The sequence below is a fragment of the Curtobacterium sp. JUb34 genome (genome assembly GCF_003755065.1).
Lineage (GTDB): Bacteria > Actinomycetota > Actinomycetes > Actinomycetales > Microbacteriaceae > Curtobacterium.
This window is the reverse complement of record NZ_RJVH01000003.1, coordinates 113,253-228,595: the sequence shown is the minus strand read 5'-3', so window position 1 is coordinate 228,595 and position 115,343 is coordinate 113,253. Positions and strand designations below refer to the sequence as shown.

Sequence of the window (115,343 nt, the reverse complement as noted above, 5' to 3'; positions counted from 1 at the left end):
GCCGGCCAGCACGACGGCCGCAGCCGCAGCGGTGGCCAGCACGGCGATGCCCTTGATCCTCTTTCGCATGGCGAGGATTCCCTTTCGTTGTGGTTCGCGCTCTTCGCGCTGGAACGCGACGACCCCCGCCGCCACGCCTGTTGGTTGAGAACCCTAGTCACATCCGAAGGCACCACAAGGGTTGATGTGGGGAATCGAAACATGCTCGTAACGAATGTTGCATAGCGTCACTTCCGATGTCCCACCCGCCCGCCGCGAACGGCTAACCTGTCGCCACCGACAACGCCGTCCGGACGGATGGCCGCACCCCACGAGGTCCCAGTACATGCTTGCCTTCATCGCAAAGCGGATCGTCAACTACATCGTCCTGACGATCGTGGCGACGACCCTCGGTTACATCCTCGCCAGCACCACGCTGAACCCGGCTGCCCGGTTCCTGGGCCGCAACCCGGCCGTACCGCAGGGCACGATCGACGCGTCCCTGCGGAAGCTCGGCGCAGATCCGGACACCCCGCTGATCGTCCGGACGTGGACCTGGTGGTCGAACCTCGTCACGCACGGGTCGCTCGGCATGAGCACGCGCGGCACCGAGGTCACGGCCGACATCGTCGCCCGCTCCGGGACGAGCCTGCGTTTGCTGGTCATCGGCACCCTGCTCGGCGCGATCCTCGGGGTGCTGCTCGGCGTGTGGAACGCCGTCCGCCAGTACCGCACGTCGGACCAGGTCTCGACGTACCTGTCGTTCGCGGTGCTCGCCACCCCGACCTTCGTCATCGCCGTCGTCCTGATGATCCTGGCGACCGCGATGAACCAGGGCCTCGGCACCCAGGTGATCCGGTTCACGGGTGAGTACACGCCGGGCGTGAACGGGTTCTTCCCGGTGCTCGGCGACCGGCTGATCCACCTGCTGTTACCCACGATCTCGCTGACCATCGGCGCCGTCGCCACGTACTCGCGGTACCAGCGCTCCGCGATGCTCGACGTGCTGTCGAACGACTTCATCCGCACCGCGCGCTCGAAGGGCCGGACGCGCGGATCGGCCATCATGCGCCACGGCGTCCGCGTCGCCCTCATCCCGATGTCGACGTTCTTCGCGTACTCGTTCGGGCTGATCCTGACCGGCGCGAGCATCACCGAGCTGGTCTTCAGCTGGCACGGCATGGGCGAGTACTTCGTCCAGGGCATCACCAACAACGACATCAACGCGGCATCGGGCACGATCCTCTTCACGGCGATCCTCGTGCTCATCGCAGGAACCCTCGCGGACCTGCTCTACGCCGCGCTCGACCCGCGAGTGAGGGTGTGACCCGTGTCTGTTCTCGACCCGACAACCACGACCACCGCCGGTGACCCCGGTGACGGCAACGCCGGTGTCCCGGCGCACGTCATCGAGGTCAAGGGCGGCCGCACGCCGCTCTGGCGCAAGGTGTTCGGCACCTGGCGCGCCCGCATCGGTGGTGGCGCGCTGCTGCTCATCCTGCTGTGGGCCTTCGTCGGCCCGCACCTGTACCACTGGAACGCCGTCGACTCCGACGGTCTGGCGTTCGGCATGCCGCCGAGCGCGGCGCACTGGTTCGGCACGAACGACATCGGCCAGGACATCTACGCGCAGACGCTCGTCGGCCTGCAGAAGTCGCTGCTCATCGGCCTCATCGCCGGTCCGGCCGCGACGCTGATCGCCGGCATCGTGGGTGCGATCGCCGGCTACTTCGGTGGCACGGTCGACCGCGTGCTCGTGTGGGTCATCGACCTGCTGCTCGTGATCCCGTCGTTCTACGCGCTCGTCCTCCTCAGCCCGGTGTTCAAGAACCTGACGTGGGTGGCGCTCATCGTGGGCCTCGCGGTGTTCAGCTGGATGGTCATGGCCCGGGTCATCCGCGGCCAGACGATGTCCCTGCGCGAACGCGACTACGTCAAGGCCGCCCGGTTCATGGGGGTGCCGGCGTTCACGATCATCCGACGGCACATCCTGCCGAACGTGGCGTCCCTGCTCATCATCGACGCGACGCTCGGCGTCGGGGCCGCGATCCTGGCGGAGAGCTCGCTGAGCTTCTTCGGCTTCGGCATCCAGATCCCCGACGTCTCGCTCGGCACCCTGCTCGCCGCGGGCAGCCAGTCCGCCGTCACCCGCCCGTGGCTGTTCGTCCTGCCCGCCGCGACCCTCGTCGCGACCGTGCTCTCGACCAGCCTGCTCGGCGACGCCCTGCGCGACGCCATCGACCCCACCTCCGGAGCCAACCGTGACTGAGCCGCTGCTGACCGTGTCCGACCTGTCGGTCACGTTCAACCCGAAGACCAAGCCCGTCTACGCCGTCCGCGGGGTCGACTACACGGTGGCCCCCGGCGAGTTCCTCGGGATCGTCGGCGAGTCGGGCTCGGGCAAGTCGGTGTCCTCGATGGCCGTGATGGGCCTGCTCCCGTCGTCGGCCCAGGTCGAGGGCAGCATCCGCTTCGACGGTCAGGAGCTCCTCGGCAAGAACGACCGTGAGATGTCCCGCCTGCGCGGCGGCGACATCGCGATGGTGTTCCAGGACCCGCTGTCCGCCCTGACGCCCGTGTACACGATCGGCCAGCAGATCGTCGAGGGGCTGCGACTGCACGACCGCTCCCTCACCCAGCACGCCGCCCGCACCCGCGCTGAGGAACTCCTGCGCGTCGTCGGCATCCCGAACCCCGCACGACGCCTCGACGCGTTCCCGCACGAGTTCTCCGGCGGCATGCGCCAGCGCGCGATGATCGCCATCGCCATCGCGAACGACCCGAAGCTGATCATCGCCGACGAGCCGACCACCGCGCTCGACGTCACGATCCAGGCGCAGATCCTCGACGTGCTGCAGACGGCGAAGGACATGACCGGCGCAGCCGTCGTGCTCATCACGCACGACCTCGGGGTCGTCGCCGGCAACGCCGACCGCGTCGCCGTGATGTACGCGGGCCGCATCGTCGAGACGGCACCGGTCGAGCCGCTCTTCCGCGAGCCGGTCATGCCATACACGATCGGGCTCCTCCGGTCGATGCCGAACATGACGGCGGCCCGCACCGAACGGCTCGTCCCGCTCGAGGGCCGCCCGCCCCTGCTCACGCAGAAGCCGACCGGCTGCCCGTTCGCCGACCGCTGCCCCGCCGTGATCGACGCCTGCCGCGACGGCGAACCGGCGCTCATCGCCCCGACCATCACGCAGGCCGGTACCGGCGCCATCACGAACGCCGGCGGTGACACGGTCGCCGACATCGCCACCGGCGCCGCGGTCTCCGCGCCCGCCGTGCTCGTCGACCACACCGCCGCGTGCATCCGTCGCGACGAGATCGCCGCCGGCACCCTCGAACGGTCGGAGATCTTCCCCCGGCCCGACGACGTCCCCGAGGCGACGATCGACCACGGCGACGACGTCGTGCTCGAGCTCACCGACGTCGTCAAGACGTTCCCGCTCACCAAGGGCGCGCTCTTCCGCCGGCAGATCGGCGAGGTGCACGCGGTCGACGGCATCTCGTTGACGCTCAAGCGCGGGCAGGTGCTCGGGCTGGTCGGCGAGTCCGGCTGCGGCAAGACCACCACGATCATGGAGATCCTCGAGCTCGCCGGCGCCCAGCAGGGCACCATCCGGGTGAACGGCGTCGACACCGCGTCGCTGTCGAAGAAGGACCGCCTGGCGATCCGTCGCGACATCCAGGTCGTGTTCCAGGACCCGATGGCGTCGATCGACCCCCGGCTCGACATCGGTTCGGTGATCGGTGAGCCGCTGACGGTGCACGGCGTCGCGAAGGACGAGATCCGGCGACGGGTCCGCGAGGTCCTCGAACTCGTCGGGCTCGAGCCGAGCTACATCGACCGGTACCCGCACGAGTTCTCCGGTGGCCAGCGGCAGCGCATCGGCATCGCCCGCGCGCTCATCGTCGAGCCGAAGATCCTGGTGCTCGACGAGCCGGTGTCCGCGCTCGACGTCTCGGTGCAGGCGGGTGTCATCAACCTGCTCGAGGACCTGAAGCACCGCCTCGGCCTGTCGTACCTGTTCGTCGCCCACGACCTGTCCGTCGTCCGGCACATCGCCGACGACGTCGCGGTCATGTACCTCGGGCGCATCGTCGAGTACGGCGACGGCGACAAGGTGTTCTCCGACCCGCAGCACCCCTACACGCGGGCCCTGCTGTCGGCCGTGCCGGTGCCGGACCCGTCCGCCGAGGCCGCCCGCGGTCGGATCCTGCTCGACGGCGACCTGCCCTCCCCCACCGAGCGCATCGACGGCTGCCGGTTCCGCACCCGCTGCCCGCTCTACCAGCTGCTCGACGAGGGCCGGCAGGAGCAGTGCCGCACGGTGGACCCGCGCCTGCAGGACGTGCACGGCCGCGGCGTCGCCTGCATCCAGACCGACCAGGAGCACCTGCTCACCGAGCGCGTCGGCGCGGTCGTCTGAGGACGCTGGTCACGTGGTGGACGTGACCAGCAGACGGACGGGAGGCCCGGTACCAGCTGGTACCGGGCCTCCCGTCCGTCGTGTCGTCGCGATCGCGAGCCGCGTCAGGCTCCCAGCCACAGGCTGAGCAGCGAGACCACGAGGAGCGCCAGGGCGACCGACCCGACGACCACGGCGGGGCGGTCCCAGCCACGCACGACGTCGCTGTCCGCGGCGACCTCACGCCGCTCCGCCCAGCGGTCGAGCAGCACGACCATCTCGTCCGGCTGGCGCAGCACCGCACGCTCACCGCGCCGGGCCGGTTTCGGCCGGGGCAGTGACGGGCCGCCCCAGCACTGCAGGCGACGGCCGGCGACCGTCTCGATGACGATCTGCCAGCGGAGCGTGACGTCCGCGACCGCGTGCCACGGCACCACCGTGCGGCGGAGCGGGTTGACGACGGTGACGGCCGTGTCGTCAATGCGGATGCACGGTCGGTAGGTGAGCACCCACAGGACCCAGACCAGCACGGCGATCGGACCGACGGCGTCGAGCACGACGATCCAGCTGCCGCGTACCGCCGCGTCGACCAGCAGGAAGAGGCCCAGGACGGCGACGAGGCCGGCCGCCACGGCGCCTCCGCGACCAGCGCGGAGGACGACGGGACGACCGGCCTCGTTCGTGGTATCCAGCAGGATCAGCGTCCGAACTCGAACCCGGCGCCGGGGATGGCGGCCAGGAGGTCCTTCGTGTACTGCTCCTTCGGGGCGGCGAAGACCTCGTCGGTCGTCGCCTTCTCGACGATCTTGCCCTGGCGCATGACGCACACGTTGTCCGCGACCAGGCGGACGACCGCGAGGTCGTGCGTGATGAACAGGTACGTCAGGCCGAGTTCGGTCTGCAGTTCCGTCAGCAGGTCGAGGATCTGCCCCTGCACGAGCACGTCGAGCGCGGACACCGCCTCGTCGAGGACGATGACCTCCGGCTTGAGCGCGAGCGCGCGGGCGACGGCGATGCGCTGCCGCTGCCCACCGGAGAGCTCGTTCGGGTAGCGGTTGACCATCGACTTCGGCAGCGCGACCTGGTCGAGCAGCTCGAGCACGCGGGCCCGACGCGATGCCTTGTCGCCCACCTTGTGCGTGGAGAGCGGCTCGGCGATCGTGTTCCCGACGTTGTACATCGGGTCCAGGGAGCCGTACGGGTCCTGGAACACCGGCTGCACGCGGCGGCGGAAGTCGAAGAGGTCCTTGCCCTTCAGCGCGCCGATGTCGATGCCGTCGAACTGCACGGTGCCGCTCGTGATGCTCTCGAGCTGCAGCACCAGCTTGGCGACGGTCGACTTGCCCGAACCGGACTCGCCGACGAGCGCCGTGGTGGTGCCCTTCGGGATCGCGAAGGACACGTCGTCGACGGCCTTGAGCTCGCGGGTGGCGAGGCTCTTGCCGCGCAGCTTGTAGACCTTCTCGAGGTTCTTCACCACGATGAGGTCCTCGGCGGGACGGTGCTCGCGCTCCTGCGCCCGGGCGATGAGCTCGGCGTCGTCGCTGCCGGCGTCGGCGATCTCGACCCGCTCGTGCTGCACCTTCGACTGGATGCGGCGGCTCGCGAGCGAGGGCGCCGCGGCGACGAGGCGCTGCGTGTACGGGTGCTGCGGGTTGGCCAGGATCTCCTTCGAGGGACCGGCCTCGACGACCTGGCCCTTGTACATCACGACGAGCTTCTCGGCCCGCTCGGCGGCGAGGCCGAGGTCGTGCGTGATGAACAGCACCGAGGTGCCGAAGTCGCGGGTCAGGCTCTCGAGGTGGTCGAGGATGACCCGCTGGACGGTGACGTCGAGCGCACTCGTCGGCTCGTCGGCGATGAGCAGCTGCGGGCGGCTCGACAGACCGATGCCGATGAGCACGCGCTGCCGCATGCCGCCGGAGAACTCGTGCGGGTACTGCTTGAGACGGTTCGAGGCGTCGCCGAGGCCCGCCTCCTTCAGGACCTCGATCGCACGGTCGCGGACGGCCTTCTTGCCGGTGGCCATGCCGTTCGCACGGATCGCCTCCTCGACCTGGAAGCCGATCGACCACAGCGGGTTGAGGTTCGACATGGGGTCCTGCGGGACGTAGCCGATCTCCTTCCCGCGGATCTCGGACATCTCCTTGTCGCTCAGCCCGACGAGCTCACGCCCGTTGAACTTGATCGACCCGCCCGTGACCTGGCCGGTGCCGGGCAGCAGCTTGATGATCGCCTGGGCGCTCGTCGACTTGCCGGAGCCCGACTCGCCGACGATCGCGAGGCGCTCGCCCTGCTCGAGGGTGAGGTCCACGCTCCGCACGGCCTGCACGAGACCGGACTGCGTCTTGAACCCGACCTGCAGGTCGCGGATCTCGAGCAGCGGGGCTCCGCCGGCGTTGGTGCGTCGGCCGGTGGGGTTGGTCAGCGTCTCGCTCATCGGCGGGCCCTCGCCTTCGGGTCGAGCGCGTCGCGCACCACGTCACCGAGGAGCAGGAACGCGAGCACGGTGATGGACAGCGCGGCCGACGGCCAGAAGATCGTCGACGGGTTGGTGCGGATCGACGTCTGCGCCGTTCCGATGTCGAGACCCCAGCTGAGGGCCGACGGCGGCAGTCCGATGCCGAGGAACGACAGGGTCGCCTCCGCCACGATGAACGTGCCGAGCGACACGGTCGCGACCACGATGACCGGGGCCAGCGAGTTCGGGATGACGTGGCGCACGAGCGTCTTGAACCGGCTGACGCCGAGGGCCGCCGACGCCATGACGTAGTCGGCCTGCTTGGCGCTCAGCACGGCGCCACGCATGATGCGGGCGATCTGCGGCCATGCGAACGCCGCGAGCACGAGCGCGACGGTGATCGCGTTCCGCGCGGGAATGACCGACATGATCACGATCGCACCGAGCACGGTGGGGATCGAGAAGAAGATGTCACCGATGCGGGACACGATCGTGTCGAGCCAGCCGCCGTAGAAGCCGGCCAGCGCGCCGATCACGATGCCGACGAGCGACACCAGGACCGTCGCGACGATGCCGACGATGAGCGAGTTCTGGGCGCCCCAGATCACGCGGGCGTAGACGTCGGAGCCCTGACGCGTGAAGCCGAGGATGTGCCCGGCCTCGGGTCCGCCGTCGCTGTTGTCGAGGTTCGACGCACGCGGGTCGACGTGGGCGAAGAGGCCCGGGAAGACCGCGACGACGATGATCAGCAGGATCAGGATCGAGGAGATCCAGAACGTCGGGCGGGTCCGCATGGACTCCCAGGCGTCGGTCCAGAGGGAACGGGTCTTCTCGTCCTCGTTGACCTGGTCGATCGCCTGCAGGGGCGTTTCCTCGAGCGGGGCGACGAAGTGCGTCGCCGAGCGGGGTGCGGCGTTACTTGGCATAGCGGATCCTCGGGTCCAGGACGGCGTAGAGCAGGTCCACCAGGAGGTTGGCGAGCATGAAGATGATGACCATCACGGCGACGAAGGAGACCACCGTCGGGCCCTCGCCGAGCTTGACGGCGCGGAACACCGTGCCGCCGACACCGTTGATGTTGAAGATGCCCTCGGTCACGATCGCGCCGACCATCAGGTTGCCGATGTCGACACCCAGGTAGGTCACCACGGGGATGAGCGAGTTCCGGAAGATGTGCACGCCGACGACGCGACGACGGGGCAGGCCCTTCGCGGTCGCGGTGCGCACGAAGTCCGCCGTGGTGTTCTCGGCCACGCTCGCGCGGGTGAGCCGCACGATGTAGGCGAAGGACACCGACGCGAGCACGATCGCCGGCAGGACGAGCTCGTCCCACGGCGCTTGTCCGGACACCGTGACCCGGAACAACCCGAGCTTGATGCCGAACACGTACTGCAGCACGAACCCGACGACGAAGGTCGGCACCGAGATGAGCAGGAGCGACACGACGAGCGCGGTGGCGTCGAACAGCTTGCCCTTGCGCAGACCGGCGATGACGCCGACGACGATGCCGGCGACGGCCTCGAACACGAGCGCGAGGATCGCCAGGCGCGCGGTGATCGGGAACGCCGAGGCGAGCTGCTGGCTGACCGGCAGGCCCGAGTAGGTCACGCCGAGGTCGCCGCGGAACACGCCGCCGATCCAGAGCAGGTACTGGACGATGAACGGCTTGTCCAGGTTGTACTGCTGGCGCAGGGTCTCGATGACCTGCGGCGACGGCTGGCGGTCGCCGAACAGCGCTGCGATGGGGTCGCCGGGCAGCGAGAACACCATGAAGTAGATGAGGAACGTGGCCCCGAAGAACACGGGGATGAGTTGCAGGAGGCGCTTGCCGAGGTACCAGAGCATCAGATCCCTGCCCGGTCCGGAGCGATGTCGATCAGGTTCATTGTGGTGAGGGGTGGACGTTCCGAGGGTCGGCACGGATGTCCGGCACGGGCGGCGGCGCCCGATGTGGTGGGGGAAGGTGTTGCCGCCGAGGTACGGGGGTTCGGGGACCTGTGCGGTCCCCGAACCCCCGTCCGGTGGTCGCGAGGCAGGATACCTGCTCGCGCTTTGGTCTCTGGGAGACCTAGATCAGTTCTTGACCTCGATGTCGTAGTACAGCGGCACCGAGTTCCAACCGAACTTCACGTTGGACACGTTGTCCGCGTTCCAGACACCGGTGACGTTCGAGTACCAGAGCGGGATCTCCGGGAGGTCCTTGAACAGGAGCTCCTGGGCCTGGTCGAAGGCCTTGTTGCCCTCTTCGACCGTGGCGGCCGAACGGCCCTCGGCGAGCAGCTCGTTGTATTCCTTGGAGTCGTACCGCGAGTAGTTGTTCGACGAGCCCTCACCCATGGTCGGGCCGAGGAAGTTGTACAGCGACGGGTAGTCGGCCTGCCAACCGGTGCGGCTGCCGCCCGTGAGCTTGTCGTTCGTCTGGAGGTCCAGGGCTTCCTGGAACGTCGGGATCGCGTTGCCCTCGGCCTTGATGCCGAGCGTGTTCGAGATCGAGTTCGTGACCGCGGTCACCCACGCCTCGTGCCCACCGTCGGCGTTGTACGTGATGGTGAGGGTGTCGTCGTACTTCGAGATCTTGTCGGCCTCGGCCCAGAGCTTCTTGGCCTCGGACTCGTTGTAGTCCAGGACGTCGGAGCCGTCGAGGTCGTCGTTCCAGCCCGCGATGACCGGCGACGTGAAGTCCTTCGCCGGGGTGCGCGTGCCGTCGAAGATCTTGTCGGTGATCTGCTTGCGGTTGATGGCCATCGAGACGGCCTCACGACGCAGCGTGCCTTCCTCGCCCTTCCAGTGGTCGAGGTAGTACGGCAGGTAGATCGCCTGGAAGATGGCGGCCGGCTGGTTGACGTTCGAGTCCGGGAAGTCGGACTTGTAGGTCTTGAAGGCGCTGTCCGGCACGGCGTCGAGGACGTCGAGGTTGCCGCCCTGCGCGTCGGAGTACGCGGTGTCCTGCGAGGCGTAGAACGTGATCGTCAGACCACCGTTCTTCGGCTTGCGCTTGCCCTCGTAGTCCTTGTTGGTGACGAGCTTGATGGACTGGTTGTGCGTCCAGGCCTTCTTGCCGTCGAGCTTGTACGGACCGTTGCCGATCGGGTTCTCACCGAACGCCTTGGTGTCGTCGTAGAACGAGGACGGCAGCGGCACGAAGGCCGAGTAGCCGAGCGACAGCGGGAAGTCCGACTGGGCCGACTTCAGCGTGACGGTGAACTCGTCGTCGTCGACGACCTTGAGGCCCGTGAGCTCCGAGTCCTTGTCGGCGTTGTAGCCCTCGATGTTCTCGAAGAAGTAGCTGGCGCCCTGGGCGTTCGACTTCTGGGCTGCCCAGTTCCACGCCTTGGTGAACGACTCGGCCGTGACCTTCTCGCCGTTCGTGAAGGTGTAGTTGGTGTTCAGCGTGATGTCGAACGTCTTCGAGTCATCGGTGTCGATGCTCTTGGCGACCTCGTTGACCGGCTTGCCGTCGGCGTCGTACGAGACGAGGCCTTCGAAGAGCGAGTCGATGATCTTGCCGCCACCGGTCTCGGTGGTGTTCGACGGGATCAGCGGGTTCTGGGGTTCGCTGCCGTTGGTGGTGACGATCCCGGACGCGTTCGCCGAGCCCGAGCCACCCCCGTCGGAGCTGTTGCTGGAGCAGGCGGTCAGGGCGAGTGCTGTGGCCCCGAGCACGGCGAGGGCGGAAAGCCCGGCGCGCTTCTTGATCAAGGTTCCTCCTGGTGCATGGGACGCGCAGGGCACAGCGGTGTCGCCCGGGCGCGTTTGACATCTGCACTGTAGGCAAGGTGGACAGCAGCCTCCAAACCCTGGAGCGAACGGTTACAAGCCGGTAACCAACTTGCACGATCCTTGCGAGAAAATGCAAGATTCGCGCGCTCGCTGAACGCCCTCGCGCTTTTGTTGCATCTGCATGAAATTCGTTGCACTGCGACACAGTTCTGTGCAAGGAGCACCTGTCACGAGTCCCCCTCAGGACCCGGGCATCCACCCTCCACCAGCCGTACCGTGAACACGTGCTCGCGAACGACATCCCCCATCTCCACGTCCCCTCCTCCCCCACCGTGAGCGGTGATCCCGGGAACACCGGAGCGGCCTTCGTCGCGGTCTCCCGTCCGGACCTCGAGCAGGATGCCTCCCGCAGCACCATCGAGCGCGTGACCGCTGCGGGCGCGGTCCGCTGGACCTCCGGCGACCGCGACTCGTCACCGGTCCTGTCCCCGGACGGGCGCGCGCTCGCGTTCCTCCGGTCGGTCGAGGACGACCGCGGGGTCGCGCACCCGCAGCTCGCCGTGGCACCGGTGCACGGCGGCGAGGCCCACATCGTCACCGCCCTGCCGCTCGGCGCCGGCGACCCGGTCTGGTCGCCCGACTCGACGCGGGTCGCGGTCACCGCACGCTTCCCCGAACCGGGCCGCTACGGCTCGACGGTCCCCGGTGCCGACCGTCGTCCGGCACCGAACGCCGAGGCACCCCGGCTCGTCTCCCGGCTCGACTTCCACGTCGACGGCACCGGGTACCTGCTCGACAAGCTGCAGCAGATCGTGGTCGTCGACGTCACCGACCCCGCCGCGGCGCCGGTGGACGCCCCGCTGACGAGTGCGCCGTGCTCGGTCTCCGCTCCGGCCTGGTACCCCGACGGCGGCGCGCTCCTCGTCGTGGCCCCGCGTGACCTCGGTGCACGAGAGACCCACGACGACGACCTGTACCGCGTCGACGCGTCCGACGGCACGATGACGCTCGCGATCCGGACCGAGGGCTCCGTCAGCGCGATCGCGACGGCCCCGGACGGCACCGTGTACTACATCGGGGCGTCGCACCTCGACGGCCGCCTGGTCGCCGAACCCGAGGGCCTCTGGGTCGCGGCGCACGGCTCCGATCCGATCCGACTGACCGCACGGGCAACGGTCGACGTCACCGGAACGCCGGTGCTCCACCGCGGAGACGTCCTCGTCGCGGTGCTCGACCGCGGGACCGTCACCGTGCGTCGTGTCCCCGCCGGAACGACGGCGCCGCTCCAGCTCGACGAGCTCGGGGTCGTCCTCGGGGGCCGTCTGGTCGTCTCGGGCTTCGACGTCGACGGGGACGTCCTGGTCGCCACGGCGGCCACGACGGACTCGCCCGGCGAGGTGCACGTGGTCGACCTCGCGGCATCCGACGATGCGTTGCCGACGGTCATCACCGACTACGCGGCTCCGCTCCGGTCGGAGGCGTCCGCCCCCGGTGTCCGCCGCATCGAGGAGCTCACCGGCGCCGCTGCCGACGGCACCCCGGTGCACGGCTGGGTCGTCCTGCCCGAGGGCGACGGCCCGCACCCCGTCCTCCGGGTGGTGCACGGCGGACCGTTCGGCCAGGACACCTGGGCGTTCTTCGACGAGGCGCAGGTGTACGCCAGTGCCGGGTACGCCGTCGTCATCGGCAACCCGCGCGGGTCTGCCGGCTACGGCCTCGACCACGGCCGCGCGGTCATCGGTGCGATGGGCACCGTCGACGTCGACGACGTACTCGCCCTGCTCGACGCGGCGCTCGAGCGCCCCGACCTCGACGCGGCCCGCGTCGGCATCATGGGCGGCTCGTACGGCGGGTTCATGACGAGCTGGGTCGCCGCCCACCACGGTGACCGGTTCGTCGCCGCGTGGAGCGAACGCGCCGTGAACGCGTGGGACTCGTTCGCGGGCAGCTCCGACATCGGCTGGTACTTCGCCGACGCCTACGTCGGCGCCGACCCCGAGGAGCAGCGTCGCCGGAGCCCGCTGACGTACGCCGCGCAGGTCACGATCCCGTTCATGGTCGCGCACTCGGAAGCGGACTGGCGCTGCCCGATCGAGCAGGGGCAGCGCCAGTTCGTCGCGCTCCGGCGCGCCGGGGTCGACGCGTCGTTCCTCGTGTTCCCGGGCGAGGGCCACGAACTCTCCCGCTCCGGCTCGCCGTGGCACCGCGTGCAGCGGTTCGAGCACGTCCTCGCGTGGTGGGCGGAGCACCTGCCCGTCACGCCGGTCGCGTGACCTGACCGAGGGATGACGGGAGGCCCGTGGCGGATCCGCCACGGGCCTCCCGTCGTCTCGGTGGTGCGTCGAGGACGCGGGTCGCTACGCGAACGCCTCCACCGGCGGGCACGCGCACACCAGGTTGCGGTCGCCGTACGCCTGGTCGATCCGGCGCACCGGCGGCCAGTACTTGCGGCCGCTGATGCCGGGCAGCGGGTAGACGGCCTGCTCGCGGGTGTAGGCGTGCGCCCACTCCCCCGAGATCACCGACGACGCCGTGTGCGGGGCGTGCACGAGCGGGTTGTCGTCCGCCGGCCACTCCCCGCGCTCGACCGCCGCGGCCTCGGCCCGGATCGCGAGCATGGCGTCGACGAAGCGGTCGAGCTCGGCCAGGTCCTCGCTCTCCGTCGGCTCCACCATCAGGGTGCCGGCGACCGGGAACGACATGGTCGGGGCGTGGAAGCCGTAGTCGACCAGACGCTTCGCGACGTCGTCCACGGTGATGCCGGTGGTGTCGCGCAGGGGCCGCAGGTCGAGGATGCACTCGTGCGCCACGAGCCCGTCGTCGCCCGTGTAGAGCACCGGGAACGCGTCGCGCAGTCGTGCCGCGATGTAGTTCGCTCCGAGCACGGCGGCTTCGGTCGCACGGGTGAGGCCCTCGAGCCCCATCATCCGGACGTAGGTCCAGGTGATGGGCAGGATGCTCGGGCTGCCGTACGGGGCCGCGCTGACCGGGCCACCGGCGTGCGCCAGTCGGCCGTCGGCGTCGGCCGCGGTCGAGCCGGGCCGGCGGTCGGCCTGCTGCGCGAACGGGTGCCCCGGCAGGTAGGGCGCGAGGTGCGCCTTCGCCGCCACCGGACCGACACCCGGTCCGCCGCCGCCGTGCGGGATGCAGAAGGTCTTGTGCAGGTTGAGGTGCGAGACGTCGCCGCCGAAGTCGCCGAAGCGGGCGTGGCCGAGCAGCGCGTTGAGGTTCGCGCCGTCGACGTAGACCTGGCCGCCGGCGTCGTGCACGGCGTCGCAGATCTCGCGGATGTCGTGCTCGTACACGCCGTGGGTCGACGGGTACGTGATCATCAGCGCCGCGAGGATGTCGGCGTGCTGTTCCGTCTTCGCGCGGAGGTCGGCGAGGTCGACGTTGCCGTTCTCGTCGCACGCGACCACGACGACCTTCATGCCGGCGAGGACCGCCGACGCGGCGTTCGTGCCGTGCGCGCTCGACGGGATCAGGCAGACGGTGCGCTCGGCGTCGCCGTTGGCCTGGTGGTACCCGCGGATCGCGAGGAGCCCGGCGAGCTCGCCCTGGCTGCCGGCGTTCGGCTGCAGGGACACGGTGTCGTACCCGGTGACCTCGGCCAGCCAGGACTCCAGGTCACCGATCATGTCGAGGTAGCCCTCGACGTCGCCGCGCGGCGCGAACGGGTGGATGTTCGCGAACTCCGGCCACGTCACGGCCGCCATCTCGGTCGCGGCGTTGAGCTTCATCGTGCAGCTGCCGAGCGGGATCATGCCACGGTCGAGCGCGTAGTCCTTGTCCGCCAGGTGCTTCAGGTACCGCATCATGCGGGTCTCGCTGCGGTGTGCGCTGAACACGGGGTGCGTCAGGTACTCGCTCTCGCGCTGCAGCCCGGCCGGGAGGCCCGTGGCCGCGTCACGCACGGCAGCCTCGGTCGCGGGGACGGTCACGTCCACGGCCCCGAACACGCCCGCCAGTCGTGCGACGTCGTCGGGCGTGGTCGTCTCGTCGACGGAGAGCTGGAACACGTCCTCGTCCACCCGGTGCAGCAGGAAGTCCGCGTCCTGCGCTGCGGCGACGACCGCCCCGGCGCGACCGGTGGCCCGCAGGGTGAGCGTGTCGAAGTACGCGTCGTGCACCACCTGGAGGCCGGCGTCACGGGCGACCGCGGCGAGCGCCGACGTCGTCCGGGCGACCCGGTTCGCGATGAACCGCAGCCCCTCGGGTCCGTGGTACACGGCGTACATCGAGGCCATGACGGCGAGCAGGACCTGCGCGGTGCAGATGTTGCTCGTCGCCTTCTCGCGGCGGATGTGCTGCTCGCGGGTCTGCAGGCTGAGGCGGTAGGCCATCGCACCGTCGGCGTCGAAGGACACCCCGACCAGGCGTCCGGGCAGTTGGCGCTCGAGTCCGGCGCGGACGGCGAGGTACCCGGCGTGCGGGCCGCCGAAGCCGAGCGGGACGCCGAAGCGCTGGCTCGTGCCCACGGCGACGTCGGCGCCGAGGTCGCCGGGGCTGGCGAGCAGGGTCATGGCGAGCAGGTCGGCCGCGACGACGGCGATGCCGCCCCCGGCGTGCACGCGCTCGATGATCGACGACGGGTCGACGATCCGGCCGGAGGCACCGGGGTACTGCACGATCACGCCGAAGGCGCCGTCGAGCTGCTCGTCGGTCGGTCCGGCGACGGGGTCGAACGCACGCAGCGTGATGCCGACGGCGTCCGCGCGGTGGTCGAGCAGCGCGCGGGTCTGCGGCAGCAGGTCGTCGTCGACGAGGAACGCGTCGCCCTTCACCTTGGACGCGCGCCGGGCGAGGAGCATGCCCTCGACCACGGCGGTGCCTTCGTCGAGCATGGAGGCACCGGCGGTGGCCATGCCCGTCAGGTCGGAGACCATCGTCTGGAAGTTGATGAGCGCTTCGAGCCGGCCCTGGGAGATCTCCGGCTGGTACGGCGTGTAGGCCGTGTACCAGCTCGGGTTCTCGAGCACGTTCCGCTGGATCACCGCGGGCGTGTGGGTGCCGTGGTAGCCGAGGCCGATCATGGCGCGGCGGACGGTGTTGCGTCCGGCCTTCGCCCGCAGTTCGGCGAGTGCCTCGGTCTCACCGACGGCGGCGGGGATCACCGAGTCGGTGACGGGTGCCGCGTGGATCGACTCGGGGATCGCGGCGCGGACCAGGGCGTCGAGCGACGTCTGGCCGATCGTGTCGAGCATGGTCTGCTGGTCGGCCGGGGTGGTGCCGATGTGGCGGTCGGCGAAGGAGGTCTGCAGGTTCTGGAACACCTGCTGGTCGTCGGGGCCGGTCATGCGATGGACGCCCGGTACGCGTCGTGGTCCATCAGGTCCTCGGGGAACGAGGTGCCCTCGACCTTGATCTTCACGAGCCAACCCGTGCCGAACGGGTCCTGGTTGACGGTGTCGGGGGCATCGACCACGGCGTCGTTGACCGCGATGACCTCGCCCTCGATCGGCGCGAAGAGCTCGCCGACGCTCTTGGTGGACTCGATCTCGCCGATCTGCGCGCCGGCGGTGGTGGCGGTGCCGACGGCGGGGAGTTCGACGTAGACGACGTCACCGAGCTGCTCGGCGGCGTGGTCGGTGATGCCGACGGTGACGGTGTCGCCCTCGACGAGGAGCCACTCGTGGTCGGCCGTGTACTGGAGTGCGGTCTGGTCGGTCATGACATCAGCCTTTCGAGGCGCGGCGGTAGAAGGGGAACGCGGTGACGGTGCTGGGGATGGCCGTCCCGCGGACGTCGATGTGCAGGAGTTGTCCCTCGGCGGCGAGCGCCGGGTCCACGAAGGCCATCGCGACCGGGTGGCCGAGCGTCGGCGAGAGGGCACCCGAGGTGACGGTGCCGACGACCGTGCCGTCGTGCACGACGTCGTAGCCGGCACGTGGGGCGCGGCGCCCCTCGGTGACGAGCCCGACGAGCACGCGGGCGTCGTCCGTCGGCGCGACACCGGCCGCGCCGACGAAGTCGCCGGTCTTCGCGACCACGCGGCCGAGTCCGGCCTGGGCGGGGCGCACGTCGGTGCTGAGCTCGTGCCCGTACAGCGGCATGCCGGCCTCGAGCCGAAGGGTGTCGCGTGCAGCGAGTCCGGCGGGGACGACACCGCGGTCGGCGCCGGCCTCGAGCAGCGCGTCCCAGATCGCCGGGGCGACCTCGGGGGCGCAGTACAGCTCGAAGCCGTCCTCGCCGGTGTAGCCGGTGCGGGCGACGAGCACCTCGGAGCCGTCGAACACGGCGTGCAGGGCGCGGTAGTAGCCGAGGTCGTCGAGGGGGCTCTCCGGCTGCAGGCGGTCGGCGACGACGAGGGCGTCGAGCGTGCCGGCGGCCGCTGGGCCCTGGATCGCGACGAGTGCGGTGCTGTCCGAGTCGTCCGACACCGCGACGTCGAAGCCGTCGGTGCGCTCGGACAGCGCGGCGACGGCGACCTCGCGGTTCGAGGCGTTCGCGACGACGAGGAACACGTCGTCGTCGGTGCGGTACACGACGAGGTCGTCGAGGATCCCGCCGTCCTCGGCGAGCAGCAGGGAGTACTTCGCGCGGCCGAGCGGCATCGCGCCGAAGGAGCCGGCGAGCGCGTGGTCGAGGAAGGCGACCGCGTCCGGACCGGTCACCCCGATCTCGGCCATGTGCGACAGGTCGAAGACCCCGGCCGACTGTCGGACGGCGTGGTGCTCGGCGAGGTCGGACGAGTAGCGCACGGGCATGCGGTACCCGGCGAAGTCGGTGAAGGTCGCACCGGCGGCTTCGTGCGCGGGTTCGAGCGGGGACGAACGCAGTGGCGTCGGACTCATGGCGGAGTTCTCCTGGCATCAGCAGGACCCGGCGACGATCGCCGGGTGGAACTCCCCCTCTGTCATGGGCCTGAGAGTTTCACCGCGGCCCGTGAGGTCCGGCGGCTTTCACCGTGGGCGAGACGACTGAGCGTCTGCTTTTCAGAGTGGCCTGTCCGCTGCGGTGTGGGACCTGAGAGATTGACGGGGGGATTGCTCCTTCGGTGCCGTGCGTGCGCCCGAGGGCACGATGTGCCCATGGGCACGATGTACCCGTTGGCACTGCACGGCGTCTCCCGCGACGGATGAGCGGCCGGTGTGTTCAGTTGTCCGCGCCGAGCATACCGAGACCGCGTTACGAACGTGTGTCGCGTGCCGGCCTTCGACATCTCGTAGAATGCGGGGATGGCCGGACAGCGATCACGCCCCAGGGGGCAGCTCGAGCAAGCGGTGCTCGACGCGCTCCGCTCCGTGACCGACGGCCTGACCGCCCGCCAGGTGCTCGACGCCTTCCCGGAGCCCCGTCCGGCACTGACCACGGTGCTCACCGTCCTCGACCGGCTCGGCCGCAAGGGGCAGGTGGAGCGGCAGGAGCACGACGACGCCCCGCTGAGCTTCCGCGCCGTGCACAGTCGCGACGAGCAGACCGCGTCCCTCATGTCGAGTGCGCTCGCCGCCTCGGCCGACCGTGAAGCAGCCTTGCTGCAGTTCACCGGCTCGCTCGCCTCCGACGACCTCGAGGCCCTGCGCCGCGCCCTCGACGCCCGCGCACGTTCCTGACCGGGGTCGCTCCGTGGTCGTCGCCGGCATCGCGCTCATCGTCCTCGCCCTGTTGGTGGTCGTGTTCGCCCCGAGGGTGCTGACCCGGTCCGCCTGGACCATCGACCGCCCGCGCACCGCCCTGGTGTGCTGGTCGCTCGCGGTGCTGCTCGGCGTCGTCGGGTTCGTCGCCGGCATCGCCCTCGTCGTGCTCGCCGACCGCCCGCTCACCGACCTCCTGGGCGGCGACGGCTCCCCCACCCACGGCTTCAACGTCGGCGTCGCACTGCTCGCGGTCATCGCGTTCGTGGTCGCCGTCCGCGTCCGCCCCGGGCCCGAGCACGAGGCCGTCCGCCAGGCCATGCGCTCCGGCGTCGCGCCGCACCGCGAGATCGACGGCACCCCGGTGGCCGTCGTCGACGCGGACCACGCCCTGGCCTGCGCGGTGCCCGGACGGAGCGGCGGTGTGCTGGTCAGCACCGGCTTGGCAGACCGGTTGCGGACGGACGAACTGGAGGCCGTGGTCGCCCACGAGCGCGCCCACCTGACCCAGCACCACGCGGCGGCCGTCGCGGTCGCCGAATCGATCGAGCGTGCGGTCCCGTGGGTGCCCGGTGCGCGCGCCATGGCGCGTTCGACGCGCGTCCTCGTGGAGTTCGCCGCCGACGACGCCGCGGCCCGACGCGTCGGACGCGACGCCCTGCGCCGGGCCGTCCTGGTGGCGGACGAGAGCAGCGCGCTCGGGGCGATCCGGGCCTCCCGTCTCTCCTGAGCGAGCACGTGTCGGAGGCGAGGCATATGGTGATCGGACCGTGAAGCCACTGACCGAAGCCGACATCCGATCCTCGTTCGTCAACGCCACCCCCGACGAGCTCGAGCAGCTGCCGATCCCCGGCCTGCACGAGATGCTCTGGGACGAGCGCGAGTTCCTGGGCTGGCGCGACCCGCAGGCCGCCCGCCGTGGGTACATCGTGTCCTGGATCGACGACCGCCCCGTGGGCATCATCGTCCGGTCCGCGGGCGGCTCCCTCCGCGCCGGCATCGCCGCGATGTGCTCGTTCTGCCACTCCCCGCAGCCGGCGACGCAGGTGCGGCTGTTCTCGGCGCCCCGTGCGGGCGAGGCCGGGCGCAACGGCAACACCATCGGCACCTACATCTGCGAGGACCTCGGGTGCTCGATGCTCATCCGCACCGCGCCCCCGCACCTCAACCCGCCGGCGACCATCGCGATGCGCGGCGCCTCGCTGCTGCAGCGCGTGCAGAACTTCACCGCGGACATCATGAAGTCGGCGTGAGCCGCTTCGGCACCGCCCGCTGGGCCGTCGTCGAGGAGCTCGGCGACGGACGCTGGCGGTTGACCCTTCGCGACGAGGCCGACGACGAGCTCGGTGCGTTCGGCCTCGGGGTCGAGGGGCCGTGGGACCCGGACGTCGAACCCCACGTCGGGTTCGTGCTCGTGCAGCTCGGGCTGACCCTGCGGGGTGCACGGCCGTGGCACGTCGACGAGCTCGGCGACCACCGGGCACCCGTGCTCGCACTCGGCTGAGCGGAGCGCTTCCCGCCGGGCGTCGCTCAGTCGGCGTCGCTCAGTCGGCTTCGACGAAGTTCCGCAGGATCTCGCGGTCGTCGTCGGCGCGCATCGCCCACGACAACTCGCTGCGGTGATCGCTGTCGGTCAGCGGCAACAGCACGACGGTGTCCGGTGCGGCGAGCGCTGCGCTCTCCGGAGCGACGGTCACGCCGAGTCCCGCGCCCACCAGGTGCAGGACGGTGGCCCAGGTCGTGGCCTCCTGCACGACCACGGGTCGTCGACCGCCGGCGGTGACCGGTGCGAGGTTGCGCTCGGTCGCGAGCGAACCGGCCACGGCGGGGAAGAACACGAACGGCTCGTCCACGAGCTCGGTGCCGCGGATGGCTCGACGATCGGCGAGCCGGTGTCCGCGTGGGACCGCAGCGACGAACGCCTCGGTCCGGAACGGCAGCAGCCGCACGGCGGGGTCCGGATCCGGGTCGCGCACGACGGCCAGGTCGAGCTCGCCCCGCACGATCCGGGCGAGGAGCGTCGACGAGTAGCCCTCGGTCAGGTCCACCCGGACCAGGGGGTACCGGTCACGGAACGCCTGCACCCGCTCGATCGGACCGAGGGGCAGCGCCGAGACGACGAACCCGACGTCGAGCCGGCCGGCCTCGCCCCGACCGACCCGGACCGTCTCGTCCAGGTCGCGGCGTACCTGCCCGAGCAACGACCGCGCACGCCCCAGCAGCGCCTGGCCGGCGGCGGTGAGGGCGACGCTACGGCTCGTGCGGACGAACAGGTCGACGCCGAGTTCGCGTTCGGTGCGGCGGATCTGCTGGGACAGTGCGGGCTGCGCGATGCGAAGGCGCTCGGCAGCTCGGCCGAAGTGCAGTTCGTCGGCCACTGCGAGGAACGCACGGAGCTGGCGGAGGTCGACGTCCGGATCCCGATCCATGCATGCAGCGTATCGATCGACACGAACGAGTATTGGACGTGACCCCATCCGAGTTCGAGGATGGAGCTATGCCCGAAGCGACCTCCACCGTCATCATCGCCGACCTCGCCACCCCCGCCGACGCCGAGGCGTTCCGCGTCCTGAACGAGGCCTGGATCACGCAGTTCTTCGCGCTCGAGGACGAGGACCGCAAGTTCCTCGGCGACCCCGTCGGTCACGTCGTCGAACCCGGCGGGGCCGTCTTCGTCGCGCGGCTCGACGACCAGGTGATCGGGTGCATCGGCATCGTGCCGACGACCCCGGGGGTGTTCGAGCTCGTGAAGATGGCCGTCGCGCCCGGTCATCAGGGGCACGGCACCGGTCGGAAGCTCATCGCCGCTGCACTCGACCGCGCCCGGGAGCTCGGCGCGCAGCGGATCGACCTCGAGAGCAACGCGCAGTTGGCCAGCGCCGTGCACCTGTACGAGGCGTTCGGCTTCCGCCACCTGCGCGCCGACGAGCTCGTGCCGAGCCCCTACGTCCGCGCCGACGTGCACATGACGCTCGAGCTGCGCTGACGTTCGAGCTGCACTGACGGCAGACCGGCCCGCTTCGGTACGCTCGCGGCATGGCGACGTACGAGGTGCAGGCGGTCCGTGAGCGCGGCGCGTGGCAGGTGTTCATCGACGGCTTCATGGTGACCGAGGTCGACCGCTGGCCGGCTGTCGGCTTCGTGGCCCGCGAGATCCTGGCGATGGACCGCACCGACGACCTGCAGATCCGTGTGGTCGGGCGCAACCAGTACATCGACTGACCCGGTCAGCGAGCGGCGGCGACCAACTGCTGTGCTCGCTGGTGCGACACGTGGAGCAGTGGCCCGATCTCACGCACCGTGAGTCCGGACTCGTGCAGGACCAGCGCCGCAGCGGCCGTCTCCTTCGCCGCTTCGATGCGCGCTCGCTCGGATTCCTCGCGGAGCGCCACCGCACGGTCCAGGTGTGCCTGCGCCGCTTGGGGCATCGCCACCTCGACGACGAGCTCGAACGACTCCGGATCGCGGTCGTCGTTCATCAGCGAGAGCCAGTCGCGGGCCATGAGCTCGATCTCACGCTCGCGCTTTGCCTGCGTCCGGACGACTCCGTCGATCCAGATCACCCAGTACTTCTTGCCGCGCTCTGCGCGCACCGTGTGTCGGCTCATCGTCGCCCATCTCCTTGTCGGTCGCAGTCACAGAGAATGCCGCGCACCGTCATCTCCTCCACCTCTCGGTGCCTCGGAACGACGATCGTGTTCCGACCGAAGCGGAACAGGTCGTGCTTCCCGCCATGCCGGTGGAACACGAATTCGACACCGTTCTCGTCAGCCTTCCGAGCGAGCCTGCGGAGCAACTCCGTGCGCTTCACCGTAGTTGGCCAACCATTACTAGGCAAACTTGCCTATCGCGGTTGGACAGAAACGGCTCGTAGCGCTGCATGTCCCGACTGTGGCGACCCGCGGGCTGCGGTTCAGGAGTAGCGACGTGATCTGTGGACAGGCTCCAGCCGGGGCGAATTGTGGAGGAACGGCCGGTCGCACTCGCGCCGGGGAGACGCCACCATGGACCGCATGAGCACCACCACGTTCGACGACCTGATCGCGATCGGCGAAGCCGCCGACGTCACCGGCTGGGACTTCTCGTGGCTCGACGGCCGCGCCACCGAGGAACGCCCGCCGTGGGGCTACGCGAAGATGCTCGGCGAGCGACTCGGTCGCCTCGCCGGGGTCCCCGGCACCGCCAGCCTCGACGTGCAGACCGGCGGTGGCGAGGTCCTCGCCGAAGCGCCCGCGTTCCCGGCCACCGCGGTCGCGACGGAGTCCTGGGCGCCGAACGTCGCCACTGCCACGCGACTCCTGCACCCGCGCGGCGTGGTCGTCGTCGCCGACCCGGACGAGCCGCCGCTGCCCTTCGCGGACGGCGCCTTCGACCTCGTGACGAGCCGGCACCCGGCTGCGATCCACTGGGACGAGCTCGCCCGGGTCCTCGCACCCGGGGGCACGTACTTCGCCCAGCACGTCGGCCCGGCGAGCGTGTTCGAGCTGATCGAGTTCTTCCTCGGCCCGAAGCCCGTCGAGCGACGCGGGCGGCACCACGACGACGAGGCCGACGCAGCACGTGCCGCCGGCCTGGAGATCGTCGAGCTGCGGACGGCGCGGACCCGGATCGAGATCCACGACGTCGCCGCGGTCGTCTACCTGCTCCGCAAGGTGATCTGGTGGGTGCCCGACTTCACCGTCGAGCGGTACCGCGACCGCCTGCTCGACCTGCACGAGCTGATCCAGCGGGACGGACCGTTCGTGGCGCACTCGACGCGCCATCTCATCGAGGCGCGCCGACCCGTCTGAGTCGACCCGGGCCTCCTGGATGCACCACCGTCACGCACTCACGCGACGTGCCAGACCAGCCCCTCCTGCGCACTCGACGGGTACGCCGAGGCGATGCGGAACACGGCCTCGCGCAGCGTCTCCGGTGAGCACGCCAGGTTGAGGCGCACGAACCCACGCCCCTCGCTCCCGAACCCGAGTCCGGAGTTCAGGGCGACGTAGGCGTTCTCACGCAGTGGTACGGCCGGGTCGTCACCGAGCCCGATCCCGCGGAAGTCGAGCCACGCCAGGTACCCGGCGCGCGGCCGTGTGTAGACGACACCGGGCAGGTGCTCGGCGAGGAGCTTCGCGAGCAGCCGGTCGTTGGCCACGATCCGGGACACCACCTCGTCGAGCCAGGTGGTCCCGACGGTGAACGCCGCCAGGTTCGCGTGCAGCCCGAGGATGCTCGTGCGGCAGGCGACCTCCTCCCACAGGGTGTCGAGGAGCGCGCCGGTGCGGTCGTCTCCGGCGACGATGATCGAGCACTTCACGCCCGCGAGGTTCCACCCCTTGCTCGCCGAGGTCACACAGACGCTGCGGGCTCCGACGGGCTCGGCGACGGCCGCGAACGGGGTGAACTGCACGCCCGGGTGGGTCAGCGGGGCGTGGATCTCGTCGCTGATGACGAGCACGTCGTACTTCGCCGCCAGTTCGGCGATCGCGAGCAGGTCGGCGCGGTCGTGCACGAGGCCGACGGGGTTGTGCGGGTTGCAGAGCAGGAAGACACCGACCCCGCTCGCGAAGGCCCGCTCGAGTCCCTCGAGGTCGAGCCGGTACTGCCCCCACTGCTCGAGCAGCGGGACCTCTTCGACCTGACATCGGGCCTCGTCGACGAGCTCGAAGAACGGCGGGTACACCGGCGGCGTGATCGCGACGCGACCGCCGTCGGGCAGCGCGAGCCGGAGCGACTCGACGATCCCGACGCTGACGTCGGTGGCCAGGTGGATCCGGGACGGGTCGATCTCCCAGCCCCAGCGGTCGAGGGCGAACTGTGCGAACGCCGGTGCGAGCGGCCCGGGTCCGTCCAAGTAGCCGAGGTCCGACTGCGACACGCGTTCGATCAGGGCCTGCCGGATCTCGGGCGCGACGTCGTGGTCCATCTCGGCGACGAACAGCGGCAGCACGTCGGGTGCGTACCGCGTCCACTTGATGCTCGTCCGGACCCCGCGGAGCGTGCCGACCGGGTCCTGCTCGTCGCTCGCCATGCGTCCCAGCATGCCCCTGCCGGGAGGCCCGGCGCGACTCCCGACGTCATCCCACGTCGTCTTCGGGTGGGCTCGCGGCCGGGAGCCGCCCCGCCTCGGGCCCCAGCGCCTAATGCGAGCCGGCTGGGTTCAGGGGCGAGACGGCCAAGCGCCTACTGACTGCAAGTACTCCGTGGCATCGGCATCCTCCCGGAATTCCAAGAGCGCCCCGACCTTCTGCAAGAGGACCTCGCGCACCTCTGCTGGAGTAGCGAAGAAGAACTCCTTGCGGGAATTGGCCTGATTCAGTGCCCGGGCCGCGAAGTGCCGGTGGAGCTGTGTCTCCAGGGTGACGGCGTCCTCGGAGAAGTAGATCGTGTGCACGTCGAATCGGAACGGCACTGAGGCTCCGCTCAGTTCGCTCACACGATCCAGAGGCTCGAGTCGTCGAGTCAAACCGATCTTGACGACGTCCGGACCGAATGCGCCCCTGTTCGAGATCACGTAGACGTAACCCGCCCGGATGTTGGCAGCACGGAAGTCGTTCTGAGCGATGGCGTCATCGATGGCGAGCAGGCGATGTTCGAGGTCCGCGTCACTCTGCCCACTGCGGTGTAGCTGCGCGAGAGTCTGTTGAATGAGCGCGCGTTCTTTGTCGAGTCGCTCACGCTCGGCGTCGAGCTCCTGCTGAACGCGCCGCTCCTCACGGAGCTGCGCTCGCTCGTCGCGCTCCCGTTCACGCTCTTCCTGCTTCTTCATCAGCCAGTCAGCCGTGAGTTCGATTTCTTCTTCGCGAAGTAAGTGGAACGCGGGAGCGATCCGCATCTCCATCATCGAACCGAGCTTCGCAATGGCATCGCGTGACTTCTCGAGTCGGCGCTTCGCTGTCTCCGCATTTCCCGCACGAAGTGATCGGATTGAGTTGTCAGCTTCGGCGTTGTACGCGCGGAGCATCAGCTTTGACAGATCATCGGTCATCTTCCGTCCCTTCGCGAGGGAGTTGTCGAAGGTGAACATGTTCGAGCGTTCGATCGCCCGACCGGAGCGGACGAGACCGGCGATCCGTGTCTCGATGTCCTTCAACCGTTCTTTGTAGGCGGCCGCATCTTCGAGGGGATGATGGTAACGGTAGATACCGACCTCTTGGAGGACCCGCTCATCATCAAGCGGCACAACTTGTTCGTCGGGGCCCGAGTTGAGGGCAGCACGGAGGTCCCGAATCGTGGCTTCGAGCGAATGGATCTTCTCGTCGCGGGACTCCCCGTCGGCTTTCAGGCGTGCCGAGCGGCGCTCGCGGACAACAGCCGTGCTCGCAGGTTCTGCAGGACTCGGAAGCGAGGGTTGACCGGACGGTGCATGAGCATCTGGCGACGGAGCCGGATCACCTTCTCCGAGCCACAATTCCCACCCCTCAGGAGGGGTGGGCCAGTCGGCGGGAGGGGTCCAAGACGGGGGCGGCGTCCATCCCACCGGCACCGCAGGCCAGCCCGGAGGCGGGTTGAACCGACGTCCAACGTTCACGAGCGGCGCACCCCGCCGGGGTCAACGACGACGAGTCCAGCAGGATTCTTCGAGGTAGCTGCTCCGAGGAGTTCCAGTGTCGCCGAGGGCACAACCCCCGTGAGGTCGAACGCCGTGAACTGGTCCCGTGAGGCGCTCACGGCGACGAGCGGAAAGAAGCGATCCAGGCCGGTCGCGGGGTCTTTCGTCGCCGGTCCGACCTGCAGTGCCACCGTCTGGATGATGCCGCGGCGATCTGCTTCGAACACCTCGTGCAGCGTCCGCAGTGCGACCTGCGCCAACGCGTCGCCGTACCGCTCGTTGATGTCTTTCTTCGTTGCGGGGCTGCCGACGATCTCGTCGTTGGCCTTCACCCAGCGATAACTCTTGACGGCCGGGACCGCGTCCGGCGCCGGAGTCACCGCCCGGATGAGCGCCTCGGACGTACTTCCATCGAACTCAGCCTGGTGCGTCACCTCGAAGGCGTCCGGGTACACGGAGTTTGCCAGCACGATGTCGACGTACTCTTCGACAGCCTCGGTAACGCCGTAGCCGAGTCCGGCGATCAGCGCGTCGATCTCACCGTTGTGCTCCGCAACCTCAGCCTCGCGAAGTCGGCATTCAGCGTTGTAGCGCTCTCGCTCAGCGCCGAGGAGTTCCACCCGACGCTGTTCGATCTCGTTGTGCTGCCGGTCCGCTTGAGCCTGCCGTTCAGGCAAGGAGGCACGGAGTGCCTCCCACTCAGCAGACGCGGCCTGGAAACCGGCCCACCACTCTTGCTTCAGCTGATCGTGCTTCTTCTTCTTTCCGAACATCCCCTTCGGGGCCGGCGGTTCCTGCCACACCGGCTGCGGCGGCAGAACAAGGGGAAGCGGACGGGGGCGCGGAATCTCGAGATCTGGGTGCGGGAACGGCGGGTGGTTTGCCGTGCGCTTGAGCTCTTCGAGATCGACGTGGTCGTCAACGTCGAGCGTTGCAGCGAGGAGGCTCGCAATGGCTTCGTTGATCGCTTGGACCTCTGCGTTCAGCTCATCGGCCTCTGCCTTGCGCGCCTCACCGTAGGCAGCCTGCGCCTCGCGTTCGAGGCGCTTTCTTTCCGCGTCAGTGGCGCGAGCGGCAGCAGCATTCGCACGCTCCGCCTGCGCACGAGCGCGCTCCACCGCAGCGACGGCCGCCGCTTGCTGGCGCACTACCGCCGCTTGCTGTCGCTGCGCTCGAGCAGCGTTTGCTTCCGCGACCCGCTGTTGGTGTTGGATCTCCGCGAAGAATCCGCGCTTCCGTGCCACTGGTGGACCTCCCAAGGTGCTGACAACGGAAGCCTATCCATGACTGAAACTTCATCTACGGCATGACGCGAGCTCCTCTCGGTCTCCGCGTTGTCCGGTTGATCGGTCCAGCTTCGCTGACCGCTCGGCGCTGCCCGCCCCGTCGGCCTACTGTCGGTCCCATGAGCACGAGCACCGCCGACAAGGCCACCACCCTCAAGCAGCTGCACGAAGCCCCGGAGATCCTCCGCGTCGTGAACGTGTGGGACGCGATCACCGCGAAGGTCGTCAGCGACCTGCCCGGTACGAAGGCGATCGCGACCGCCGGACACTCGATCGCCGCGTCGTACGGGTACGAGGACGGCGGGATGCCCCTCGACCTCGCACTGTCGGGCGCCGCGATCGTGGCCGCCGCGACCGACCTGCCGGTCACCGCGGACCTCGACGACGGGTACGAGGACCCCGCTGAGACCATCCGGAGCGCGATCGGCTCCGGCATCGTCGGCGCCAACGTCGAGGACCGCCTGCGCCCCTTCGACGAGGCCGTCGCCCGGGTCGCCGCGATCACCGCCGCTGCCCAGGCCGAGGGCGTCGACTTCCAGCTGAACGCCCGCACCGACGCGATCGCCCGCGGCGGCGACCGTCCGATCGACGAGAGCATCGCGGACGCCATCGCGCGCGGCAAGGCGTTCCTCGACAACGGCGCGGCACTCGTCTTCGTGCCCGGCGCGATCGACCGTGGCGTCGTGGAGCAGCTCGTCGACGGCCTCGGCCGCGGCAAGCTGTCGGTCATCGGTCTGCCGGGTGCCCTGCCCGCCGCCGAGTACGAAGCACTCGGCGTCGCCCGCATCTCCTACGGTCCGCTCACGCAGCGCGTCGCGCTGCGCGCGCTCCGCGACCTCGCGACCGACCTGTACGCCGACGGCGTCGTGCCGGAGGACACTCCGACCCTGAACTGACGGAGCAGACGGACGGGAGGCCCGTGGCGGTGTCGCCACGGGCCTCCCGTCCATCCTGTGGTCGCGTCACGCGACCCGCTCAGCTCAGCCGAGCGCCGGGTACAGCGCGGGGGTGGTGCGCGCCGTCGTCTCCTGCTCGAAGGCGTAGCCGAGGCCGATCAGCGTGCTCTCGTCGAACGAGCGACCGAGGAACTCGAGGTTCACGCCGGCGCCGGTGATCGTGCCGTCGGCCGCGGTCGCCTGCCCCATCGGGACGGTGATCGCCGGCATGCCGGTGTTCGGGCTCAGACGCATGTTCGTCGACTGCGTGCCGTACGGCGTGCCCGACGGGTAGATCAGCGAGTCGAGGTCCTGGTCGTCGAGCATCTGCGTGACGAGCTGCTTGCCGGTGGCGAGCTGGGTCGTGTGCGAACCCGTGGGCCCGGCCCACGCCTGGTACTGCGCGTCGGTGATCAGGTCGCGGGACTCGTAGGTCGACTTGCGGCTCGGCACGTACTCGCCCGAGGCCAGGATGCCCTGCAGCGACCGGGCGGTCACGTCGGGGTCGAGGTGCTTCGCGACGTACTCGTCCAGGTCGTGCTTGAACTCGTTCGTGCTGCCGCTGCCCTCGGACAGGACCCGGTTGAACGCCGTCGTCGCGGTGATCGGGACGACGGTCGCGCCGGCCGCCTCGAGCTTCGCGACGGACGCGTCGAACAGCCGCTTGGCCGTGGCGTTCGTGCCGACCATGCTCGTGACGTAGCCGATGCGGGCGCCCTCGAGCGAGTCGGCGTCGAGCGAGGACGTGTACGAGGTGGGCACCTTGCCGGACTGCGCGCTCGTGACGGGGTCCGCGGCGTCCACACCGGTGACGGCGTCGAGCGCGACGGCCGCGTCGGTCACCGACCGGGCGATGGGCCCGCCGGTGTCCTGCGACAGCGCGAGCGGGATGATGCCGTCGCGGCTGGCCAGGCCGACCGTCGGGCGGATACCGACGAGCTGGTTGTACGTCGACGGGATGCGGATCGAGCCGCCCGTGTCGGTGCCGAACCCGATGCCGGCGAGGTTCGCCGCGATCGCCGCACCGGTACCACCGCTGGAGCCACCGGCGGTCTGCGCCGTGTTGTACGGGCTGGCGACCAGCAACGACGAACCGGCGGGCTGGTTCGACGAGAACTCCGAGACGAAGCCGTAGGCGAACTCATCGAGGCTGGCCTTGGCGAGGATCACCGCACCGGCACCGCGCAGTCCGGCGACCATGGTGGCGTCGGTGTCGGTCTGGTTGTCGTCCCAGCAGCCGCAGCCACCCGTGGTCGGCATGTCCTTCGTGTCGTAGTTGTCCTTCACCGCGATCGGCACACCGAGCAGCATGCTCGTCATGCCGTGCTCGGCACGCTCGGCGTCCGCCGTCTTCGCGGCAGCGAGGGCCTCGGCGTTCGTCGTGACGATCGAGTTGAGCGCGCGGCCGGTCGACGCGGTGTCGACCTTGGTGCGGTCGTACGCGGCGATGCGGTCGAGGTAGTCCTGCGTGATGGCGACCGAGGTGGTGACCCCGGCGTTCATGGCGGCCTGCATGTCGATGGTGGACGCCTCGACGAGCGTGAACGGGCCGTCGTCGTAGATCATCCGCTGGGACAGCGCCGCGAGGTCCGCGACGGTGATCGTGCCGTCGGCGTTGGTGTCCGCGGCGCTGACCGTCGCCCAGTCGGTACTCGCGGTCGTCGCACCGAGGTGGTCGGTGAGCACCGCGAGGTCGGACTTCGTGACCTGGTCGTCGCCGGTCAGGTCGAGGTCCGTGTAGTACGGCGCGAGCATCGCGGCGGGGCTGGCGTCCACGGGTGCCGGAGCGGCTGCTGCCGTGATCGCCGGGGTCGCGGCGAGGACGGTGCCGACGAGGGCGATGAGCGAGGCGCCGGCGACGGCGGTGCGCTTCCGGCTGGTCGTGGGCGTTGCCGCGACCTGCTTGCTTGCGGCCGGCTTCTTGGCGGTCATTCGGCTGCTCCGGTGCGCTCGCGGCGGGCGCGGCGCGCACGCATGGTGATCAGGGTCCCGCCGGCGGCGAGGAGGGCCAGCGATGCGGCGATCCACGGGGCGACGTCGGCGCCGGTCCAGGCGAGTTCACCGCCGGTCGGACGGTCGCCACCCGCTGCGGCCACGGCGGTGGCGCCGTTGGTCGGGTCGGAGGGGTCGCTCGGGCCGGCCGTGGCCGTCGGGTCGGGGTCGCCCGCGCCGGAGCCCGGGTCGGCCGTGGCGGTGGCGCCCGGGGTGGGCGTGGCCGTCGGGGTGGGCGTCGGCGTGGCCGTCGCCGCTGCAGCGATCGAGATCGAGGTGCTCGCCGGGTCGGTCAGGGTCGTCGAGGTGCCGTCGGAGCCGACGAGCGTGATGCTCGTGATCGCCAGGTCGACGCTGCCCACTGCGGTCGGCGTCAGGCTGATCGACGCGCCGAGGTCGCCACTGAGCGCCGGGGAGGTCCCGAGGCGGGTGTGCACGACCGTCAGGGCGTCGCCGTCCTGCTCGACACTGTCGAAGCCGCCGTCGGGACCGGTGACGCTGTCGTCGACGTACGCCACGGAGTCCGCGTCGGCGTCGAGCGTGATCTCGTACGCGTAGACGTCGGTCGTCGCCGGGATCGTCAGGTCGACGTCGAACGCGGTGCCGACGGTCGCGGTGGTGGGGGCGTCGATGGTCGCGGTCGTCGCGGTCGGCGCTGCCTGTGCCGGTGCGGCGGTCAGGGCGGCGAGGCCGATCGCCCCGGCGGCGACGAGTGTCGAGGACACGATCGTCGCGCGGGGGCGCAGCCGGAGGCGGTGCTGCATGGGTGCAGGTCCTTCGGGAGGAGGTCGGGTGCTGAGCGGGTACTCAGTGATCCGAAAGCTAACGGTGCGCTGTTTCCGGCTCGGGCCCGGCACGTTTCCGCGTCGTTACGGCTCCGCCGCACCGCTACTGTCGTGCCATGTCGCTCGACGTCGAAGCCCTGCTCACCCCGCCCTCCCCCGTCGCCGCACGGGCGTTGGACGTCGTCCGCACCTGGTCCTCCCCCGCGCTGGTGAACCACTGCCTGCGCTCGTGGGCGTGGGCGGTCCTGCTCGCCCCGACCGTCGACCTCGAGCCCGACCGCGAGCTGCTCTTCGTCGCCACGATGCTGCACGACCTCGGCGTGACACCGTCGTTCGACGCCCACGCCGTGCCGTTCGAAGACGCCGGCGGCGCCGTGGGCTCCGTCTTCGCCCTCGGCGCCGGATGGGACGCAGCCCGCGCGCGACGCGTCGGTGAGGTCATCGAGCGGCACATGTGGACCTCCGTCGACCCCGCGATGGACGTGGAGGGGCACCTGCTCGAGGTCGCCACCTCGCTCGACGTCTCCGGTGCCGGGTTCTCCCGGTGGTCCACCGACGACCTGCACGCCGTCGCCACCGCACTGCCCCGCCTCGGGTTCTCCGGCTCGTTCGACGAGCTCATCCACGCGCAGGCTTCGCGCAAGCCGGCCTCCGCCGCTGCACGACTCGACGGCTCCGGGAACGTGGCTGCCGGTGGCGCCCGTTGGGACGCGTTCCTGGTGTCCTGAACCGTCTTCACGGCCGTCGCTGGACTTCTTCGCTTCGAGTGCGTATAGTTCTTGGTTGGTGCACTGCCGCGAACCCATCTGACTCGCGCACACCATCGTCTCGACACCGACTCACCCGAGTCGCATTCCAAGCGAGACCACCGCTCGATCCGAACGGATCAGCAGCACGTTGAAACTCGACGTGCGCGCCCCGCACTCGATGCGTCGTGCCGGACTGAGACGTCCGCCGACACCGAGTCGCCCTGGCGCCGAATGACCAGGAAGTACAGCACCATGACCAGCAACGAACGAATCACCGTGTTCGGGACCGCACTCGCGGCCCCGACGATCACCCCCGACCGCATCGCCGAGTTCCCCGTGCGCGACGACCGCTCGCAGCGCGAGTACCTCGTGCGCATCGCGGCCGACGACCTGCAGACCTTCGTCACCCGCGGCACCCGTCTGGACGCCGTCGGCGAGGCCGGCTGGACCGTCCCGGGCCGCTCCTGGGCGGGCGAGGCCAGCCGCACCCTGCTGCAGGCTCAGTCCGTGCAGGCGGGCGAGATGGCTCTCGCGGCCTAGGTCCCACCAGTACGAACGCGAAGCGCCGCCGGGCTGCCCGGCGGCGCTTCGTCGTGCGTGGGGCCGTCCGTGCGACGGTCACGCACCTCGACGGGCCGCAGCCACGACCTGTGACGCCGCCCCGAGTACCCCCGGCACGATCGCAGCGAACGCCCCGACCGTGTGACCGGCGAGATGAGAATCGCTCCCGCGATGAGCGCTCCGACGGTGAGTACCTGCGCACCGATGACACCCGTCAGGACGGCGACTGCCTCCGCTCTGCTCAGACGCTCGACGGCGTCAGCAGCGACCGCTTCGGAGCGGAGGTGGCAGTCGATCATCCGCTCGGCCGCTCCCGGAACGAGCCGCTCGTACTCGGCCAGGACGCGCGGAGACGCTACCGGTCCACTGAACATCTCCGTTGCAGCGATGTTGAGGACGTTGGCGTCCGCCTCTCCTCGGCTGCCGTTCGCCGTGCCGCTGACGCCCGCTTCTCGTTCAACAGCTCCCGCATCGCCCGCGCTCGGGAGCTGTCCCCCGTGAACCCGACGTACAGGCCGTGCATCACCGCAGTCTTCACCAGAGTCGCCGTCATAGCCCATGCCCTGCCCTTCATCACCGGTTCGTGGTGACCAGGGTCGATCAGCGTTGCCTGCCGTACCAAACATTTTGCATACACGGGGGCTTCGCGACGTCAGTACTCGCCCTTCACCACGAAGAACGAGCCGCGGATCGTGCCGGCGAGCTTCGACTTCTGCCGCGCGAACTTGAACTTGTCGGCGAGTTCCTCGGGCACGTCCATGCCGTCGGACAGCTTGAAGCCGACGGCGCGCTTGCCGCCCGGCTCGAGCGTGTACAGGACGTTGATCGCCAGGCCGGACTCGTAGAACACGTACGTCCAGCGCACGCCGTCGACGAGCGCCTCCGTGGCCTCGAGCGGTGGTGACGCGATGACCAGCCCGCGCTCCTCCTCGAGCACCCGTCGCACGTAGGCGACCAGATCCGGAACATCAGCCGCGGCGTGCGTGGTGAACACGTGGTCGTACTTGTTCGCGAAGTACCGCGCCTCGTTGGCCCGGAGCCCGGCGAGTGCGTCGGCGACCGGCGAGGACTCCAGACCCACCGTGGACACGTTCACGAAGTCGACGACGTACGACATGGGGGCCTCCTCGGGCGCTCGGACGGTCTGAATCTAGCCCCCACCACGCGCTGGCCGGTCCTGGATGCTCAGTTGATCCGCTCGAACACCATGGTCGCCTGCAGCCTGTCTCCGCCACCGAAGCCAGTACTGCCCGACGAAGCCGTCGTGATCGTGTGGAGCCGGTAGCCGAGCGCAGCCTGCGCGTTGATCGCCTTCTCCAGCTCCGTGAGGTTGCCGGACCCCGTCCCGAAGAACTTCTCCCGCAGGACCACCTGGAGGACGACGTAGCTCATGCCGTTCTGCGCCGGCCGAGGCTGTCCGCCCGCCGCGGCTTCCGCTTGGATACGGCCGATCACCCCACCGATACCAGGCGCGCCCGGGGCCTCCGGCTGTACCTGCTCGGTCCACGCGGAACCGTCCCACCACCGCATGGTGCCGGAACCGTCGTCGTACCAACCTGCCTGTGGGTTCGTCATGGGCTCATCCTGGCGCATGCACGGCGAGGTCAGTTGTTGAACCGGAACTCCACCACGTCGCCGTCCTGCATGACGTAGTCCTTGCCCTCGATCCGGGCCTTGCCGGCAGCGCGGGCCTCGGCGATGGAGCCGGTCTCGACCAGGTCGTCGAACGAGATGACCTCGGCCTTGATGAAGCCCTTCTCGAAGTCGGTGTGGATGACGCCGGCAGCCTGGGGTGCCTTCCACCCCTTGCCGATCGTCCATGCGCGGGCTTCCTTCGGACCGGCCGTCAGGTAGGTCTGCAGCCCTAGGGTGTCGAAGCCGATGCGGGCGAGCTGGTCGAGTCCCGACTCGGTCTGGCCGGTCGACTCGAGCAGTTCGGCGGCGTCGGCGGGGTCGAGGTCGATGAGCTCCGACTCGACCTGGGCGTCGAGGAACACGGCCTGGGCCGGGGCGACGAGCGCGGCCAGTTCGGCCTTGCGGGCGTCGTCGGTCAGGATCGCCTCGTCGACGTTGAACACGAAGATGAAGGGCTTGGCCGACAGGAGTCCGAGCTCGGCGATCGGCGCGAGGTCGATCTTCGTCGCGGACAGCAGGGTGCCCTGCTCGAGCGCGGCACGGGCCTCGCGAGCGGTCTCGAGCACGATCGGCTCGGCCTGCTTGAGCTTCACGGTCTTCTCGTACCGCGGGAGCGCCTTGTCGATCGTCTCCATGTCGGCGAGGATCAGCTCGGTGTTGATGACCTCGAGGTCGTCCTTCGGGGACACCTTGTTCGCCACGTGCACGACGTCGTCGTCGGTGAAGCCGCGGACGACCTGCGCGATGGCGTCGGCCTCGCGGATGTTGGCGAGGAACTTGTTGCCCAGGCCTTCGCCTTCGCTCGCACCCTTGACGATGCCGGCGATGTCGACGAACGACACCGGCGCGGGCACGGTCTTCTCCGAGTGGAAGAGCTCAGCGAGCTGGTCGAGCCGCGAGTCGGGCAGGTTCACCACCCCGACGTTCGGCTCGATCGTCGCGAACGGGTAGTTCGCGGCGAGGACCTGGTTCTTGGTCAGGGCGTTGAACAGGGTCGACTTGCCGACGTTCGGGAGACCGACGATTCCGATGGTGAGAGCCACGGAAGAAGAGCCTACCGGCGGCGGCCTGTCGGAGCCGACCCGGGCCTCCAGTCCGTCCGTCAGTCCAGCGGTGGCGACCCGCCCAGCGTGATCAGCCACAGGATCGCGGCGAGGATGCCGCGGGCCGATCCGGTGGCCACGATCGCGGCGGCGGCGCCGGCAGCGACGAGCGCAGTGGCCAACCCGACGGCACGCCGCGTGGTGTGCGGTGCTGCGTCGACGCGCTCCGCCTGCGCCAGCAGCTCGTCCATGTCCCGCGGTTCCCCCATGTCCTGAACCTAGTCCGGCTGCTGCTGGGAGGCCAGGGCGACCACGTGACGCTCGACGACGTCGAAGACGTCGGCCTGCAGCCGTTGCGAGCGCCGCCAGTCGCCGGCCACCTGCAGCGAGTGGTCGGCACGGTCGACGGTCTGGAGGCGCGCAGCAGTCCCCGAGACCCGCTCGGGCCGCCACATGGTGTCGTCTCCACCCCCGATCGCGTCGTGCGCGTCGGTGGCGGCGGCGAGCGCCGTGGCCACGTCGTCGTTCGTGAGGACCGGCGTGAGCCAGACCCCGGGGACGTCGTTCCGGATCGCCCACGGCAGGGCGAAGCACCCGAACGACTTCGCGATGACCAGGTCGGGTAGGCGATCGTCCAGCGCGGCCTCGATCGCGGCCTCGACGAACGCCACCGGGTCGGCCCCGGCGTCGTCGTCGATGGTCCAGGCCGGTGCGACGACCTCGCATCCGGCCGCCGAGGCGATGGCCTGTGACCACCACAGCAACGGTGCCTGTTGCCCGTAGCCGGCCCCGGCGAGTACCAGCACGAGCGGCCGACCGTCTCCGTCGTTCCCCATGCGCGCACGCTACCGCGCGGAACGCGCCACGACGGCTTCTGGCAGCGTGGTCACCGTCGTCCGGACCGGGCGACGGAACAGGAGGACGTCGATGTGGTTCGAACGCGACGAGCGCGGTGTGCACTCGGTGGGCATGGGAGCGCCGGGGCTGCGGCAGCGCTTCGCACCGGAGGCCCTCGCCGCCCTCGAGCAGGCCTCTCGCGCTGAGCTCGAGCAGCTGCACGACGCGATGGCCGAGCTCGAGGCCGACGTCCTGGTCGTCTACGACCCCGAGGACGACACGATCGACTACGCCGAGGAGGACCGGTTCCGCGGGATCCCGCTCCCCCGCGACTCTGGGTTCCCGGTCGTCACCGGCGACCTGACCGCCGGACTCACCGAACACGTCCAGAGCCTGCCGCTGCGGTGCGACTGGACGGCGTCGCGGTGGCGTTCGAGATGGTGGGCACGGTGCTCGCGCCGTACTGGAAGCGCGAGCGTGCGCGTCGGACGGCGACCTGGCGCGCGACGGCACGACGTCGGCGCAGCGGTTCCCGGTCGGCACGCCGCCGCTGAGCGTCCGGCCGCAACGCCGAGGCGGCTTCCGGCGATGTCGGCGCCCCGTGCGACGATCGGAACCGTGCCGTTGAACTTCACCGCGATCGACTTCGAGACCGCGAACAGCTCGCCCGCCAGTGCGTGCTCCGTCGGACTCGTCAAGGTCCGCGCGGGCCGGGTCGTCGACCGGGCGTCGTGGTTCATCCGCCCGCCCCTCGGACACGACGCGTTCCTCGAGTGGAACACCCGGATCCACGGGATCGTCGCCGAGGACGTCGTCCGGGCGAAGACGTGGGAGCAGCAGTACCCCGACCTCGTCGCCTTCGCCGAGGGTGACGTCCTGGTGGCGCACAACGCCCGGTTCGACATGGGCGTCATCGCCGGTGGGTGTTCCGCGACCGGCATCGACCTCGCCGAACACCACTCGATGTGCTCGCTCGCGGTCGCCCGCAAGACCTACACACTCGACTCCTACCGGCTGCCGGTCGCAGCGATGGCCGCCGGGTTCGAGGGCTTCCAGCACCACGACGCCGCCGCCGATGCCGAGGCATGTGCTGCGATCGTCATCCACGCTGCCGGCCACCACGGCACCGACACGGTCGAGGCCCTGGGTGCGGCGACCCGGGTGACGATCGCCCCGGTCCGGGCCCGCGCCGAGAAGCCGAAGTCGTCGACGCCGCAGCCGCGGCTGTCGAACCGCCCGATGGTCTTCGCCGACTGAGCCCAACGCGAGCGTGGGACGGTCTCGAGCCGACACCCGTTGTCCGGTGCTCGGGGCGCCGATACCCCGGTGGTATTGTCACGACATTGCCGTCGGCACCGACGCCGGCACCCAGCACGTGTGAAGGACCGCGATGACCAACGAAGGCCAGCTGCCGTCCGACCTGTTCATGGACCTGGACCGGTCGGGTCCCATGCCCCTCTACTTCCAGGTGGCCTCGCGCATCGAGGAGTCGATCCGCTCCGGCGTGATGCCACCCGGCGCCCGTCTCGAGAACGAGATCGCGCTCGGTGAGCGACTCGGACTGTCCCGCCCGACGATCCGTCGGGCGATCCAGGACCTCGTCGACAAGGGGCTGCTCGTCCGCCGCCGCGGCATCGGCACGCAGGTCGTGCACGGCCCGGTGACCCGCAAGGTCGAGCTCACGAGCCTGTACGACGACCTGGCGCAGGGGTCACAGGCCCCGGCGACGAAGCTCCTCGAGCGCAACGACGTGCCGGCTCCGGACGACGTCGCAGCCGCGCTGAGCGTCGAGCCCGGCACGACCGTGGCGCACATCCGCCGCGTGCGGTTCGCCGAGGACGTCCCGATGGCGATCCTCGAGAACTACCTGCCGCCGGAGTTCCTCGAGATCACCGACCAGGATCTGCAGGACCACGGGCTGTACCAGCTGCTCCGCGGTCGGGGTGTGACGATGCGGGTGGCGAAGCAGCGGATCGGTGCCCGCGCGGTCACCGACGAAGAGGCCGGTCTGCTCGAGATCGAGGACGGTGACCCGGTCCTGACGATGAGCCGCACCGCGTACGACGCCTCGGGCCGCGCGGTCGAGTACGGCGTGCACTGCTACCGCCCCGACCGCTACTCGTTCGAGGTCACCCTCGTCGACAAGTAGGCGGTTCGCGCTGACCGCGTGACGTCGAGGTTCCACGAACCGCCGCACGCGCGACGCCGAGGTTCCACGGATGGCCGCTGAACGCCTCGAGATGCCGAGATTTCGGAACCTCGGGGCGGACGGACGGGACGAGCGGGCTCGCCCAGGCGCTCAGGCGAGCGAGGGCACGCCGAGCTCGCCCGTCACGTACTGCGCACGTCCGAAGCCGAACGACCAGTCCTGCGGGCCGTTCTCGACGTAGCCGATGAAGACATCCTCGGACGCGACACCGATCGCCGCCAGGGCGTCGTGGATGGCCGCGTACAGCGTCGTCTTCGCCTCGTCGGTGCGCCCGCGCTGCGTGAAGACCTGGATGACGATGACACCCTCGGTGCGCTCGAACCCCAGGCCGGCGTCCTCGGCGATGATCTGCTGCGCCGGGTGCTCGGTGATCACCTGGAACCGGTCACGCACGGGGATCGCGTACACGTCGACGATGGCCTGGTGGATGGCGTCGGCGATGGCGCGCACCGCCTGCGGCGTGCGGCCGGTGGCGAGGTCGATACGGACGAGCGGCATGGTGCCTCCTGCTGTTCGGGACTTTGTCCTGACAAACTAACATGGATCGAGAGCCGACAACAGAGAGACGGGAGGCGCGGTGCCAGCTGGCACCGCGCCTCCCGTCCGTCGTCCGCGACCGTCTAGAGCACGGGGGTCGCCGCCGCGTACGTGAGCGGCCCGTCGACGCGCGCGACGTCGTGCCACGCACCGTCGGCGAGGGACGCCTCCGCCGCCTCGACGATGGACGCTGCGGCCAGTCCGTCGGCGACGGACGGGGCGAGCTGCTCCCTGCGACGGACGCTCGCGATGAACTGGGCGGCCTCGATCGTCTTCAGGTCGTCGTAGCCCATGGCCGTACCGGCGCCGGGCTGGAAGCGCGCGAACTCGCCGTCACCCGCGGCGACGTAGTGCGTGGCGTAGCCGTCCACCTCGTGCCCGTCGAGGTACACCTCGAGCTCGTTGAGACGCTGGAAGTCCCACCGCACCGAGCCCTTGGTGCCGTAGATCTCGAGCGTGTACTCGGCGTGCGGTCCCCGCATGACACGGCTCGAGTCCATGGTGCCGACGGCGCCGTCCTCGAAGCGGAAGAGCAGGGCGGCGTAGTCCTCGTTCTCGACGCGGCCGAGCGCACCGGTGGCTGCGGCGCTCCGGTCGACGATGCCCGCGGCCGGCTTCGGGCGCTCCTGGATGAAGGTCTCGGCGAGGGCGCTCACGCTGGCGATCCGACCGACGACGTACTGCGCCAGGTCGAGGCCGTGCGAGAGCAGGTCGCCGAGCACGCCCGAACCGGCACGCTCCCGCTCGAAGCGCCAGGTCAGCGGCGCCGCGGGGTCGGACGAGTAGTCGGCGAGCAGCGAACCCCGCACGTTCGTGATCCGACCGAGGCGGCCGCTGCGGACGAGTTCCCGCGCCCGCTCGATCGCCGGCGCGTGCCGGTAGTTGAACCCGACGCTCGTGATGACGCCTGCGCGCTGCACGGCCTCGTGGATCTCGCGTGAGTCGCTGGCGTAGCGGCCCATCGGCTTCTCGATCCAGAACGGCTTGCCCGCTTCGGCAGCAGCGACCGCCATCTCGCGGTGCAGGAAGTTCGGCGAGCAGATCGAGACGACGTCGACGGCCGGGTCGGCGAGGACCTCGTGGTAGTCGGCGACGGCCCGCTCGTAGCCCAGGCGGGTGACGGCCTGGTCGCGAGCGGCCTCGATCGGGTCCGCGGCGACGACGAGCCGGGGGTGCACGCCGAGCTCGGGGAAGTGGTCCGGCAGGGCGCGGTAGGCCCGCGAGTGCAGCCGCCCCATCCAGCCGACCGAGATGAGGCCGACGCCGATGGTGTCCGGCACGGCTGCGTCCGTCGACGTCATGCGGCGGGGACGATGATGTCGCGGACCAGGGCGTCGAGCTGCGCGTCGGCGTCGAGGAACTGGCGCAGGGTGGTCACCGTGGCACCGAACCGGTCGAACTCGTCGATCGTCATGCCGTCGACGTCGTAGCCGCGCGCGAACTCAGGGGTCGCGGCACGCAGGGCTGCGATGACGTCGGCCGGCACCTCGTCGTGGATGGCGTCCGGACGGAACGGGAACGCGTTCGCGTTGATGTCCTTCGACCACTGGAACGGCGGGGAGACGACGAGGTCGCCGCCCTGGAACTCCGACCACTGCAGCGCGTTGCGGAAGGCGGCGACGAGCACGCGCGACCGGAAACCACGCTCCTGGAACACGCGGTAGGCGTTCTTCACCGCGGCGACGCCGGCCCACTCGAGGATGCCGGGGTCGACCAGGACGTGGTCGCGCTTGACGACGGTCTTCAGCCAGTCGTCGAACCGGCCGGCCATCAGCGTGACGACGTGGCCGAACTCCTGGTCGGGCAGCCCGTCGGCGGCACGACGGTCGAGCGCGCGCTCGATGGCCTCGCCGACGGCCACGACCTGCGGCACCGTGAAGGACACGGTCGCGTTGATCGAGACACCGCGGTACGCGGCCTCCTCGATCGCGGCGATGCCGACCTTGGTGGCGGGGATCTTCACGATGATGTTCGGGGCGAGCTGCGAGAACCGCACGGCCTGCTCGACCAGGGCGTCCGCGTCGCGGTGGAACCGCGGGTCGGTCTGCATCGACAGGCGACCGTTGCGGCCGCCGGACGCCTCGAACGCGGGCAGCAGCTGCTCGGCCGCGGCGATGGAGAGCTCCTCGACGGCCTTCCAACCGATCCAGGATTCCCCCGCCGTCGGATGCTCGGCGGCGATCTCGCGGATGCGCGGCACCCAGGTCTCCGGGTCCTGCTTGATGCACGTGTACGCGATCACCGGGTTGCAGGTCGCCCCGACGGCGCCGTACTCGTGGATCGCGGTCGACAGCTCGCGCGGGTCGGCGGAGTCGTTCCACAGGGCGGTCACGGTCTGCGACGCGGCCTGCAGCGTGACGGGTCGGGTGTCGGCGCCGGTGGGCGTCGTGGTCTCGAGGGTGTCGGTCATCGTGTGAGTCCCTTCTTGATCGTGTCGAGCTGGAAGCGCGAGACCTGGTCGGCGTTCTCGTCCTCCGCGAAGACGCTCGACACCGCCACGGTGTCCTCGCGCGCCGTGAAGCCGACCCGGTCGAGGGCGGCCCAGAAGGCGTCGAAGTCGACGTCCGCCTGCCCGACCGGCAGGTGCTGGTGCACCCGGACCGGGTTGCCGGGCGGGTTCGTGATGTAGCGCAGCCCGTGCGACCGGTGGTGGTCGTAGGCGTCGGCGACGTGCACGAGCTGCAGGGAGTCGCCCGCGGCGTCGATGATCTCGTCCATGTTGCCGCCGTAGTGGAACGTGTGGCAGGCGACGTAGACGAAGCCGATGCTCTTCGAGTTCAGGCCACGGATCACCCGGAGTGCCTCGAGCCCGTCCTCGACGAAGTCGTCGGGGTGCGGGTCGATCAGGACCCGGATGCCGGAGTCCTCGATGATCGGCAGCAGTTCCTCCATCGCCCAGTGGAACTGGTCCTCGGACTCCTCGGCGCGCTCGGGGCGGCCGGAGAACTCCGTGTTGATCGTGTCCACGCCGAGGCGCTTCGTGATCTCGATGACCCGCTTCCACTTCTTGACGGCGGCCTCGCGGGCCTCCTTGTCCGGACCGGCCCAGCGCAGGACGGGCAGGACCGATGCGACCTGCACCCCGGCCGTCGTGCACGCCGCGGCGAACGCGTCGACGAGGTCGTCGTCGGCCGTCGGGTGCCGGTAGAACGGGATGAAGTCCTTGTGCGGGGTGAGCTGCAGGTACTCGTAGCCGAGGTCGGCGACCTTCTGCGGGAACTCCAGCAGCGACAGGTCGTGGTGGTACGGCGTGGGGTCGAGTGCGATCTTCGGCATCGATCAGGCCGTCTCGTAGAAGGCGGGCTTCGCGGTCGCGTACGTGATCGGTTCGAGCGCACCGGACTGCTGCGCACGCACGGCGACCTCGGCGACGACCGACGCCGTGTACCCGTCCCAGGCGCTCGGCCCGTCGATCCCACCGGCCCGCGCGGCGTCGACCCAACGCTGCACCTCTTCGTCGTAGGCGGCACCGAAGCGCTCGACGAACGTCGGGGTGACTCCTTGACCGGAGACGCCCTGCGACACGAGGTTCAACGAGGTCTCGCGGCCGATGTAGGCGACCCCGGACTCGAACACCGCGTCGGTCGTGACCTGGTAGCCGAACTGGGCGTTCACGTTGATCTCGACGATCGCCATGGTGCCGGACTCGGTGGTGAACAGCACGAACTGCGGCTCGGGCAGGTCGGCCGGCGCGAGCGAGTTCTTGCGGGGCTTCTTGACCTCGACGCTCGTGATCGCCTCGCCCGTGATGAACGGGATGATGTCGATCTCGTGGATCACCGAGTCGTGGATGAGCATCGACTCGCTGAAGTTCGGCGGTGTGGTCGGGTTGCGGTGCGCGTGGTGCAGCGCGAGCAGGGCGCCGCTGGCACCGGACTCCCGCAGGGCACGCAGCTCCTGGTACCCCTTGTCGAAGCGGCGCATGAAGCCGACCTGGATCTTCGGGCGGTCGGCGTGCTGCTGCTCGAGCTCGACGATCCGCAGGGAGTCCTCGGCCGACGTGGTGAGCGGCTTCTCGCACAGGACGGCCAGGCCGCGCTCGAGCGCCGGCACCAGGACCGGCTCGTGCAGGAAGCCCGGCGTCGCGACGATGACGGCGTCGATCGCGGTGGCGTCGAGTGCTTCCTCGAACGACGCCGCGGTGATCGCGCCGGGCGCCTTCGCCGCGGCGGCGGTCGCGCGGCCGCTGTCGGGGTCGACGATGGCGACGACGTCGGCGCCGGCGATGGTCGAGGTGATGCGACGGATGTGGTCGCTGCCCATGGCGCCCGCGCCGACGACGGCGACGCGGAGGTTGTCAGTGGTGCTCATGGCGGTGCTCCTGGGGTAGATGACGCTGCGTGGACGGCTGTTGGTGGCCGGTCAGGACACGCGGGCGGCGGACGTGGAACCGAAGATGTGCTGGAACGTGCGCTCGGCGATCGGGCCGGGGGCGTCGACCGAGCAGCCGTACATGTCCTGCTCGACGATGCCGAAGACGTCCGGGTTGATCTTCGCGACGGCCTCGATGATCGGGGCGAGTTCCGGGGTACCGCGCGGCGGCTCGGTCATGATGCCCTGCGACACGGCGGTGGCGAACGGCACGTCGTTCTTCAGCACGTCGAACAGCAGGTCGGTGTCGACCTGCTTGAGGTGCAGGTACCCGATGCGCTCCGGGTGCGCGGCGATGAGCTTGAGGTTGTCGCCGCCGTAGTACGCGAAGTGGCCGGTGTCGAGGCAGAGGTTCGTGTACTCCGGGTTCGTCACCTCGAGGAACCGCACGGTCTCCTTGTAGGTGCCGACGTGGCTGTCAGCGTGCGTGTGGAACTGCTGGTGGACGCCGTACTCCTCGAGCAGCGCCTTGCCGAGCTGGTCGTGCCCCTTGCCGAGGCGGTCCCACTGCTCGTCGGTCAGGGTGCGCGACTCGAGTACCTCTTCCGTGGCGTCCGAGCGCCACAGGTCCGGGATCGTCACGAGGTGCTGGGCGCCGAGCTTGGCCGCCAGACCCGCGACCGCCACGGCCTGGTCCCAGGCGCGCTGGAACTGGTCCTCGCCCTTGTGGAACCCGGTGAACACGGTGCCGGCGGAGAGCTTCAGCCCGCGCGACTCGAGCTCGTCGGACAGCTGCGACGGGTCGGTCGGCAGGTAGCCGTACGGTCCGAGCTCGATCCACTCGTACCCGGCGGCGGCCGCCTCGTCGAGGAAGCGCTTCCACGGCACCTGGTTCGGGTCGTCGGGGAACCAGACGCCCCACGAGTCGGGGGCGGTGCCGATCCGGATGGCGTCGGTTGCGGTGGCGGTGTCGGTCATGACGTCGTCGTCTGCTCTCTGGGTGTGGTGCGTGTGGTGGACGGTGGTGCTCAGCCGAGCAGCGGGCGCTGGGCGGCGACCTGCTGCTCGTACTCGGCGCGGGCGGTCTGCGTGCTCGACAGCGTCGAGGTCTGCGCGACCGGCACGTCCCACCAGCCGTCGCCCTCGGGGGCGTAGACCAGCGGGTCCGAGTTGATGTGCACGAGGGTGGTGTGGTCGTTCGCCTTCGCCTGACGCAGCGCGGCCTTGAGGTCCTCGATGCTGTCCGGGCCGGGCTGGACCTCGATCACGTCGACGCCGTACGACCGCGCGTTCGCCGCGAGGTCGACGGGCAGCGGGTCGCCGTTGTCGAACGACTGCGTCTCGTCCAGGTAGCGGTACTTCGTGCCGTAGCGCTCGGACCCGACGGTCTCGGACAGGTGCCCGATCGACGCGTACCCGTGGTTCTGGATGAGTACCACGATGATCTTGATGCCCTCGGCCACGGCGGTGACGAGCTCGGTGTGCAGCATGAGGTAGCTGCCGTCGCCGACCATGACGATCGCGTCGCGGTCCGGGGCGCCACGACGGACGCCGATGCCGCCGGCGATCTCGTAGCCCATGCACGAGAACGCGTACTCGACGTGGTAGCCGAGGGCGTCCCGCACGCGCCAGAGCTTGTGCAGGTCGCCGGGCAGCGAGCCGGCCGCCTGGATGACGACGTCGCGGGGGTCGGACACCGACTGCACGGCGCCGATGATCTCCGGCTGGCCGGGCAGGTCCGCGCCGGACGGCGCGAACGCGCCGTCGACGGCGGCGTCCCACGCGGCCTTCAGCGAGGCGATCTCCGCAGCGTAGGCGGCGTCGACGACGTACGCGGGCTCTGCGGGTGACGACCCGGTCGACGTGAGTGCCGCGGTCAACGCGACCAGGGCCTCCCGGGCATCCGCGATCAGCGGCAGCTGCGAACCGTGCTTGTAGGCGTCGAACGCGGCCACGTTGACGTTCACGAACGTGACGTCCGGGTTCTGGAACGCGGTCCGCGACGCGGTCGTGAAGTCGCTGTAGCGCGTCCCGATCCCGATCACGACGTCCGCCTGCGCGGCGACCGCGTTCGCGGCGGCCGTGCCGGTCGCGCCGATGCCACCGAGGGACTGCGGGTGGTCCCAGACGAGCGATCCGCCGCCGGCCTGCGAGGTGCCGACCGGGATGCCGGTCGCTTCGACGAAGGCGGCGAGCTCGTGCTCCGCGCCGGAGTACAGCACGCCACCGCCCGCGACGATGACGGGGCGCTTCGCCGCCCGGATCGCGGCGACCGCACGCGCCAGCGGCCCGTGCTCGGGCAGCGGACGGCGGATGTGCCACTCGCGCGGCTGCAGGAACGCGACGGGGACGTCGAACTCCTCGGCCTGCACGTCCTCCGGCAGGGCGATCGTCACGGCACCGGTCTCCGCCGGGTCGGTCAGCACCCGCATCGCCGCGAGGGCGATCGAGAACAGCTGCTCGGGCCGCTCGACACGGTCGAAGTAGCGCGACAGCGGACGGAACGCGTCGGTCACCTGCAGGGAGGTGTCGTGCGGCAGTTCGATCTGCTGGAGCACCGGGTCGGTGGTCCGCGTGGCGAACGTGTCCGACGGCAGCAGCAGTGCGGGCAGGCGGTTCGTCGTCGCGAGTGCGGCGGCGGTGAGCATGTTCGCGGCACCCGGACCGACCGACGCCGTCGCGGCGAAGGTCGCACGGCGGCGGTGCATGCGGGCGAAGCCGACGGCCTCGTGCACCATCGCCTGCTCGTTGCGGGCCTGGTGGTACGGCAGCAGTCCGGGCTGCTCGACGTGGAGCTGCTTGATGGCCTGTCCGACGCCGGCGACGTTGCCGTGCCCGAAGATGCCGAAGATGCCCGGGATGGTGCGTTCGCGGACGTCGCCGTCGACGGTCCACTGGTTGGCCAGGAACTCGACGAGTGCCTGGCCGACGGTCATCCGGCGCGTGGTGGTGATCACGCCTGCTTCCTTTCGTAGGGCAGGCGCGGATCGAGCTGCTCGCTCGCCCATGCCTGGCGGACCCAGCCGTGCGCCGGGTCGTCGGTGATGTTCCAGACGCGCTCCGGGTCGGGCCCGGCCATCACGTTGAGGTAGTACATGTCGTAGCCGGGGGCGGCGACGGCGGGGCCGTGCCACCCGTGCGGGACGAGCGCGACGTCGCCGGTGCGGACTTCGCGGAACTCGTCGATCGGACGGTCGTCCGAGGCGTAGGTCCGGTGCAGCGCGAAGGGATCGGCGCTGGCCGGAGCGGAGAGGCCGCGTGCGACCGCGGACTCGTAGTAGTAGATCTCCTCGAGGTTCGACTCCTCGCCGGGCACGTTCGTGTCGTGCTTGTGCGGCGGGTACGACGACCAGTTGCCGGCCGGCGTGATCACCTCGCACACGATGAACTTCACGGCGTCGAGGGCGGCCGGGGTGCCGAAGTTGTGCACCTGCCGGCTGGACTGCCCGGCACCGCGGAGCTCGACCGGCACGTCCTGCCGGGCCACGTACGTGGTCGGCTTGACGGTGTCTGTGGGCGCCTCGGCGACCGCGAACCGGCCGCTGCCGGTGATCGTCGCCGCTGAGCCGGACCCTAGGTACAGGACGTCGGTGGGACCCTCGAACACGCTCGCGCGCCCCTGCAGGGCCTGCTCGCCGTCACCGGCGGCGCCCGCGTAGGTCACGTGGAACGCCCCGGCGAGCGGCACGACGATGCGCTCCACGGCGTCGGCCGGGAGGCGCAGCTCGCGTGTGCCGGTCGGGTCGCTGTCCGTCAGGGTGCCGGTCCGGAGCCCGGTGTGCGTCCATCCTGCGATGCGACCGTCGACGACGTCGGTCCAGCCCGCCTCGGGCCGGGAGCCCGCCGGGATGAACCACTGGTCGTGCTCGTGCTGTTCGTTCGCCATGCTGCGGCTCAGTTGTTCGACGGGAAGCCGAGGTTGATGCCGCCGTGCGACGGGTCGAGCCAACGGCTCGTGATCGCCTTCTGGCGGGTGAAGAAGCTCACGCCGTCGGCGCCGTACGCCTTGTGGTCACCGAACAGCGAGTTCTTCCAGCCGCCGAACGAGTAGTACGCGACCGGCACGGGGATCGGGACGTTGATGCCGATCATGCCGACCTGCACGTCGCGCTGGAAGCGACGCGCGGCGCCGCCGTCGTTGGTGAAGATGGCGGTCCCGTTGCCGTACGCACCCGAGTTGATGAGCTCGAGGCCCTCTTCGTACGTGGCGACGCGGACGACGCTGAGCACCGGGCCGAAGATCTCCTCGGTGTAGACGCGGCTCGTGGTGGGGACCTGGTCGATCAGCGTCGGGCCCAGCCAGAAGCCGTTCTCGTCGCCGTCGGGTCGGACGGTGCGGCCGTCCACCACAACCACCGCACCGTCCTGCTCTGCGACCTCGATGTACGAGGCGACCTTGTCACGGTGCTGCTTCGTGACGAGCGGGCCCATGTCGCACCCGCGACGACCGTCGCCGATGCGCAGGGTCGCCGCGCGGTCCGTGATCTTCTGGATGAGCTCGTCGGCCACCGGCTCGACGGCGACGACGACCGAGATCGCCATGCAGCGCTCACCGGCGGATCCGAAGCCCGCGTTGATGGCGTTGTCGGCGACCAGGTCGAGGTCCGCGTCCGGCAGCACGAGCATGTGGTTCTTCGCGCCGCCGAGGGCCTGCACGCGCTTGCCGTGCTTCGTGCCGGTCTCGTAGACGTACTGCGCGATCGGCGTGGAACCGACGAACGAGATCGACTCGACGTCCGGGCTGGTCAGCAGCCCGTCGACGGAGAGCTTGTCGCCGTTGAGCACGTTGAAGACGCCGTCGGGCAGACCGGCCTCGGTGAACTTCTCGGCGAGCCAGATGGCGGCGCTCGGGTCCTTCTCGGACGGCTTCAGCACGACGGTGTTGCCCGCCGCGATCGCGATCGGCAGGAACCACAGCGGCACCATCGCCGGGAAGTTGAACGGGCTGATGATGCCCACGACACCGAGCGGCTGCCGGATCGAGTAGACGTCGATGCCGGTCGAGACCTGGTCGGAGAACTCGCCCTTCATCAGGCTCGGGATGTTCGTGGCGAGCTCCACGACCTCCTGCCCACGGGCGATCTCGCCCAGGGCGTCGTCGATGACCTTGCCGTGCTCGCTCGTGATGATCTCGGCGAGCTCGCCCTTGTCGCGGTTCAGGATCTCGCGGAACGAGAACAGGATCTGCTGGCGCTTGGTGAGCGACAGGTTGCTCCACGCCGGGAACGCCGCCTTGGCGCTCGCGATGGCGGCCTGGACCTCGTCCTCGTTCGCCAGGGCGACCTGCTTCGTCGCGATGCCCAGTGCCGGGTCGTACACGGGGGCGCTGTTGCCCGACGCGGACTCGACGTGCTTGCCGCCGATCCAGTGGCCGACGGTGGTGGTGGCGGTCTCCGTGGTGGTCATGCGTTGCTTCCTTCGAGTGTGGTGGTTGCTGCGTGCGTGGCGCCGGCGCTGCCGGTGTGGACGAGACCCGCGGCCACGTCGACCGCGGTGGCGACGTCGCCGTCCGGCGGGTAGAGCAGGGTGCGGCCGACGACCAGGCCGCGTACGCCGGGGAGCGCGAGGGCGTCGGCCCACTTGGCGTAGGTCTCGAGCGGTTTGCTCGACGGGTCGCCCCCGAGCAGGAGCGTCGGCAGCGTCGTCGCCGCCATCACCCGCTCCATGTCGTCGACGACCGGGATCTTCAGCCAGCTGTAGGCGCTGGACTCCCCCAGGCCCGCGGCGATCGCCATCGAGGTGATGACGGCGTCGGCGGTCAGGTCGTTCACCACCCGGCCGTCCTGCCACGCGGACATGAACGGCTCGAGCATGATCGGCAGCTGGAGTGCGGCGGACTCGCTGACCGCACGGGCCGTGGCCTCGAGCGTCGGTGCCGTGCCCGCGTCCTCGAGGGCGATGCGCACGAGGAGCTTGGCGAAGTCGAGCCCGGAGTCCTTGATGGCCTGTGCCGAGTACGCCGTGTAGCGGTCGTCCATCTCGAACGTCGCCCCGCGCAGTCCGCCGCGGTTCATCGACCCGACGACGACCTTGCCGTCGAGGGCGCCGAGCAGTGCCAGGTCCTCGAGGATGTCGGGCGTGCCGAGCACCCCGTCGACGCCGGGGCGGCCGAGCGCCGTGACGAGCCGCTCGAGCAGGTCGTAGCGGTCGGCCATCGCGGACTCGTCGTTCCGGACCGCCAGGGCACCGCGTGCCGGGTGGTCCGCGGCGACGATGAAGAGCTTGCCGTCGTCGGCGAGCAGGGAGCGCTTGTGCCGAGCGTCGAGCACGGACCGCACCAGTTCGGGCTGTCCGGCGCGGATGTCCCGGAGGCGCTGGAAGTCAGCGGGGCTGATCTCAGGCATGGGTCTTCTCCTCGGTGCTCGTGTGGTTGGTGCCGTCAGCGGGGTTGCTGGCGATGAACGCCTCGATCTCGTCGCTCGTGGGCATCGCCGTCGAGCACTCGAACCGCGTCGCGACGATGGCGCCGGCGGCGTTGCAGAACGCGAGGATCCGCTCGAGGCCCCAGCCCTGCAGCAGGCCGTGGGTCAGCGCGCCGCCGAAGCCGTCGCCCGAGCCGAGCCCGTTGACGACGTCGATGTGGTGCGGGCGGAACTCGACGAACTCGTCGCGGGTCTTCGCCAGCACGCCCTTGGGGCCCTGCTTGACGATGGCGATCTCGACCCCGCGCTCGAGCAGGGCGTCGGCGGCGCGGACCGGGTCGGTCTCTCCGACGGCGACCTCGCACTCCTCGCGGTTGCCGACGGCGACCGTGGCGTGTTCGAGGGCGACGGCGACCTCGCGCGTCGCGGCCTCGGGGCTCGACCAGAACATCGAGCGGTAGTCCAGGTCCAACACGGTGTGGGTCTTCGTGCTGTTCTGCGCGGCGGAACGCGCTTCGTACGCGACGTGGTGCGCCTGGCGGCTCGGCTCTTCGCTCAGGCCGGTCACCGTCGTCCAGAAGATCTTCGCCCGCTCGATCTCGTGCAGCGGCAGGGACTTCGCCGTGATCATCAGGTCCGGCGCCTTCGGTGCCCGGTAGAAGTACAGCGGGAAGTCGTCCGGCGGGAAGATCTCGCAGAACGCGACGGGGGTGTTCAGCCCCTCGACCGTCTCGACGAAGGCGTTCGCGACGCCGAACTCCGGCAGGGTGCGGGCGATGTACCGGCCGAACGGGTCGTTGCCCGTCCGGGTGATGACCGCGGCATCGGCACCGTGGCGCGCTGCGGCGATGGCGACGTTGGTCGCGCTGCCGCCGACGGACTTCGAGAAGGTCGAGACGTCCTCGAGCGGGCCGGTCTGCTGCGGGTAGATGTCGACGCTGACGCGTCCCATCGTGATCACGTCGTAGGCGTGGGGAGCGTGGTTCGTCATGCGACGTGGTGGACCTTCCGTGCGGCTTCATCGGCGGACGATCACGACTGTACACCGTGTTTGCCCTAATGTCATGACATGGTTTCCCGGGACCGGTTCCGCCGGCCCGGTGGTCGCGTCGGTGTGCCGGGAGGCGCGGTGTCGGTGGGCCGGGAGGCCCGGTGTCGGTGGGTTCTGCCAGGGTCACGACATGCAGATCCTCGCCCTGGTCATCGGTCTCGTGATCGGCATCGCCGTCGGTGCGGTCGTCGCCTGGTCGCTCGCGCGGTCGCGCGCCGGCGTCGACGCCGCGGCGGCGCGCGCGAGCGCCGAGGCACTCCGCACGCGGCTCGACGAGGTCCGCCGCGACGCCGAGGAGCGTCTCGACGCACAGGACGCCCAGTACCGCCGACAGGTCGACTCCCTCGAACGTCGTGCCGCCGAGCTCGAGCACCTCGTGCAGCGGATGCACGGCGCCGACTCGGCCCGGAACCAGAACGAGTCGAAGGTGCTGTCCGCGCTCAGCCCCGTTGCCCAGACCCTCGACGTGATGCGCACGAAGATCGCCGAGCTCGAGCAGTCCCGCAGCGAGCAGTACGGCGCGCTGTCGGCGCAGCTTCGGTCGGCCGCCGAGTCCGAGGAACGTCTGCGTGCCACGGCCGACACCCTGGCCAGCGCCCTGTCGTCGAACAGCACCCGCGGCGTGTGGGGCGAGACGCAGCTGCGCAACGTGGTCGAGGCCGCCGGGTTGCTCGAGCGGGTCGACTTCGACGTGCAGTCGTCGGTCACCACCTCGTCCGGCACCGCTCGACCCGACATGGTCGTGCACCTGCCCGGCGGCAAGACCATCGCCGTCGACGCCAAGGTGCCGTTCAGCGCCTACCTGCAGGCCGCCGAGATCCCGGCGACCGCCACCGGAGCCGAGGGGGCTCGACGCGACCAGCTCATCGCCCAACACGTCAAGGCGCTCCGCGCACACGTCGACGCCCTGGCCGCGCGCGAGTACTGGACCGGTTACGACGCCTCCCCCGAGCTCACCGTCGCCTTCATCCCGTCCGAGTCACTCATCTCGAGCGCCCTCGCCGCCGACCCCGGCCTGCTCGACCACGCCTTCCGCAAGCGCATCGCCCTCGCCTCACCCGTGACCCTGTGGTCCGTGCTGAAGACCGTGGCGTTCTCGTGGCAGCAGGACGTCGTCTCGCAAGAAGCGCACGAGCTCTTCCGCGTCTCACGCGAGCTCTACGGCCGGCTGTCCACGATGGCGGGGCACGTCGACAAGCTCGGGCGTTCGATCCGGGGCTCCGTCGTCGACTACAACCGGTTCGTGGGGTCGCTCGAGCGGCAGGTGCTGCCGAGTGCACGGCGGTTGTCGCTGCTCGACGAGTCGAAGGTCATCGCGGACCCCGCGTCGATCGAGGACGAGCCGCGGTTGCTCACGGCGCCGGAGCTGGTGGGGGCGGTCGACGAGGACTGACCGTCGGCTCGCTACGATCGTTCGTCATGGGGGAAGCACTGCAGAACCATCCCGGCGACCGCGAGTTCCCGGTCCGTCCACGCTGGCGGCACCGGGCGATGGTCGCCAAGGCGCGGAAGCAGACCGGGCGGCGACGAGACCGCGCCGCAGCATGGATCATCATGGCGATCGCGATCGTCGCGTTCTTCGCCGTGCTCCTGATCTCGATCCTCGCACCGTACGACGTCCGGCAGCACTTCGGGAACGGCATCCAAGCGGTGTGGCGCTGCTTCTTGGTCGCCATCGTCGTGTGGTTCGTGTTGACCTTCATCACCTCGCTCCGTGACATCGGGCTGCCGGTGCGGGAACAGCGGCGGTACCGTGAGCGCACCGGCGCTCGCGAGCTGCCCGCCCGCCGGCTGCAGCAGCTGGCGCTCACCTCGTTCGGCGACTTCCACGAGGGCTGGTGGCCGGCGTCCCTCGCCCCGTACGGTGCGCGGGTCGAACTCGGCGGCGAGTACCTGCAGGACGCCACACGTTCTCCCTTCGTGACGATTCCCCTGCCGCCCGTGACCTTTCTGCGCCGCGAACTCGATGAGGCGTACAAGATCGCCAGCGGGCGGGACGGACAGGCCTTCGCCGTCGACCTGCTCGGTCCGAAGAGCGTGTCGTGGCAGTTCCTCGCGTTGAGCCGTTCCGCCGAGGGCGAGGCTCGGCTCACTCGGCTGTCCTCGCTGCTCGGCACCGATCCCTGGGCGGGGTCGAACCTGCTCGACCGCCGAGCGGACCGCCCGCCGAAGCTGCTCTGGTCGATGGACGTCAAGAACGCCGTCACCGCCGTCCGAGGTGCGTACGCCGCGGGGCTCCTGAGCGAGGACGATGCCTGGGCGTCGATCGACCTGGTCTCCGACGTCGCGTTCACCCTGTTCGACTCGTGGGACGACTACTTCGACAACCTGCGCGCCGCCTACGCCCTGGTCTACGACGAGCTCAAGAAGGTGCAGGATTTCGATGCCGGGCGGCGTGAGCTCTTTGCCTCGAACTGACCGGTCACGCGGCTGCCGTGGCCTGCGTCGCCGGGGGCGCTGTTGCCCCGGACCGTCAGCGACCCGCTGTGGGCGGACGAGGACGACGCGTCGGTTTCCTGACCGCGACCGGATCCTCCTCGGGGCGACGGCTCATGCGTCGGAGTACCCGGGGAGCGCGCGGACGGCCTCGGCGTTGCGGTCCCACACGTGTTCTTTCGCGACGAGAAGGCCATCGGTCATTCTGCCTGGCCAGCTGACGAATCAGATGAGGGGGTTACCCTCGAGGACCTTCTTCGACAACGCTTCCCAATCACCAAAACCCGGCGTGTTCGCCCAGTTCGGCTCGACGTCAACTCCGTGGAACTGCTCCAGGTCTTTTGTCTGTTTGGAGTGATCGATCCGCGTGCGCTGCCCCTCGCCGTTCGGAGACAGGTGCAATTGATTGGAGAACAGGGGCTTGTTGGCCAGTGCACGTTCCTTCGGTCTGAAGTCATCAGGTTCGGGGAAGATCTTGTAGATCACTTCGCTGAGGAACAGCCGTCCGCCCCACCGGTTCGAATACGTGGCAAGGGTCACATTGCGATTGTTTGCGTCCCAAACGAACACTTGGAAAGCTGGCCCGTCGATGGCAATTCCGCCCCGAGGCGTGACCTCCATGGTCCAGGACGGTACAGCGGATGCGGGATCGATTTCAAAGCCGCCGTCGTCCCGCCTCACGAAGGTGCCGACGCTCGGTTCGGCGGGGACCACAGTGAACCAGTCCATCTGGTCATCCTGATGCTGGTGCCAACGCCCGCGACACTCTTGCTCGCTCAGGAATCCTCTCGGATCCGGCGTCCGGGTGAAGTGATTCCACTTCTGCATGTAGAGGTATCCGTGCTCGATCACGGGTTCCTCAATTGTCCTCGAGTTCTCGGCTCTACCGAATCTGAACATCAATCACCCTCGGCATTGAAAGAAGCACCGCGCCAATGTGCGTCAGCCCGCGCTGGGGGAAAGTTTCTGGGCACATATCGAGCGCCGACGCCATCCACGCTCTTGTCAAGCCGTAGTTCAGTCAATTGAATGCCTCTAGATCATTCACGCCGTCTGCCTCCGCTCGAGCTTAGCCGCACGATCGAGCACCTTGATCAACGGCTTCGGCGCCAGGAACGCTCGTGCCAGCCCTTGAGCGGTGAAGCCGTCTGCACCGACCAACCTGGCCTTCGCTCCGGCACTCAGCATTGCACTGGCGCCAGCCACCGCGTCGTCCACAGAGACCGGATGTGGGTTCGATCGATTCGGTCGCACGGGGAGAGAACGTCGTACGAGCAGTCGGAGCGGGGAGCTTCGGGGGTCGTGAGACCCATCTGGATTCGCTTTCAACCAATTCGCGCCTTGCGACTTTATCCGACCCTCAGCGCCCCCAGCGTTCTGGGCTCGGCGTGGCCACGCTTCGTGAAGCGTTCAACCTCTTTTGCCGTCAACGATTGATGAGGTTCGTGTACTCGGCCCCTGCACCGGAAAATCAGTGTGAGACTTGGCAGATCGTCGGATCAATTCAGATTGGCGCTTGATCAGTTCCTGCCTTGCCCTGCTACCCGACCAACGGTCAACGGAATCCCGAGCAATCGCAAAGAGTTCCAGCTAAGAACTCTGCGGGTGGACCCTCGACCGTCACCTCGTTCTCCTCCGCTCGAGCCGGAATTGGCTTCACCGAGACCGACTGATGACCCGCTGGCCCCGTTCCTCTATTTGTGATTCAACCGATGTGTTCGTTTGAAGAGCAAAACAGGCACTGCCGTCTTTTGGTACAACAAAGGGGCCATTTCCAGCTAGGCTAAACAATGGGTTTTGTGTCTCGTAATACTCTCGACTGTTGTACAGAACGATCCACCAATCGTCGGTCTCGATCCATCCCCTATCCCAACTAAGGTCTTCGTCAGCGCGCACTTCCGTCGCAAATTCGTCCTGAGCATCCTTCAGAGTTCGCATGCAAGATCACCGTGTCTTGAGTAGGAAGAGTTGATCGAAGTTCTCCAACTTGGCAAACGTTCCTGACTGTCCGTCGAGAAACGCAACGCCATTCCGATCATGCTGGCCGACTGGATCGGTACCCGCCCTGGTCCCAAAGACAACGCCACGAGCCCCCTCACCAGAGGAGTTCCACTTCCACTCGTGTAGCTGGGGCAGGCACGTCTTTCTGCGCTGTCGCACTGTCCGGCCTCGAGCAACCCACCGCACGCCAGAGCAAAGCGCAGCACACGGTCAGTGACGAGTCGGTGAACGGCGGCATCTAGCGATGACGCCACCGGCGTCGAGCCGTCTGGTAGGCCATTTCGGATGTGGTCCGGAGGGTCCCTCCTCTTACAGGAGATCGAGCGGCAGGAAGGGCGATTTCATCTCAACGAGGTGCATGTCGGTCGCTTTCGCGATCGCCGGCAGTTCCAGCGCCCAATACCCGACGAATCCCGCACCGTAGCTGTCGCCCGGGGCGACTGCTTCCAGCGACCCCATCCAATCCATCGGTTTCATCCGTGATGGCCAGTCTGCGAGATACGTCTCGATGGCATGGCTGGCTTCGACTGGCTGCTCGAGCGCCGTGAGCAGGGGCCGCGCGAACCTCGGCGTCGAATGCTTGTTCTGATCCCAGGAGTGCTGAAGTCCGGTCGCGGACGCAAGCGCCGAGAACAGCGGGTCCGCCCCCTGCCGAACCACCGTCTCGAGGACCGTCCGCGCATGAGTCGTCCGGCCACAGCCCATCGTGATGCCGAGAAGCCGCAGCACACTGATGTAGTACTCGTTTCCGTCGCCGAGGCTGGGCGACGGCTTCTGGTCGGAGGACGCTAGGTCGACCCACGTGCAGTACGCATCCGCCACCGATTCAGCGACATCTCCGATGACGTCCAGGCCGACGCCCGCGGAGTACTGCGCGGCCAGGTAGCGGAGGCCCATGTGCCACTCGCCACGAACGGCGCTCAAGCGCTTCGTGGGATCGGTTGCTCGCTGCGCGGCAGCCTTGCGTCCTTCCCAATTGGTCGAGGTCACCTCGATGGCGCTCTGCCAGTATCGCGCATCGAACTCGGCGGCCCGCTGCCGGAGTGCAGTCTTGCGCCGGAAAAGCGGCATCAGGGGATCACCTTTCCACCCGTATCGACCATGAATCGTGTTGAACCTCCATCATGTCCGACGACGACGACACTTCGGGGGAGCTTTCCCTCGTCGAGCAGCTTCTGGATCGCGTCGAAGTGGCGCTCGTCCACGGCTCGTTCCAAACGAGTCAGGGCATCCCGCCCCGCTGGAGAGTCGATCCACTGATCACTCAGCTGACGCCCGCTCAGTTTCGTGTTCTTCAACAGGCTGTTCGGAGCAGCATCATCGTGCTTCGAGAACTTCGCCTCGCCGATCTCGTACTCGCCGGTCTTCTTGTTGAAGTAGACACCGTCGAGCCCGTTGGCACTGGTGCTGCCCTTCGTGTCGATCCGGTCGAAGCCGGAGCGAGCGTAGAGGTCGTGCATCTGCTGCTCTCCGAAGGCAGCCTTCTCGTCCTTGGTCGCGGTCCGTGCCAGGGTCCGCCCGTTCGGGTTGACCCTGACGCCGAGGGGTAGTTCGACCCGACGCCCGAACGGAACGGCAGACTTGGCCTTCCCGATGACCGATCTTCCCGCGGCGAGGACCCGGCCGCCTGCGCGAGAGATCCCACCCATGCCTCTCGCGTACTTGCCCAAACTCGCCAACCGCCCCAGTGCGCCGGCTGCGGGGACGCAGTCGAGCAGGGAGAACGCGAGGTCCCACCCGTCGGCTTCGCCCTTGCTCATCTTGTACAACGTGTCCGCCAACACCACGAGCGCGATCGCCGCGATGATCAACGTCCACGGCCCAGGGATGATCATCGCGATGATCCCACCCACCGCCACGACGACCTTCGCCACCGACACGATGGTCTCCCACGCCTCGGACCCGAAGATCTTGTCCCACGTGGACTGCTTCCCGAGCCCCGCGTCAGCAGCTTCACCGATCTTCGTCGCGGTCCGCTGCTCCGCGTCCTGCCATTCACCCTTCGCATCCGCCACGAGCCGCTTCGCCGCATCGATCCGCGACTGCGCCGCCGAGATGTCCCCCTGCGCCGAGCTCACGGACCCCTGCGCGACGGAGGCGTTGTCGGACGCTGCCCGCAACTGCGCCGGCGAGGGCACGTCCACCCCGTCCGGCACGTCGGAACCGGCCGGGTACTCGTCCGCGACCTTCGACAGGTCCTTCGACGCCGCCTGGTAGTGCGACAGGTTCGACTGCGCGTCGGAGAGTCGGTCCTGCGCCGCGGCGAGGTCCCCGGTGGCGTCTTTCGCGTCCGCCAACGCACCATCGGCCCGGTACTGGGTGTCATCGACCGTGTCCGCCCACCCCGACAACGCCGTCGCGGCAGCCTCGTACGAATCGACGAGCTTGGTCAGGTCCGACGGGGTGTCCTCGATCGCGTCGACGAAGACGTCGGCGGCTTCACCTTCCCAGTCGGTCAGCCACCCGGACCCCTTGACGGAGTTCAGCCGGGTCGAGGCGTCATCGGCTGCGTCGGAGATGCGCTGGTACTCCCGCGACATCATCCGGAGCGTCGACGGATCACCCTTGACCGGGTCGTCACCCTGATCGACGACGTCCCACCCCGACGGTCGCCCCATCATTCCTCCCCAGGTCCGATCTCTCGCGCCGTTGTCCACAAGCACGCGAGTGTGACCATATCAGGGGGCAGCGACGGGGACGAGTGCCACCGACCGGGGTCGACCCGTCAGAGGGCCGCGCGGACCGACTCGAGATCCGGGAACCCGCGGAGCCGGTAGCGCGTCGGGCGGACCTCGAGTTCCTCGATCAACCCGGACGCCAGCTCCCGCAGCCGACCGAACGGCACGGGCTGCGTCTGCCCGTCGAGGGTCACGAGCACGATCGTGTCGACCGCGGCGACGACGGTCTCGACGTCCTCGGTCCACGACGAGTACGAGAAGGCCGGGTCGTCCTCGGCGAGCCGGGCGACCGAGACCGCACCGACGTGGACGTCCTCGCCCCGCCGGTCGAACGACTCCTGCAGGGCGTCCTGCTGCAGGTTCGCGGCGGTCGACGTCCAGAGCGCGCGGATCGTCCGGAGCTCGCCGTCGAGTGACGGGTGCTCGAACCGGACCCACCCGTCACCGCGCAGCACCATGGGCGGTCCACTCAGGACCTCGCCCTCGTCGTCGGCCAGGATCTGCTGGGCGACACCGGCCGCGACCTGGAGCCCGTCCTCGTCCTGGTCGCCGGTGACGATGAACGTCGTCGGCGCAACCGGGAAGACCACTGCGCTGCCGCGGAACTCGATCCCCTGGAACGCCTGCGGTGCGAGCACGAGCACCACGGCGAGGTCGGGGTCCTGGATGACGATCGTGCCGGGCTGGATCACCGCCACGTCGCCTCCGGCCTGCTCCTGCGCGGCGGCGACGGCTGCACACAGGACGTCGTCGTCCGCCCAGCCCATCTCGGCGAGCGCCGGCGCGGTGAGGATCGCGCCGTCCTCGTCCGCCAGGATCACGCCGAGGTCGGGCGCCACCGGCACGACGTGCGGCAGCCGGTCGGCCGTGCCGTCCGCCTCCGCGTGCAGCGTGCGGATGCCCGCGGTGTCCAGTCCGACGATCCGTGCCGTTGTCGCAGTCATGCGTCGAGCCTACGCAAGGGCTCGTACAACGGGGCGCCGCCGGAAGACCGGCGACGCCCCGAAGCGGCGGACGATCGTCCGGCCTAGAACCACTTCTCCGCACGGTGGTCCGCCTGGATGCGGCGGATCGTGTTCGAGCGCGAGCGGAGCACGAGCGAGTCGGTGTGGATGACGCCGCGCGAACGACGGACACCGTCGACCAGGACGCCGTCGGTGACGCCGGTGGCGACGAAGAACGTGTTGTCACCCGTGACCAGGTCGTCCTGGTCGAGGACCTTGTCCAGGTCGTGGCCGGCGGCGATGGCGCGCTCGCGCTCCTCGTCGTCCTTCGGCTGGAGCTTGCCGAGGATCACGCCGCCGAGCGCCTTGATCGCGCACGCCGTGATGATGCCCTCGGGGGTGCCGCCGACACCGACGCACATGTCGATGGTCGAGCCGGGCAGGGCGGCGGCGATGCCACCGGCGACGTCACCGTCGAGCAGCAGTCGCGTGCCGGCACCGGTCGCGCGGATGGCGCGGATCAGCTCGTCGTGGCGCGGGCGGTCGAGCACGGCGACGACCATGTCCTCGAGGTCCTTGCCCTTGGCCTTCGCCAGCGCGCGGATGTTGTCACCGATCGGCTTCTCGAGGTCCAGGACACCGCGGCCCTCGGGGCCGGCGGCGATCTTGTCCATGTAGAAGACGGCGGAGGGGTCGTACATCGAGCCACGGTCCGAGACGGCCATGACGGAGATGGCGTTCTGGCGGCCGGCGGCGGTGAGCGAGGTGCCGTCGATGGGGTCGACCGCGATGTCGCATGCCGGGCCGTGACCGTTGCCGACGTGCTCGCCGTTGTAGAGCATCGGGGCGTTGTCCTTCTCGCCCTCGCCGATGACGACGACACCGTCGAAGTTCACCGTGCCGAGGAACTTGCGCATCGCGTCGACCGCGGCGCCGTCGGCGAGGTTCTTCTCACCACGCCCGACCCACGGCTGCGCACGGATCGCGGCGGCCTCCGTCGCACGCACGAGCTCGAGCGCGAGGTTGCGGTCGGGCTGGAGGAACAGGGAGCCGGTCTCAGTCGTGGGAGTCACGACCCGAGCCTACCGACCGGCGGCCGACCGACGGTCCGGACACCGGGCCCGTGCACGCATGTGCACGCCGGACGTGAGCCGACCGCGTAACCCGGACCGCGCCTCCAGAGCTTCTGACTACGATCGGCGGGGACATCACCGAAGTCGAAGGAGATCCACGTGCCCATCGCAACGCCGGAACAGTACGCCGAGATGATCGAACGCGCGAAGGCGGGCAAGTTCGCGTACCCCGCGGTCAACGTGTCCTCGTCGCAGACCATCAACGCGGTCCTCCAGGGCCTGCAGGAGTCCGGCTCGGACGGCATCCTCCAGGTCACGACGGGCGGTGCCGACTACTTCGCCGGCCACACCATCAAGAACCGCGCAGCTGGTGCCCTCGCGATGGCGAAGTTCGCCCACGAGGTCGCCAAGAACTACGACATCACGGTCGCGCTGCACACCGACCACTGCCCGAAGGACGCCCTCGACGGCTTCGTCCTGCCGCTCATCGCGGCGAGCGAGGAAGAGGTCCGGCAGGGTCGCAACCCGATCTTCCAGTCGCACATGTGGGACGGTTCGGCCGTGCCGCTCGACGAGAACATCGAGATCGCGAAGACCATGATCGAGAAGACGCGGAACATCAACGCGATCCTCGAGGTCGAGATCGGCGTCGTCGGCGGCGAAGAGGACGGCGTCGAGCACGAGGGCACGAACGACGCGCTCTACACGACCCCGAACGACGTCGAGAAGGTCGTCGACGCGCTCGGCCTCGGCGACAAGGGCCGCTGGATCGCGGCGCTCACCTTCGGCAACGTGCACGGCGTCTACAAGCCGGGCAACGTCAAGCTCCGCCCCGAGCTGCTCGGCGAGATCCAGGCCTCGGTCGCGGCGAAGCACGGCACCGGCGAGAACCCCCTCGACCTCGTCTTCCACGGCGGCTCCGGCTCGACCGACGACGAGATCCACGAGGCCGTCCGCAACGGCGTCATCAAGATGAACATCGACACGGACACGCAGTACGCGTTCACCCGCTCGATCGCCGACTCGATGTTCCGGAACTACGAGGGCGTCCTGAAGATCGACGGCGAGGTCGGCAACAAGAAGCAGTACGACCCCCGCGCCTGGGGCAAGGTCGCCGAGTCCGCCATGGCGGCTCGCGTGGGCGAGGCCGCGAAGGTGCTCGGCTCCGCCGGTCACACCAAGGGCTGACACCGGGAGCAACTGCCGGGAGGAACGGGGCGCGTCCGACGGACGCGCCCCGTTCTGCGTCCGGTCACCTCCACCGCCGTGCCACGATGGGCGGGTGACCGTCGACGCCATCGCCTCCGAGTTCGCCCAGTTCGTCACCGAGTCGCCCACCGCGTTCCACGCGGCAGCGGCCTCCCGTGACCGCCTCGTCGCAGCCGGGTTCACCGAGCTGTCCGAGCTCGACGCCTGGCCGACCGAACCCGGCGCGTACGTGGTGGTCCGCGACGGCGCGGTGATCGCGTGGCGACTGCCGGAGGGTGCGTCGGCGACGACCCCGTTCCGGATCCTCGGCGCCCACACCGACTCCCCCGGCTTCCGCGTGAAGCCGAACCCCGGCGTCCGCACCGGGGGCTGGGAGCAGCTCAACGTGGAGGTCTACGGCGGCGCGCTCCTGTCCACCTGGTTCGACCGTGACCTCCGCATCGCCGGCCGGGTCGTCGACGCCGACGGCAGCGTCCGACTCGTCAGCACCGACGCCGTCGCCCGCATCCCGAACCTCGCCATCCACCTCGACCGCGGGGTGAACGACGGCAAGGAGATCGATCGCCAGCGCCACACGCTGCCGATCGTCGGGGTCGACGGCGACGCCGGTGGGACCTCGGTCGTGGAGTGGCTGCGCGCCCGCCTCGGTGACGATGCCGTGTCGTGGGACCTCTTCCTCGCCGACACCCAGACCCCCGCCCGCATCGGCATCGAGCGCGAGTTCCTGGCCTCGGGCCGGATGGACAACCTGACGAGCGTGCACGCCGGACTCCGCGGCATCGTGGACGCCCCGGTCGACGGCGACCACATCCCCGTGTTCGCCGCGTTCGACCACGAGGAGATCGGTTCCTCGACCCCGTCCGGGGCCGGTGGTCCGTTCCTCGAGGACGTCCTCGGCCGCGTGCAGGAGGGCCTCGGTGCCACCCGCTCCGAAGCCGCCCGGGCGTTCCGCGCCTCGTGGTTGCTGTCGAGCGACGCCGGCCACCTGGTGCACCCGAACCAGCCGGAGAAGCACGACCCGACGAACCGTCCACGCCCCGGTGCCGGCCCGCTGCTGAAGATCAGCGCGAACCAGCGCTACATGACCGAGGCGAAGGGCGAGGCCGTCTGGGCCGCCGCGTGCGACACGGCCGGGGTGCCGTGGCAGCCGTTCGTCAACGTGAACACGATCCCCGGCGGCTCGACCATCGGTCCGATCGCGGCGACCCGGCTCGGGATCCCGACGATCGACATCGGCGTCGGGCTGCTGTCGATGCACTCGATCCGCGAGCTCGTGCACGTCGAGGACCTGGCGTCACTGCACGGCGCCGTCGCGGCGTTCCTGGCTGGCTGAGCCCTGGCTGGCTGAACCCGGCTGGCTGCGGTCAGGCGCCGGTCTGGCGCATCATGAACTCGACGAACTGCGGGTCCTGGAACACCACGACGACGAACGCGATGGTGCTCACGAACGTGGCGACGACCGCGCCGACGATCGGTACCCAGAACGTGCGCTTCCGTGCCCGGAGCCGGCGGATCGACCACCACGCCACGAGCGCGAACACCACGACGTTCGTGATCGCGCCGATGACGGCGGCACCGCTCAGCGCGCTCGGGTCGTTCAGCGCCGTGTACTGCGTCTCGAGGGTCCGCCGGACCGTCGAAGCGACGTTGGTCACGGCGAGCGACTGCACGACGGAGATGAGCCCGAAGGCGAGCAGACCGACCGTCAGGACGAAGTCGGCGGGGGTACGGCCGAACCGACTCGTCGCCACCGAACGCTGCGGCCCGCCCGGGGTCGGGTCGTCGACTGCGCCGGGTCGGCCCGGAGGCACGGTGCCGGTCGGCGCGCCGGCACCGGACCGGTACGCGGTCGCGCCGTCCCGCCCGGCCTGGCTCGCTGCCTGCTGGCGGCGGTCGCGCTCCTGCTGCTCGCGCTCCTGTCGTTCCCGTTCGACCAGGACCGGGTTGACCCACCCCTCGGGCGCGTACTCGCCGTAGGCGGGGGCGGGTCGGCCGTGGACCCGGCCGCTCGCGGCACCGTCGGCCGTCGTCGGGGACGTGTCCCGGGCCTCCTGGCCGGCTGCCGCCGTGTCGTCGACGTGACCCGGCTCGCGTCGCGGCACCGAGCCCCACCCGTCCGCGCCGCTCATGCCCGACGCCCGCCGAGCGCGCGCGTCGGGTTGCCCGACGCGTCGGTGCGGAGCTCCTTGGGGAGCGAGAACATCAGGTCTTCGTGTGCGGTCACGACTTCTTCCACGGCGCCGTACCCGGCGTCGGCGAGCTGTTCGAGGACTTCGGCGACGAGCTCTTCGGGGACCGAGGCGCCGCTCGTGACGCCGACGGTGGCGACGCCGTCCAGCCACTCCTGGCGGATCTCCTCCGCGTAGTCGACGCGGTGCGCGGCCTTCGCGCCGTGCTCCAACGCGACCTCGACCAGGCGGACGCTGTTCGACGAGTTGGCGGAGCCGACCACGATCACCAGGTCGGTGCCCGGTGCGACCTTCTTGATCGCGACCTGGCGGTTCTGGGTGGCGTAGCAGATGTCGTCCGACGGCGGGTTCGCGATCGTGGGGTACTTCTCGCGCAGCAGGCGGACGGTCTCCATCGTCTCGTCGACGCTCAACGTGGTCTGCGACAGCCAGACCAGGTTGTCGGGGTCGGGGACGTCGAGCGCGGCGACGTCGTCCGGTCCGTTGACCAGGATCGTGCGGTCGGGGGCGTGGCCCATGGTGCCCTCGACCTCTTCGTGGCCGGTGTGCCCGATGAGGATGATGGTGCGCTCGGCCTTGGCGAAGCGGGTGGCCTCGCGGTGGACCTTGGTGACCAGGGGGCAGGTGGCGTCGATGGCGTGCAGGTCGCGTTCGGCAGCCCCCGCCACGACGGCCGGTGAGACGCCGTGGGCGCTGAAGACGACGTGTGACCCACGCGGGACCTCGGCGACGTCGTCGACGAAGACCGCGCCGCGCTGCTCGAGGGTCGACACGACGTGGACGTTGTGGACGATCTGCTTGCGGACGTAGACGGGCTCGCCGTACTGCTCGAGCGCCTTCTCGACCGCCACGACCGCCCGGTCGACCCCGGCGCAGTAGCCGCGCGGGGCTGCGAGCAGCACCTTCTTCGGACCGGCGACCGGCTCGTCCCGCAGGCGCCCACGCGCCGCGTGCACACGCGGCGGGGCGAGCGGGACCGTGTGGCCGTTGGTGATCGTCACGTCCCCGATGATAGGTGAGCGGGACGCGCGCGACCTGGGCGCGGGCACCATCCGTGGAGATCCCGCCGCTCGCCCGCTGTCACCGGTGTCGGGCACGATGGACGTCCCGCACGAGAAGGAGCGACATGGCGATCGAACAAGGCCCGCCGACGGCCGACAACCCGTGGCCGGTCGCACTCCTGGGCGCGAAGCTCCGCGACTGGATCGACCGGCTCGGTACCGCGTGGATCGAGGGCGAGATCACGCAGTGGAACGTCGCCGGCGGCAACGTGTACGGCAAGCTCAAGGACGTCGAGGTCGACGCCACGGTGTCGTTCTCGATCTGGTCGAGCGTGCGCTCCCGGGTGCCGGCGGACATCAAGCAGGGCGACCGGGTCGTCGCGGCCGTCAAGCCGAACTACTGGGTCAAGGGCGGCTCGCTGACCATGCAGGTCGTCGAGATGAAGCACGTCGGCCTCGGTGACCTGCTCGAACGACTCGAACGCCTGCGCCGCACCCTGGGCGAAGAGGGCCTGTTCGACCCCGCACGCAAGAAGCGCCTGCCGTTCCTGCCGCACCGCATCGGCCTGATCACGGGCAAGGACTCCGACGCCGAGAAGGACGTCAAGCGCAACGCGCAGCTCCGGTGGCCGCAGGTCGAGTTCCGCACCGTCCACACCGCGGTGCAGGGTGAGCGCACCGTCGGCGAGGTCACGGCGGCGATCCTCGAGCTCGACGCCGACCCGACGGTGGACGTCATCATCATCGCCCGCGGCGGCGGCGACTTCCAGAACCTGCTCGGCTTCAGCGACGAAGGGCTCGTCCGCGCAGCCGCAGCGGCGAGCACCCCGATCGTGTCGGCCATCGGGCACGAGGCCGACCGTCCGATTCTCGACGAGGTCGCGGACCTCCGTGCCTCCACCCCGACCGACGCCGCCAAGCGCGTCGTGCCGGACGTCGCGGAAGAGCTCGCGAACGTCCGGCAGGCCCGCGCCCGCATCGGCCTGCGGTTGTCGCAGACGCTCGCGGTCGAGGCCGACCGGATCGCGGCACTCCGCTCGCGGCCCGCGCTCGCGTCCACCGCGTGGCTCGTCGACACCCGTGCGGAGGAAGTCGCGCGCGACCTCTCCCGGTCGCGGGAGCTGCTCGACCGCCGGCTCGAGCGGGGACACTCCGAGGTCGGGCACCTGACCGCCAGGCTCCGGGCGCTCTCGCCGCGGGACACCCTGCGTCGTGGCTACGCGATCGTGCAGCGGGCCGACGGCGGCGTGGTGCGGTCGTCCGACGACCTGTCCGGGCAGACGCCGGTGCACGTCACGCTCGGCGCGGGGACGGCGACCGGGACGCTCGAGCCGGACGGGCCGGGTCCGGACGGCTCGGGGTCGGGGTCGGGGTCGGCCGCCTGACGCGTCGGGGTCACCACCCGCGGTCGCGCAGCCAGGTCGTCGCCAGCGTGCTCCACACCTCGGCCGGCCCGAGCCCTTCGGCCAGCCCGATGCCGTGCACCCCGCGCTCGAACACGTGCAGGTCGAACGGCACCCCGTGTCGCGCCAGCGCGTGTGCGTAGGACAGCGAGTGCGTCACCGGCACGTGCTCGTCCTCGGCCGTGTGCCACAGGAACGTCGGCGGGGTCCGGTCGTCGACGAGCAGGTCCGCGTCCACCGCCGACCGCTCGCGGACGCTCGCGCCCGGTCCGAGCAGGTTGTCGGTGCTGCCGACGTGCGGGTGGTCCGTCATCGACGTCACCGGGTAGCAGAGCACCGTCAGGTCGGGTCGGTCGTCGACGTCCGACACGGCGCGCTCCGCCGGCGTCGGTGCGTTCGAGACGAGGGCCGCCAGGTGCCCGCCCGCCGACGACCCGATCACGACGATCCGCGGATCGGACGGGAGGCCCGCCCAGCGTCCGGCACGCAGGTCGCGGACGAGCGCGCGGGTCGCCACCACGGCGTCCGGGTGGCGGTGCGGGGCGAGCGGGTACGCGAACACGACCGCGTCGATGCCGATCCCGTTGAGCCAGCGGGCGTACCCCTCCCCCTCGTGCGGAGCGTGCATGCCGTACCCGCCGCCGGGCAGGACGACCGCGAGCGCGGGGCGGCCCGCCCGTCCGCCGCGCTCCGCTCCGGATCCTGCTTCCGGTGCCGGGTACCAGTCCACGCCCTCGGGGAGATCAACCATGGCGCGACCCTACCGGCCGGTGTTCTCCCCAGGCGCAGCGGGCGGGACCGTGCGTCGGTGGACGCTCGGTAGGATCGGGTCGTGCCATCCCAGCAGGAACCCGAGCAGACCGACGTCCAGTCGCTTAGCTACGAAGCCGCCCGCGACGAACTCGTGCGCGTCGTGAGCGAGCTCGAACAGGGCTCCGCGACCCTCGAGCGCTCGCTGTCGCTCTGGGAGCGCGGCGAGGCCCTCGCCGCGCGCTGCGAAGAGTGGCTCGTGGGCGCCCGTGCACGGCTCGACGCGGCGCGCGCGGCCAGCAGCGCCGAGGACGGCTCCGCCCGATGACCGATGCGAACGGTCGTCCGATCGTCGCCGAGCTCGGTCGCCCCGAGACGGCGGAGGAGACCTGGGCGCGCAAGGACGCCGCACGGACCGCTCGCCGCCAGCACCAGACCGCCTTCAACCTCGTGATCGCGCTCATCGCGTCGCTCGGCATCGTCCTGTTCCTCGTCGCCGTGGTCGTGCGGCCGAACACCACGGTCGACCGCACCGTCGACTACCAGCAGATCGCGGCCGACGCCCACGTCGGGGACATCACCCTGGCCGCCCCCGACCTGCCGAGCGGCTTCACGTCGAACCGCGCCGACTTCTCCGACAAGGCCTCGGACGACGTTGACGTCTGGACCGTCGGGTTCGTGACGCCGGACAAGCAGTACCTCAGCCTGCAGCAGGGCATCGACGCCAACGGCTCGTGGGTGTCGAACCAGCTCGACCAGCGCCCGTCCACCGGCACCCGCGTGATCGACGGCACGAAGTGGACCGTCTACGACCGACGGGACGAAGGCTCCGACGCCGGCAACCACGCGTACTCGCTCGTGTCGACGTTCGGCGCGAACACCGTCGTGCTCTCCGGCACCGCCGACGACTCGTCGTACCGCACCGTGGCGAAGGCCGTCGCCGAGCAGTTCGCCCGGTAACGACCGCCGGACGCCGCACCGCCGGACACCCCCGCAACCCGACACCGCCCGACCCGATCCGAGGAGCCCCATGCCCGACCGCGCCGCCTCCACCCCGTCCGACGCCCTGCGCCTGCTCGTCGACGGCAACGCCCGCTTCGCCGCCGACAAGCGCCGCATGGGCCGCACGGACCCCGACCGTCGCACCGAGCTCCAGGGCTCGCAGTCGCCGTTCGCGACCGTCCTCGGCTGCTCCGACTCGCGCGTGCCGTTCGAGCACGTGTTCGACGCGGGCATCGGCGACCTCTTCGCCATCCGCAACGCCGGGCAGATCGTCGACGACGTCGTGCTCGGGTCGATCGAGTTCGCGGTCGTCGCGCTCGGCACCCCGCTCGTCGTCGTCCTGCGCCACACCCGGTGCGGTGCCGTCGCCGCCGCCCGCTCGGGTGAGCCCGTCCCCGCGCCGCACCTGCAGGCCCTGGTGGACGCGATCGCCCCGAGCGTCGAGAAGGTCCGCGCCACCGACGCCGAGCTCCCGCAGGAGGCGATCGGCGCCGCCCACCTCGAAGCCACGCTGCGCCAGGTGCTCGAGCGCTCCGGTGCGGTCTCCGACGCGATCGCCGAGGGCCGGCTGGCCGTGGTCGGCGCGACTTACGACCTCGGCACGGGCGAGGTCACCATCGACACGGTCGTCGGCAACGCCTGACGCCCCCTCGGCGCCGCACCCGCACGTCCCCACACCCGACGCACCGGTACAGTCGAACGCGACGCCCGGCGCCGGTTCCGTGACCCACGGAGACCTCGTGCGCCGGCGCAGTCCCCCGACGCGACCGCGTCCGGCGAGCACCCCAGGAAGGACCACGACGACGTGACCGACACCACCGAGACCGAGTTCCGCATCGAGCACGACACCATGGGCGAGGTGCGGGTGCCGAAGTCGGCCCTGTACCGCGCCCAGACCCAGCGTGCGGTCGAGAACTTCCCCATCTCGGGCACCGGGCTCGAGTCGGCGCAGATCATCGCGCTCGCACGCATCAAGCGCGCGGCGGCGCTCGTCAACGGCGAACTCGGCATCGTCGAGCCCGCCGTCGCTGACGCCATCGCCGGCGCGGCGGACCTGGTCATCGGTGGGCAGCACCACGACCAGTTCCCCGTCGACGTCTACCAGACCGGCAGCGGCACGTCGTCGAACATGAACATGAACGAGGTCCTGGCAACCCTGGCGTCGGAGATCGGCGGCACCGCGGTGCACCCGAACGACCACGTCAACGCCTCGCAGTCCTCGAACGACGTGTTCCCGACCTCGGTGCACGTCGCCGTGACCGAGGCCCTGCTCCGCACGCTCGTGCCGTCGCTCGAGCACCTCGCCGAATCGCTCGAGGCCAAGGCGACGCTGTGGGCCGACGCCGTGAAGTCGGGCCGCACGCACCTGATGGACGCCACCCCGGTCACCCTCGGGCAGGAGTTCGGCGGCTACGCGCGCCAGATCCGCCTGGGCATCGAGCGGGTGACCGCGACGCTGCCCCGCGTCGCCGAGGTCCCGCTCGGCGGCACCGCCGTCGGCACCGGCATCAACACCCCGAAGGGCTTCCCGCAGCGGGTCATCGCCCAGCTCGCGGCGGACACCGACCTGCCGATCACCGAGGCCGTCGACCACTTCGAGGCCCAGGGTGCGCGCGATGCCCTGGTCGAGGCCTCCGGGGCGCTCAAGGTGCTCGCGGTCAGCCTGACGAAGATCAACAACGACCTGCGCTGGATGGGCTCCGGTCCGAACACCGGGCTCGGCGAACTGCACATCCCCGACCTGCAGCCGGGCTCGTCGATCATGCCCGGCAAGGTCAACCCGGTCATCCCCGAGGCGACCCTGATGGTCGGCGCGCGGGTCATCGGCAACGACGCCACCATCGCCTGGGCGGGTGCGTCCGGTTCGTTCGAGCTCAACGTCGCGATCCCCGTGATGGGTACGGCCCTGCTCGAGTCGATCCGACTGCTGGCGAACAGCTCGCGGGTGCTGGCCGACAAGACCATCGACGGCCTGCAGGCGAACCTCGAGCGCGCCCGGGCCTTCGCTGAGTCCTCGCCGTCCATCGTCACCCCGCTCAACCGGGTCATCGGCTACGAGGCCGCCGCGAAGGTGGCGAAGTACGCCGTCGCCGAGGGCATCACCGTCCGGCAGGCGGTCGTGGCGCTCGGCCACGTCGAGCGTGGCGAGGTCACCGAGGAGCAGCTCGACGCGGCACTGGACGTCCTGTCCATGACCCACCCGAACTGACCCCTCCGCCTCAGCGCTGACGCCTCAGCGCTGACGCCTCCGAGCTGACCCCTCCGCCGAAGCGACAGATCTCCGCGAACCGCTCGCGGAGATCTGTCGCTTTCACGAGGGGTTTGCCGGGCGCTACACCAGGTCGGGCGAGTCCAGCAGGTCCGTCACGAGGGCGGCGATGGCGGAGCGCTCCGACCGGGTCAGCGTGACATGGGCGAACAGGGGGTGGCCCTTGAGCCGCTCGATGACGCTCGCGATGCCGTCGTGGCGGCCGACCCGCAGGTTGTCGCGCTGCGCGACGTCGTGGGTGAGCACGACGCGGGAGTTCTGCCCGATGCGGGAGAGCATCGTCAGCAGCACGTTCCGTTCGAGCGACTGGGCCTCGTCGACGATCACGAACGCGTCGTGCAGGGACCGACCGCGGATGTGCGTGAGCGGCAGCACCTCGATCAGCCCGCGTTCGACGACCTCGTCGAGGACGTTGTCGGACACCACCGAACCGAGGGTGTCGTAGACCGCCTGTGCCCACGGGTTCATCTTCTCGCCGGCGTCACCCGGCAGGAATCCGAGGTCTTGGCCGCCGACGGCGTACAGCGGCCGGAACACCATGATCTTCTTGTGCTGCTGCCGTTCGAGCACCGCTTCGAGCCCGGCGCAGAGGGCGAGCGCCGACTTGCCGGTGCCCGCACTGCCACCCAGGGACACGATGCCGATCTCGGAGTCGAGCAGCGCGTCGATCGCGAGGCGCTGCTCGGCGGACCGGCCGCGCAGCCCGAACACCTCGCGGTCGCCGCGCACCAGCGCCACGGAGCCGGCGGTGTGCACGCGGCCGAGGGCCGAACCGCGCTCGGAGTGGATGACGACGCCGGTGTTGACCGGCACGCCGTCGAGCTGGACGGACCGGATCTCCTCCTTCTCGTACAGGTCGGCCATCTGCTCGCCGGACACCTGCAGGTCGGCGATGCCGGTGTAGCCGGAGTCGACCGCGAGCTCGGCGCGGTACTCCTCCGCCGCCATGCCGATCGAGGATGCCTTGACGCGTAGGGGCAGGTCCTTCGAGACGACGACGACGTCGAGCCCGTCGTTCTGCAGGTTCGAGGCGACGGCGAGGATGCGGGAGTCGTTGTCGCCGAGCTGCAGCCCGGACGGCAGGACGGACTGGTTGGAGTGGTTCAGCTCGACGCGGAACGAACCGCCGTCACCGAGCGCGATCGGGAAGTCGAGCCGTTCGTGTTCGATGCGCATCTCGTCGAGCAGCCGCAGGGCCTGCCGTGCGAAGTACCCGATCTCCGGGTCGTTGCGCTTCGACTCGAGTTCGCTGACGACCACCACGGGCAGGACGACCGCGTGCTCGGCGAAGCGGAACAACGCCCGCGGATCGCTGAGGAGCACCGATGTGTCGAGCACGTACGTGCGCTGGGCGACCGACGTGGACGAGTCCGCGGTGGGCTGGTGCTGGGTTCCGCGAGAGACGTTCTGAGAGGTCACGACCACTCCATCCCCGGGCCGCGAGCAGCCCGGTCCATGTCCTCGAACGCGGCCGTGGAGCGGGTCCCGAAGCACCGACTGTGGCCGCTTCGATCGGGCGCGGTGCCCGATGGGGACAACGTACGTCCGGCCTCCGACACCCCGCCAGCGACACGCGGTCCCCGGCGTTACGGTCACGTGAACAACCCGGCGTTCTGCACGTCCACACCCGCGAAAGCGACAGATCTCCGCGAACCGTTCGCGGAGATCTGTCGCTCTGGCGGAACTCTGCTACTGCAGCGTGGCGTACGAGACGCAGGCGTCCCGGAACATGTCGAGCGTCTCGTCGGTGGTCGACGCGAACACCGACACCCGCGCGACGCCGAGCCGCGTGGTCGCGGTCACGCCGTGGTTGTGCAGCGCCGCGGACAGCGCCGTCAGGCGCCCTTCGGCCGGCCGCAGCACGACGATGCCGGCGCGCTCGCGCGGGTCGCGACTGGACTCGACCTCGAGCCCGAACTCGTCCGCGATCGCGAACACGCGCTCGACGCGCTCGGTCACGCGCTCCTGCACGGCGGCGACACCGACGGCGGTCAGTCGGTCCAGCGACACCGCCAGGCGGGCCTGCGCGATCGGGTCGATGCGGGTCATCTGGTACCCGGCGGCACCGGGGCGCACGGCGGGGACGTCGACGGGCCAGCCGGTGGTGCCGTGCGGGCCCGACAGCGCCGGACGCAGGCGGTTCAGGGCACGGTCGCTGAAGGCGGTGAAGCCCGTGCCCCAGCCGGCGTGCAGCCACTTCTGGCCGCCCGTCGCGACGACGTCCGCGATCTCGTACGGGGCGTCGACGACCCCGAAGCCCTGGATCGCGTCGAGGATCAGCAGGCGGTCGCCGATGACCTCGCGGATGCCGGCGAGGTCGGCCAGGTAGCCGGTGCGCCAGTCGACCAGCGAGACCGCCACGGCCGTCACGTCGTCGGTCAGGCGCTCCTGGATGAGCGAGGGGGTCATCCACCCGGCGCCGGACTCGATGACGACGGGCTGGACCCGGCCGCCGGTCGCCGAGGCGGCGCTCGCCAGCGCGAGCGGCAGCGACGGGTACTCGTCCGCCGACACCAACACCCCGCCGGTCAGGCCGAAGGCGGTGTGCAGCAGGCCGGGGGTGGTGGCGGTCTGCGAGACGACCTGGTCCTCGCGGCGACCGACCAACCGGGCGGCGACCGTGCGGACGCGGGCGTCCTGCTCGTCGAGCGTCTCCATGGCGCCGAAGCGCATGTGCTCCTGGATCGTACCGAGCACGCGCTGCTCCTCGAGCACGGCGGTCTGCACGGGGCCGAACGCAGCGTGGTCGAGGTAGCCGGGGTCTTCGGAGAAGCCGGCGGCGTACTCGTCGATGTTCACAGGTGGTGCACCTTTCGCGGGGTGGAACCCTGTGAGCCTACTGGGACGGGGCTGCCGTGGCCGAACCGACGCGGGACGTGGCCAGCGCGTCAGCAGCCTGGGCGACGTCCGTCGGTCAGCCGCCGAAGCGTCGCGACCGGAGCCCGAAGTCGCGGACGGCGCGCAGGAAGTCGACCTCGCGCAGGTCGGGGTAGAGCGCCTCGACGAAGTAGAACTCGCTGTGTGCGCTCTGCCACAGCATGAAGTCGGACAACCGCTGCTCGCCCGAGGTCCGGATCACCAGGTCGGGGTCGGGCTGGCCCTGGGTGTACAGGTGGTCGCCGATGAGCTCGGGGGTCAGGACCTCGGCCAGGGTGTCGATCGTGCCGCCGCCCGCGCCGTGCGATTCCACGATGCTCCGCATGGCGTCGGCGATCTCACGGCGTCCGCCGTACCCGACGGCCAGGTTGATGTGGAGGCCGGTGCGGCCGGCGGTGCGCTCCTCGGCCCGGGCGAGCGCGGACACGAGCGAGTCGGGCAGGCCTTCGTTCGACCCGACGTGCTGGACGCGCCAGTCCGTGGTGTCGGCCAGGACCCCGGCCAGGTCGCCGATGATCCCGACGAGCTCGCTGAGTTCCGCTCCGGCACGCCCGGTCAGGTTGTCGGCGGAGAGCAGGTACAGCGTCACGACCTCGATGCCGAGCTCGTCGCACCAGGTCAGGAACTCGGGGATCTTCGCGGCGCCGGCGCGGTGGCCGTGTGCGGCGGACTCGAGCCCGAGCTGCTTCGCCCACCGACGGTTGCCGTCGACGATCATGGCGACGTGCTTGGGCTTCGCGCTGCCCTCGATCTGGCGGCGGATGCGGCTCTGGTAGGCGCGGTAGAGGATCCCTCGTCCTGCCCATCCCACCCTGCCGGTCACGCACCGAGCGTAGTGCACCGTCGGTCGGAGCGTCCCGAGTGCGGCTCCCCCGGAACTCGTGGCATCCGTTCGGGCGCGGGGCTTACAGTCGCACCATGCAGGACGAGCACGAGACCGCCACCCTCCCCCACGTCCCGTTCACCGAAGAGGCCGCGACGACCACGGAGGACACCCGCCCCGCCTGGCGCGGCTGGATCCACCTCGGCGCGTTCCCGTTCGCCGTCGCGATGGGCATCGTCCTCATCGCCCTTGCCGACAGCACGGCGGCGAAGGTCGGCAGCGCGGTGTTCATGGCGACGTCGCTGGCCATGTTCGGGGTCTCCGCGACGTACCACCGGTTCCCGTGGGGGCCGACCGTCAAGGCGGTGCTCAAGCGCATCGACCACACGAACATCCTGCTGCTCATCGCCGGTACCTACACGCCGATCGCCATCTGCGCCCTGCCGCACACCCTGATGGTGGTCGTGCTCTGGGTGATGTGGTCCGGGGCGGCGCTCGGGATCGCCTTCCGGGTGCTCTGGATCAACGCGCCGCGGTGGCTGTACGTGCCGATCTACCTGGTGCTCGGGTGCGCGGCGCTCGGGCTGCTGCCGCAGTTCTTCGCGGCGAGCGTGCCGATGACGGTGCTCGTGCTGTCCGGCGGCGTCGCCTACATCATCGGGGCGCTGGTCTACGGCTTCAAGCGGCCGAACCCGGTCCCCACCCAGTTCGGCTTCCACGAGGTGTTCCACGCTCTGACGGTGGTGGCCTTCGGCGCGCAGTGGGTCGGCGTGCTCATCGTCGCCCTGGACCCGGTGCGCTGACCGTCCGTCGCACGTTCCTTCCCAGAACGGGTGCGATGCCTCGTCGTTCCGGGCGTACTCACCCGGAACTTCGGACCAGGTACGCCCGATTCGACCAGGAACGCCCGGTTCCGGCGGGTGCGCTAGCGCGTCAACCGCGCTCGGTGTCGTCCCCGACGTCGGCTCGGCCGTCCTCCGCCGCACGCCGCTCCGACTCGTCCGTCGCCGGACCGTCGACCGCGGTGCCGTTCGCTTCCGCCTCGAGACGCTCGCGGATCTCCGACCGGTAGCGCGTCCGCCGGATGCGTCGGGTCATGTCGACGACCAGGACGATCGTCGCGACGGCCACGAGCGCGATGGCGATGAAGCCGACGACACCCGGGGTGACGTTCACGTCCGGTACGACGCTGGGGCTGGGACTGGGGGTGGCGGCGAGTGCCGCCGCGATGGAGCTCACGGGGTCGGTTCCTTGTCGGCTGGGATCCCGGCGAACAGGTCGGTCTCCGGGAGCTCGGTCGGCACGCGGGCCTCCACGAGCTGGTAGTCCTCGGTCGGCCACACCGTGGCCAGGAGGTCGTTCGGCCAGTAGAAGAACGCGCTGTCCGGCGCCACCTGGCTGGCGTGGGCACGGAGCGCGGCGTCGCGGTGGTCGAAGTACTCGTGCACGTCGACGTGCGTGGTGGCGAGGTCCGGTCGGTCGGCGAACCGCTCGACCCACTCGCGCAGCTGTTCGATCGCGGGGCTGTCCGGGTCGCGCTCCTGCAGCGCCTCGAAGATCGTGCTGAAGCGTCGCGGGTTCATCGTGCGCTCGTAGTAGAGCTTCGCGATCGACCACGGTTCGCCGGCGCCGGGGTACGCAGCGGGGTCCGCCGCGGCGGTCCAGGCGGCGACGGACACCTCGTGCGTGCGGATGTGGTCGGGGTGCGGGTAGCCGCCGTTCTCGTCGTAGGTGACGAGCACGTGCGGGCGGAAGCGTCGGATGACCCGGACGAGCGCCTCGGTGCTGTACTCGAGCGGCACGGTCGAGAAGGTGCCGGGTCGGACGGTCTCACCCTTGTCGGCGTCGGGCAGACCGGAGTCGTGGTAGCCGAGCCACAGGTGGTCGACGCCGAGGGCTGCCTGCGCGGCGGCCATCTCCGTGCGGCGGTACCCGGCCATGTCGCGGTGCGCACGGCTGGTCGCCGGCTCGCCGAGCTGGTCGTTCAGGATGTCGCCGGCCTCACCGCCCGTGCAGGACACGACGAGCACCTCGTGCCCCTCGGCCACGTACTTCGCCGCGGTCGCCGCCCCCTTGCTCGACTCGTCGTCGGGGTGGGCGTGGACGGCCAGCAAGCGGTACGGCACAGGACTTCCTCACGTGTGGTGAGCGTGGGCGAGCGGGGACGGGAAGTGCACAGCGACGCGTGAACTACCCTGGGATCAGGATAATCACCCCGGGAGCCCCGAACTGTCCGAACAGCACCACGCCGCCACCCTCGACGACCGCTACGGCCGCACCCCGGCCCGCGCGCGCCGCAGCAAGGCCGTCGCGATCGTCGCCGCGATCGCCGTCGTCGTGGTCTTCGCCGCCTGGGTGATCTGGGCGGGTCTGGACCAGTCCGACCGCGGCCTGACCGACGACGTCGTGGGGTACGAGGTCCTCTCCCAGCACAGCACGGTCGTGCACTCGCAGGTCTCCGTCGACCCGGGGGTCCGCGCGAAGTGCGCCGTCCAGGTCCTCGACAAGAGCTACTCGATCGTGGGTTGGAAGGAGATCACCCTCGCCCCGTCCGAGCAGCGCACGCGCAGCGTCAGCACCGAGGTGACGACGACGACCCGTGGCGTCACCGGCTTGATCCACGACTGCTGGATTCCCTAGACTGACCGGATTCGCCTCTCGAGACCGACCACTCGGCCGGTCTCGTTTTTTCATGGTCGAAGGGACAGAAGATGAGCAACGACACGCAGGTCACCTGGCTGACCCAGGAGGCGCACGACCGTCTCCAGGCGGAGCTCGACGAGCTGAGCGGCGAGGGCCGTGCCGAGATCGCGCGCCGCATCGAGGCCGCTCGCGAAGAGGGCGACCTCAAGGAGAACGGCGGCTACCACGCCGCCAAGGACGAGCAGGGCAAGATCGAGGCGCGCATCCGCGTCCTCACGAACCTCCTCAAGCACGCCACCGTCAGCGAAGCCGTCTTCGACGGCACGGTCGAGCCCGGCACGGTCGTCACCGCCGTCATCGCGGGCGACGAGTCGACCTTCCTGGTCGGTAGCCGCGAGATCGTCGCCGAGGGCTCCGACCTGACGGTCTACAGCCCGGTCAGCCCCGTCGGCGCTGCGATCGTCGGCCTCAAGGCCGGCGACAAGGCCACCTACACGGCGCCGAACGGCAAGGAGATCGCGGTCGAGGTCGTCAAGATCGAGCGCTACGAGCCGTAGACCCAGCCCACTGCAGACGGGAGGCCCGTGGCGACACCGCCATGGGCCTCCCGTCTGTCCGCCGGTCGCGTCCACGGCCCGCGTCGACTCGCAACGACACCACCGCCGTCGTACGACAGCGACGCTGTCGCTCCCCAGCGGCCGCAACGGTTGCACGCGCGCAAGAACGACGTCCTCGATGTCGCACGACGTCGACGTTGTCGCACCGCCCGTCGGCGCGGGGCTAGTGCTCGAGGAGCTCCGGGCGGAAGCCGACCTCGTGCAGGCGCTGGATGACCTCCTGCGCGTGTTCGGGGCCGCGGGCCTCGATCGACAGGTCGAGGGCGACCTCGTTGATGACCAGGCCCTGTCCGTGGCGGGTGTGCAGGACCTCGACCACGTTCGCACCGGCGTCCGAGATCACCTGCGCGACCCGTGCGAGCTGGCCCGGACGGTCCGGCAGCATGATGCGGATGCCGATGTACCGTGACGCGGCGACCAGACCGCGGGTGATCACGCGCTCCATCATGAGCGGGTCGATGTTGCCGCCGCTCAGCAGCACGACGGTGCGCCCGGTGTCGCGGACGGCACCCGACATGATGGCGGCGACGCCGACGGCGCCGGCAGCCTCGACCACGAGCTTGGCGCGCTCGAGCAGCACGAGCAGGGCTCGGGCGGTGTCGTCGTCGGAGACCGTGACGATGTCGTCGACCAGGTCGCGGATGATCGGGAAGTTCAGGTCACCGGGGCGGGCGACCGCGATGCCGTCGGAGATGGTCGGCTTCGTCGTGATGGTGACGGGTTCGCCGGCGCGGATCGACGACGGGTAGGCGGCGGCGTTCTCGGCCTGCACCCCGATGACCTTGATCGGGCGTCCGAGCCGCTCGGCCATGCCCTTGACCGCGAGGGCGATGCCGGAGATCACACCGCCACCGCCGATCGGCACGACGACGGTGTCGACGTCGGGCACCTGGTCGATGATCTCGAGACCGAGGGTGCCCTGACCGGCGATGACGGCCGGGTGGTCGAACGGCGGGATGAAGACCGCTCCGGTGTGCGCGGCGAAGTCCTTCGCGGCGCTCAGCGCTTCCTCCACCGAGTGGCCGCGCAGCACGACCTCGGCACCGTAGTGGCGGGTGGCCTGCAGCTTCGGCAGCGCGACGCCGACCGGGGTGAAGATCGTCGCCGGGATGCCGAGCTCGCGTGCGGCGAGGGCGACGCCCTGGGCGTGGTTGCCGGCGCTGGCGGCGACGACGCCCTTGGCGCGCTGTTCCGCGGACAGGGTCGACAGACGGTTGTACGCGCCGCGGACCTTGTACGCACCGGTGCGCTGCAGGTTCTCGCACTTCAGGTGCACGGGCGACCCGAGCAGTTCGGCCAGGAACTGCGAGGTCTCCATCGGGGTGACGCGCGCGACGCCCGAGATGGTCTCCCGTGCCGTCTCGATGTCCGCGAGGGTGGGGATCGCGGCGAGCGTGTGCTGGGAGGCGCTGGTGTCGGTCACTCCCCCATCATCGTCGTTCCGGGCGTCTGCGGCGAACCCGTGACACGAGGGATCGTGCAGCGTCAGCCTGCCGTTCCCTTGACCGCGGTCGGCTGCTCGTCGCTGCCGGGCTTCGGGACGTCACCGCGGCGCTCCCGCAGCTTCAGGATCCGGCGCCGACGCTTCGTCCGGACGTTCTCGTCGTGCGCCTCCTGCTTGGCCTCGCGCACGTGGTCGGAGTCCATCGTCTTCCAGCGGCCGCTCGAGATCGTCGTGACCATCGAGTTCACGGTCGCGATGAGCGGGACGGCGAAGAACGCGCCCGCGATGCCCGCCAGGCCCGAGGCCGCGGTGACCCCGAGGACGACGGCGAGCGGGTGCACCTTGACGGCGCTGCCCATGACGAGCGGCTGCAGGATGTGCCCCTCGACCTGCTGCACGATGAGGATGACGACGAGCATCCAGACCGCGGCCACCCAGCCGTTGAACACCAGGGCGACGAAGACCGCCAGGAACCCGGTGACGATCGCACCGACGACCGGGATGAACGACCCGAGGAAGACGAACACGGCGATCGGCACGACGAGCGGCAGCTGCAGGATCGCGGCGCCGATGCCGATGCCGACGGCGTCGACGAACGCGACGAAGATCTGCACGCGGATGAAGCTCGTCAGCGTCGTCCACCCCGCAACACCCGCGCCGTCGATCGCGCTGCGGGCGTTCTTCGGGAAGAGCCGGACCGTCCAGCGCCAGACGTTCTTGCCGTCGATGAGCAGGAAGATCACCGTGAAGATGACGATGAACAACCCGGTGAGGATGTGCGTCAGCGACGACCCCGCGCTGGCCACTCCGGACAGGATCGAACCGGAGTTGCTCTGCAGCCAGTCGGTCGCCTGGTTGAGGTAGGAGTTCAGGTCCTTCTGGCTGATGCCGAGCCCGGACCCGAGCACGAAGTCGCGGATGTTGTCGTACTGCGACAGCGTGCGGTCGCGGAGCGACGGGTACGCGGCGGCGATCTGGTCGACGACGAGCCAGATGAGCGCCCCGACGGCGGCGAGTCCCCCGACCAGGCTGACGATGACGGCGACCCACTTCGGCACGTGGTGTCGCTGCATCCAGTTCGACAGCGGGACCAGGAGCGCGGCGACCACGATGCCGATGAGGAACGGGATGAGGATCTCGCTGAAGAGCGTCACCAGGTAGATGACCACCGCGACGACGCCCACCACGACGAGGATGCGCCACGACCACGCACCGGCGATCCGCATTCCGGGAGGCACCGCGTCATCGACGACGACGGGATCGGTGTGCGGTGTCTTCTTGCCCCAGGCCATGGGCCGATCCTAGCGATGCGCTCGACGTCGCGTTCCAGATACGGCATACGTTCCGACGCCGTGCTGTCGGCAGGGTTCGGTAGCGTCGGCGCATGGTCAGGTCCTCGCTCTCCGCTGCCGAAGCCCGCCGCGTCGCCCTCGCCGCGCAGGGGTTCGGTCGGCCGCCGGCGACGGACGTCACGACGCGCGCGGTGAACGCCGCCTTCGCCCGCCTCGGGCTGCTGCAGATCGACTCCGTGAACGTGTTCGAACGCAGCCACTACCTGCCGCTCTTCGCACGCCTGGGGGCGTACGACCGGTCCACGCTCGACCGGCTGACCCTCGGTCGGTCCGGCCCGTACACCGAGTACTGGGCGCACGAGGCCGCCCTCATCCCGCGCGACGACCTGCGGCTGTTCCGCTGGCGGATGGACGCCCTGCGGCAGCGCGACGCCGGCCCGACCCGGATCGACGGCGTCACCCGCACCGCCGAGGTCCGACGCGAGCTGCACGCGCTGCTGCGTGCCGAGGGGCCGATGCGTGCCAGCGCGGTCGAGCACGAGTCGAACGTGCGCCGTGGACCGTGGTGGGGCTGGAGCGACGTGAAGACCGGGCTCGAGCAGATGTTCCGCTGGGGCGAGACCGTGAGCGCCGGGCGGTCGGGGTTCGAGCGCGCGTACGCCCTGCCCGAGCAGGTCCTGCCGGCCGGCTTCCTCGAGACGGCGCCACCGCGCGCCCACGCCGTCCTCGACCTCGTGCGGCACGCCACCCGCGCCCTCGGCGTCGGCACCCGCGCGGACATCGCCGACTACTACCGGCTGCGGTCGGACGACACCGCGGCCGCCATCGCGGAGCTGACCGCCGCCGGCGAGCTCCAGCCCGTGCGGGTCGAGGGCTGGGGCGAGCGGGCCTGGCTCCACCCCGACGCCCGGGTGCCCCGACAGCTCACCGCCGACGCCGTGCTCAGCCCGTTCGACCCGGTCGTGTGGTTCCGCCGCCGGGCGGAGCGCATGTACGGGTTTCACTACCGGATCGAGATCTACACACCGGCGCCGAAGCGGGTCTTCGGGTACTACGTGCTCCCCGTGCTGCAGGACGACCGGCTCGTCGGCCGGGTCGACCTGAAGAGCGACCGGCAGCGGGGCGTGCTTCGGGTCCGGACCGCGTGGCAGGAACCCGGCGAGCACCTCGATGCCGAGCGGCTGGCCGAGACCCTCCGACGCACCGCCGCGTGGCAGGGACTCGACGCCATCGAGGTCACCGATCGGGGCACGGCCGCGGCGGCCGTCGCCGGCGCGCTCGGCCTCCCGCTGGTCCCCCACGAGGCCGTGGACGACGCCGATCCCCCGGAACCCGCCGAGCAACTCGACGCAGCGGAGGCCTGACCGGCGTCAGAAGCGGTCGGCGTTCGCCCGCAACCGCGCGATGCGGTCCGGCAGCGGCGGGTGCGTGGAGAACAGCCGGTCCATCACACCGGGGCGCATCGGGTCGGCGATCCACAGGTGGGCCATCGACGAGTTCTGCGTCTGCATCGGGCGACCGTACGCGCCGAGCTTCTCGAGCGCCCGTGCGAGTCCCTCCGGATGGCGGGTCGTCATCGCACCGGTGGCGTCGGCGAGGTACTCGCGCTGCCGGGACACGGCGGCCTGCACACCCGCTGCGGCGATCGGCGCGACGACGACGGCCACGATGCCGGCGATGAGCAGCACGGGATTCGCGCCGCCGCCGTTGTCGGAGTTGCGGTTCCGGCCGCCGGACAGGCCGCTGAAGATCGAGATGCGCAGGAGCACGTCGGCGATCAGGCCGACGGCCACCACCAACCCGAACACCATCGTCGAGACCCGGATGTCGTAGTTCCTGACGTGGCCGAGCTCGTGGGCCATCACGCCCTGCAGCTCCTGGTCGTCCATGATCTGCAGCAGCCCGGTCGTCGCGGCCACCACGGCGTGCTCGGGATCACGCCCGGTGGCGAAGGCGTTCGGCGACGGGTCCTGGATGACGTAGACCCGAGGCATCGGCATGCCGGTCGAGATCGCCAGGTTCTCGACCGTCCGCCAGAGCCGCGGTTCGGAGGTGCGGTCGATCTCGATGCCGCCGGCGATGGCGGTCGCCTGCCGAGCGGCGAAGAAGTACTGCAGCACCGCGTAGCCCAGGGCGACCGCGAGGACGATGACGCCGATCGAGACGTTCCCGGCCAGGTAGCCGCCCAGGAACCCGAGCGCGCCGATGATCAGCAGGAAGACCAGGACGATGACGACGGTGTTGCGCTTGTTCCGCGCGATGGCGCTGTACACGGCAGCTGCGGGACTGGGGTCAGAACTGGACGCGCGGCGGCTCGGCGATCGCTGCCGGCTCGGCCGTCTCGAAGAACGTCGCCTCGGCGAAGCCCCGCCGCTTGGCGAACGTGGAGTTCGGGAAGACCCGGATCTTCGTGTTCAGCTCGCGCACGCCGCCGTTGTAGAAGCGCCGGGCGGACTGGATCTTGTCCTCGGTGTCGACGAGCTCGGTCTGCAGCTGCAGGAAGTTCTGGCTCGACTGCAGCTGCGGGTACCCCTCGGCGACCGCGAACACGCTCTTCAGCGCCTTCTGCATGTGCCCCTCGGCCGCGGAGGCCGTCCCGGCGTCTCCGGCCGTGAGGGTCTCCGAGCGCGCCTTGGTGACGTCGTCGAAGACGGCCTTCTCGTGGGTGGCGTACCCCTTGACCGTGTCGACGATGGTCGGGATGAGGTCGGCACGCCGCTTCAGCTGCACCGAGATGTCGCTCCAGGCCTCGTCCACCCGGACCTTGAGCGTGACGAGGGAGTTGTACGTCACCCAGAGGTAGATCCCGATGATGACCAGGATCACCACCACCACTCCGACGACGATCAGCGTCGTGACGAGTCCGGTGTCCATGTGGGGGTGCTCCTTCTCGCGTTCGGATCCGCGGTGCTGCGTGGCCTGAACGGCCGTCGTGAAGTCTACCGACGCGTGCGCGGTGCTCCCGTCGACCGCCAGGGTTCACGGGCGATTCCCGAGTCATGCACACCGGGCATTCGGGCTGACGGACGATCCGAGCCGGATGCCCGACATCATCCGCGAGGTGTATTGACCCGGCGGCCCACATCACGTGGGATGGACTCGGTGAGCACGCGCGGGGACAACGTGGACGACCGGGCCGTCGGGGGCGACGGCCCTCGTCGTCGTACCCGGTTCGTCGCACTCGCCTCGGCCACGGCGGTCCTCGCCGCAGCACTGCTGGCAGCGGCAGCCGCCCCCGCGTTCGCCGTCGCCGGCGCCGGCGCCGCGGACACCGAGCGCACCAGCGCCGCGACCACCGCGACCCCGCAGCCGGGCGAGCTCGTGGGCCCGCCGAGCAGCGGCCGCCCCGGCACCCCGACTCCCCCGCCCGCGTCCACCGGGCGACCTCCCGTCGCGCCGACCATCGCCGACCCGGGGGACGTCACGAGCAGCACCGCCCGGTTCCACGGCACCGGCACCCCGGCGCACGTGGTCCGCGTCACCGGCCCGGCGTCCACCGGGTCGGCCGGGTGCTCCGCGCAGGTGCAGGCGAACGGGTCGTGGGCCTGCCTGGGCACGGTGCGGTCGGGCCCCCAGCAGGTCTTCACGGTGCGTGACGTCACGACCCCGACCCAGCCGTCCGCGAGCGCTCCGGCGTCCGACGTCATCGTGCCGCCGACCGTCGCGTCCGACCACCCGACCAGCGGCGCACTGTCGGGCACCGGCTACCCCGGGTCCACCGTGCTCCTGTCGGTCTCCGGGTCGTCGTCGCAGCAGAGCGCCCCGGTCGGACCGGACGGTCGGTGGGTGGCCTCGCTCGCGCTGCGGTCCGACGCCACCGTCACGGTCACCGCGTCGCAGACCGCGAGCACGGCGCACGGCTACCGCTCCGACCTGCGCAGTGCGTCCTCGACCCCGGTGCGGGTCACCGTCGACCGCACCGCGCCGTCGGTTCCGCGGATCACGGCGCCCGACGACGGCGACCGCATCGGTTCGCGTGCCACGCTCGTCCGCGGCACCGGCGAGCCCGGCGCCGACGTGACCGTGTACGTCGACCGAGCACCGGTCTGCCGGGCCGCGGTGGCTGCGAACGGGTCCTGGTCCTGTTCGACCGCCGGGTCGCAGCTCCGGTCCGGCGGTCACGACCTCACCGCGACGCAACACGACGCCGCGGGCAACTACTCGCGGTCGTCCGCTGCCGTGCGGGTCACGGTGTGGTCGACGTCGGGCACCCCCACCGGGACGCCCGGCACCGACGGGGACGCACCCACGAACGGCACCGGCACCACGACCACGCCCGGCGACGGCCAGGAGCCCGGTGACACCGGCACCCCTGGCGGGCACGAGAACGGAAACGGCACCGGCAGCGGGACCGGCACCGGCACGAACGGGAACGGCGGCGGCGACGACGGCAGCGGCGGATCCGACGGCAGCGGTGGGTCCGGATCGGCGGCCGGACCCGGCGACGGCACCACGACGAGCGGCACCAGCGCACCCGGCGCGGCGGGCCCCGGCGGCGGCCACACCGACTGGTCCGGCCCCGCGGGCGACTGGACCGCAGCCACCGCCTACGACCGCACCGTGCCGACGATCCAGGCCGCGTTCTCGTGGCGGACCGTGCTCATCGCCACGGCCGTCGCCGCGGGCTTCCTCCTGCTCGTCGCCGCGCCCCTCGCCCTCGTCGCCGCGGCGGCCCGCGGTCGCATCCGGTCGCCCTTCGCCGGCCTGCTCGGGCGGAACCGCTCGCGTTCGGACCGCTCGGGAACGGACGACGTCCTGCCGACGTGGGTGTCGATCACGATCGCGGTGACCGTGGCCGCCCTCTGCACGCTGTTGGGCGTGGGCGTCTCGCTCGAGGCCCGCTACGTCCGCCTCGCGATCGCCGTGCTGCTCGGGACCACGGTGCTCACCGCCGCCGTGGTGCTCGTGACCCGGTGGGCGGCCGGACCCGACCACCGCGCTGTGGGCTTCCGGGTGTCCCCGTGGCTGGTGCTCGCGGCGCTGATCGCGTGCGGCATCACGCGGGCCGCCGACCTCTCCCCCGCCCTGATCGTCGGGGTGGTGCTCGTGCCGTCGGGTCGCCCCGACCTGGACACCGGAGCGCTGCGCCTCGGCTCGGCGATCGCCGCGGGTGCCCGGAGCGCGACCTGGCGGACGGTCGCCCTGCTCGCACTCGCGGCCTCCGGCTGGGTGCTGCACAGCCTGACCGCCGGCGGGGGCTTCTGGCACGCGCTGACGTCGGAGTTCGCCATCACCCTGTGCGTGGGCGGGGTCGGAGCCGTCATCGCGACGCTGCTGCCGTTCGCCGGGTCCGCCGGCAGCGCGCTCCTCGCGGCCTCACGCGGCCGGTACGTCGCGCTGGCCGTCGTCGCGGTCGCGCTCACCGCCGCGGTCTACTCGGGCCCGACGGGGACGCACGTGTCGCCGGTGCTGCTCGGCGCGGTCGGCGCGGCCTGCGTGGCGGGCGCGATCGGGGCCTGGTTCTGGGCGCGCACCACGCGACCGGACGCGCGCGCCTGACCCGCACCGGGCCTCCCGTCCGCCGTCCCCGCGCGGCGGATACAGTGACGAACGGTGCGTGACGCGCCGCTCGACCGCCCCAGGGAGCGATGATGACCGAGACCCGATCCGACTACGACCCGACGCGCTTCCGTGAGGTGTTCGAGGGCAGCTTCACGTACGCGAACGGCTTCGCGCGGAACACCCACCGCTTCGCGGGCCGCCCTGCGCTGCGCGAGCCGGACACGGGTCGGTCGTGGACGTACGCGGAGCTCGGCGACGCCGTCGACCGCATCGGCGGGTGGCTCGTCCGGCACGGCGCCGGCCGCGGTTCGGTCGTGATGGTCGAACTGTTCAACTCCCCCGAGTTCGCGATGCTCTACCTGGCGTGCCACCGCATCGGTGCGGTGTTCTCCCCCACGAACTTCCGGCTCGCGCCGGACGAGGTCGCCTTCATCATCGAGGACTCCGCACCGGTGGTGCTGGTGCACGACGCCAGCCGCACCGCCGAGATCGCCCGCGCACTCGAGACCTCGCCGCACCGTCCCGACCACCTGGTCGTCGTCGGTGGCGACGACCAGGCCGCACGCGACGACCAACACACGCACGACGCGCACGACGACCAGCCCGCACGCGGTGCGCGCGTCGCGTTCACCGCCCTCCTCGCCGCCGACCCGGTCACACCCGCCGAGCTCGCGGCCACCGAGCCCCGCAGCGCCTACGACGAGACCACTCGGCTCTACACCTCCGGCACCACGGGACGACCGAAGCCGGTGCCCCTGCCGAGCCTGGTCGAGGTGCTCAGCGCCCACGACGTCGTGATGCACTTCCCGCTCAGCCCGTTCGACAAGACCCTCAACATGTCGCCGCTGTTCCACCGGGGCGGCCTGTACTCGGGCGGTCCGAACCCGGTGTTCTACGTCGGTGCCGAGCTCACGACCCTGCGCCACTTCGACGCCGAGCGGGTGCTCGACCTGGTCGAGTCCGAGCGGCTGACGTTCCTGATCGGCGCACCCCCGAACCTGGTGCAGCTCGCGAACGCGCAGGAGGCGCGGCCCCGCGACCTGTCGTCGTTGCACGGCATCGTCACGATGGGCGCACCGCTCGACCGCGCTGCCGCACTCCGCTACCAGGAGCTCCTGTCCCCGCGGATCTTCAACGGGTACGGCACGACCGAGACCTTCTGGAACACGTTCCTGCGTCCCGAGGACTTCCCCGACGGCGCCGGCTCCACCGGACGTGCGTCGACGGACGACGACGTCGCCGTGGTGCGGGTCTACGAGGACCGCCTGGCCGACCCGACCGACACCGTGCCGAAGGACGGATCCGAGATCGGCGAGTTCGCGGTCCGGACCGTCAAGTCCGGCTACTCGTACCGCAACCCGGGGCTCGAGGCCGAGAAGTTCGCGAACGGCTGGTTCTACCCCGGAGACCTCGCGACGTGGGACGAGCACGAACGGGTGACGATCGTCGGCCGCAAGGACGACATGATCATCTCCGGCGGCGAGAACGTGCACCCCGTGCAGGTCGAGGCCGCGCTGCAGGAGCACCCGGGCGTCGCCGACTCGATCGTCGTCGGGATCCCGGAGGACCGCTGGGGCGAGGTCGTCACGGCGTACGTGGTCCGTGCCGCGGGACGACTTCCGGACGACGACGACGCCGCCGCTGCCGAACTCGAGGAGTGGACGGGCTCGCACCCCGGGCTCGCCCGCTACAAGCGGCCGCGGCGGTACCGGTTCGTCGACGAGCTGCCGTACAACGCCACGGGCAAGAAGGTGCACTACCTCGCGAAGGCGACGGCAGCGGAGGACCAGGCGGCGGGCCGGCTGATCGAGCCGTAGCGGGCTCTGCAGGTGAGCGGCGTCGGACGGGAGGCCCGTGGCGGCCCCGCCCCGCGCCTCCGGGCCGTCAGGCGGTCGCGTCCACCCCGCGGCTCGGCGCGTTCCGGGCGAACAGGCCCGGCAGCAGCCCGCCGATCTTGGTCCCGATGCACAGGCTGACGAAGGTCGCCAGGGGTGTCGCGAGGGACTCGGGGTCGAACGTCGCCACCGCCACCAGGCCGACCGTCCCCGGCACGAGCAGCAGGAACGCCGGGAAGAACGACACCGTCGCCGGGATCGCCGGCACGAGCCGCTCGAGCAACCGCGTCGCGACGAACAGCAGGGCCGCCGTCGCCCCCGTCGCGACGACGCTCCCCCACACCGGCGTCGTCCCGCTCACCAGGGCGTAGGCGGTGACCATGACCGCCACCGACACGAGCGTCAGCCGCCAGCCCGACCGGAACACCAGGCCGAGTCCGACCGCCAGGACCACCACGGCCACCCACGACACCCAGTAGGACGGGACGGACTCCCACCCCGCCAGGTCCGTGCCGACGCCGGCGACCTCGCCGACGAGCGCCGCCGAGGACGGGTCGACGTGCAGCCCGGTCAGTGCGCTGCCCGAGGCGATGCCCGCGGCCATGAACCCGAGCATGATGAGCCCCTGGACGAGCCGCGAGGACCCGGTGACGATGTCGGCCGCGGTGAGCTCGAGCAGCGCGTTGGTGATGAGGGCGCCGGGGACGAAGACCGCCACCGGCGCGCACACGGCGAAGAGCGGGACCTGCTCGAACCCGGTGGTGGCGGCGACGAGCCCGACGATGGCGGTCGACGCGAAGGCGGCCAGGAACGGGATGATCGCGACGGCCTCGCGGAAGCGGCGGAGCAGCAGGCCGATGACGCCGACGAGCGCACCGACCAGGAGCGCGAGCAGGATCGCCCACCACGGGCACCGGAAGACGACGGCGAGCCCGGCGGAGGTCAGCGCGTTGCCGAGGATCCAGGGCAGTGCGGGCGGCGGGACGGTACCGGCGCGGATGGCCCGGACCCGCGCGGGGATCTCGGCGAGGGCGATGGAACCGCTCTCCAGCCCGAGCACGACCCGGTTCGCGCGTGCGGCCTGGCGGGAGGACAGTTCGACGCCCTCGGCGTTGACGATGGTGGCGGCGCCCGTCGAGACCTCGCTCACCATCACGAGCGCCGGCAGGACCCCGATCGCCAGGGTCGGTCCGACGCCAGCGGCGTCGCGGGCCTTCTCGAGCGCCGAGCGGACGTCGGTGACGGAGCTGCCCGCATCGAGCAGCAGCGCACCCAGCGTGCCGAGGAGCATGCCGACGGGGACGGTCTCGCCGTCGACGACCTCGACGTGGGCCTCGGGCCGACGGAGGGCGTTCTGCAGGTTCGCGAGTGCGCTTCCGAGTCCGACCACGCAGGCGATCGTACTGGCAGCGACGCGCTGGGCGAGTCGCGTGGTACCCCCGGTGGGACTCGAACCCACAACTCAGCGATTTTAAGTCGCGTGCCTCTACCGATTGGGCCACGGGGGCGGGCCGCAACAGCCTACCGACGCCCTCGACGACGAGAGGCGGCCACCCCGAAGGGTGACCGCCTCTGGCGTGCTGTTGCCGGGACTACTTGGCGTCGGCCGGGGCCTTCACGGGCTCGGCCTCGTTCGAGACGTCCTCGGCGGGCTCGCCGTACGCCGGGCCGGCGGCACCGGCGGGCTTGCCCTCCTCCGGAGCGGTCGTGGGCTTCGCGGCCTCGACCGGGGCGGCGGGTGCCTCGGCGGCGGGCTTCGGACGGGACGCGAACGCCTCGAACGCAGCGCGCGGGGTCTCACGGTCGTCGAGCGACGCGATGTCGCGACCGAGGAAGAAGCCACCGACCCAGTCGCCGATGACGCGCCACTTGCGCTCCCACGACGGCATCGCCATGCCGTGGTAGCCGCGGTGCGCGCCCCACGCCAGGAAGCCCTTCATGGCGAACTTGCCGGACTGGAACACACCGATGCCGAGACCGAGACCCGCGACGGCGCCGAGGTTCTCGTGCTTGTAGTCGGTCGTGGCCTCGCCGCGGATCGTCGCGACCAGGTTCTTCGCGAGCTGCTTCGCCTGACGGACGGCGTGCTGGGCGTTCGGCACGCAGAAGCCGCCGACGCCACCACCGGTGAGGTCCGGCACGGCCGCGACGTCACCGCAGGCCCATGCGTCCGCGATCACGCCGTTGTCGTCGACGACGCGCAGGTCGGGCTGCACGCGGATGCGCCCGCGCTGCTCGAGCGGGAAGTCGGTGCCCTTGACCATCGGGTTCGCCATGACACCGGCGGTCCAGATGATGAGGTCGGACTCGATCTTCTCGATCGCGCCGTCGCTCGTCTTGAGCTCGCAGACGCCACCGACGGCCGAGGCCAGCTGGGTCTCGAGGTGCACGTTCGCACCGCGCTGCGCCAGGTTCTTGAGCACCCAGTGCGAGGTCTCGAGCGAGACCTCGGGCATGATGCGGCCCATCGCCTCGACCAGGTGGAAGCGGGTCTCGTCGAAGGACAGCTGCGGGTAGCTCTTCAGCAGGTCGGTGACGAAGGAGCGGAGCTCGGCGAAGACCTCGATGCCGGCGAAGCCGCCACCGACGACGACGACGGTCAGCAGGCGGTCACGCTCGGGACCGGCGGGAAGGTTCGCCGCCTTGTGGAAGTTCGTGAGGATCTTGTCGCGGATCGCCGCGGCTTCCTCGATCGTCTTGAGGCCGATGGCCTCGTCCGCGACGCCCGGGATCGGGAACGTGCGGGACACCGCGCCGGCGGTCATGACGATCTGGTCGTAGGACTCCTCCCACGCCTCGCCCTCGGCCGGGGTGATCGTGGCGGTCTTCGTCGCGTGGTCGACCTTGGTGACCTTCGCGGTGACGACGCGGGTGTTCTTGAGGTGACGGCGGTGCGAGACGACCGCGTGACGCGGCTCGATCGAACCGGCGGCGACCTCGGGCAGGAACGGCTGGTACGTCATGTACGGCAGCGGGTCCACCATGACGACCTCGGCTTCGCCCTGGCGAAGGTGCTTCTCGAGCTTCCATGCGGTGTAGAAACCGGCGTAACCGCCGCCGACGACGAGGATCTTGGGCACGGGGGATGATCTCCTTGGATGGGGGTTTCGGAGTCGAGTCAGACTTCGCCGCCACCCGCCCCGACTCCAGCGTCTGCACCGTCATCATACGCCCGGCACTCACACCGGGAGGGCGACCAGTCCGCGCGCTCGAGCGCGAGGTCGCCGATGGGGTTGACGCCGGGTCCGGCGGCGAGGGCGTGACCGACGAGGGCGTGCAGGCACTTCACACGGGTGGGCATGCCACCGGCGCTGATGCCGACGATCTCGTCGACGTGCTCGATCGACTCGCGATCGGCCAGGTAGGACTCGTGGGCCGCGAGGTACGCGGCCGCAGTGGTGTCGTCCTCGAGCAGTGCTGCCAGCTCCGGCATCACCTGGTTGGCCTCGAGGGTGCTGACCGCGGCGGTGGCCGCGGGGTGGCACAGGTAGTAGAACGTCGGGAACGGGGTGCCGTTCGACAGTCGGGGCTTCGTGGAGACGACCGTGGGGTTGCCACAGACGCACCGTGCCGCGATCCCGATGACGTCGCGTGCCGGTCGGCCGAGCTGCGCCGACACGACCTGGACGTCGCGGTCGGAGGGCGGGTCGAAGGGAGGGGTCGTCACGGGAACGTGAGCCTACCGGAGACCCGGTGCCCCGCGCACCGTCGTGCCGGACGGGTGCCGGGCGCTACTTGCTCTCGCCGGTGCCCGAGACGTCCGGGGCCACCAGGTCGGCCGCGGTCTCGTCGGTGAGCCCGGACTGCAGCACCGAGGAGAGCATCGCCTGCACCCAGTCCACCTTCGGCGTCTGGACCTTCGTGCTGACCGGCGTACCGGAATCCGTCGTCGGCACGGTCTCGGTCGTGCGGTTCTCGGCGCCCATCACGAGGTAGCTCTCCTCGCCCGGGTACACGTAGAGCAGGCGGTCGCGTGCCTGCGCCTCGATGTAGGCGGGGTCGTCCCAGCGGGCGACGTCCTTCTTCTTCTGCGTGACGTCGGCCTTCTGGCTCGCCACCTCGCGCTGCTGCTGGGCGATCTGCTCCTGCTGCTGGATGAGCGTGCGGAGCGACGGCGCGAGCACCACGACGAAGAGCACGATGATCGCGAGCATCAGCAGACTGAAGCCGGAGAAGTGGATCGAGCGGTACCAGGGCTGCGCCGACGTGCTGCCGTCGGGCATCGCCACGGGGACGCGGCGGACGCGGGGCTTCTGGCTGGGCACGATCCGACGATAACCCGACCGACGTGGTGGGCGCGCTCGGCACGCGGCCGTTCGGCGCCCTCTCAGCGTCTCGCCGACGTCCACACACGACGAGACGCCGTCCTCTCAGAGGAGGACGGCGTCTCGGTGGTGCAGGGACTGCTGAGCGGCTGGCTACAGCGACGCGGCGCGCGGGAAGGCCGAGCGACCGGCGTACACCGCGGCGTCGCCGAGCTCTTCCTCGATGCGGAGGAGCTGGTTGTACTTGGCGACGCGGTCCGAACGGGCCGGTGCGCCGGTCTTGATCTGACCACCGTCGACCGCGACCGCGATGTCCGCGATCGTGGTGTCCTCGGTCTCACCCGAGCGGTGCGACAGGATCGAGGTGAGGCCGTGGCGGTGCGCGAGCGACACCGCGTCGAGGGTCTCGGTGAGCGTGCCGATCTGGTTGACCTTCACCAGGATCGAGTTCGCGGCCTTCTCGTCGATGCCCCGCTGCAGGCGCTTCGGGTTGGTGACGAACAGGTCGTCGCCGACGATCTGGACCTTGTCGCCGAGCTCGGCGGTCAGGTGCGACCAGCCCTCCCAGTCGTCCTCGGCCAGCGGGTCCTCGATGGTGACGAGCGGGTAGTTCGCGACGAGGTCGGCGAAGTACGCGGTGAACTCCTGGCTCGAGAGCTGCTTGCCCTCGAACGAGTACTTGCCGTCGTGGAAGAACTCGGTGGACGCGACGTCGAGGCCGACGGCGATGTCCTTGCCCGGGGTGTAGCCGGCCTTCTCGATCGCGGTCAGCAGGAAGTCGAGCGCTGCACGGTTCGATGCGAGCTCCGGCGCGAAGCCGCCCTCGTCGCCGAGGCCGGTCGCGAGGCCCTGCTTCTTCAGCTCGCCCTTGAGGGCGTGGTAGGTCTCGACGCCCCACCGGAGCGCTTCGGAGAACGACTCGGCGCCGTAGGGCACGAGGAAGAACTCCTGGATGTCGACGTTGGTGTCCGCGTGGGCACCACCGTTGACGACGTTCATCAGCGGGACGGGCAGCGTGTGCGCGTTCGGGCCGCCGAGGTAGCGGAACAGCGGCAGGTCGGCCGAGTCGGCAGCGGCACGGGCCACGGCGAGCGAGGCACCGAGGATCGAGTTCGCGCCGAGGCGGGACTTGTTCTCGGTTCCGTCGAGCTCGATGAGCGCGGCGTCGACGAGGCGCTGGTCGGTGGCGTCGAAGCCCTCGAGCGCCGGGCCGATCTCGTCGAGGACGGCGTCGACGGCCTTGAGCACGCCCTTGCCGCCGTAGCGCGAGGCATCGCCGTCGCGGAGTTCGTACGCCTCGAACGCGCCGGTGGAAGCACCGGAGGGGACGAGCGCGCGGGACACGACGCCGTCGTCGAGGAGGACCTCGACCTCGACCGTCGGGTTGCCTCGGGAATCGAGGACTTCGCGTGCGCCTACGGCATCGATCAGGGCCACGGGGTACTCCCTACACATTGGTTGTGGTGTTTGCGGGACCGATCCTAGCGAGCCGAGGTGAACACGACGTCGACCGTGACGCCCGGTGTGGACGACTCAGTCGAGCGGGCGGAACTCCACACCCTCGAGCGACGTCGTGTCGGCGCCGACGGTGGCGAAGGCGGAGAACCCCTGTGCGGCCAGACCGGCGAGCAGGTTCTTCGTGTTCTTGGTGCGCCGTTCGAGCCGTACGCGTCGGTGCGACCCGAGCGCCTCGGTCTTCAGGGCCGCGAGCCGCACGGGGTCGACGTCCTTGTCGTAGACGAGCACCACGGCGTCGGACTCCGCGGACTCCGGGAGTGTCACGAGGTCGACCAGGCGCTCGAAGCCCAGCGAGAAGCCGACTGCGGGGACGTCCTGGCCGAGGAAGCGGCCGATCATGCCGTCGTACCGACCGCCACCGCCCAGGCTGTAGCCGAAGTCGGGGTGCGCGACCTCGAAGATCGTGCCGGTGTAGTAGCCCATCCCGCGCACGAGCGTCGGGTCGAAGCGGAGGTCGACCCCGGGCAGGGCCTCGCGCAGGCGCAACAGGTCGGCGAACGCCTCGGAGTCGAGCCACGCGGCGCCCTCGACCGAGGTCCAGTCCGCGGCCTCGAGCGCGCGGATCGTGTCCTCGAGCCCCGGCAGCTCCTGCCCGACGGTGCTGCGGAGTTCGGCGGCGACGCCGTCCGGGCCGATCTTGTCGAGCTTGTCGATCGTGATGAGCGCGCGGTCGGCGGCAGCCGGGTCGGCGATGCCCCACGACGCCAGCAAGGTCAGCAGGATCCGCCGGTCGTTGATGCGGATCGTGGTGCCGGTCACGCCGAGTGCGTCGAGGGCGGCGGTCGTGGCGCGGATGAGCTCGATCTCGGCCAGCTGTCCGGGCTCCCCGAGGATGTCGATGTCGCACTGCACGAACTGGCGGTAGCGCCCCTTCTGCGGACGCTCGGCGCGCCAGACCGGCGCGATCTGCACCGATCGGAACACCGACGGCAGCTCGGCACGGTGCGAGGCGTAGAACCGGGCGAGCGGCACGGTCAGGTCGAAGCGGAGCCCGAGGTCGGCGAGGTCGAGCGGGGCCTGGGCCGCCTGCAGGTCCTCGGTGCTGAGCCCGCGCTTCATGACCGCGAACGCCAGCTTCTCGTTGTCACCGCCGAGCCCGGAGTGCAGGCGCGCGGCGTCCTCGACCACCGGGGTCTCGATCTCGTCGAACCCGTACCGGGAGTAGACGTCGCGGACGACACCGAGCACGTGCTCGCGTCGGGCCTTGTCCGCGGGGAGGAAGTCACGCATGCCACGGGGTGCCGTCACGGTCGTCGCCATGCGGTCAAGTCTGGCAGATGCGCATCACCGGGTTGCGCGGCATGCGTTCTACTGGCATACTGCATTCAGTGCCTCGGTTCGGAGCGTGCCTGATCCACTCTCCGGACCGATCGCGTGGGCACCGTGCTGCAGTGTGCCCCGCGACTCGAGCGGGTTCTGCGTGCACATCTCTCCCTGGGGGTGTGCCCACCCGCTCACGGGCGCCCTCCTTTTTCGGGTTAGGAGGGCGCCCTTCTCTTTTCGGGTGCGCGCACGCTGCGGCTCCCGCGCACGCACGCTGCGGCTCCCCGCACCCTCACTCCGCGGCGCGGCCGGCGTCCTCGAGCGCAGCGACCGCGGCGCGGAGACTCGCGACCGGGTCGATCCCGTCCCGCACCGCTCCGGCGACTTCTTCCAGCATCGCGATCCCCCACGCCGGGTCCACCACCCCCGCACCGTCGGCCGGCGCCGGGGACCCGACCGATGCCCGAGCGGTCTCCGTTCCGGATGCCGCAGCGGCCGTGGCGGACGGGTCACGGGCCTCCCGGTCGGCGGCCACGACGGACGCGACGGCCGCGACGGCCGCACCGTGCTCGTCCAGGCGCTCCAGCAGCTTGACGGCCCGTTCCAGCGGCGGCATCGCGCGCGGGACCCCGTCCAGCACACTCGTCCGGGCCGACTTCTCGGCCGCCTTCGCCGCGCGCCACACCCGGACGACGTCGTCGACGGTGTCCGCGGTCTCGTCGCCGAACACGTGCGGGTGCCGACGGACCATCTTGTCGCGGACCCCGGCGGCGACGTCCTCGAGGGTGAACTCCCCCGCGCGTTCGGCGATCCCGGCGTGCAGGACGACCTGGTACAGGACGTCGCCGAGCTCCTCGCGGACGTCGTCGGGGTCGCCGTCGTCGATGGCGTCGACCAGTTCGTAGGACTCCTCGACCGCGTACCGCGCGAGCGTGGCGTGGGTCTGCGCACGGTTCCAGACGCAGCCCCCGTCCTCGGCGAGCAGGCGGTCGACGACGGTGACGAGGTCCGGTACGGCGGTCATCGCGCCATCGTCTCACCCACGTATGCTGGTCGTGGTGTGTCGGGAAGTCTGGTCGACGGACACTCACCCGACCCCTCGAGACGGAGATCCATGTCGTCCCTCGTCCGCTCCCCCCGCTTCAGCGCCATCGCGCTCCTGACCGCCGCCGTGCTCGGCCTGGTCGTCGCGAACTCGCCCGTCGGCCCCGGCCTCGAACGCCTGCTCGACGCGCACCCGCCGCTGGGCGCCGTCGGCCTCGACCTGTCGATCGCGCACTGGGTCAGCGACGGCCTGCTCGCGGTCTTCTTCCTGCTCGTCGCGATCGAGCTGAAGCAGGAGCTCGTCGACGGTGAGCTGTCGAACCCGAAGACCGCGATCGTGCCGGCCATCGCGGCGGTCGGCGGCGTGCTCGTCCCGGCCGGGGTGTTCCTGCTGGTGACCGCGGGTACCCCGTACACGCACGGCTGGCCGATCCCGACGGCGACGGACATCGCGTTCGCCCTCGGTGTCCTGGCGATGTTCGGTCGTGGGCTGCCGAGCGGCATCCGCGTGTTCCTGCTCGCACTCGCGGTGCTCGACGACCTCATCGCGATCATCATCATCGCCGTCGTGTTCGCGCACGACACCGACTTCGCGGCCCTCGGCGGTGCGGTCGTCGCACTGGCCGTGTTCTGGGTGCTCGGCCGGATGCTCCGACCGGGGCGCAGTGGCCAGACACTCCTGATCGTGGCGATGGTCCTGGTCGGACTCGTCACCTGGTGGCTCGTCTACCACTCCGGCGTGCACGCCACCATCGCCGGCGTCGCGCTCGGCCTCGTGCTGCCCCGCCGACCGGGCCACACCCTGCACGAGCACGTCGAGCCGTGGTCGAACGCGATCGTGCTGCCGGTGTTCGCGTTCGTCTCGGCCGCGGTCGTCATCCCCTCGGTCGGCATCAGCGAACTGTCCCCCACGTTCTGGGCGGTCGTCATCGCGCTGCCGGTCGGCAAGGTCATCGGCATCACGCTGTTCGGCGTCGTCGCCACGCGGCTCTTCCGGTCACCGGGGCGGTCCTCGTTGTCCTTCTTCTCGATCATCACCGTCGGGGTGCTCGGCGGGATCGGGTTCACGGTCTCCCTGCTCATGAACGAGCTGGCGTTCGCCCGCAACGAGGAGGTCCTCGACGAGGGCGTCCTCGCCGTGCTCGTCGGGTCCGGCATCGCCATCGTCGCGTCGGCGGTCGTCGTCACGCTGCGGGCGCGGGCGTACCGCGCGCGCCGCGAGCTGTCCGAGGCCGAGGACACCGAGTAGCGGGCCGCGGGCCCTGGCGCGGTTCGACCCGGAACGACGTTCTCGTTGTCGTACGACATCGAGAACGTCGTTCCGGGTCGAAGATCGCCGCCCCCTACGCGGCCGGCGCCTCCGCCGGCGTCGTCGCGCCGTAGACCGCGGTCAGGATGCTCTCGACCCACCGGATCAGGGCGTCGTCCGGCAGCGCCTGGTCGTGCGGACGCGGCATCGGGATGCTCGCCGCGTTCTGCTGCGGGAACCACTTCGCGCCCGGGAACATCCGCTTGAGCCGCACCTGCGACGAGTCGGCGAGCTCCTTGCCCGCGACGCGCAGGTTCGACCCCATGACGACCACGTCGGACAGGCCGACCTGCTGCGCCATGCGACGGAGCCTGGAGACCTCGACCAGCGTCTGCACGGCCTGCGGTGGCTGCCCGTACCGGTCGGTGAGCTCGTCGAGCACCATGTCGATGGCGTCCTGCTGCGCCGTCGGGGCCGAGGCCGCGGACAGCTTCTGGTACGCCTCGAGCCGGAGCCGCTCGGACTCGACGTAGTCCTCGGGGATGTGCGCGTCGACCGGGATCTCGAGCCGCAGCTCGGTCTGCCCCTCGGCCACGTCGCCGCGGAACTGCGAGACCGCCTCGCCGATCATCCGGAGGTACAGGTCGAACCCGACGCCCGCGATGTGCCCGGACTGCTCGCCACCGAGCAGGTTGCCGGCACCACGGATCTCGAGGTCCTTCATGGCGACCTGCATGCCCGCGCCGAGCTCGTTGTTCGCCGCGATCGTCTCGAGGCGGTCCTGCGCGGTCTCGGACAGGGGCTTCTCGGAGTCGTACAGGAAGTACGCGTACCCGCGCTCCCGCCCACGGCCGACACGACCGCGCAGCTGGTGGAGCTGGGACAGCCCGTACTTGTCGGCCTTGTCGATGATGAGCGTGTTCGCGTTCGCGATGTCGAGCCCGGTCTCGATGATCGTCGTCGACACGAGGACGTCGAACCGACGCTCCCAGAAGTCGACCATGACCTGCTCGAGGGTGCTCTCGGACATCTGCCCGTGCGCCACGGCGATGCGGGCGTCCGGCACGATCTCGGCCAGGTGCGCGGCGACGCCCTGGATGTCCTTCACGCGGTTGTGCACGTAGAACACCTGGCCCTCGCGCAGGAGTTCGCGGCGGATCGCGGCGGCCACCTGCAGGTCCGACTGCGGCCCGACGAAGGTCAGGATGGGGTGGCGGTCCTCTGGTGGGGTGGCCAGGGTCGACATCTCGCGGATGCCGGTGACGGCCATCTCGAGCGACCGCGGGATCGGGGTCGCCGACATGGCCAGGACGTCGACGTTCGTCTTGAACTTCTTGAGCTGGTCCTTGTGCTCGACGCCGAACCGCTGTTCCTCGTCGATGATGACGAGGCCGACGTCCTTGAAGGTGATGCCCTGCGACAGGATCCGGTGGGTCGCGATGACGATGTCGACGGTCCCGTCGGCGAGCCCGGCGATGGTCTCCTTGGACTCCTTCTCGGACTGGAACCGGCTCAGGGCGCGCAGGTGCACGGGGAACCCGGCGAAGCGCTCCTGGAACGTCTCCATGTGCTGGCGGACGAGCAGCGTCGTCGGCACGAGCATGACGACCTGCTTGCCGTCCTGCACCGCCTTGAACGCGGCGCGGATCGCGACCTCGGTCTTGCCGTAGCCGACGTCGCCGGAGAGCAGGCGGTCCATCGGGATCGGCCGCTCCATGTCCCGCTTGATCTCGTCGATGGTGGTGAGCTGGTCGGCGGTCTCGGCGAACGGGAAGGCCTCTTCCAGCTCGCGCTGCCACGGGGTGTCCGGCCCGAACGCGTGCCCCTTCGACGCCATCCGCGCCGAGTACAGCTTGACCAGGTCGACCGCGATGTCGCGGACGGCCTTGCGGGCCTTCGACTTGGCGGCGGACCAGTCCGAGCCACCCATCTTCGACAGGCTCGGGGACTCGCCGCCGACGTACCGCGACAGCTGATCGAGCTGGTCGGTCGGCACGAAGAGCTTGTCGCCCGGGTAGTTCCGCTTCGACGGCGCGTACTCGAGCACGAGGTACTCGCGCTGCGTCTTCACCGCGTTGCGGCCGCCGCTGGAGACCTCGCGGCTGACGAGCTCGACGAACTTGCCGATGCCGTGCGTCGCGTGCACGACCACGTCGCCCGGCTTGAGCTGCAGCGGGTCGACCACGTTCTTGCGGCGGCTCGCCAGCTTCTTGACGGTGCGCGCGCCCTGCTGGACGCTCCGACCGTAGAACTCCGCCTCGCTGAGGACCACGATGCGCGGATCCGGGATGGCGAAGCCGTGCTCGACGGTGGCGGTCGTGACGATGGCGACACCCGGCTCGGGAGGCGCGGGCAGGGCTTCGGCGCGGGCTGCGACCCCGGCGTCGGCGAGGACCTGCACCGCCCGTTCGACCAGCCCCTGGCCCTGGGCGGTCACCACGACCGCCCACCCGTCATCGGTGAGCGCCTTGACGTGCGCGATCGCGCCGTCGGCACTGCCCGCGAAGCTCGGCACCGCCTCGGCGCGGACGCGGATGTACTCCCCCGCCTCGGCTGCCGCCTCGGCGTCGGTGAGCACGCGCGCGGTGTCGCCTTCGTCGAGCCCGGAGTCGAACGGCGACACCGTCCACCAGGTGCGCTGCCCACGGGTGTTCTTGAGCTGCTGCACCGTCAGGAAGTTGCCGGCGTCGAGGTCGATGGGTGCCTGCGCCCCGGCGACCGCGGCGCTCCAGGCGGCCTGCAGGAACTCGGTGTTCGTCTCGGCCAGGCTGTTCGCGCGGCCGTTCACCCGCTCGGGCGAGAACACCGCGATGGTGGCGGTCTCGGGCAGGTACGACGTCATCGGCACGAGGTCCTGCACGAGCGCCGGGGCGAGGGACTCCATGCCCTCGACCGGGATCCCCTCGGCGATCTTCGCCAACATCTGCGACAGGTTGGGGAACTCGTGGAGCATCTCGCGCGCCCGCTGCCGGACGTCGTCGCTGAGCAGGAGTTCGCGCGAGGCGGTGAGCTCGACCGAGCCGAGGTCGTCCTCGGTGGTGCGCTGGTCGGCGACCGAGAACGCCTTGATCGCCTCGATCTCGTCGCCGAAGAAGTCGACGCGGACGGGGTGGTCGGCCGTGGGCGGGAAGACGTCGAGGATGCCGCCGCGCACCGCGAACTCACCGCGCCGGGTGACGAGGTCGACCCGGGCGTACGCCATGTCGACGAGCTTCGCGGCGATCGCGGCCAGGTCGTTGCCGCGCGAGTCGGTCCGGAGCAGGACGGGGGCGAGCGAGGTCAGGTTGGCCGCGATCGGCTGCAGGGCGGCACGGACGCTCGCCACGACGATGGTGGTGCGGCGGTCGGCGACGTCGGCGGCGGACCACGACGCGAGTCGGCGCAGGGTCGCGATCCGGGTCCCGACGGTCTGCGCACTCGGGCTGAGGCGTTCGTGCGGCAGGGTCTCCCACGCCGGGAACTCGAGGACGTCGGCGTCGGGGACGTAACTGCCGAGGGCGTCGCGGACGGCTTCGGCCTCACGCCCGGTCGCCGTGATGACGAGCACGCACTGCGGGCCGTTCCGTTCGGCGACCAGCGCCCCGAGCAGCGGGACCCGCAGGCCGTCGACGACCGAGAAGTCGGCGTCACGAGGCGCGGCGCGGAGCACGCGATCGAACGCGGAGGCGCGCGAGAGCGCAGGGATGATGCCCGAGATCGTCACTCAGGAGATGGTACCGGCCCCCACCGACACCGCCCGCGTGGTGCGCGACGGGCGAACACGGCCGGGATCGGCCGGTGCCGTCAGGACGGCGCGTGCACGCGCTGCTGCGCGGCGACGAGCCCGAGCTCGGCGATCGCCTCGACCGCGTCCGCGGCGTCGGCCAGCAGGATCGGGAGCGACTTCTTCTCGGCTGCGGAGAAGTCACGCAGCACGTAGTCGGCCGGGTCCTGACGGCCGGGCGGACGACCGATGCCGACCCGCACGCGCGAGAACTCGTTCGTACCGGTCGCCTTGATGATGTCGCGGAGGCCGTTGTGGCCGCCGTGCCCACCGCTGCCCTTGAGCCGGACGGTGTCGAACGGCAGGTCGAGCTCGTCGTGCACGACGACCAGATCGGCCGGGGTGGCGCTGTAGAACCCGAGCACCGACGACACCGGGCCGCCCGACGTGTTCATGAACGAACCGGGCTTCGCCAGCACGAACCGCGGGCCGCCGGGCACCAGGCGCCCTTCGGCGACCTGGTTCGGCGTCTTGTGCTTCTTGAACGTCGCGCCCATGCGGGACGCGAGTTCGTCGAGGACCATCCGGCCGACGTTGTGGCGGTTGCCGGCGTAGTCGGGCCCGGGGTTCCCGAGTCCGACCACGACCAGTGTTCGATCCGCCACAGCGTCGACCAGATGCCTTCGAAGGGGTGTTACTCGGAAACGGGCTCGGAGCCGCCCTCGGCACCGGCTTCGGCGCCGGCCTCGGCCGAGGCCTCGTCCGCAGCGTCGTCGTCGGCGGTGCCACGCGGGGTGACGATCTGCACGACGAGTGCCTCGGGGTCGGTCTCGAGCTCGGCACCCTCGGGGAGGGTCAGCTCGGACGCGACGATCTGCTTGCCGTCCTCGAGGCCCTCGACATCGACGACGACGTGCTCCGGGATGTCGGTCGCGAGGACCAGCAGGGAGACGGTGTTCAGGTCCTGCACGTGGATCGTGCCGGAGAAGGACTCGCCCTCGATGACGACGGGCACGTCGACCGTGACCTTCTCGCCGCGGCGCAGGACCACGAGGTCGATGTGCTCGATGATCTGGCGCACCGGGTCACGCTGGACGTCCTTGACGAGGGCGAGCTGGGCCGCACCCTCGATGTCGAGGTCGACGACCGCGTTGGCGGTACGGACGAGCAGCATGGTCTCGTGACCGGGCAGCGAGATGTGCTTCGGCTCGGTGCCGTGGCCGTAGACGACCGCGGGGATCTTGTCGGCGGCGCGGAGCTTGCGCGCTGCACCCTTGCCGAACTTGGTGCGGACGTCCGCTGCGAGCTTCGTGTAGTCGGCCATGGTGCCTCCTGGTCTCGGGGGTCGACACCGGCGGTCCGGCATCGTGGGGGTCTGTGGTGTTGCAACTCGAACGCGTGCACGCGTGAGGAACGTTCCCTGCTGGGCCGGGTCTCCCACCGCGTCGATCACGGCCGCTGTCGCGGCCCTCGCCGAAGTCAATCACCGACTCTACCAGCACCCGCCGGGCGTGTCGTGCCTCAGTGCCCGGCGGCCACCGCTTCCTTCGGCACTCTGAGGAACGAGAGCACCACGAAGGCGAGGACGTAGAGGCCGACGAACGTCCAGACCACCCCACCGGGCCCGCCCCACGGCAGGACGGCGCTGACCACGGCGTTGCCGAGGAAGGTCGCACCGCCGGCCGCCGTCGCGTACATGGCCATCGCGGCGCCGCGGCGCTCCTCGCCGGCGAAGGCGGGGACGATCGCACCCATCGGCGTGAACCCGGCGAGCATGATGCCGAAGACCGTCCCCGCGGCGGTGGCGAGCCAGAAGCCCCACTCGGAACCGGCGGGCACCAGGTGCGGGACGTACCACCAGGCCAGCAGCCCGATGGCCGAGGCGCCGATGCCGAACCACTTGACGGTGCGGATCCAGCCGATGCGGTCACCGAGGGCGCCGAAGAAGGCGTTGAACAGGATGTTGCCGGCGTAGACGATCACCGTCATCGTCAGCCACTTCGACTGCCCCCACCCGAGCTCGGTGCCGATGACCGCCGGCATGATCACGAACATGCCGAACTCGGGCGCCGTGTTGACGAGCCGGATCAGGACGGCGAGCAGGACCTTGGGGCGCGTGATGCAGACCTCGATGCCGCTGGCGATGACCCGTGCGGCGGAGTGCGAGCGCGGGGCGATGCGGCCGAGTCCGGTCTGCTCGTGGACACCGAACCGGACGATCACCCAGCCGGCCGCGACCAGCACGAGCGACAGGGCCATCGACCACGTCTCCCCCGTGTGGCCGCCGCCGAACGCGGGGATGCTGCCGATCGCGATGAGCGAGCCGAGCGTCGGCAGGCCACCGGTGAAGACGACGTAGAACCAGCCGACGGCGGTGGCGTTCCGCTCACGTGCGACGGTGTGGTTCACCCAGCAGAGGAACGAGAAGGCGAACAGCGGGAACCCGAGTCCGCGCAGGAAGTACGTCAGGGCGATGAGACCGACCGACCCGGTGGGCAGCGCCGCGAGGAACGCGACCTGGAACACCACCCACAGGACGGCGCCGATCGTCATGACGCGGCGGGGCCCCCACAGCTCGGAGAGCACACCGGCGAAGTACGAGGCCAACAGGACGGCGACGCCGTAGATGCCGATGACCATCGCTGCAGTGTCCGTGCCGCCGGAGCCGAGCGCCGCGGCGATGTGCGGCGCGATGAAGTTCGACTCGATGCCGTCGCCCGTCATGAAGACGAGGACGCCGAGGAAGCCCCACCGCAGTGGGTGCGGGATGCCGAGGCGGGCGACGAGGCCCTCGCGCCCGACGGCAGGTGCCGGTGGCGTGGAGCCAGGTGGTGCGGTCGCGACGCGGTTCGGCGGGGTCAGGGTCGTGGTGCGTTCGGTGCGGGGTTCCGACATGTGTCGTCTCTCGTGGAGGGGCCCCGGAGTGCTCGACCCGGCATCGCGGCATGTCTCCGGGGTGCGCCGCGCGCCACGCTCCCGACCACCCGCGCAGTGGCTGCGGGCGATCGGGGCGTCGGCGATGATGCGAGTCCTGTACCCGGGGCGCCCCGTGCTGATGCGGAGACGGCTCCCGGCGGACCATCGCCGGCCCGAAGCATGGTGCCCGAGATTAGACCGCTCCAACGCCTCTCGTCAAGGACGACAACTGTTGTGTAACGATCCGGGCAGTGGAGCGTGCGCGGAGGGCGTTCCCGGCGTACTGGAGTCAGCGACCGAGGCTGCGCCGGTGCTCCTGCGCGGCCGCCAGCAGCTCGCGGGCGTCGTTGCTCGCAGCCTCGGCTGCGTCACGAGCACGTTCGAGGGCCTCGGTCTCCGCGGCCGCCCGGTCGAGTTCGCGGTGCAGGTCGGCCCGGCGTTCCTCGGCCGCCTCGAGGTCCGCCTCCGCGGCGTCGAGCGCCGCATCGGCGTCCCGCGACTCGCTCCGGGCGGCGGTCTCCGCCTGGCGCGCGGCCTTCCGGTCGGCGGCCGGGTCACGCTCCGGCTCCGGCTCGGCGTCCGGCTCCGGTCGGTCCGGTGGTGCGGTCTCCGTCGACCGGGAGGCACGGCTCGCCTTCCGCGCGCCCCTCGCCCGGGTGATCGGGATGGGTGGGGCATCGCTGCCGGACCAGGCGTCCGGCACCGCGTCCGGGTCCGCGAGCGCCCCGTCCAGGTCGACCGCGTCGAACCCCACGCTCTCCAACGGCGTCACGAGCAGCCCCGAGCGCACGGCGGCTCCGGCGTGGGGGTCGGCCATCGCGGCCTCGATCGTCGCGCGCACCTGGTCGAGCACGGCCGACGTCGCGGGGTGTCCGGCGTCCGAGGCGAGGTCGGCCCCGGCCTGCGCCAGGGCCTCGATCACCTCGGAGCGTTGCTGTCGGAGCGTCCGGATCTCGCGGGGGTCGGCGTCGGCCTGGGCCTTGCGGAGGGCTGGCCCGAGGTCGACCGCGTCGTCGAGGGCGCCGTCGTGCGCGAGCAGGTCCACGACCCACGCTGCCGGTGCGGGCTTCCGGAGCTTCCCGATCGCCGCCGCCAGGTCGCGGTCGTCCTTCCGCACCGCGCGCTGGCGGGCCGTGCGCTCGGCGACGAAGTCCCCCGGCGCGACGAGCAGCAGCTCCCTGGCGACGTCCGCGAACTCCATGCCCCCAGCTTGCCCGCTACCAGTCGTGGACGGTGCCGTCGGCCAGGCGGTTGAACGGCAGGTAGGCCTGCTCGTACGGGTACTTGCCGGCCTCGTCGACGTCGAGGCTGACCCCGAGGCCGGGCTCGTCACCGGGGTGCAGGTAGCCGTCCGTGAAGGTGAAGGTCTGCTGGAACACCTGGTTCGTCTGCGGCCCGTGCTGCATGTACTCCTGGATGCCGAAGTTGTGGATCGCCATCCCGAGGTGCATCTGCGCGGCGAGGCCGACGGGCGAGATGTCGGTCGGCCCGTGGAACCCGGACTTGATCTGGTACATCGCGGCGTAGTCCATCGTCTTCCTGAGCGGGGAGATGCCTCCCATGTGCGTGACGGCCCCGCGGACGTAGTCGATGAGCTGGTCGCGGATGATGTCCTTGAAGTCCCAGATGGTGTTGAAGACCTCGCCGATCGCGAGCGGTGTGGTGGTGTGCTGCCGGACGAGCTTCAGGGCTTCCTGGTTCTCGGCCGGGGTGCAGTCCTCGAGCCAGAACAGGTCGTACGGCTCGAGCGACTTGCCGAGCTTCGCGGCCTGCAGCGGGGTCATCCGGTGGTGGCCGTCGTGCAGCAGCGGCAGTTCGGGTCCGAACTCGTTGCGCACGGCTTCGAACACGGTGGGCACGTGGCGCAGGTAGGCGCGGGTGTCCCAGTCCTCCATGGCGGGGAAGGCGCCGCGCTGCGCCGGCTCGAAGTCGTACCGGACGCCCTCGTTGCCCTCGGTGGTCTTGTTCGAGGCGATGCCGTAGATGCTCTCGAGGCCCGGGACGCCGGTCTGCACGCGGATCGAGCGGTAGCCCTCCTCCTGGTGTTCGCGGATCGAGTCGAACAGTTCGGGGAGTTCCTTGCCCGAGGCGTGCCCGTACGCCATCAGCCCGGTGCGCGAGGCCCCGCCGAGCAGCTGGTACAGCGGCATGCCGGCGACCTTGGCCTTGATGTCCCAGAGCGCCATGTCGACGGATGCGATGGCGGCCATCGTGACGGGGCCGCGGCGCCAGTACGACGAGCGGTAGAGGAACTGCCAGGCGTCCTCGATGCGGCTGGCGTCGCGGCCGATCAGCAGCGGCACGACGTGCTCGGACAGGTAGGCGGCGACGCCGAGCTCGCGGCCGTTCAACGTCGCGTCGCCGAGGCCGGTGACGCCGTCGGCGGTCGTGATCTTCAGCGTCACGAAGTTCCGGTTCGGGCTGGTGACGATGACCTCGGCGCGCTCGATGAGCTGGCCGCGGTCGGCCGACGCCCACGTGTCCGGACGCCCGGAGGTCTGCCCGGTCGCCGCGCCGGTGTCGGCGGCGTCCGGCACCGGGGCCGCGGGGTTCGTGGTGGTGTCGGTCATGCGTGGACTCCTTCGTCGGTGCTGCTGGTGGTGCGTGCGGCGGTGCTCGCCGCCCGGATGTCGTCGGCCGCCGCCGTGATCGCGTCGACCACGGCGGTGGTGTCGAGGTCGGGGGCGATGCCGCGCAGCACGTCGTGCACGTCCGAGTCTGCCCCGGGGGCTCCGTCGTCGTCCACGAGGTCCGGCTGCGTCGTGACGTGGAGCCACCACGCTGCGATCGCCGTCGCGGCGCCGGGCCCGATGCCCGCGGACGGGTCGCGCTCGAGCCGGTGCCGCACGACGTCGACGACCCGGACGGGCAGCTTCTGCGACCCGCCGGAGGCGATCTGCCGCAGGGTGTGCCGGATGCGGGGGTTCGCGAACCGGTCCACCAGGGCGGCGCGGGCGGCGGCGACCTCGTCGGCGGGCAGCGGCAGTTCGCGGGCGGCCTCGTCCCACAGCTGCTCGACGGCGGCCCGGCACACCGGGTCGTCCATCGCCGCGGCGACGGTCTCGTGCCCGCGCTGGAGCCCGAGGTACGCGAGCAGCGAGTGCGAGCCGTTCAGCAGCCAGAGCTTCCGCTGCTCGTACGGGGTGACGTCGTCGACGATGCGCACGCCGGCGGTCTCCCACGCGGGCCGGTCGATGCCGTCGAAGCGGTCCTCGAGCACCCACTCCGCGAACGGCTCGGTGACCACCGGCACCCGGTCCCCGGCGAGCGCTCCCGGCAGGGCGGCGAGGCCCGCGACGTCGGCGTCGGTGGTCGCGGGGGTGATCCGGTCCACCATCGACGACGGGAACGCGACGTTCGCCTCGATCCACGCGCACAGGTCGGGGTCCGTGGTGGCACCCAGCACGGCCTCGCGCAGCACCGCGCCGTTGTGCGTCAGGTTGTCGAGGCTGACCAGTGCGATGCGCCCGCCGCCGGCCGTCCGACGGGCGTCGAGCCCCGCGACCAACCGGGCCGGGACATCGGACCCGGACCGGTAGCCCTGCTCGGTGACCGTCAGCGTGACGATGGTCGTCGCCGGCGACGCGACCACGTGCCTCCAGGCCGTGTCGTCGCTGCCCGCGTGGGCGGCCACGATCGTGTCGACCACCTCGGCGTCGTCGCCGGACGCGGCGCGGGTGACCAGCGTGTACCGGCAGTCCTGCGCGGCCAACGCGTCGGCCGCGGCGGGCGAGCGGCCGGTGAAGGCGGTGATGCCCCACGGCTCCCCCGTGGTGTGGGCCGTGTACCAGGCGAGGTGGGCGCGCGCGAACGCACCCGCCCCCAGGTGGACGATGCCCGGTCGGCGGTCGGTCATGCCGACACCGGCACGAGGGACCGCAGGTACGCCAGGTTGTCGGCGGTGCGGGCCTCGAGCGGCAGGTCGGTGGAGAAGTCCTCGATGGTGACCCAGCCGTCGTAGCCGACCTGGCGGAGGGCGTCGAGGTACTCGGAGACGGACGCCTGGCCGGTGCGCAACGGTGCCCACTCGTGCTGCCAGATCGTGCTGCCGTCGGCCCGGGTGTCGCCGGTGTCGACCCAGCGTGCGTTCTTCACGTGGGCGTGGGCGAGGTAGGGGCCGAGGAGCTCGAAGGCGGCGAGGTGGTCCTCGTACCCCTCGATGACCAGGTTGCCGAGGTCGTGGATGACCCCGACGTGCTCCGGGTCGAGGCCGTCGACGAGTCGCAGCGCCGCCGAGGCCGAGGGGGTGATGGTCATGTGGTGGAGCTCGACGAGCGCCTTGACGCCGAGCTCGGTCGCCCGGGTCACCGCCCACTCGAGGTCGGCGCGGGTGCGGTCGAAGATCTGCCCGTACGTCTCGCCGGTGCGTTCCTTCTCCTGCCGGTACACCGGCATCGAGACCCGCACCTGCCGGGCGCCGAGCTCGCTCGTGACGCGGAGCATCGTCTCGACACCCTCGTGGTCCGACGCCTGCTGGTACCCGCCGATGCCGGAGTACTCGAGGCCGGCGGCGTCGGTGATCCGGGCGATCTCGCCGACCTGGTCCTGGATGCCGGTGAACTGCCACGTCGAGGCGTTGCCGGCCCAGAACGAGCGACCGGCGGGCACGACGGTGCCGTCCGCGGGGCGGTCGTCGACGATGCGCCACTCGACGCCGTCCCAGCCCTGCTCGGCCAGCGTCGAAGCGGCCTGCGACGGGGACCAGTCGGGGGTGGACGCGGTGAACACGGAGAACTTCATCGGGTGGCTCCTTCGGTCGCGGTGTCGGACGTTGCTGCAGCGCCCACCCCGGGCACCACGTCGTCGTACTTCCCGTCGATCACGTCGTCGATCCGGACGGGCTGCCCGAGCGTCGCGCTGACGTAGAGCCCGCGGACGGTGGCGAGCGACACGAGGGCCGCGTCGACGGTCACGCCGGGCTCGCGGCCCTCGCGGATCGCGGCGACGATGTCGGTGTACTGCCGACCGTGGCCGGCGGCGAAGTGGTCGGGCTCGGCGGGGCCGCCGACGACGTGCTCCGGCGGGACGACGTCGTCCTTCTGGTCGACGGCGCCCGCGACCGCCGACGCGTTCGCGGTGGTCGACGCGGACTCGAGGGTGGCGGCGTCGGGTGCGATGTGGAAGTAGGCCAGGCGGTCGTCGTCGACGATCGCGGACCCGTGGGTGCCGTACACGGCGTAGCGGGCGGAGAGCCCCGGGTACGCGGCGGTCGTGCAGTGGATGACGCCGAGCGCGCCGCCGGCGAACCGGACGGTGGCGACGGCGGTGTCCTCGACCTCGATGCGGTCGTGCGCGAGCAGCCCGGTCTGCGCCGAGATCTCGACCGGACGGCCGAGCGCCCAGACGAGCAGGTCGACGGTGTGCACGCCCTGGTTCATGACCGCGCCGCCGCCGTCGAGCGCCCAGGTGCCGCGCCAGTCGCCGGAGTCGTAGTAGCCCTGTGACCGGTACCAGGCCACGCTCGCCAGGCCCGAGGTCACGGTGCCGAACCCGCCGTCGTGGGCGGCCGAGGCGACGGCGGCCGAGGCCGGGTCGAACCGGTGCTGGCTGATGACGCTCGTGACCAGGCCACGGTCGCGGGCCGCCGCGGCGAGCGCGGCGATCTGCCGGGCTCGGGGCATCGTGGTGTCGAGGGGCTTCTCGATGACGACGTGCTTGCCGGCGGCCAGGGCGGCCTCGGCGAGCTGCACGTGCATGCCGGACGGCGAGCAGATCGCGACGACGTCGATGTCGGTCTGCTCGATCGCCTCCTCGATGGTGGACGTCGTGATGGGGCGGGTGACGCCCATCGCCTCGATCTCGTCGGCGGCGCTCGTGGCGGCCGCCGGGATCGCGTCGACGAGGGCGACGACCTGCAGGTCCGGGTGGTGGACGGCGACCTTGGCGTGGTGGCGTCCGATGACGCCGGCGCCGACGACTGCCAACTTCAGTGGGGTGGTCATCGCAGGGTGACTCCGATCTGGTCGGTGAGGGTGCGGAGGGCACGACCGGCGCGACCGAAGGCCGCGGGGCCGGAGAACCCGCCGAGGGAGGTGAAGTCGCTGAGGTGCGGCTCGAGCGAGGCGTAGCCGGAGTACCCGGCGTCGCGCAGCGCGGTGAGGGTCTGGAGCAGCTCGCCGTCGCCCTCGCCGGCGGGGACCACCGACGAGTCGGCGGCGAGGGCGTCCTTGACCTGCAGATAATCGACGTAGGGCGCGAGCTGCGCCCACCCGTCGGTGAACGGCTTGACGCCGCACTGCACGTAGTTCGCGTTGTCCCAGGCCAGGCGGAGTGCCGGGGACCCGACGCTCTCGACGAGGTCGAGCACGCGCGCGGGGACGTCGCCGTAGATGTCCTTCTCGTTCTCGTGCAGCAGGGTCACGCCCTCGCGCTCGGCGAGGTCGGCCAGGGCGCGCATCCGGACGAGGACGTCGTCGCGGACGTCCTCGGGCTGCCGGCCTTCGAAGTAGAACGAGAAGATCCGGATGTTCGTGGTGCCGAGGGCGTGCGCGGCGGCGATCGCGCGGCCGAGCCGTCCGACCTCGTGCTCGACGGGCTCGTCGACGGAGACCTTGCCGATCGGTGAGGCGATGGCGGACACGGTCTGTCCGCGCTCCTCGAGCAGGCGGTGCAGTCCGGCGAGCTGGTCCTCGTCGAGGTCGACGACGTTCACGCCCCAGGCGCTGCGGACCTCGATGGCGCTCGCGCCGAGCGCCTGCAGAACCGCGACCTGGACGACGGGGTCCGCGTCGATCTCGTCGCCGAAACCGGAGAGTTCCCACGTGGGCTGGTCGGTCATGGTGTCCTTTCGTGTCGGACGGGAGGCACGTGGCGGGGCCGCCACGGGCCTCCAGTCCGGTTCTGGGTTGCGGTGACTGCCGCGCTCACTTGACGGAACCGGCCGTCAGACCGCCCACCAGGTAGCGCTGGAAGATGAGGTACAGGGCGACGACCGGCACCGCGCAGACGATCGAGGCGGCCATCATCTGGCCGTAGATCGGGACCGCGCCGCCCTCCTGCGTGGTGCCGAGCACCTGCAGGACCACGGCCACCGTCCTGGTGTTCGGGGTCGTCATGATCGTGGAGAACAGGACGTCGTTCCAGCCGAGCAGGAAGGCGAAGATCGCGGAGACGACGATGCCGGGCCACGACAGCGGCAGGACGATCTTCGTCAGGATCTTGGTGCTCGAGGCGCCGTCGATGCGCGCCGCTTCCTCGAGTTCCTTCGGCAGGCCACGCAGGTAGGTGACCATCACCCAGGTCGAGAACGGCAGGGCGAACGTCAGGTAGGTGACGAACAAGCCCCAGCGGGTGCCGATGATCTGCACGCCCGTGGCGCTGGCGATGTTCGAGAAGACGACGAACACGGGCAGCAGCAGGAGCGTGCCGGGGATCGACTGCAGCGCGAGGAGCCCGCGCAGGATGGTCAGGCGCCCGAGGAACCGGAATCGGACCAGCACGTAGGCGGTGGACACGGCGAGCGCGGCACTCGCGATGGCGACCGCGCCGGCGGTGAGCATCGAGTTGACCAGCCCCTCGCCGAGCGCGACCGTCGACCAGATCTCGACGTAGTTCGACAGCGTGAACTCGGACGGGAAGTACTCGCCACGGGCGACCGCGACGTCCGAGTTCACCGATCCGAACAGGATGTACAGGACCGGGACGGCGATGAACGCGATGATGACGGCGATCACCACGATCAGCAGCCAGCGGGGCAGGAGCCGGGTGACGTCGGTGTCGTACGGACGCTTGCTCCGTCTCCCGCCGCTGCTGGTCGTGATGCTCTCGGTGAGCGTCGCGGTGGGGCGGGTGCGGGTGCTGAAGGACGTGCTCGGGGTGGTCATGCGCGTGCTCCGTCGATGTCGGCGGCGGTCGGGGCGGCGGCGAGCGTCGCGCGGTCGGCGCGACGCTGCTTCCGGTTGGGGCCGGCGTCGTCACCGGTGTCGAGCTTCACGGCCCGCAGGTAGACGAACAGCGGGATGGCGACGATCACGAGCGAGCAGATCGCCATGGCCGCGGACAGGCCGAAGCGGAACGACTGGAAGCTCGCGATGTACGTCAGGACGGGCATGACCTCGACGCTCGACGGCAGCGGGATGCCGAACAGCACGAACGGCAGCGTGAAGTTGTTGATGTTGTGCAGGATCGAGATGATCACCGCGAGGCTGAGCGGCCCGCGCAGGTACGGGAAGATGATGTAGCGGAGCTTCGCCCACCAGGTCACGCCGTCGAGCGCGGCGGCCTCGTGCACCTCGTTGTCCACCGCCTGCAGTCCGGCCAAGGACAGCAGGTAGACGAACGGCCAGCTCGTCCAGATCATCACGCCGGCGAGCGCCCAGTACGACGCGGAGCCGTTCAACCAGAGCACGTCGGTGTGCAGGATCGAGTTCACGACGCCCTGCGGCTGCAGCATCGTGCGGAAGAACGTGCCGACGACGAACGCGGGCAGCACGTAGGGGATCAGGTAGATCGACCGGACGAGGCCGCGCCCCGGGAACCGGTTCTGCGTCGAGATCGCGGCCGCGACACCGATCGGGACGGTGACCGCCGTGACGAGCACGGACAGCGACACCGAGATCCAGATCGAGTGGAGCAGGGGTGAGTTCGTGAAGGCCTCGGTGAAGTTCGCGAAGCCGACGAAGGGGGCGCTGAACCACTGCCGCAGCGTGTACTGGTCCAGGTCGAGCATCGCGATGAAGAAGCCCACCAGGAGCGGCACCACGATGACGGCGAGCATGAGGACGCCGCCGGGGATGAGCATCCAGAGCGGACGCTCCTTCTTGTACAGGGGCGTCTTGCCGGCCGGGCGCACGGGCCGCGGCGGCGCCGCGTCGGTGCGGGGCCGGGTCTGCGTGCTGGTCATCACAGACCTCCGTTCTTCTGACGGTCGAGGGTGGACTGGGCGTCGCGTTGCGCTGCTTCGAGTCGCGCACGGAGCTGGTCGTCGGTGACCTCGCCGCCCTTGAGTGACGGGATCGACTGCACGACGACGTCGACCAGGGCGAGCTGGATGTCGGACCAGGCGCCGGTGAACGCGGTGGGCTTCGACAGGCGGCCGGCGTCGATGATCGGCTTGAGCTGTGGGTTGTCGGCCGCGAGCTGTGCGGCGGCGTCGGCGTTCGTCGGCAGGTTGCCGAACAGGTCGTAGTACTCGAGCTGGGCCTTCGGGGCGCTGAGCTGCTTGACGAAGTCGAACGAGAGGTCCTGCTTCGTGCCGTAGTCGGCCACGACCCAGTTGTCGCCGGACAGGATGCTCGCGGCCTCGATGCCGTCGGCGGGGCGTTCGCTCGCGCCCGGTGGGACGGTGGGGAGCAGGGCGAACTCGTACTTCCCGTCGACCTTCGTGTCCGTGAAGGAGTTGATCGCGGTGGTGGTCGTCATCGGGAAGAACGCGGCCTTGCCCTCGGTGAACTGCGCGAGGGCCTGCGCGTTGTTCCAGCCGATCGCGGCCTTGTCGACGACGCCGTCCTTCGTGACCCAGTCGAAGTAGGTCCGGTACGCGTTCGCGACGGCGTCGCTGTCGATCTCGGCCTTCGAGCCGTCGACGATGGTGTTGCCGGCGTTCTGCGCCATGCCCCACACGAACTTCCACGGGTCGAAGCCGTCGGCGTAGGCGATCGCCATGCCGTGGCGGCCGTCACCGGTGGTGGCCTTCGCGTCCTCGGTGAGTTCGTCCCACGTGGTCGGCATGTCGGTGATGCCGGCCTTCGCGAGCAGGTCCTTGTTGACGGCCATGACGAACGGGCGGCTGGCGAAGGGGATCCCGATCTGCTGCGAGTCGCTCGGACCCGAGATGCCGAACGAGGCCGGGTCGAACTGGTCCTTGCCGCCGATGGCCTTCCACTCCTTCGACCCCATCTCGACGAAGGCGCCGGTGGCGTACGCGGTCGGGGTGAACGTGGTGCCGATGGCGTACACGTCGGGGCCCTGACCGGAGATGACGCTGGTCTGGATCGCGGTCAGTTCCTCCTGCGCGGACGAGTAGGTCTCCCACTGGATGTCCGCGCCGGTGGTGCGCTTGAACTCGGCAGCGGTGTCCTGCTGCCACTGCTTGCGCTCCTTTGGGTACGTGGTGTCCGCGCCCATCATCACGCGGAGGGTGTTCGGGTCGTCGCCGCTGCCGTTCACGACGGCGCAGCCCTGCAGGGAGAGAGCGGTGAGGGCGATCACCGCGACGGCACCGACGAGGGTGCGGGGCTTGAGCCGTGTCCTGTTCATCCGGGGGTTTCCTCCTCGAGACCTCCTCCGGGCGGCGCTGCCCGGTGGCACCACTGTTCCGCCGTTGGCAACATCCGGCAACCGGTTGCCACTTGTTGCCAGACGCGAATACGTTCGGCCTCGTGAGCAGCACAGACACGGACGTCGGCGACGCCTCCGGCGCGGGTTTCAGCGCCGCCCGACGCGTGACCATCCGGGACATCGCCGACGCGACCGGCGTGGCACCGTCGACCGTGTCCCGCGCACTCTCGCTCCCCGACCGCGTGAACCACAGCACGCAGGAACGCATCCAGCGGGCGGCCCGCGAACTCGGCTACGTCGCCAACTCGCAGGCACGCGCCCTGACCTCCGGTCGCACCCGCGCCGTGGCCGTGCTCGTCTCCGACATCACGAACCCGTTCTACTTCGACGTCATCCGCGGCACGCAGCACCAGCTCGCCGGTGCCGGCTGGACGCAGTTGCTCGTCGACACCGAGGAGTCCGCCGACGCCGAACTCGCCACCCTGAGCGCGATCGGCGCGAAGGCCGACGGCGTCGTCCTCACCGCGTCCCGCCTGTCCGACGCGCAGATCGCCCGGTTCGCCGAGCGCATCCCGCTCGTCGTCGTGAACCGCCGCCCCGCCGGGGTGCCCTCGGTGCTCATCGACACCCCCGGCGGCGTCGAGCAGGCGGTGCAGCACCTCGTCTCCCTCGGACACCGCGACGTCCTCTACGTCGCCGGTCCGGACAGCTCGTGGTCGAACGAACGCCGGTGGAAGGCGCTCGTCCGCGTCGCGAAGCGCCTCGGCGTCCGCGTCGCACGCATCGGGCCGCACGCGCCCTTCGTCGACTCCGGAGCCGCTGCCGCCGACGCCGCCGTGCACGCCGGGGCCACCGCCTGCATCGCCTTCAACGACCTGATCGCCATCGGGATGCTCGCGCGGCTGCGGGAACGGGGCGTCCGCGTCCCCGAGGACCTGAGCATCGTCGGCTGCGACGACATCTTCGGCGCCGACTTCTGCAACCCGCCGCTCACCACGATGACCTCGCCGATCGAACGGGCCGGCCGGGTCGCGATCCGGATGCTGCTCGGCCGCCTCGGCGCTATCCCCGCCGACGAGCTGCCCGGTGAGCACATGACCGGCGCCGTCGCGCTGCCCACGCACCTGACCGTCCGGGAGTCGACGGGTCCCGCGCCCGCCTGACGCCGGCGCTCGCCCGCAGCACCCGCCGTCCCCGCCGTCCCCGCCGTCCCCGCCGTCCCCGCCGTCCCCGCCGTCCCCGAAGGAGTCGATGATGACCCAGACCAGCACCGCCACCCGTCTCGCCCCGCACCCCGACCGGCTGCTCCCCGCCGACCCCGGTGCACGCCGGGTGGCACGGACCGTCTACGACACGGTCAAGGACGCGCCGATCATCTCTCCCCACGGCCACGTCGACGCGGCGCTCATCGCCGCGGACCAGCCGTTCAGCGACCCGGCGTCGCTGCTCATCACGCCCGACCACTACGTGCTCCGGTTGCTGCACGCGAACGGGGTGGACCTGGCCGCGCTGGGACGCGCCGACCTGTCCGCGACCGGCACCGTGCCTCCCGAACCGGACGGCCGTGCCGTCTGGCGGAACCTGGCGGACCACTGGGACGACTTCCTCGGCACCCCCGTGCGCTACTGGTTCGAGACCGAGCTGCACGACGTCTTCGGGCTGACGGAGCAGCCGTCAGCGGCGAACGCCGACGCCCAGTACGACCACATCGCCGGCCTGCTGGCGTCGCCCGCCTTCCGCCCGCGCGCCCTGTTCGACACCTTCGGCATCGAGGTCCTCGCCACCACCGACGGCCCGGCCGACGACCTCGCCGCGCACGCGCAGCTCGCCGCCGACCCCACGTTCACCGGCCGGGTGGTCCCCACGTTCCGCGCGGACGCCGTGTTCGACCCCACCCGGCCGGACTGGAGGCCCGTGGTCGATGCCGTCGGACAGGCCGCCGGCATCGACACGGGGACGCACGCAGGGCTGTTGGCAGCACTGCGCGCACGTCGCCAGTACTTCATCGACCACGGCGCGACCGCCACGGACACGGGGGTGCTCGACGCGGGCTCCGCTCCCCTGTCGTCCGCCGAGCGGGAACGCATCCACGCGGCGGCACGGCGCGACCCGTCGTCGCTCACCGAGGCCGAGGCGACGGCGTACCGGCACGACATGCTCTTCCGCTGGGCCGAGATGAGCGTCGAGGACGGCCTCGTCATGCAGCTGCACCCCGGCGTGATCCGGAACCACCACACGCCGACGCTCGAGCGGTTCGGACCGGACACCGGCCACGACCTGCCCGCCGTCGGCTCGTTCACCACGCCCCTGCGGCCGTTGCTCGAGGCCTTCGGGACCGCCCCGGGCTTCCACCTCGTGCTGTTCACCGTCGACGAGACCGTGTTCTCGCGCGAGATCGGTCCGCTCGCCGGCTTCTACCCCGCCGTGTACGCCGGTGCACCGTGGTGGTTCATCGACACCCCGGCGGCGATCGGCCGCTACCGCTCCGCGATCACCGACTCGGCGTCGTTCACGAAGACCTCGGGCTTCATCGACGACACCCGGGCGTACTGCTCCATCCCCGCGCGGCACGACATGGCGCGGCGGGCGGATGCGGCGTACCTGGCGTCGCTCGTCGTGACGCACGAGATCTCCGAGGAGGACGCGGTCCGTACGGCGGGGCGCATCGTGTCCGACATCCCGCGGGCGACGTTCAAGCTGTAGCGGTGCGGGCCCGGTCCGTGACGCTGCGGACGCGTTCCAGCGCGGAACGGATCTCGGCTTCGGCGGTCTCGGCGTCGGGCGCCCACCGGCACTCGAGCGAGACGGCGCCCCGGTACCCGCCGTCGTGCACGGCGGCGAGGAACTCGCGCCAGACGTCGTCGACGCGCCGGGTGGCCGTCGGTCCGGGTCACTGAGGTGGACGTGCCCGATCCGGTCGCCACCGGCGCCGGTACGGTCGGACGATGGACCTCGACGTCACCGCTGCGTACGGCGACCGTGCCGGCGAGTACGCCGAGCTCCTCGGATCGATGTCGGCCGTCCATGACGAGGACAGAACACAGGTCGAGGCCTGGGCGTCCGGATCCGGCACTCGCATCCTCGACGCAGGGTGCGGGCCGGGGCACTGGGCCGCACACCTGGCGGATCGTGGACACGCGGTGATCGGCATCGACGCGGTCGCACCCTTCGTTGAACACGCACGACGCGCGCACGACGGCGTC

At 70.4% G+C, this 115,343-nt stretch carries 105 protein-coding genes, 1 tRNA gene and 1 riboswitch (2 of these 107 cut by a window edge); of the genes, 35 read left to right on the top strand and 71 right to left on the bottom strand.

Annotation, left to right across the window (positions count from 1 at the left end; all coding sequences use genetic code 11):
- Positions 1–69, bottom strand: the start of a protein-coding gene (locus EDF63_RS12275) for an ABC transporter family substrate-binding protein (protein ID WP_123313326.1). It extends 1,650 nt beyond the left edge of the window; the window shows 69 of its 1,719 coding nt (coding positions 1–69); its start codon is at positions 67–69; the stop codon falls past the left edge of the window.
- Positions 70–325: 256 nt separating this feature from the next.
- Between EDF63_RS12275 and EDF63_RS12270 the strand changes: the two genes are divergently transcribed.
- The 3 genes from EDF63_RS12270 to EDF63_RS12260 are packed head-to-tail and all read left to right on the top strand — an operon-like array spanning position 326 to position 4,412.
- Positions 326–1,306, top strand: a complete 981-nt coding sequence (locus EDF63_RS12270) for an ABC transporter permease (RefSeq protein ID WP_111084974.1) — start codon at positions 326–328, stop codon at positions 1,304–1,306.
- A gap of 3 nt (positions 1,307–1,309) precedes the next feature.
- A complete protein-coding gene (locus tag EDF63_RS12265; RefSeq protein WP_111084973.1) occupies positions 1,310–2,248 on the top strand; it encodes an ABC transporter permease in 939 nt (312 codons plus the stop codon).
- Complete coding sequence (locus tag EDF63_RS12260; RefSeq protein ID WP_123313325.1) at positions 2,241–4,412, top strand: dipeptide ABC transporter ATP-binding protein; 2,172 nt, start codon at positions 2,241–2,243, stop codon at positions 4,410–4,412. The genes EDF63_RS12265 and EDF63_RS12260 overlap by 8 nt, the downstream gene beginning before the upstream one ends.
- A gap of 104 nt (positions 4,413–4,516) precedes the next feature.
- On the opposite strand, the gene EDF63_RS12255 is transcribed toward EDF63_RS12260, so the two are convergent.
- The 5 genes from EDF63_RS12255 to EDF63_RS12235 form a co-directional block, all read right to left on the bottom strand.
- Positions 4,517–5,023: a PH domain-containing protein gene (locus EDF63_RS12255; protein ID WP_123313324.1), complete on the bottom strand. Its 507-nt coding sequence runs from the start codon at positions 5,021–5,023 to the stop codon at positions 4,517–4,519.
- A gap of 65 nt (positions 5,024–5,088) precedes the next feature.
- Positions 5,089–6,831, bottom strand: coding sequence for an ABC transporter ATP-binding protein (locus EDF63_RS12250; RefSeq protein ID WP_123313323.1), 1,743 nt, complete (start codon positions 6,829–6,831; stop codon positions 5,089–5,091).
- Positions 6,828–7,778: an ABC transporter permease gene (locus tag EDF63_RS12245; RefSeq protein WP_111084969.1), complete on the bottom strand. Its 951-nt coding sequence runs from the start codon at positions 7,776–7,778 to the stop codon at positions 6,828–6,830. Before EDF63_RS12245 ends, EDF63_RS12250 begins: the two co-directional genes overlap by 4 nt.
- The gene (locus EDF63_RS12240; protein ID WP_123313322.1) at positions 7,768–8,697 is read right to left on the bottom strand and encodes an ABC transporter permease; all 930 of its coding nucleotides are present in this window, start codon (positions 8,695–8,697) and stop codon (positions 7,768–7,770) included. The genes EDF63_RS12245 and EDF63_RS12240 overlap by 11 nt, the downstream gene beginning before the upstream one ends.
- Before the next feature lie 228 nt (positions 8,698–8,925).
- The gene (locus tag EDF63_RS12235) at positions 8,926–10,551 is read right to left on the bottom strand and encodes an ABC transporter substrate-binding protein (RefSeq protein WP_123313321.1); all 1,626 of its coding nucleotides are present in this window, start codon (positions 10,549–10,551) and stop codon (positions 8,926–8,928) included.
- Positions 10,552–10,856: 305 nt separating this feature from the next.
- Between EDF63_RS12235 and EDF63_RS12230 the strand changes: the two genes are divergently transcribed.
- Positions 10,857–12,845, top strand: a complete 1,989-nt coding sequence (locus EDF63_RS12230) for a S9 family peptidase (RefSeq protein ID WP_123313320.1) — start codon at positions 10,857–10,859, stop codon at positions 12,843–12,845.
- A gap of 84 nt (positions 12,846–12,929) precedes the next feature.
- Here EDF63_RS12230 and gcvP read toward each other — a convergent pair whose 3' ends face one another.
- Genes gcvP through gcvT form a run of 3 tightly spaced genes read right to left on the bottom strand, consistent with a single transcriptional unit; the run spans position 12,930 to position 17,366 of the window.
- Positions 12,930–15,869, bottom strand: coding sequence for an aminomethyl-transferring glycine dehydrogenase (gcvP, locus tag EDF63_RS12225; protein WP_123313319.1), 2,940 nt, complete (start codon positions 15,867–15,869; stop codon positions 12,930–12,932).
- Positions 15,866–16,243 (bottom strand): glycine cleavage system protein GcvH, encoded by a 378-nt coding sequence (gene gcvH / locus EDF63_RS12220; RefSeq protein ID WP_123313318.1) that lies wholly within the window; start codon positions 16,241–16,243, stop codon positions 15,866–15,868. The genes gcvP and gcvH overlap by 4 nt, the downstream gene beginning before the upstream one ends.
- A gap of 4 nt (positions 16,244–16,247) precedes the next feature.
- Positions 16,248–17,366 (bottom strand): glycine cleavage system aminomethyltransferase GcvT, encoded by a 1,119-nt coding sequence (gene gcvT, locus EDF63_RS12215; protein WP_123313317.1) that lies wholly within the window; start codon positions 17,364–17,366, stop codon positions 16,248–16,250.
- 49 nt (positions 17,367–17,415) lie between these two features.
- Positions 17,416–17,521: riboswitch (glycine riboswitch) on the bottom strand.
- A gap of 229 nt (positions 17,522–17,750) precedes the next feature.
- Here gcvT and EDF63_RS12210 point away from each other — a divergent pair.
- Genes EDF63_RS12210 through EDF63_RS12195 form a run of 4 tightly spaced genes read left to right on the top strand, consistent with a single transcriptional unit; the run spans position 17,751 to position 19,650 of the window.
- Complete coding sequence (locus EDF63_RS12210; RefSeq protein WP_111084962.1) at positions 17,751–18,125, top strand: BlaI/MecI/CopY family transcriptional regulator; 375 nt, start codon at positions 17,751–17,753, stop codon at positions 18,123–18,125.
- A gap of 13 nt (positions 18,126–18,138) precedes the next feature.
- Complete coding sequence (locus EDF63_RS12205; protein WP_123313316.1) at positions 18,139–18,876, top strand: M48 family metalloprotease; 738 nt, start codon at positions 18,139–18,141, stop codon at positions 18,874–18,876.
- 40 nt (positions 18,877–18,916) lie between these two features.
- Positions 18,917–19,399: an FBP domain-containing protein gene (locus EDF63_RS12200; protein WP_123673093.1), complete on the top strand. Its 483-nt coding sequence runs from the start codon at positions 18,917–18,919 to the stop codon at positions 19,397–19,399.
- Positions 19,396–19,650 (top strand): hypothetical protein, encoded by a 255-nt coding sequence (locus EDF63_RS12195; RefSeq protein WP_111084959.1) that lies wholly within the window; start codon positions 19,396–19,398, stop codon positions 19,648–19,650. The genes EDF63_RS12200 and EDF63_RS12195 overlap by 4 nt, the downstream gene beginning before the upstream one ends.
- Positions 19,651–19,690: 40 nt before the next feature.
- Here the strand turns inward: EDF63_RS12195 and EDF63_RS12190 are convergent, their stop codons facing one another.
- Positions 19,691–20,575: a LysR substrate-binding domain-containing protein gene (locus tag EDF63_RS12190; RefSeq protein WP_123313314.1), complete on the bottom strand. Its 885-nt coding sequence runs from the start codon at positions 20,573–20,575 to the stop codon at positions 19,691–19,693.
- Positions 20,576–20,643: 68 nt separating this feature from the next.
- Here EDF63_RS12190 and EDF63_RS12185 point away from each other — a divergent pair, with 68 nt between their 5' ends.
- Positions 20,644–21,132, top strand: coding sequence for a GNAT family N-acetyltransferase (locus EDF63_RS12185; RefSeq protein ID WP_123313313.1), 489 nt, complete (start codon positions 20,644–20,646; stop codon positions 21,130–21,132).
- A gap of 50 nt (positions 21,133–21,182) precedes the next feature.
- Entirely contained in the window at positions 21,183–21,368 is a 186-nt protein-coding gene (locus EDF63_RS12180; protein ID WP_123313312.1) for a hypothetical protein, read from the top strand.
- Positions 21,369–21,373: 5 nt separating this feature from the next.
- Here the strand turns inward: EDF63_RS12180 and EDF63_RS12175 are convergent, their stop codons facing one another.
- Positions 21,374–21,754, bottom strand: a complete 381-nt coding sequence (locus tag EDF63_RS12175; protein ID WP_111084955.1) for a hypothetical protein — start codon at positions 21,752–21,754, stop codon at positions 21,374–21,376.
- A gap of 405 nt (positions 21,755–22,159) precedes the next feature.
- Here EDF63_RS12175 and EDF63_RS12165 point away from each other — a divergent pair, with 405 nt between their 5' ends.
- A complete protein-coding gene (locus EDF63_RS12165; protein WP_123313621.1) occupies positions 22,160–22,936 on the top strand; it encodes a class I SAM-dependent methyltransferase in 777 nt (258 codons plus the stop codon).
- A gap of 38 nt (positions 22,937–22,974) precedes the next feature.
- Here the strand turns inward: EDF63_RS12165 and EDF63_RS12160 are convergent, their stop codons facing one another.
- From EDF63_RS12160 to EDF63_RS12150, 3 genes are all read right to left on the bottom strand, one after another.
- Positions 22,975–24,162, bottom strand: coding sequence for a MalY/PatB family protein (locus EDF63_RS12160; RefSeq protein ID WP_260233089.1), 1,188 nt, complete (start codon positions 24,160–24,162; stop codon positions 22,975–22,977).
- A 129-nt stretch (positions 24,163–24,291) separates the two neighbouring features.
- Entirely contained in the window at positions 24,292–25,542 is a 1,251-nt protein-coding gene (locus EDF63_RS12155; RefSeq protein WP_260233088.1) for a DUF4041 domain-containing protein, read from the bottom strand.
- Positions 25,543–25,658: 116 nt separating this feature from the next.
- Entirely contained in the window at positions 25,659–26,927 is a 1,269-nt protein-coding gene (locus EDF63_RS12150) for a hypothetical protein (RefSeq protein ID WP_260233087.1), read from the bottom strand.
- Positions 26,928–27,088: 161 nt separating this feature from the next.
- On the opposite strand from EDF63_RS12150, the gene EDF63_RS12145 reads away from it, so the two are divergent.
- Positions 27,089–27,865 carry an isocitrate lyase/phosphoenolpyruvate mutase family protein gene (locus EDF63_RS12145; RefSeq protein WP_123313309.1) on the top strand — a complete coding sequence of 259 codons (777 nt, stop codon included), beginning with the start codon at positions 27,089–27,091 and terminating at the stop codon, positions 27,863–27,865.
- A gap of 84 nt (positions 27,866–27,949) precedes the next feature.
- Here EDF63_RS12145 and EDF63_RS12140 read toward each other — a convergent pair whose 3' ends face one another.
- Together EDF63_RS12140 and EDF63_RS12135 are read right to left on the bottom strand one after the other, a co-directional pair.
- Entirely contained in the window at positions 27,950–29,836 is a 1,887-nt protein-coding gene (locus tag EDF63_RS12140) for an amidase family protein (RefSeq protein ID WP_123313308.1), read from the bottom strand.
- On the bottom strand, positions 29,833–30,660 hold the full coding sequence (locus EDF63_RS12135) for a hypothetical protein (RefSeq protein ID WP_123313307.1): 828 nt from the start codon (positions 30,658–30,660) through the stop codon (positions 29,833–29,835). Before EDF63_RS12135 ends, EDF63_RS12140 begins: the two co-directional genes overlap by 4 nt.
- Positions 30,661–30,797: 137 nt before the next feature.
- Here EDF63_RS12135 and EDF63_RS12130 point away from each other — a divergent pair, with 137 nt between their 5' ends.
- Both EDF63_RS12130 and EDF63_RS12125 read left to right on the top strand, forming a co-directional pair.
- Complete coding sequence (locus tag EDF63_RS12130; RefSeq protein WP_123313306.1) at positions 30,798–31,409, top strand: HD domain-containing protein; 612 nt, start codon at positions 30,798–30,800, stop codon at positions 31,407–31,409.
- Positions 31,410–31,682: 273 nt separating this feature from the next.
- Positions 31,683–31,970 (top strand): hypothetical protein, encoded by a 288-nt coding sequence (locus tag EDF63_RS12125; protein ID WP_131845315.1) that lies wholly within the window; start codon positions 31,683–31,685, stop codon positions 31,968–31,970.
- Positions 31,971–32,643: 673 nt separating this feature from the next.
- On the opposite strand, the gene EDF63_RS12115 is transcribed toward EDF63_RS12125, so the two are convergent.
- The 5 genes from EDF63_RS12115 to EDF63_RS12095 form a co-directional block, all read right to left on the bottom strand.
- Positions 32,644–33,108: a phage tail protein gene (locus EDF63_RS12115; protein WP_123294134.1), complete on the bottom strand. Its 465-nt coding sequence runs from the start codon at positions 33,106–33,108 to the stop codon at positions 32,644–32,646.
- 68 nt (positions 33,109–33,176) lie between these two features.
- Positions 33,177–33,566, bottom strand: a complete 390-nt coding sequence (locus tag EDF63_RS12110) for a DUF2510 domain-containing protein (RefSeq protein WP_123313303.1) — start codon at positions 33,564–33,566, stop codon at positions 33,177–33,179.
- Positions 33,567–33,595: 29 nt separating this feature from the next.
- Positions 33,596–34,669: a redox-regulated ATPase YchF gene (gene ychF / locus EDF63_RS12105; RefSeq protein ID WP_123313302.1), complete on the bottom strand. Its 1,074-nt coding sequence runs from the start codon at positions 34,667–34,669 to the stop codon at positions 33,596–33,598.
- Between the two features lie 59 nt (positions 34,670–34,728).
- Positions 34,729–34,938 carry a hypothetical protein gene (locus tag EDF63_RS12100; RefSeq protein WP_148061774.1) on the bottom strand — a complete coding sequence of 70 codons (210 nt, stop codon included), beginning with the start codon at positions 34,936–34,938 and terminating at the stop codon, positions 34,729–34,731.
- A gap of 9 nt (positions 34,939–34,947) precedes the next feature.
- The gene (locus tag EDF63_RS12095; RefSeq protein ID WP_123313300.1) at positions 34,948–35,505 is read right to left on the bottom strand and encodes a hypothetical protein; all 558 of its coding nucleotides are present in this window, start codon (positions 35,503–35,505) and stop codon (positions 34,948–34,950) included.
- 91 nt (positions 35,506–35,596) lie between these two features.
- Between EDF63_RS12095 and EDF63_RS19135 the strand changes: the two genes are divergently transcribed.
- Together EDF63_RS19135 and EDF63_RS12085 are read left to right on the top strand one after the other, a co-directional pair.
- On the top strand, positions 35,597–36,763 hold the full coding sequence (locus tag EDF63_RS19135) for an exonuclease domain-containing protein (protein WP_395871928.1): 1,167 nt from the start codon (positions 35,597–35,599) through the stop codon (positions 36,761–36,763).
- Positions 36,764–36,896: 133 nt separating this feature from the next.
- Positions 36,897–37,655 (top strand): GntR family transcriptional regulator, encoded by a 759-nt coding sequence (locus EDF63_RS12085; RefSeq protein ID WP_123313299.1) that lies wholly within the window; start codon positions 36,897–36,899, stop codon positions 37,653–37,655.
- 150 nt (positions 37,656–37,805) lie between these two features.
- Here the strand turns inward: EDF63_RS12085 and EDF63_RS12080 are convergent, their stop codons facing one another.
- From EDF63_RS12080 to iolC, 11 genes are all read right to left on the bottom strand, one after another.
- Positions 37,806–38,213 (bottom strand): tautomerase family protein, encoded by a 408-nt coding sequence (locus tag EDF63_RS12080; protein ID WP_123313298.1) that lies wholly within the window; start codon positions 38,211–38,213, stop codon positions 37,806–37,808.
- A 122-nt stretch (positions 38,214–38,335) separates the two neighbouring features.
- Positions 38,336–39,553, bottom strand: a complete 1,218-nt coding sequence (locus EDF63_RS12075) for a Gfo/Idh/MocA family protein (protein WP_123313297.1) — start codon at positions 39,551–39,553, stop codon at positions 38,336–38,338.
- Entirely contained in the window at positions 39,550–40,662 is a 1,113-nt protein-coding gene (locus tag EDF63_RS12070) for a transaldolase family protein (RefSeq protein ID WP_123313296.1), read from the bottom strand. Before EDF63_RS12070 ends, EDF63_RS12075 begins: the two co-directional genes overlap by 4 nt.
- Positions 40,659–41,528, bottom strand: a complete 870-nt coding sequence (locus tag EDF63_RS12065) for a sugar phosphate isomerase/epimerase (RefSeq protein WP_111084937.1) — start codon at positions 41,526–41,528, stop codon at positions 40,659–40,661. The genes EDF63_RS12070 and EDF63_RS12065 overlap by 4 nt, the downstream gene beginning before the upstream one ends.
- Positions 41,529–41,531: 3 nt before the next feature.
- A complete protein-coding gene (locus EDF63_RS12060) occupies positions 41,532–42,563 on the bottom strand; it encodes a Gfo/Idh/MocA family protein (RefSeq protein ID WP_123313295.1) in 1,032 nt (343 codons plus the stop codon).
- Positions 42,564–42,614: 51 nt separating this feature from the next.
- The gene (locus EDF63_RS12055; RefSeq protein WP_123313294.1) at positions 42,615–43,541 is read right to left on the bottom strand and encodes a sugar phosphate isomerase/epimerase; all 927 of its coding nucleotides are present in this window, start codon (positions 43,539–43,541) and stop codon (positions 42,615–42,617) included.
- Positions 43,542–43,591: 50 nt separating this feature from the next.
- Complete coding sequence (gene iolD / locus EDF63_RS12050; protein ID WP_221180568.1) at positions 43,592–45,499, bottom strand: 3D-(3,5/4)-trihydroxycyclohexane-1,2-dione acylhydrolase (decyclizing); 1,908 nt, start codon at positions 45,497–45,499, stop codon at positions 43,592–43,594.
- A gap of 17 nt (positions 45,500–45,516) precedes the next feature.
- Positions 45,517–46,449, bottom strand: coding sequence for a 5-deoxy-glucuronate isomerase (gene iolB, locus EDF63_RS12045; protein ID WP_185021409.1), 933 nt, complete (start codon positions 46,447–46,449; stop codon positions 45,517–45,519).
- 8 nt (positions 46,450–46,457) lie between these two features.
- Positions 46,458–47,969, bottom strand: a complete 1,512-nt coding sequence (locus tag EDF63_RS12040; protein WP_185021408.1) for a CoA-acylating methylmalonate-semialdehyde dehydrogenase — start codon at positions 47,967–47,969, stop codon at positions 46,458–46,460.
- The gene (locus tag EDF63_RS12035; RefSeq protein WP_123313293.1) at positions 47,966–48,907 is read right to left on the bottom strand and encodes a class I fructose-bisphosphate aldolase; all 942 of its coding nucleotides are present in this window, start codon (positions 48,905–48,907) and stop codon (positions 47,966–47,968) included. Before EDF63_RS12035 ends, EDF63_RS12040 begins: the two co-directional genes overlap by 4 nt.
- The gene (gene iolC, locus EDF63_RS12030; protein ID WP_123313292.1) at positions 48,900–49,916 is read right to left on the bottom strand and encodes a 5-dehydro-2-deoxygluconokinase; all 1,017 of its coding nucleotides are present in this window, start codon (positions 49,914–49,916) and stop codon (positions 48,900–48,902) included. The genes EDF63_RS12035 and iolC overlap by 8 nt, the downstream gene beginning before the upstream one ends.
- 190 nt (positions 49,917–50,106) lie before the next feature.
- On the opposite strand from iolC, the gene EDF63_RS12025 reads away from it, so the two are divergent.
- Both EDF63_RS12025 and EDF63_RS12020 read left to right on the top strand, forming a co-directional pair.
- Entirely contained in the window at positions 50,107–51,369 is a 1,263-nt protein-coding gene (locus EDF63_RS12025; protein WP_123313291.1) for a DNA recombination protein RmuC, read from the top strand.
- 26 nt (positions 51,370–51,395) lie between these two features.
- Positions 51,396–52,394 carry a DUF1266 domain-containing protein gene (locus tag EDF63_RS12020; protein ID WP_123313290.1) on the top strand — a complete coding sequence of 333 codons (999 nt, stop codon included), beginning with the start codon at positions 51,396–51,398 and terminating at the stop codon, positions 52,392–52,394.
- 243 nt (positions 52,395–52,637) lie between these two features.
- Here EDF63_RS12020 and EDF63_RS12015 read toward each other — a convergent pair whose 3' ends face one another.
- From EDF63_RS12015 to glpX, 6 genes are all read right to left on the bottom strand, one after another.
- Entirely contained in the window at positions 52,638–53,264 is a 627-nt protein-coding gene (locus EDF63_RS12015; RefSeq protein ID WP_123313289.1) for a hypothetical protein, read from the bottom strand.
- An 804-nt stretch (positions 53,265–54,068) separates the two neighbouring features.
- Positions 54,069–54,350, bottom strand: coding sequence for a YrhB domain-containing protein (locus EDF63_RS19130; RefSeq protein ID WP_123313288.1), 282 nt, complete (start codon positions 54,348–54,350; stop codon positions 54,069–54,071).
- A 372-nt stretch (positions 54,351–54,722) separates the two neighbouring features.
- Entirely contained in the window at positions 54,723–55,484 is a 762-nt protein-coding gene (locus tag EDF63_RS12005; protein ID WP_123294158.1) for a PoNe immunity protein domain-containing protein, read from the bottom strand.
- The gene (locus EDF63_RS12000; RefSeq protein WP_148061773.1) at positions 55,484–57,031 is read right to left on the bottom strand and encodes a putative T7SS-secreted protein; all 1,548 of its coding nucleotides are present in this window, start codon (positions 57,029–57,031) and stop codon (positions 55,484–55,486) included. Before EDF63_RS12000 ends, EDF63_RS12005 begins: the two co-directional genes overlap by 1 nt.
- A 107-nt stretch (positions 57,032–57,138) precedes the next feature.
- Positions 57,139–58,035: a hypothetical protein gene (locus EDF63_RS11995; RefSeq protein WP_123313286.1), complete on the bottom strand. Its 897-nt coding sequence runs from the start codon at positions 58,033–58,035 to the stop codon at positions 57,139–57,141.
- A gap of 83 nt (positions 58,036–58,118) precedes the next feature.
- Positions 58,119–59,108, bottom strand: coding sequence for a class II fructose-bisphosphatase (gene glpX / locus EDF63_RS11990; RefSeq protein WP_017886722.1), 990 nt, complete (start codon positions 59,106–59,108; stop codon positions 58,119–58,121).
- A gap of 159 nt (positions 59,109–59,267) precedes the next feature.
- Between glpX and fbaA the strand changes: the two genes are divergently transcribed.
- Both fbaA and EDF63_RS11980 read left to right on the top strand, forming a co-directional pair.
- Positions 59,268–60,296 carry a class II fructose-bisphosphate aldolase gene (gene fbaA / locus EDF63_RS11985; RefSeq protein ID WP_123313285.1) on the top strand — a complete coding sequence of 343 codons (1,029 nt, stop codon included), beginning with the start codon at positions 59,268–59,270 and terminating at the stop codon, positions 60,294–60,296.
- A gap of 94 nt (positions 60,297–60,390) precedes the next feature.
- Positions 60,391–61,650, top strand: coding sequence for a M18 family aminopeptidase (locus tag EDF63_RS11980; RefSeq protein WP_123313284.1), 1,260 nt, complete (start codon positions 60,391–60,393; stop codon positions 61,648–61,650).
- Positions 61,651–61,681: 31 nt separating this feature from the next.
- Here EDF63_RS11980 and EDF63_RS11975 read toward each other — a convergent pair whose 3' ends face one another.
- Together EDF63_RS11975 and EDF63_RS11970 are read right to left on the bottom strand one after the other, a co-directional pair.
- Entirely contained in the window at positions 61,682–62,446 is a 765-nt protein-coding gene (locus tag EDF63_RS11975; RefSeq protein ID WP_123313283.1) for a DUF6264 family protein, read from the bottom strand.
- A complete protein-coding gene (locus EDF63_RS11970; protein WP_260233085.1) occupies positions 62,443–63,507 on the bottom strand; it encodes a 4-hydroxy-3-methylbut-2-enyl diphosphate reductase in 1,065 nt (354 codons plus the stop codon). Before EDF63_RS11970 ends, EDF63_RS11975 begins: the two co-directional genes overlap by 4 nt.
- A 125-nt stretch (positions 63,508–63,632) precedes the next feature.
- Between EDF63_RS11970 and xseA the strand changes: the two genes are divergently transcribed.
- Positions 63,633–64,892: an exodeoxyribonuclease VII large subunit gene (xseA, locus tag EDF63_RS11965; protein WP_123313282.1), complete on the top strand. Its 1,260-nt coding sequence runs from the start codon at positions 63,633–63,635 to the stop codon at positions 64,890–64,892.
- A gap of 10 nt (positions 64,893–64,902) precedes the next feature.
- On the opposite strand, the gene EDF63_RS11960 is transcribed toward xseA, so the two are convergent.
- Entirely contained in the window at positions 64,903–65,661 is a 759-nt protein-coding gene (locus tag EDF63_RS11960) for an alpha/beta hydrolase (protein ID WP_123313281.1), read from the bottom strand.
- Positions 65,662–65,742: 81 nt separating this feature from the next.
- On the opposite strand from EDF63_RS11960, the gene EDF63_RS11955 reads away from it, so the two are divergent.
- The 4 genes from EDF63_RS11955 (at position 65,743) to EDF63_RS11940 (ending at position 68,871) form a co-directional block, all read left to right on the top strand.
- On the top strand, positions 65,743–65,988 hold the full coding sequence (locus EDF63_RS11955; protein WP_111084805.1) for an exodeoxyribonuclease VII small subunit: 246 nt from the start codon (positions 65,743–65,745) through the stop codon (positions 65,986–65,988).
- Positions 65,985–66,620 carry a DUF4245 domain-containing protein gene (locus EDF63_RS11950; protein WP_123313280.1) on the top strand — a complete coding sequence of 212 codons (636 nt, stop codon included), beginning with the start codon at positions 65,985–65,987 and terminating at the stop codon, positions 66,618–66,620. Before EDF63_RS11955 ends, EDF63_RS11950 begins: the two co-directional genes overlap by 4 nt.
- 70 nt (positions 66,621–66,690) lie before the next feature.
- Positions 66,691–67,305 carry a carbonic anhydrase gene (locus tag EDF63_RS11945; RefSeq protein WP_123313279.1) on the top strand — a complete coding sequence of 205 codons (615 nt, stop codon included), beginning with the start codon at positions 66,691–66,693 and terminating at the stop codon, positions 67,303–67,305.
- Between the two features lie 162 nt (positions 67,306–67,467).
- A complete protein-coding gene (locus EDF63_RS11940; protein WP_123313278.1) occupies positions 67,468–68,871 on the top strand; it encodes an aspartate ammonia-lyase in 1,404 nt (467 codons plus the stop codon).
- A 123-nt stretch (positions 68,872–68,994) separates the two neighbouring features.
- On the opposite strand, the gene EDF63_RS11935 is transcribed toward EDF63_RS11940, so the two are convergent.
- From EDF63_RS11935 to EDF63_RS11925, 3 genes are all read right to left on the bottom strand, one after another.
- Positions 68,995–70,356 (bottom strand): PhoH family protein, encoded by a 1,362-nt coding sequence (locus EDF63_RS11935; protein WP_185021407.1) that lies wholly within the window; start codon positions 70,354–70,356, stop codon positions 68,995–68,997.
- Positions 70,357–70,620: 264 nt separating this feature from the next.
- The gene (locus EDF63_RS11930; protein ID WP_111084809.1) at positions 70,621–71,730 is read right to left on the bottom strand and encodes an aminotransferase class V-fold PLP-dependent enzyme; all 1,110 of its coding nucleotides are present in this window, start codon (positions 71,728–71,730) and stop codon (positions 70,621–70,623) included.
- A 115-nt stretch (positions 71,731–71,845) separates the two neighbouring features.
- The gene (locus EDF63_RS11925) at positions 71,846–72,631 is read right to left on the bottom strand and encodes an isoprenyl transferase (protein WP_185021406.1); all 786 of its coding nucleotides are present in this window, start codon (positions 72,629–72,631) and stop codon (positions 71,846–71,848) included.
- A gap of 95 nt (positions 72,632–72,726) precedes the next feature.
- On the opposite strand from EDF63_RS11925, the gene EDF63_RS11920 reads away from it, so the two are divergent.
- Positions 72,727–73,434 carry a hemolysin III family protein gene (locus tag EDF63_RS11920; protein ID WP_123313276.1) on the top strand — a complete coding sequence of 236 codons (708 nt, stop codon included), beginning with the start codon at positions 72,727–72,729 and terminating at the stop codon, positions 73,432–73,434.
- A gap of 130 nt (positions 73,435–73,564) precedes the next feature.
- Here EDF63_RS11920 and EDF63_RS11915 read toward each other — a convergent pair whose 3' ends face one another.
- A complete protein-coding gene (locus EDF63_RS11915) occupies positions 73,565–73,870 on the bottom strand; it encodes a hypothetical protein (RefSeq protein WP_111084812.1) in 306 nt (101 codons plus the stop codon).
- Entirely contained in the window at positions 73,867–74,757 is an 891-nt protein-coding gene (gene mca, locus EDF63_RS11910; RefSeq protein ID WP_123313275.1) for a mycothiol conjugate amidase Mca, read from the bottom strand. The genes EDF63_RS11915 and mca overlap by 4 nt, the downstream gene beginning before the upstream one ends.
- Positions 74,758–74,860: 103 nt before the next feature.
- Between mca and EDF63_RS11905 the strand changes: the two genes are divergently transcribed.
- Positions 74,861–75,271, top strand: a complete 411-nt coding sequence (locus EDF63_RS11905; RefSeq protein ID WP_123313274.1) for a DUF4307 domain-containing protein — start codon at positions 74,861–74,863, stop codon at positions 75,269–75,271.
- A gap of 71 nt (positions 75,272–75,342) precedes the next feature.
- Positions 75,343–75,831 (top strand): transcription elongation factor GreA, encoded by a 489-nt coding sequence (greA, locus tag EDF63_RS11900; protein WP_111084815.1) that lies wholly within the window; start codon positions 75,343–75,345, stop codon positions 75,829–75,831.
- Positions 75,832–76,054: 223 nt separating this feature from the next.
- Here the strand turns inward: greA and ilvA are convergent, their stop codons facing one another.
- Together ilvA and EDF63_RS11890 are read right to left on the bottom strand one after the other, a co-directional pair.
- The gene (gene ilvA, locus EDF63_RS11895; protein ID WP_123313273.1) at positions 76,055–77,314 is read right to left on the bottom strand and encodes a threonine ammonia-lyase; all 1,260 of its coding nucleotides are present in this window, start codon (positions 77,312–77,314) and stop codon (positions 76,055–76,057) included.
- Positions 77,315–77,376: 62 nt separating this feature from the next.
- On the bottom strand, positions 77,377–78,627 hold the full coding sequence (locus EDF63_RS11890; RefSeq protein WP_123313272.1) for an AI-2E family transporter: 1,251 nt from the start codon (positions 78,625–78,627) through the stop codon (positions 77,377–77,379).
- Positions 78,628–78,719: 92 nt separating this feature from the next.
- Here EDF63_RS11890 and EDF63_RS11885 point away from each other — a divergent pair, with 92 nt between their 5' ends.
- A complete protein-coding gene (locus tag EDF63_RS11885; RefSeq protein WP_123313271.1) occupies positions 78,720–79,991 on the top strand; it encodes a winged helix-turn-helix domain-containing protein in 1,272 nt (423 codons plus the stop codon).
- 6 nt (positions 79,992–79,997) lie between these two features.
- Here EDF63_RS11885 and EDF63_RS11880 read toward each other — a convergent pair whose 3' ends face one another.
- Both EDF63_RS11880 and EDF63_RS11875 read right to left on the bottom strand, forming a co-directional pair.
- On the bottom strand, positions 79,998–80,900 hold the full coding sequence (locus EDF63_RS11880) for a M48 family metalloprotease (RefSeq protein ID WP_111084819.1): 903 nt from the start codon (positions 80,898–80,900) through the stop codon (positions 79,998–80,000).
- Between the two features lie 19 nt (positions 80,901–80,919).
- Positions 80,920–81,501, bottom strand: coding sequence for a LemA family protein (locus EDF63_RS11875; RefSeq protein WP_111084820.1), 582 nt, complete (start codon positions 81,499–81,501; stop codon positions 80,920–80,922).
- Positions 81,502–81,729: 228 nt separating this feature from the next.
- On the opposite strand from EDF63_RS11875, the gene EDF63_RS11870 reads away from it, so the two are divergent.
- Positions 81,730–84,126 carry an Ig-like domain-containing protein gene (locus tag EDF63_RS11870; RefSeq protein WP_148061772.1) on the top strand — a complete coding sequence of 799 codons (2,397 nt, stop codon included), beginning with the start codon at positions 81,730–81,732 and terminating at the stop codon, positions 84,124–84,126.
- A gap of 92 nt (positions 84,127–84,218) precedes the next feature.
- Positions 84,219–85,946 (top strand): class I adenylate-forming enzyme family protein, encoded by a 1,728-nt coding sequence (locus tag EDF63_RS11865; protein ID WP_123313614.1) that lies wholly within the window; start codon positions 84,219–84,221, stop codon positions 85,944–85,946.
- Positions 85,947–86,013: 67 nt separating this feature from the next.
- Here EDF63_RS11865 and EDF63_RS11860 read toward each other — a convergent pair whose 3' ends face one another.
- The 8 genes from EDF63_RS11860 to EDF63_RS11825 all read right to left on the bottom strand — a co-directional run bounded on the left by EDF63_RS11860 (position 86,014) and on the right by EDF63_RS11825 (position 94,034).
- Positions 86,014–87,354 carry a threonine/serine exporter family protein gene (locus EDF63_RS11860; protein ID WP_123313269.1) on the bottom strand — a complete coding sequence of 447 codons (1,341 nt, stop codon included), beginning with the start codon at positions 87,352–87,354 and terminating at the stop codon, positions 86,014–86,016.
- A 41-nt stretch (positions 87,355–87,395) separates the two neighbouring features.
- Positions 87,396–87,472: transfer RNA gene (locus EDF63_RS11855), tRNA-Leu, on the bottom strand.
- An 84-nt stretch (positions 87,473–87,556) separates the two neighbouring features.
- Positions 87,557–89,044: an NAD(P)/FAD-dependent oxidoreductase gene (locus EDF63_RS11850; protein WP_123313268.1), complete on the bottom strand. Its 1,488-nt coding sequence runs from the start codon at positions 89,042–89,044 to the stop codon at positions 87,557–87,559.
- A gap of 38 nt (positions 89,045–89,082) precedes the next feature.
- Positions 89,083–89,631 (bottom strand): DUF501 domain-containing protein, encoded by a 549-nt coding sequence (locus EDF63_RS11845; protein ID WP_111084823.1) that lies wholly within the window; start codon positions 89,629–89,631, stop codon positions 89,083–89,085.
- 64 nt (positions 89,632–89,695) lie between these two features.
- Entirely contained in the window at positions 89,696–90,229 is a 534-nt protein-coding gene (locus EDF63_RS11840) for a septum formation initiator family protein (protein ID WP_123313267.1), read from the bottom strand.
- A 153-nt stretch (positions 90,230–90,382) separates the two neighbouring features.
- A complete protein-coding gene (eno, locus tag EDF63_RS11835; RefSeq protein ID WP_123313266.1) occupies positions 90,383–91,666 on the bottom strand; it encodes a phosphopyruvate hydratase in 1,284 nt (427 codons plus the stop codon).
- A 96-nt stretch (positions 91,667–91,762) separates the two neighbouring features.
- Positions 91,763–93,007: a histidine--tRNA ligase gene (hisS, locus tag EDF63_RS11830; protein ID WP_123313265.1), complete on the bottom strand. Its 1,245-nt coding sequence runs from the start codon at positions 93,005–93,007 to the stop codon at positions 91,763–91,765.
- Positions 93,008–93,302: 295 nt separating this feature from the next.
- On the bottom strand, positions 93,303–94,034 hold the full coding sequence (locus tag EDF63_RS11825; RefSeq protein WP_123313264.1) for a MazG family protein: 732 nt from the start codon (positions 94,032–94,034) through the stop codon (positions 93,303–93,305).
- A 90-nt stretch (positions 94,035–94,124) separates the two neighbouring features.
- Between EDF63_RS11825 and nhaA the strand changes: the two genes are divergently transcribed.
- Positions 94,125–95,303 carry a Na+/H+ antiporter NhaA gene (nhaA, locus tag EDF63_RS11820; protein WP_123313263.1) on the top strand — a complete coding sequence of 393 codons (1,179 nt, stop codon included), beginning with the start codon at positions 94,125–94,127 and terminating at the stop codon, positions 95,301–95,303.
- 94 nt (positions 95,304–95,397) lie between these two features.
- Here the strand turns inward: nhaA and mfd are convergent, their stop codons facing one another.
- The 13 genes from mfd to EDF63_RS11755 form a co-directional block, all read right to left on the bottom strand.
- On the bottom strand, positions 95,398–99,006 hold the full coding sequence (gene mfd / locus EDF63_RS11815; RefSeq protein ID WP_123313262.1) for a transcription-repair coupling factor: 3,609 nt from the start codon (positions 99,004–99,006) through the stop codon (positions 95,398–95,400).
- 80 nt (positions 99,007–99,086) lie between these two features.
- Positions 99,087–99,671, bottom strand: a complete 585-nt coding sequence (gene pth, locus EDF63_RS11810; RefSeq protein ID WP_123313261.1) for an aminoacyl-tRNA hydrolase — start codon at positions 99,669–99,671, stop codon at positions 99,087–99,089.
- Between the two features lie 29 nt (positions 99,672–99,700).
- A complete protein-coding gene (locus tag EDF63_RS11805) occupies positions 99,701–100,330 on the bottom strand; it encodes a 50S ribosomal protein L25/general stress protein Ctc (protein WP_123313260.1) in 630 nt (209 codons plus the stop codon).
- A 197-nt stretch (positions 100,331–100,527) separates the two neighbouring features.
- A complete protein-coding gene (locus EDF63_RS11800) occupies positions 100,528–101,901 on the bottom strand; it encodes an RbtT/DalT/CsbX family MFS transporter (RefSeq protein WP_123313259.1) in 1,374 nt (457 codons plus the stop codon).
- 310 nt (positions 101,902–102,211) lie between these two features.
- The gene (locus EDF63_RS11795; RefSeq protein WP_123313258.1) at positions 102,212–103,123 is read right to left on the bottom strand and encodes a hypothetical protein; all 912 of its coding nucleotides are present in this window, start codon (positions 103,121–103,123) and stop codon (positions 102,212–102,214) included.
- Between the two features lie 16 nt (positions 103,124–103,139).
- Positions 103,140–104,492: a D-mannonate dehydratase ManD gene (manD, locus tag EDF63_RS11790; protein ID WP_260233083.1), complete on the bottom strand. Its 1,353-nt coding sequence runs from the start codon at positions 104,490–104,492 to the stop codon at positions 103,140–103,142.
- On the bottom strand, positions 104,489–105,778 hold the full coding sequence (locus EDF63_RS11785; protein ID WP_123313257.1) for a mannitol dehydrogenase family protein: 1,290 nt from the start codon (positions 105,776–105,778) through the stop codon (positions 104,489–104,491). The genes manD and EDF63_RS11785 overlap by 4 nt, the downstream gene beginning before the upstream one ends.
- Positions 105,775–106,662 (bottom strand): sugar phosphate isomerase/epimerase, encoded by an 888-nt coding sequence (locus EDF63_RS11780; RefSeq protein WP_123313256.1) that lies wholly within the window; start codon positions 106,660–106,662, stop codon positions 105,775–105,777. Before EDF63_RS11780 ends, EDF63_RS11785 begins: the two co-directional genes overlap by 4 nt.
- Positions 106,659–107,864, bottom strand: coding sequence for a Gfo/Idh/MocA family protein (locus EDF63_RS11775; RefSeq protein ID WP_123313255.1), 1,206 nt, complete (start codon positions 107,862–107,864; stop codon positions 106,659–106,661). The genes EDF63_RS11780 and EDF63_RS11775 overlap by 4 nt, the downstream gene beginning before the upstream one ends.
- A complete protein-coding gene (locus EDF63_RS11770) occupies positions 107,861–108,700 on the bottom strand; it encodes a sugar phosphate isomerase/epimerase (protein ID WP_123313254.1) in 840 nt (279 codons plus the stop codon). The genes EDF63_RS11775 and EDF63_RS11770 overlap by 4 nt, the downstream gene beginning before the upstream one ends.
- An 85-nt stretch (positions 108,701–108,785) precedes the next feature.
- Positions 108,786–109,745, bottom strand: a complete 960-nt coding sequence (locus tag EDF63_RS11765) for a carbohydrate ABC transporter permease (RefSeq protein WP_221180561.1) — start codon at positions 109,743–109,745, stop codon at positions 108,786–108,788.
- Positions 109,742–110,764, bottom strand: coding sequence for a carbohydrate ABC transporter permease (locus EDF63_RS11760; RefSeq protein WP_123313253.1), 1,023 nt, complete (start codon positions 110,762–110,764; stop codon positions 109,742–109,744). Before EDF63_RS11760 ends, EDF63_RS11765 begins: the two co-directional genes overlap by 4 nt.
- Entirely contained in the window at positions 110,764–112,119 is a 1,356-nt protein-coding gene (locus tag EDF63_RS11755) for an ABC transporter substrate-binding protein (protein ID WP_123313252.1), read from the bottom strand. Before EDF63_RS11755 ends, EDF63_RS11760 begins: the two co-directional genes overlap by 1 nt.
- A 122-nt stretch (positions 112,120–112,241) precedes the next feature.
- Here EDF63_RS11755 and EDF63_RS11750 point away from each other — a divergent pair, with 122 nt between their 5' ends.
- The 3 genes from EDF63_RS11750 to EDF63_RS11740 all read left to right on the top strand — a co-directional run.
- A complete protein-coding gene (locus tag EDF63_RS11750) occupies positions 112,242–113,303 on the top strand; it encodes a LacI family DNA-binding transcriptional regulator (protein ID WP_395871905.1) in 1,062 nt (353 codons plus the stop codon).
- Between the two features lie 91 nt (positions 113,304–113,394).
- On the top strand, positions 113,395–114,843 hold the full coding sequence (gene uxaC, locus EDF63_RS11745; protein WP_123313251.1) for a glucuronate isomerase: 1,449 nt from the start codon (positions 113,395–113,397) through the stop codon (positions 114,841–114,843).
- Between the two features lie 242 nt (positions 114,844–115,085).
- Positions 115,086–115,343, top strand: partial view of a class I SAM-dependent methyltransferase gene (locus EDF63_RS11740; RefSeq protein ID WP_123313250.1) — the 5' end (the start) only. Its footprint extends 339 nt past the window's final position; the window shows 258 of its 597 coding nt (coding positions 1–258); it begins with the start codon at positions 115,086–115,088; its stop codon lies off the right edge, out of view.

Coding starts and splice junctions, on each gene's coding strand:
- nhaA (WP_123313263.1), top strand. CDS start 94,125: ATGTCGTCCCTCGTCCGCTCCCCCCGCTTCAGCGCCATCGCGCTCCTG.
- EDF63_RS11975 (WP_123313283.1), bottom strand. CDS start 62,446: ATGAGCGGCGCGGACGGGTGGGGCTCGGTGCCGCGACGCGAGCCGGGT.
- EDF63_RS11890 (WP_123313272.1), bottom strand. CDS start 78,627: ATGGCCTGGGGCAAGAAGACACCGCACACCGATCCCGTCGTCGTCGAT.
- gcvT (WP_123313317.1), bottom strand. CDS start 17,366: ATGAGTCCGACGCCACTGCGTTCGTCCCCGCTCGAACCCGCGCACGAA.
- EDF63_RS12165 (WP_123313621.1), top strand. CDS start 22,160: ATGAGCACCACCACGTTCGACGACCTGATCGCGATCGGCGAAGCCGCC.
- EDF63_RS11775 (WP_123313255.1), bottom strand. CDS start 107,864: ATGACCACCCCACTGAAGTTGGCAGTCGTCGGCGCCGGCGTCATCGGA.
- gcvP (WP_123313319.1), bottom strand. CDS start 15,869: ATGACCGGCCCCGACGACCAGCAGGTGTTCCAGAACCTGCAGACCTCC.
- manD (WP_260233083.1), bottom strand. CDS start 104,492: ATGACCGACACCACCACGAACCCCGCGGCCCCGGTGCCGGACGCCGCC.
- EDF63_RS11945 (WP_123313279.1), top strand. CDS start 66,691: ATGCCCGACCGCGCCGCCTCCACCCCGTCCGACGCCCTGCGCCTGCTC.
- EDF63_RS12000 (WP_148061773.1), bottom strand. CDS start 57,031: ATGGGGCGACCGTCGGGGTGGGACGTCGTCGATCAGGGTGACGACCCG.
- EDF63_RS11765 (WP_221180561.1), bottom strand. CDS start 109,745: ATGACCACCCCGAGCACGTCCTTCAGCACCCGCACCCGCCCCACCGCG.
- EDF63_RS12250 (WP_123313323.1), bottom strand. CDS start 6,831: ATGAGCGAGACGCTGACCAACCCCACCGGCCGACGCACCAACGCCGGC.
- EDF63_RS12055 (WP_123313294.1), bottom strand. CDS start 43,541: ATGACCGACACCGCCACCGCAACCGACGCCATCCGGATCGGCACCGCC.
- EDF63_RS12035 (WP_123313293.1), bottom strand. CDS start 48,907: ATGCCTGAGATCAGCCCCGCTGACTTCCAGCGCCTCCGGGACATCCGC.
- EDF63_RS19130 (WP_123313288.1), bottom strand. CDS start 54,350: ATGCGAACTCTGAAGGATGCTCAGGACGAATTTGCGACGGAAGTGCGC.
- EDF63_RS12130 (WP_123313306.1), top strand. CDS start 30,798: ATGTCGCTCGACGTCGAAGCCCTGCTCACCCCGCCCTCCCCCGTCGCC.
- EDF63_RS12270 (WP_111084974.1), top strand. CDS start 326: ATGCTTGCCTTCATCGCAAAGCGGATCGTCAACTACATCGTCCTGACG.
- greA (WP_111084815.1), top strand. CDS start 75,343: ATGAGCAACGACACGCAGGTCACCTGGCTGACCCAGGAGGCGCACGAC.
- EDF63_RS11800 (WP_123313259.1), bottom strand. CDS start 101,901: ATGTCGGAACCCCGCACCGAACGCACCACGACCCTGACCCCGCCGAAC.
- EDF63_RS11995 (WP_123313286.1), bottom strand. CDS start 58,035: ATGACTGCGACAACGGCACGGATCGTCGGACTGGACACCGCGGGCATC.
- gcvH (WP_123313318.1), bottom strand. CDS start 16,243: ATGACCGACCAGACCGCACTCCAGTACACGGCCGACCACGAGTGGCTC.
- EDF63_RS12100 (WP_148061774.1), bottom strand. CDS start 34,938: ATGGGGGAACCGCGGGACATGGACGAGCTGCTGGCGCAGGCGGAGCGC.
- EDF63_RS12020 (WP_123313290.1), top strand. CDS start 51,396: ATGGGGGAAGCACTGCAGAACCATCCCGGCGACCGCGAGTTCCCGGTC.
- EDF63_RS11950 (WP_123313280.1), top strand. CDS start 65,985: ATGACCGATGCGAACGGTCGTCCGATCGTCGCCGAGCTCGGTCGCCCC.
- EDF63_RS12145 (WP_123313309.1), top strand. CDS start 27,089: ATGAGCACGAGCACCGCCGACAAGGCCACCACCCTCAAGCAGCTGCAC.
- EDF63_RS11770 (WP_123313254.1), bottom strand. CDS start 108,700: ATGACCGACCAGCCCACGTGGGAACTCTCCGGTTTCGGCGACGAGATC.
- iolB (WP_185021409.1), bottom strand. CDS start 46,449: ATGGCGAACGAACAGCACGAGCACGACCAGTGGTTCATCCCGGCGGGC.
- EDF63_RS12110 (WP_123313303.1), bottom strand. CDS start 33,566: ATGACGAACCCACAGGCAGGTTGGTACGACGACGGTTCCGGCACCATG.
- EDF63_RS11875 (WP_111084820.1), bottom strand. CDS start 81,501: ATGGACACCGGACTCGTCACGACGCTGATCGTCGTCGGAGTGGTGGTG.
- EDF63_RS12060 (WP_123313295.1), bottom strand. CDS start 42,563: ATGAGCACCACTGACAACCTCCGCGTCGCCGTCGTCGGCGCGGGCGCC.
- EDF63_RS11865 (WP_123313614.1), top strand. CDS start 84,219: ATGACCGAGACCCGATCCGACTACGACCCGACGCGCTTCCGTGAGGTG.
- EDF63_RS12140 (WP_123313308.1), bottom strand. CDS start 29,836: ATGACCGCCAAGAAGCCGGCCGCAAGCAAGCAGGTCGCGGCAACGCCC.
- EDF63_RS12040 (WP_185021408.1), bottom strand. CDS start 47,969: ATGACCACCACGGAGACCGCCACCACCACCGTCGGCCACTGGATCGGC.
- EDF63_RS12160 (WP_260233089.1), bottom strand. CDS start 24,162: ATGGCGAGCGACGAGCAGGACCCGGTCGGCACGCTCCGCGGGGTCCGG.
- xseA (WP_123313282.1), top strand. CDS start 63,633: ATGGCGATCGAACAAGGCCCGCCGACGGCCGACAACCCGTGGCCGGTC.
- EDF63_RS11960 (WP_123313281.1), bottom strand. CDS start 65,661: ATGGTTGATCTCCCCGAGGGCGTGGACTGGTACCCGGCACCGGAAGCA.
- EDF63_RS11805 (WP_123313260.1), bottom strand. CDS start 100,330: ATGGCCGACTACACGAAGCTCGCAGCGGACGTCCGCACCAAGTTCGGC.
- EDF63_RS11795 (WP_123313258.1), bottom strand. CDS start 103,123: ATGGAGTTCGCGGACGTCGCCAGGGAGCTGCTGCTCGTCGCGCCGGGG.
- EDF63_RS12085 (WP_123313299.1), top strand. CDS start 36,897: ATGACCAACGAAGGCCAGCTGCCGTCCGACCTGTTCATGGACCTGGAC.
- EDF63_RS12240 (WP_123313322.1), bottom strand. CDS start 8,697: ATGCTCTGGTACCTCGGCAAGCGCCTCCTGCAACTCATCCCCGTGTTC.
- EDF63_RS12065 (WP_111084937.1), bottom strand. CDS start 41,528: ATGCCGAAGATCGCACTCGACCCCACGCCGTACCACCACGACCTGTCG.
- EDF63_RS11885 (WP_123313271.1), top strand. CDS start 78,720: ATGGTCAGGTCCTCGCTCTCCGCTGCCGAAGCCCGCCGCGTCGCCCTC.
- EDF63_RS12025 (WP_123313291.1), top strand. CDS start 50,107: ATGCAGATCCTCGCCCTGGTCATCGGTCTCGTGATCGGCATCGCCGTC.
- EDF63_RS12180 (WP_123313312.1), top strand. CDS start 21,183: ATGGCGACGTACGAGGTGCAGGCGGTCCGTGAGCGCGGCGCGTGGCAG.
- iolD (WP_221180568.1), bottom strand. CDS start 45,499: ATGACCGTCGGCCAGGCACTCGTCGAGTTCCTGGCCAACCAGTGGACC.
- iolC (WP_123313292.1), bottom strand. CDS start 49,916: ATGACGAACCACGCTCCCCACGCCTACGACGTGATCACGATGGGACGC.
- EDF63_RS11780 (WP_123313256.1), bottom strand. CDS start 106,662: ATGAAGTTCTCCGTGTTCACCGCGTCCACCCCCGACTGGTCCCCGTCG.
- EDF63_RS11920 (WP_123313276.1), top strand. CDS start 72,727: ATGCAGGACGAGCACGAGACCGCCACCCTCCCCCACGTCCCGTTCACC.
- EDF63_RS12190 (WP_123313314.1), bottom strand. CDS start 20,575: ATGGATCGGGATCCGGACGTCGACCTCCGCCAGCTCCGTGCGTTCCTC.
- EDF63_RS12245 (WP_111084969.1), bottom strand. CDS start 7,778: ATGCCAAGTAACGCCGCACCCCGCTCGGCGACGCACTTCGTCGCCCCG.
- hisS (WP_123313265.1), bottom strand. CDS start 93,007: ATGGCGACGACCGTGACGGCACCCCGTGGCATGCGTGACTTCCTCCCC.
- EDF63_RS12210 (WP_111084962.1), top strand. CDS start 17,751: ATGGCCGGACAGCGATCACGCCCCAGGGGGCAGCTCGAGCAAGCGGTG.
- EDF63_RS11785 (WP_123313257.1), bottom strand. CDS start 105,778: ATGACCGACCGCCGACCGGGCATCGTCCACCTGGGGGCGGGTGCGTTC.
- EDF63_RS12185 (WP_123313313.1), top strand. CDS start 20,644: ATGCCCGAAGCGACCTCCACCGTCATCATCGCCGACCTCGCCACCCCC.
- EDF63_RS12115 (WP_123294134.1), bottom strand. CDS start 33,108: ATGTCGTACGTCGTCGACTTCGTGAACGTGTCCACGGTGGGTCTGGAG.
- EDF63_RS12125 (WP_131845315.1), top strand. CDS start 31,683: ATGACCAGCAACGAACGAATCACCGTGTTCGGGACCGCACTCGCGGCC.
- EDF63_RS12005 (WP_123294158.1), bottom strand. CDS start 55,484: ATGCCGCTTTTCCGGCGCAAGACTGCACTCCGGCAGCGGGCCGCCGAG.
- EDF63_RS12080 (WP_123313298.1), bottom strand. CDS start 38,213: ATGCCGCTCGTCCGTATCGACCTCGCCACCGGCCGCACGCCGCAGGCG.
- EDF63_RS12070 (WP_123313296.1), bottom strand. CDS start 40,662: ATGACCGACACCCTCGAGACCACGACGCCCACCGGCGCCGACACCCGA.
- EDF63_RS11755 (WP_123313252.1), bottom strand. CDS start 112,119: ATGAACAGGACACGGCTCAAGCCCCGCACCCTCGTCGGTGCCGTCGCG.
- EDF63_RS11760 (WP_123313253.1), bottom strand. CDS start 110,764: ATGACCAGCACGCAGACCCGGCCCCGCACCGACGCGGCGCCGCCGCGG.
- EDF63_RS12175 (WP_111084955.1), bottom strand. CDS start 21,754: ATGAGCCGACACACGGTGCGCGCAGAGCGCGGCAAGAAGTACTGGGTG.
- EDF63_RS12135 (WP_123313307.1), bottom strand. CDS start 30,660: ATGCAGCACCGCCTCCGGCTGCGCCCCCGCGCGACGATCGTGTCCTCG.
- EDF63_RS12095 (WP_123313300.1), bottom strand. CDS start 35,505: ATGGGGAACGACGGAGACGGTCGGCCGCTCGTGCTGGTACTCGCCGGG.
- EDF63_RS19135 (WP_395871928.1), top strand. CDS start 35,597: ATGTGGTTCGAACGCGACGAGCGCGGTGTGCACTCGGTGGGCATGGGA.
- EDF63_RS12075 (WP_123313297.1), bottom strand. CDS start 39,553: ATGACGTCGACGGACGCAGCCGTGCCGGACACCATCGGCGTCGGCCTC.
- uxaC (WP_123313251.1), top strand. CDS start 113,395: ATGACCCAGACCAGCACCGCCACCCGTCTCGCCCCGCACCCCGACCGG.
- EDF63_RS11825 (WP_123313264.1), bottom strand. CDS start 94,034: ATGACCGCCGTACCGGACCTCGTCACCGTCGTCGACCGCCTGCTCGCC.